This window comes from Caballeronia sp. AZ7_KS35, assembly GCF_023631045.1.
Classification (GTDB): domain Bacteria; phylum Pseudomonadota; class Gammaproteobacteria; order Burkholderiales; family Burkholderiaceae; genus Caballeronia; species Caballeronia zhejiangensis.
Window position 1 is genome coordinate 1 of record NZ_JALQDV010000015.1, and the last position, 94,115, is coordinate 94,115.

General features: G+C 61.1%; 96 protein-coding genes and 1 pseudogene. 57 read left to right on the top strand and 40 right to left on the bottom strand.

Annotated elements, in window-relative coordinates; translation table 11 throughout:
• The 3 genes and pseudogenes from NCT05_RS13200 to NCT05_RS13210 form a co-directional block, all read left to right on the top strand.
• Window positions 1-160: pseudogene (locus NCT05_RS13200) on the top strand (IS630 family transposase); the annotation flags it as partial.
• 370 nt (window positions 161-530) lie between these two features.
• Entirely contained in the window at window positions 531-1,022 is a 492-nt protein-coding gene (locus NCT05_RS13205) for a substrate-binding domain-containing protein (protein WP_250502472.1), read from the top strand.
• Between the two features lie 822 nt (window positions 1,023-1,844).
• Complete coding sequence (locus NCT05_RS13210; RefSeq protein ID WP_250502473.1) at window positions 1,845-2,984, top strand: porin; 1,140 nt, start codon at window positions 1,845-1,847, stop codon at window positions 2,982-2,984.
• A 41-nt stretch (window positions 2,985-3,025) separates the two neighbouring features.
• On the opposite strand, the gene NCT05_RS13215 is transcribed toward NCT05_RS13210, so the two are convergent.
• A complete protein-coding gene (locus NCT05_RS13215; protein ID WP_250502474.1) occupies window positions 3,026-4,042 on the bottom strand; it encodes an ABC transporter substrate-binding protein in 1,017 nt (338 codons plus the stop codon).
• Window positions 4,043-4,218: 176 nt separating this feature from the next.
• On the opposite strand from NCT05_RS13215, the gene NCT05_RS13220 reads away from it, so the two are divergent.
• From NCT05_RS13220 to NCT05_RS13290, 16 genes are all read left to right on the top strand, one after another.
• Window positions 4,219-5,175 (top strand): LysR substrate-binding domain-containing protein, encoded by a 957-nt coding sequence (locus NCT05_RS13220; RefSeq protein ID WP_250502475.1) that lies wholly within the window; start codon window positions 4,219-4,221, stop codon window positions 5,173-5,175.
• A 205-nt stretch (window positions 5,176-5,380) separates the two neighbouring features.
• Window positions 5,381-6,421: a Bug family tripartite tricarboxylate transporter substrate binding protein gene (locus NCT05_RS13225; protein WP_250502476.1), complete on the top strand. Its 1,041-nt coding sequence runs from the start codon at window positions 5,381-5,383 to the stop codon at window positions 6,419-6,421.
• A gap of 66 nt (window positions 6,422-6,487) precedes the next feature.
• Window positions 6,488-7,342: an amidohydrolase family protein gene (locus NCT05_RS13230; protein WP_250502477.1), complete on the top strand. Its 855-nt coding sequence runs from the start codon at window positions 6,488-6,490 to the stop codon at window positions 7,340-7,342.
• 74 nt (window positions 7,343-7,416) lie between these two features.
• Entirely contained in the window at window positions 7,417-9,447 is a 2,031-nt protein-coding gene (locus NCT05_RS13235; RefSeq protein WP_250502478.1) for a tripartite tricarboxylate transporter permease, read from the top strand.
• Between the two features lie 23 nt (window positions 9,448-9,470).
• Complete coding sequence (locus tag NCT05_RS13240; protein ID WP_250502479.1) at window positions 9,471-10,001, top strand: carboxymuconolactone decarboxylase family protein; 531 nt, start codon at window positions 9,471-9,473, stop codon at window positions 9,999-10,001.
• A 27-nt stretch (window positions 10,002-10,028) separates the two neighbouring features.
• Window positions 10,029-10,970, top strand: a complete 942-nt coding sequence (locus tag NCT05_RS13245) for a LysR substrate-binding domain-containing protein (protein WP_250502480.1) — start codon at window positions 10,029-10,031, stop codon at window positions 10,968-10,970.
• Between the two features lie 193 nt (window positions 10,971-11,163).
• Window positions 11,164-12,135 carry an ABC transporter substrate-binding protein gene (locus NCT05_RS13250; RefSeq protein WP_250502481.1) on the top strand — a complete coding sequence of 324 codons (972 nt, stop codon included), beginning with the start codon at window positions 11,164-11,166 and terminating at the stop codon, window positions 12,133-12,135.
• 22 nt (window positions 12,136-12,157) lie between these two features.
• Window positions 12,158-13,183 (top strand): amidohydrolase family protein, encoded by a 1,026-nt coding sequence (locus tag NCT05_RS13255; RefSeq protein ID WP_250502482.1) that lies wholly within the window; start codon window positions 12,158-12,160, stop codon window positions 13,181-13,183.
• Entirely contained in the window at window positions 13,183-14,028 is an 846-nt protein-coding gene (locus NCT05_RS13260) for an amidohydrolase family protein (protein WP_250502483.1), read from the top strand. The genes NCT05_RS13255 and NCT05_RS13260 overlap by 1 nt, the downstream gene beginning before the upstream one ends.
• A 21-nt stretch (window positions 14,029-14,049) precedes the next feature.
• Window positions 14,050-14,907 (top strand): HpcH/HpaI aldolase family protein, encoded by an 858-nt coding sequence (locus tag NCT05_RS13265; protein ID WP_250502484.1) that lies wholly within the window; start codon window positions 14,050-14,052, stop codon window positions 14,905-14,907.
• Window positions 14,907-16,457: an acetolactate synthase large subunit gene (locus tag NCT05_RS13270; protein ID WP_250502485.1), complete on the top strand. Its 1,551-nt coding sequence runs from the start codon at window positions 14,907-14,909 to the stop codon at window positions 16,455-16,457. The genes NCT05_RS13265 and NCT05_RS13270 overlap by 1 nt, the downstream gene beginning before the upstream one ends.
• Before the next feature lie 35 nt (window positions 16,458-16,492).
• Window positions 16,493-17,386, top strand: a complete 894-nt coding sequence (locus tag NCT05_RS13275; RefSeq protein WP_250502486.1) for a substrate-binding domain-containing protein — start codon at window positions 16,493-16,495, stop codon at window positions 17,384-17,386.
• A 19-nt stretch (window positions 17,387-17,405) separates the two neighbouring features.
• Window positions 17,406-18,737 carry an MFS transporter gene (locus NCT05_RS13280; protein ID WP_250502487.1) on the top strand — a complete coding sequence of 444 codons (1,332 nt, stop codon included), beginning with the start codon at window positions 17,406-17,408 and terminating at the stop codon, window positions 18,735-18,737.
• A 29-nt stretch (window positions 18,738-18,766) separates the two neighbouring features.
• Window positions 18,767-19,987 (top strand): MFS transporter, encoded by a 1,221-nt coding sequence (locus NCT05_RS13285; RefSeq protein ID WP_250502553.1) that lies wholly within the window; start codon window positions 18,767-18,769, stop codon window positions 19,985-19,987.
• Between the two features lie 236 nt (window positions 19,988-20,223).
• A complete protein-coding gene (locus NCT05_RS36765) occupies window positions 20,224-20,358 on the top strand; it encodes a hypothetical protein (protein ID WP_284507532.1) in 135 nt (44 codons plus the stop codon).
• Between the two features lie 108 nt (window positions 20,359-20,466).
• Window positions 20,467-20,730, top strand: a complete 264-nt coding sequence (locus NCT05_RS13290) for a DUF4148 domain-containing protein (RefSeq protein WP_250502488.1) — start codon at window positions 20,467-20,469, stop codon at window positions 20,728-20,730.
• A gap of 39 nt (window positions 20,731-20,769) precedes the next feature.
• Here the strand turns inward: NCT05_RS13290 and NCT05_RS13295 are convergent, their stop codons facing one another.
• Window positions 20,770-21,036 (bottom strand): DUF4148 domain-containing protein, encoded by a 267-nt coding sequence (locus tag NCT05_RS13295; protein WP_250502489.1) that lies wholly within the window; start codon window positions 21,034-21,036, stop codon window positions 20,770-20,772.
• 140 nt (window positions 21,037-21,176) lie between these two features.
• Window positions 21,177-22,202, bottom strand: a complete 1,026-nt coding sequence (locus tag NCT05_RS13300) for a porin (RefSeq protein WP_250502490.1) — start codon at window positions 22,200-22,202, stop codon at window positions 21,177-21,179.
• 423 nt (window positions 22,203-22,625) lie between these two features.
• Between NCT05_RS13300 and NCT05_RS13305 the strand changes: the two genes are divergently transcribed.
• The 7 genes from NCT05_RS13305 to NCT05_RS13335 all read left to right on the top strand — a co-directional run bounded on the left by NCT05_RS13305 (window position 22,626) and on the right by NCT05_RS13335 (window position 31,693).
• Window positions 22,626-23,897 carry an MFS transporter gene (locus NCT05_RS13305; protein WP_250502491.1) on the top strand — a complete coding sequence of 424 codons (1,272 nt, stop codon included), beginning with the start codon at window positions 22,626-22,628 and terminating at the stop codon, window positions 23,895-23,897.
• A gap of 48 nt (window positions 23,898-23,945) precedes the next feature.
• On the top strand, window positions 23,946-24,932 hold the full coding sequence (locus tag NCT05_RS13310; RefSeq protein ID WP_250502492.1) for a DODA-type extradiol aromatic ring-opening family dioxygenase: 987 nt from the start codon (window positions 23,946-23,948) through the stop codon (window positions 24,930-24,932).
• Window positions 24,933-25,020: 88 nt separating this feature from the next.
• The gene (locus NCT05_RS13315; RefSeq protein ID WP_250502493.1) at window positions 25,021-26,916 is read left to right on the top strand and encodes a hypothetical protein; all 1,896 of its coding nucleotides are present in this window, start codon (window positions 25,021-25,023) and stop codon (window positions 26,914-26,916) included.
• A 284-nt stretch (window positions 26,917-27,200) separates the two neighbouring features.
• Window positions 27,201-28,175: a hypothetical protein gene (locus tag NCT05_RS13320; protein WP_250502494.1), complete on the top strand. Its 975-nt coding sequence runs from the start codon at window positions 27,201-27,203 to the stop codon at window positions 28,173-28,175.
• Between the two features lie 86 nt (window positions 28,176-28,261).
• Window positions 28,262-29,287, top strand: coding sequence for a porin (locus tag NCT05_RS13325; protein ID WP_250502495.1), 1,026 nt, complete (start codon window positions 28,262-28,264; stop codon window positions 29,285-29,287).
• Between the two features lie 207 nt (window positions 29,288-29,494).
• Window positions 29,495-30,439, top strand: coding sequence for a helix-turn-helix domain-containing protein (locus NCT05_RS13330; protein ID WP_250502496.1), 945 nt, complete (start codon window positions 29,495-29,497; stop codon window positions 30,437-30,439).
• A 111-nt stretch (window positions 30,440-30,550) separates the two neighbouring features.
• Window positions 30,551-31,693, top strand: coding sequence for a lactonase family protein (locus tag NCT05_RS13335; protein ID WP_250502497.1), 1,143 nt, complete (start codon window positions 30,551-30,553; stop codon window positions 31,691-31,693).
• Between the two features lie 98 nt (window positions 31,694-31,791).
• Here the strand turns inward: NCT05_RS13335 and NCT05_RS13340 are convergent, their stop codons facing one another.
• Complete coding sequence (locus NCT05_RS13340) at window positions 31,792-32,253, bottom strand: type II toxin-antitoxin system RelE/ParE family toxin (RefSeq protein ID WP_250502554.1); 462 nt, start codon at window positions 32,251-32,253, stop codon at window positions 31,792-31,794.
• Window positions 32,254-32,314: 61 nt separating this feature from the next.
• Window positions 32,315-32,512, bottom strand: a complete 198-nt coding sequence (gene relB / locus NCT05_RS13345; RefSeq protein WP_250481338.1) for a type II toxin-antitoxin system RelB family antitoxin — start codon at window positions 32,510-32,512, stop codon at window positions 32,315-32,317.
• A 186-nt stretch (window positions 32,513-32,698) separates the two neighbouring features.
• Between relB and NCT05_RS13350 the strand changes: the two genes are divergently transcribed.
• A complete protein-coding gene (locus NCT05_RS13350) occupies window positions 32,699-33,037 on the top strand; it encodes a hypothetical protein (RefSeq protein WP_250502498.1) in 339 nt (112 codons plus the stop codon).
• Between the two features lie 887 nt (window positions 33,038-33,924).
• On the opposite strand, the gene NCT05_RS13355 is transcribed toward NCT05_RS13350, so the two are convergent.
• Complete coding sequence (locus NCT05_RS13355) at window positions 33,925-35,133, bottom strand: phytanoyl-CoA dioxygenase family protein (protein WP_250502499.1); 1,209 nt, start codon at window positions 35,131-35,133, stop codon at window positions 33,925-33,927.
• A 90-nt stretch (window positions 35,134-35,223) separates the two neighbouring features.
• Here NCT05_RS13355 and NCT05_RS13360 point away from each other — a divergent pair, with 90 nt between their 5' ends.
• On the top strand, window positions 35,224-36,264 hold the full coding sequence (locus NCT05_RS13360) for a LacI family DNA-binding transcriptional regulator (RefSeq protein WP_250502500.1): 1,041 nt from the start codon (window positions 35,224-35,226) through the stop codon (window positions 36,262-36,264).
• A 22-nt stretch (window positions 36,265-36,286) separates the two neighbouring features.
• Here NCT05_RS13360 and NCT05_RS13365 read toward each other — a convergent pair whose 3' ends face one another.
• The 7 genes from NCT05_RS13365 to NCT05_RS13395 all read right to left on the bottom strand — a co-directional run bounded on the left by NCT05_RS13365 (window position 36,287) and on the right by NCT05_RS13395 (window position 42,164).
• Window positions 36,287-37,348, bottom strand: coding sequence for a maleylacetate reductase (locus NCT05_RS13365; RefSeq protein WP_250502501.1), 1,062 nt, complete (start codon window positions 37,346-37,348; stop codon window positions 36,287-36,289).
• 63 nt (window positions 37,349-37,411) lie between these two features.
• Window positions 37,412-38,302 carry a sugar phosphate isomerase/epimerase family protein gene (locus tag NCT05_RS13370; RefSeq protein ID WP_250502502.1) on the bottom strand — a complete coding sequence of 297 codons (891 nt, stop codon included), beginning with the start codon at window positions 38,300-38,302 and terminating at the stop codon, window positions 37,412-37,414.
• 134 nt (window positions 38,303-38,436) lie between these two features.
• Window positions 38,437-39,789 (bottom strand): amidohydrolase family protein, encoded by a 1,353-nt coding sequence (locus NCT05_RS13375; RefSeq protein ID WP_250502503.1) that lies wholly within the window; start codon window positions 39,787-39,789, stop codon window positions 38,437-38,439.
• Window positions 39,790-39,865: 76 nt separating this feature from the next.
• Window positions 39,866-40,444, bottom strand: a complete 579-nt coding sequence (locus NCT05_RS13380) for an NADPH-dependent FMN reductase (protein ID WP_250502504.1) — start codon at window positions 40,442-40,444, stop codon at window positions 39,866-39,868.
• Between the two features lie 63 nt (window positions 40,445-40,507).
• A complete protein-coding gene (locus tag NCT05_RS13385) occupies window positions 40,508-40,858 on the bottom strand; it encodes a YciI family protein (RefSeq protein WP_250502505.1) in 351 nt (116 codons plus the stop codon).
• A 56-nt stretch (window positions 40,859-40,914) separates the two neighbouring features.
• Window positions 40,915-41,283: a Dabb family protein gene (locus NCT05_RS13390; protein ID WP_250502506.1), complete on the bottom strand. Its 369-nt coding sequence runs from the start codon at window positions 41,281-41,283 to the stop codon at window positions 40,915-40,917.
• Complete coding sequence (locus NCT05_RS13395; protein WP_250502507.1) at window positions 41,280-42,164, bottom strand: intradiol ring-cleavage dioxygenase; 885 nt, start codon at window positions 42,162-42,164, stop codon at window positions 41,280-41,282. Before NCT05_RS13395 ends, NCT05_RS13390 begins: the two co-directional genes overlap by 4 nt.
• A gap of 112 nt (window positions 42,165-42,276) precedes the next feature.
• Between NCT05_RS13395 and NCT05_RS13400 the strand changes: the two genes are divergently transcribed.
• The 8 genes from NCT05_RS13400 (at window position 42,277) to NCT05_RS13435 (ending at window position 51,449) form a co-directional block, all read left to right on the top strand.
• Complete coding sequence (locus tag NCT05_RS13400; RefSeq protein ID WP_250502508.1) at window positions 42,277-43,197, top strand: LysR family transcriptional regulator; 921 nt, start codon at window positions 42,277-42,279, stop codon at window positions 43,195-43,197.
• Between the two features lie 329 nt (window positions 43,198-43,526).
• Window positions 43,527-44,243, top strand: coding sequence for an SDR family NAD(P)-dependent oxidoreductase (locus NCT05_RS13405; protein ID WP_250502509.1), 717 nt, complete (start codon window positions 43,527-43,529; stop codon window positions 44,241-44,243).
• A 146-nt stretch (window positions 44,244-44,389) separates the two neighbouring features.
• Window positions 44,390-45,553, top strand: a complete 1,164-nt coding sequence (locus NCT05_RS13410) for a Gfo/Idh/MocA family protein (RefSeq protein ID WP_250502510.1) — start codon at window positions 44,390-44,392, stop codon at window positions 45,551-45,553.
• Window positions 45,554-45,767: 214 nt separating this feature from the next.
• A complete protein-coding gene (locus tag NCT05_RS13415) occupies window positions 45,768-46,691 on the top strand; it encodes an ABC transporter substrate-binding protein (protein WP_250502555.1) in 924 nt (307 codons plus the stop codon).
• A gap of 92 nt (window positions 46,692-46,783) precedes the next feature.
• Window positions 46,784-48,325, top strand: coding sequence for a sugar ABC transporter ATP-binding protein (locus NCT05_RS13420; protein WP_250502511.1), 1,542 nt, complete (start codon window positions 46,784-46,786; stop codon window positions 48,323-48,325).
• Window positions 48,326-48,405: 80 nt separating this feature from the next.
• Window positions 48,406-49,368 (top strand): ABC transporter permease subunit, encoded by a 963-nt coding sequence (locus tag NCT05_RS13425; protein WP_250502556.1) that lies wholly within the window; start codon window positions 48,406-48,408, stop codon window positions 49,366-49,368.
• A gap of 428 nt (window positions 49,369-49,796) precedes the next feature.
• Entirely contained in the window at window positions 49,797-50,981 is a 1,185-nt protein-coding gene (locus NCT05_RS13430; protein WP_250502512.1) for a porin, read from the top strand.
• A 147-nt stretch (window positions 50,982-51,128) separates the two neighbouring features.
• Window positions 51,129-51,449, top strand: a complete 321-nt coding sequence (locus tag NCT05_RS13435) for a hypothetical protein (RefSeq protein WP_250502513.1) — start codon at window positions 51,129-51,131, stop codon at window positions 51,447-51,449.
• Window positions 51,450-51,935: 486 nt separating this feature from the next.
• On the opposite strand, the gene NCT05_RS13440 is transcribed toward NCT05_RS13435, so the two are convergent.
• From NCT05_RS13440 to NCT05_RS13465, 6 genes are read right to left on the bottom strand one after another with little or no spacing between them, the layout of a single operon-like run.
• A complete protein-coding gene (locus NCT05_RS13440; RefSeq protein ID WP_250502514.1) occupies window positions 51,936-53,264 on the bottom strand; it encodes an NAD(P)/FAD-dependent oxidoreductase in 1,329 nt (442 codons plus the stop codon).
• A gap of 51 nt (window positions 53,265-53,315) precedes the next feature.
• Window positions 53,316-54,242: a 2-hydroxyacid dehydrogenase gene (locus tag NCT05_RS13445; protein ID WP_250502515.1), complete on the bottom strand. Its 927-nt coding sequence runs from the start codon at window positions 54,240-54,242 to the stop codon at window positions 53,316-53,318.
• The gene (locus NCT05_RS13450) at window positions 54,239-54,598 is read right to left on the bottom strand and encodes a cupin domain-containing protein (protein ID WP_250502516.1); all 360 of its coding nucleotides are present in this window, start codon (window positions 54,596-54,598) and stop codon (window positions 54,239-54,241) included. The genes NCT05_RS13445 and NCT05_RS13450 overlap by 4 nt, the downstream gene beginning before the upstream one ends.
• A gap of 19 nt (window positions 54,599-54,617) precedes the next feature.
• Entirely contained in the window at window positions 54,618-55,436 is an 819-nt protein-coding gene (locus NCT05_RS13455) for a GNAT family N-acetyltransferase (RefSeq protein ID WP_250502517.1), read from the bottom strand.
• A gap of 35 nt (window positions 55,437-55,471) precedes the next feature.
• The gene (locus tag NCT05_RS13460) at window positions 55,472-56,209 is read right to left on the bottom strand and encodes an amino acid ABC transporter ATP-binding protein (protein ID WP_250502518.1); all 738 of its coding nucleotides are present in this window, start codon (window positions 56,207-56,209) and stop codon (window positions 55,472-55,474) included.
• A gap of 1 nt (window position 56,210) precedes the next feature.
• Complete coding sequence (locus NCT05_RS13465; RefSeq protein ID WP_250502519.1) at window positions 56,211-56,867, bottom strand: amino acid ABC transporter permease; 657 nt, start codon at window positions 56,865-56,867, stop codon at window positions 56,211-56,213.
• A gap of 336 nt (window positions 56,868-57,203) precedes the next feature.
• Between NCT05_RS13465 and NCT05_RS13470 the strand changes: the two genes are divergently transcribed.
• The 3 genes from NCT05_RS13470 to NCT05_RS13480 are packed head-to-tail and all read left to right on the top strand — an operon-like array spanning window position 57,204 to window position 60,010.
• On the top strand, window positions 57,204-58,007 hold the full coding sequence (locus NCT05_RS13470) for an ABC transporter substrate-binding protein (protein WP_250502520.1): 804 nt from the start codon (window positions 57,204-57,206) through the stop codon (window positions 58,005-58,007).
• 15 nt (window positions 58,008-58,022) lie between these two features.
• Window positions 58,023-59,363: an aldehyde dehydrogenase family protein gene (locus NCT05_RS13475; protein ID WP_250502521.1), complete on the top strand. Its 1,341-nt coding sequence runs from the start codon at window positions 58,023-58,025 to the stop codon at window positions 59,361-59,363.
• Entirely contained in the window at window positions 59,360-60,010 is a 651-nt protein-coding gene (locus tag NCT05_RS13480; RefSeq protein WP_250502522.1) for a helix-turn-helix domain-containing protein, read from the top strand. Before NCT05_RS13475 ends, NCT05_RS13480 begins: the two co-directional genes overlap by 4 nt.
• A 319-nt stretch (window positions 60,011-60,329) precedes the next feature.
• Here the strand turns inward: NCT05_RS13480 and NCT05_RS13485 are convergent, their stop codons facing one another.
• The 14 genes from NCT05_RS13485 to NCT05_RS13550 all read right to left on the bottom strand — a co-directional run bounded on the left by NCT05_RS13485 (window position 60,330) and on the right by NCT05_RS13550 (window position 75,705).
• Window positions 60,330-60,662: a hypothetical protein gene (locus NCT05_RS13485; RefSeq protein WP_250502523.1), complete on the bottom strand. Its 333-nt coding sequence runs from the start codon at window positions 60,660-60,662 to the stop codon at window positions 60,330-60,332.
• A gap of 214 nt (window positions 60,663-60,876) precedes the next feature.
• The gene (locus NCT05_RS13490) at window positions 60,877-61,914 is read right to left on the bottom strand and encodes an XdhC family protein (RefSeq protein ID WP_250502524.1); all 1,038 of its coding nucleotides are present in this window, start codon (window positions 61,912-61,914) and stop codon (window positions 60,877-60,879) included.
• A 16-nt stretch (window positions 61,915-61,930) separates the two neighbouring features.
• A complete protein-coding gene (locus tag NCT05_RS13495) occupies window positions 61,931-63,289 on the bottom strand; it encodes an MFS transporter (RefSeq protein WP_250502525.1) in 1,359 nt (452 codons plus the stop codon).
• A gap of 109 nt (window positions 63,290-63,398) precedes the next feature.
• Complete coding sequence (locus NCT05_RS13500) at window positions 63,399-65,060, bottom strand: UbiD family decarboxylase (protein WP_250502526.1); 1,662 nt, start codon at window positions 65,058-65,060, stop codon at window positions 63,399-63,401.
• A gap of 76 nt (window positions 65,061-65,136) precedes the next feature.
• The gene (locus NCT05_RS13505; protein ID WP_250502527.1) at window positions 65,137-66,609 is read right to left on the bottom strand and encodes an NAD-dependent succinate-semialdehyde dehydrogenase; all 1,473 of its coding nucleotides are present in this window, start codon (window positions 66,607-66,609) and stop codon (window positions 65,137-65,139) included.
• Window positions 66,610-66,680: 71 nt separating this feature from the next.
• The gene (locus NCT05_RS13510) at window positions 66,681-67,274 is read right to left on the bottom strand and encodes a UbiX family flavin prenyltransferase (RefSeq protein ID WP_014193100.1); all 594 of its coding nucleotides are present in this window, start codon (window positions 67,272-67,274) and stop codon (window positions 66,681-66,683) included.
• Window positions 67,261-68,937, bottom strand: coding sequence for a UbiD family decarboxylase (locus tag NCT05_RS13515; protein WP_250502528.1), 1,677 nt, complete (start codon window positions 68,935-68,937; stop codon window positions 67,261-67,263). Before NCT05_RS13515 ends, NCT05_RS13510 begins: the two co-directional genes overlap by 14 nt.
• A 73-nt stretch (window positions 68,938-69,010) precedes the next feature.
• The gene (locus tag NCT05_RS13520) at window positions 69,011-69,739 is read right to left on the bottom strand and encodes an enoyl-CoA hydratase/isomerase family protein (RefSeq protein WP_250502529.1); all 729 of its coding nucleotides are present in this window, start codon (window positions 69,737-69,739) and stop codon (window positions 69,011-69,013) included.
• A gap of 59 nt (window positions 69,740-69,798) precedes the next feature.
• Window positions 69,799-72,165 carry a xanthine dehydrogenase family protein molybdopterin-binding subunit gene (locus tag NCT05_RS13525; protein WP_250502530.1) on the bottom strand — a complete coding sequence of 789 codons (2,367 nt, stop codon included), beginning with the start codon at window positions 72,163-72,165 and terminating at the stop codon, window positions 69,799-69,801.
• A 4-nt stretch (window positions 72,166-72,169) separates the two neighbouring features.
• Window positions 72,170-72,682 (bottom strand): (2Fe-2S)-binding protein, encoded by a 513-nt coding sequence (locus NCT05_RS13530; protein WP_041732877.1) that lies wholly within the window; start codon window positions 72,680-72,682, stop codon window positions 72,170-72,172.
• A gap of 17 nt (window positions 72,683-72,699) precedes the next feature.
• Window positions 72,700-73,581 (bottom strand): FAD binding domain-containing protein, encoded by an 882-nt coding sequence (locus NCT05_RS13535; RefSeq protein WP_053570112.1) that lies wholly within the window; start codon window positions 73,579-73,581, stop codon window positions 72,700-72,702.
• Window positions 73,582-73,611: 30 nt separating this feature from the next.
• Window positions 73,612-74,322: an SRPBCC family protein gene (locus NCT05_RS13540; RefSeq protein ID WP_250502531.1), complete on the bottom strand. Its 711-nt coding sequence runs from the start codon at window positions 74,320-74,322 to the stop codon at window positions 73,612-73,614.
• A 76-nt stretch (window positions 74,323-74,398) separates the two neighbouring features.
• The gene (locus NCT05_RS13545; RefSeq protein ID WP_250502532.1) at window positions 74,399-75,193 is read right to left on the bottom strand and encodes an alpha/beta fold hydrolase; all 795 of its coding nucleotides are present in this window, start codon (window positions 75,191-75,193) and stop codon (window positions 74,399-74,401) included.
• 116 nt (window positions 75,194-75,309) lie between these two features.
• On the bottom strand, window positions 75,310-75,705 hold the full coding sequence (locus NCT05_RS13550) for a carboxymuconolactone decarboxylase family protein (RefSeq protein WP_041732523.1): 396 nt from the start codon (window positions 75,703-75,705) through the stop codon (window positions 75,310-75,312).
• A 125-nt stretch (window positions 75,706-75,830) separates the two neighbouring features.
• Between NCT05_RS13550 and NCT05_RS13555 the strand changes: the two genes are divergently transcribed.
• From NCT05_RS13555 to NCT05_RS13580, 6 genes are all read left to right on the top strand, one after another.
• Window positions 75,831-76,544 (top strand): GntR family transcriptional regulator, encoded by a 714-nt coding sequence (locus NCT05_RS13555; protein ID WP_014193109.1) that lies wholly within the window; start codon window positions 75,831-75,833, stop codon window positions 76,542-76,544.
• A gap of 160 nt (window positions 76,545-76,704) precedes the next feature.
• Window positions 76,705-78,003 carry an MFS transporter gene (locus NCT05_RS13560; protein WP_250502533.1) on the top strand — a complete coding sequence of 433 codons (1,299 nt, stop codon included), beginning with the start codon at window positions 76,705-76,707 and terminating at the stop codon, window positions 78,001-78,003.
• 38 nt (window positions 78,004-78,041) lie between these two features.
• Window positions 78,042-79,421, top strand: coding sequence for a uracil-xanthine permease family protein (locus tag NCT05_RS13565; RefSeq protein WP_250502534.1), 1,380 nt, complete (start codon window positions 78,042-78,044; stop codon window positions 79,419-79,421).
• Window positions 79,422-79,566: 145 nt separating this feature from the next.
• A complete protein-coding gene (locus tag NCT05_RS13570) occupies window positions 79,567-80,613 on the top strand; it encodes a porin (protein WP_250502535.1) in 1,047 nt (348 codons plus the stop codon).
• Between the two features lie 195 nt (window positions 80,614-80,808).
• The gene (locus NCT05_RS13575) at window positions 80,809-81,078 is read left to right on the top strand and encodes a type II toxin-antitoxin system ParD family antitoxin (protein ID WP_250502536.1); all 270 of its coding nucleotides are present in this window, start codon (window positions 80,809-80,811) and stop codon (window positions 81,076-81,078) included.
• The gene (locus NCT05_RS13580; protein ID WP_250502537.1) at window positions 81,075-81,389 is read left to right on the top strand and encodes a type II toxin-antitoxin system RelE/ParE family toxin; all 315 of its coding nucleotides are present in this window, start codon (window positions 81,075-81,077) and stop codon (window positions 81,387-81,389) included. The genes NCT05_RS13575 and NCT05_RS13580 overlap by 4 nt, the downstream gene beginning before the upstream one ends.
• 165 nt (window positions 81,390-81,554) lie before the next feature.
• On the opposite strand, the gene NCT05_RS13585 is transcribed toward NCT05_RS13580, so the two are convergent.
• Together NCT05_RS13585 and NCT05_RS13590 are read right to left on the bottom strand one after the other, a co-directional pair.
• Window positions 81,555-82,136: a PIN domain-containing protein gene (locus NCT05_RS13585; protein ID WP_250502538.1), complete on the bottom strand. Its 582-nt coding sequence runs from the start codon at window positions 82,134-82,136 to the stop codon at window positions 81,555-81,557.
• Complete coding sequence (locus tag NCT05_RS13590) at window positions 82,136-82,606, bottom strand: excisionase family DNA-binding protein (protein WP_062257660.1); 471 nt, start codon at window positions 82,604-82,606, stop codon at window positions 82,136-82,138. Before NCT05_RS13590 ends, NCT05_RS13585 begins: the two co-directional genes overlap by 1 nt.
• Before the next feature lie 79 nt (window positions 82,607-82,685).
• On the opposite strand from NCT05_RS13590, the gene NCT05_RS36995 reads away from it, so the two are divergent.
• Complete coding sequence (locus NCT05_RS36995; RefSeq protein WP_350030087.1) at window positions 82,686-82,799, top strand: antitoxin MazE-like protein; 114 nt, start codon at window positions 82,686-82,688, stop codon at window positions 82,797-82,799.
• A 246-nt stretch (window positions 82,800-83,045) separates the two neighbouring features.
• Window positions 83,046-83,450 (top strand): ProQ/FinO family protein, encoded by a 405-nt coding sequence (locus NCT05_RS13595; protein WP_250502539.1) that lies wholly within the window; start codon window positions 83,046-83,048, stop codon window positions 83,448-83,450.
• A 192-nt stretch (window positions 83,451-83,642) separates the two neighbouring features.
• Here the strand turns inward: NCT05_RS13595 and NCT05_RS13600 are convergent, their stop codons facing one another.
• Window positions 83,643-85,415 (bottom strand): Rieske (2Fe-2S) protein, encoded by a 1,773-nt coding sequence (locus tag NCT05_RS13600; protein ID WP_250502540.1) that lies wholly within the window; start codon window positions 85,413-85,415, stop codon window positions 83,643-83,645.
• A 305-nt stretch (window positions 85,416-85,720) separates the two neighbouring features.
• On the opposite strand from NCT05_RS13600, the gene NCT05_RS13605 reads away from it, so the two are divergent.
• From NCT05_RS13605 to NCT05_RS13615, 3 genes are all read left to right on the top strand, one after another.
• Window positions 85,721-86,167: a hypothetical protein gene (locus NCT05_RS13605; RefSeq protein WP_250502541.1), complete on the top strand. Its 447-nt coding sequence runs from the start codon at window positions 85,721-85,723 to the stop codon at window positions 86,165-86,167.
• A 289-nt stretch (window positions 86,168-86,456) separates the two neighbouring features.
• A complete protein-coding gene (locus tag NCT05_RS13610; RefSeq protein WP_250502542.1) occupies window positions 86,457-87,146 on the top strand; it encodes a hypothetical protein in 690 nt (229 codons plus the stop codon).
• Entirely contained in the window at window positions 87,139-87,789 is a 651-nt protein-coding gene (locus NCT05_RS13615) for an RES family NAD+ phosphorylase (RefSeq protein WP_250502543.1), read from the top strand. The genes NCT05_RS13610 and NCT05_RS13615 overlap by 8 nt, the downstream gene beginning before the upstream one ends.
• 109 nt (window positions 87,790-87,898) lie before the next feature.
• Here NCT05_RS13615 and NCT05_RS13620 read toward each other — a convergent pair whose 3' ends face one another.
• Window positions 87,899-88,384 (bottom strand): ProQ/FINO family protein, encoded by a 486-nt coding sequence (locus NCT05_RS13620; RefSeq protein WP_250502544.1) that lies wholly within the window; start codon window positions 88,382-88,384, stop codon window positions 87,899-87,901.
• A 180-nt stretch (window positions 88,385-88,564) separates the two neighbouring features.
• Between NCT05_RS13620 and NCT05_RS13625 the strand changes: the two genes are divergently transcribed.
• From NCT05_RS13625 to NCT05_RS13635, 3 genes are all read left to right on the top strand, one after another.
• A complete protein-coding gene (locus tag NCT05_RS13625; RefSeq protein WP_250502545.1) occupies window positions 88,565-89,071 on the top strand; it encodes an Xre family toxin-antitoxin system antitoxin in 507 nt (168 codons plus the stop codon).
• Window positions 89,068-89,550, top strand: coding sequence for an RES family NAD+ phosphorylase (locus NCT05_RS13630; protein ID WP_250502546.1), 483 nt, complete (start codon window positions 89,068-89,070; stop codon window positions 89,548-89,550). The genes NCT05_RS13625 and NCT05_RS13630 overlap by 4 nt, the downstream gene beginning before the upstream one ends.
• Before the next feature lie 726 nt (window positions 89,551-90,276).
• On the top strand, window positions 90,277-90,480 hold the full coding sequence (locus NCT05_RS13635; protein ID WP_250502547.1) for a hypothetical protein: 204 nt from the start codon (window positions 90,277-90,279) through the stop codon (window positions 90,478-90,480).
• A gap of 584 nt (window positions 90,481-91,064) precedes the next feature.
• Here NCT05_RS13635 and NCT05_RS13640 read toward each other — a convergent pair.
• Both NCT05_RS13640 and NCT05_RS13645 read right to left on the bottom strand, forming a co-directional pair.
• A complete protein-coding gene (locus NCT05_RS13640) occupies window positions 91,065-91,322 on the bottom strand; it encodes a hypothetical protein (RefSeq protein WP_250502548.1) in 258 nt (85 codons plus the stop codon).
• A gap of 49 nt (window positions 91,323-91,371) precedes the next feature.
• Window positions 91,372-91,587 carry a CsbD family protein gene (locus NCT05_RS13645; RefSeq protein ID WP_250502549.1) on the bottom strand — a complete coding sequence of 72 codons (216 nt, stop codon included), beginning with the start codon at window positions 91,585-91,587 and terminating at the stop codon, window positions 91,372-91,374.
• 92 nt (window positions 91,588-91,679) lie between these two features.
• Between NCT05_RS13645 and NCT05_RS13650 the strand changes: the two genes are divergently transcribed.
• Both NCT05_RS13650 and NCT05_RS13655 read left to right on the top strand, forming a co-directional pair.
• A complete protein-coding gene (locus tag NCT05_RS13650) occupies window positions 91,680-91,874 on the top strand; it encodes a hypothetical protein (RefSeq protein WP_250502550.1) in 195 nt (64 codons plus the stop codon).
• Between the two features lie 129 nt (window positions 91,875-92,003).
• On the top strand, window positions 92,004-92,372 hold the full coding sequence (locus NCT05_RS13655; protein WP_250502551.1) for a response regulator: 369 nt from the start codon (window positions 92,004-92,006) through the stop codon (window positions 92,370-92,372).
• A gap of 449 nt (window positions 92,373-92,821) precedes the next feature.
• On the opposite strand, the gene NCT05_RS37215 is transcribed toward NCT05_RS13655, so the two are convergent.
• Window positions 92,822-92,977 carry a DUF6723 family protein gene (locus NCT05_RS37215; RefSeq protein ID WP_502801789.1) on the bottom strand — a complete coding sequence of 52 codons (156 nt, stop codon included), beginning with the start codon at window positions 92,975-92,977 and terminating at the stop codon, window positions 92,822-92,824.
• A 423-nt stretch (window positions 92,978-93,400) separates the two neighbouring features.
• Here NCT05_RS37215 and NCT05_RS13665 point away from each other — a divergent pair, with 423 nt between their 5' ends.
• Together NCT05_RS13665 and NCT05_RS13670 are read left to right on the top strand one after the other, a co-directional pair.
• A complete protein-coding gene (locus NCT05_RS13665; RefSeq protein WP_250502552.1) occupies window positions 93,401-93,760 on the top strand; it encodes a DUF2384 domain-containing protein in 360 nt (119 codons plus the stop codon).
• 35 nt (window positions 93,761-93,795) lie between these two features.
• Window positions 93,796-94,047, top strand: a complete 252-nt coding sequence (locus NCT05_RS13670; protein WP_250502557.1) for an RES domain-containing protein — start codon at window positions 93,796-93,798, stop codon at window positions 94,045-94,047.
• Window positions 94,048-94,115: the final 68 nt, after the last annotated feature.

Below are 94,115 nucleotides of genomic sequence, written 5' to 3' on the forward strand. Positions count from 1 at the left end.
TATCCAACGTGATGTGATCGCGCGAGGCGTCTTCACCACTGTGAAGGACTTGGACCGTAAGCTGATGCGCTATATCCGCGAGCACAACAAGAATCCGAAGCCGATTAAATGGAAGTACGACGATCCATCGCGCCGAATTCGGCCGGTGCCATTTCAATGATGAGTGGACTAGGTACAGTAGCCCCCCCAAGTTTGACCGTCGTTATCAACGATTCTTCGATCTCGTCCATCCCACGCATCGCGTGCCCCTTATCCGATGTCACGAACACGATATCTATAATGCATCGACATCGTTGCCCGTGTACATCGGGCGAATTACAACAGCCTGCTAGAAAAAACGCCGCATACAGTTATATAGCTTCTGCGCCTCATGGCCCCAACAGCAATTCGAGCGCGCTCTTCCCGTCGATCAGTCGACGATTTCCCATCCGTATGTTGAATCCGGCCGCGCGCGTCACGGTGGATGAGGGTCCGCATGCAGCGCTCTTGCGCAACTTCGCTCCGGCGGTATCGACATCATCATCGGCGGCTTGCGCCAGCCGCGCCTGAGCGGTTCCGTTCAGGAAACGGAGCTGTTTGCTGATCCGTATGTGGTCGCGGTGCGCGAAGGGCATCGGCTATCGCAGCAGAATTCGATTGCGCCGCACGATCTCGCGGAGCATGACCGGGTCGTGCCGCAGCGCAATGTGCCCCGGCGCGCGGTCATCGACCGTATCTTCGCCCGACTGCCTGCAAAGCCGCCGCTCGTCGTCGAAACTAGTTCACTCGCGATGATGATCGCGATGCTAGCGGAGAGCGACTGCATCACGCTGCTCACCCGCGCGCAGATTCAGGAGGAATATCCGAGCACCGACATCGTTGCGCTTGAATTGAAGACGCCGGAGGTACATCGCGAAGTTGGCTATACGGTCCGTTCGGACCGGCTCGGGACTACCGTCCAACAAGCTTTCGTCGAGTACCTTCTTCAAGAGTGCGTGAGAAGGTCCAAGCTCATACAAGCTTCAAATAAGAATCCTGCATAGTCCAAATTTTCGATTGTTTGTATGTGATTATCCTAAATTTTCCTGCTCCCAATTGCATCGACGACGAGATTGAACCGCCCGGCCAGCAAGCCCGCCCTTGCCCGATATCGATACAGCCCTTCGCGTCCGGCAGCACTTGCATGCGCGCTAACACCGGAAGGCAAGAAACTGATGGCTGCGCGAGGCGATTGCTCTTCTGTTCCGCAGTTGATCTTACCATTCGGAGGATTGGCTACTCACTGCCGTGGCACGATCTGCCGTTCGCGAACGCGACGCTGTGATCCCAACGTCGCGTCAGCAGGTGACAACGTGGTGCGCGGATTCGCTGCGGTTGCGAAGGCGGGGCGCTGGGCTGCATCGCGGGAGACACGTCGACATACGTCAAGAATGAACTGCGGTCGAGTCTTTCAAACGCGATTGCCGGCATGCATGAAAGACGTGATCTTTCGCCGTACGGAATGTTGGCGTTCTTAGCACAACCGAAATACACCACCCGCGTGGGCGCGGGGGGCACGCGGGTGGAATAAAGGTAAGCAAGGCTCAAGCTCGCTGCGCGCTCCATCGGACTCGACACCACTGAGACATTCTCCCTGCAAATGAGAACACCCGAAGCGCCCCGATGCATTGCATTTGACGCAACTTTATCACTATGCAGCACCATTAACCATTTGCTCAATCGAGACGCCGTTTTTTTCAACTTGCGTATCGCATCTCGCTGGCAAAATTTGGACATCGCAAGAACAAAGTGAAAAAGCTCACGGGTGCGGCGATCTCAGCACTGCTATCCCGGTCAAGTGAGCGATACGACGGAGACACAGAGAAATGAAATATCGGACCGCGATGTGCGTCTGCGCTGCTCTTCTTGGCGCTTCGTCCGCACGGGCGCAAGACATCGAAGAGGACGCACCGCCGCCGAAGCCGGTCGGCGCAAGTTCAGTGACGCTCTATGGCTTGATCGATCAGGGTGTCGAGTTCGTCAACAACGTCGCGGTCGGCAAGAACAAGACAGCCAACGGATGGCGCACGGGCGACGGCACTGCCACGTCCTACTTCGGCATGAGAGGCAGTGAGGACTTGGGAGGCGGCGTCAAGGCGATCTTCGATCTGCAAGGCGGATTCAGTCCGACGACGGGCGCATCGAGGCAGGGCGGGCGTCTCTTTGGCCGCCAGTCCTATGTCGGCATCGACGGAAAATATGGCCGTCTAACTTTTGGGCGTCAGTACACGATGCGCTTCTTCGGCATCTCTTTCATCAACCCGTTCGGAACAGGCGCGCAAGGCCTCACGACCCTCGACAACGGCATCGCCAACGCGCGCGCGGATAACTCCGTCAGCTATCGCTACTTTCTGGGTGACTTCGAAGGCGGCGTCAACTACAGCTTCGGCCGCGATGCCGTCGCAGGCAACAGCAACGTCGCGACGAACTGTCCGGGGCAGACTTCGCCGTCGAATCAGTGCCGCGAGTACTCGGCGTTGCTCAAATACGAAGGCCACACATGGGGCATCGCGACGTCCTACGAGCGCAACTACGGCGGCACCGCCGCCACATGGGGCGGACTGACATCGCCGGATCTCACCGACAGCCGCTTCACGCTGGGCGGCTACTTCATGATTCACAAGGCGAAGTTCGGCGTCGGCTGGATCAGGCGCGTGAACGAAGGGATTGCGACACCGCGAAGCAACCTGCTTTGGGTGACGGGAACGGTCCCTGTGACGCCGTTCTTCCATATCGACGGGATGCTCGCGCAACTCAGATACGAGCACTCGCCCAACAAGGCGCTGATCGAAGTGCTGCGCGGCGAATACCTTCTCTCGAAGCGCACGCTGCTGTATCTGACCGGCGAGCACATCAACAACTCCGGCAACCTTGCGCTCGCGGCGACCACGCTTTCTCCGGTGCCGACGCCTCCCGCGGGCGGCGCGCAGATATCGATCATCGCCGGTATCCGGCACACGTTCTAAGCCAACGACAGCGGGGAAGCAGATGCTTCCCCGTTTCGCTTTCAGCCGGCGCGTCTCGCGGCTTCCTTCGCAGCGGACATGTTCGCCACCGCGCCGAATGCCTGCTTGCGCGTCAGGCTCCCTGCGCGGATGTCCATGTCCTGCAGATACGCGATGTCGCTTTCGGTCAACGACAGATCCCTCGAATATGGACGCTGCGTTTGATTGAAGGTCCAGATGGCCTGCGCCGACGATGCGTCGAAGTGCTTCTGGGCGCGTTTGCGTGCGTCGATGAAAGCGTCGTGCGACGCGGGCGACATCAGGAAATCGTAGAGCGCGCCGTAGGCCGCCATCACCGAGACCAGTGCCTCGTGCCTGGCGTCGATAGCTGCCTCCGACGCGTAGGCCGTCTGGAAGACACAGTCCGGCAGCGCCTGCCACAGATTGCCTTCGCCGATGACCTTCAGGCCAGCCCGGTCGTTCAGATGCGAAATGCTGGCGCAGCAGGCGTCTGCGGCGCCGCTGCCAACGGCCTCGAAGCACTGGTCGTTGCTGCCGCGATCGACGAAATCGATGCGCGAAGCGTCGATGCCTTTCTCCCTCATCAACTGCAGCATCAGCGTATGGAGCAGGCCGAGTTTCGGTCCGACCGCGACTGTCTTCCCTTGCAGACCGGCGAGTGTGTCCGTTCCGCCGGGTGTGGCGAAGATCGTCAACGCGCACTTCTTCATGCCGGCGCCGACGATCTTCACAGGCGCACCCTGCTCGATGCGAGTGAGCACGAGGTTGTAGCCGGACACCATGCAGACATCCGCCGCGCCGCGCACGATGGCATCGAACGGTCCAGTCGGCCCGGGCACTTCGATGATCCGCGCGTCGACGCCGCAGGTCTTGAAGTAGCCGAGTTCATCCATCAAGGCGTTCAGGGTCGCGTTTTCCAGACCCGGATTGCTGACGATGCGGATTTCAGTCGAGCCGGCGCGGGCGATGTACGGTGCGGCGAGGCCACCCGCCGCGAGTCCCATACCGAGCGCGCCCGCCTTGCGCAGGAAACTGCGGCGGGTCGAGTCGTGGGTCATCTTCATGTCTCCGGATGCCGGTGGTGCCGGCTGATTTGTATGCGTTTCCATGTGAAGCGGTAGTCGGACTGCGCGCCGAGCTTATGCAGGATCGATTGTGCCGATGCGTCCGCTCACGGTCGATTGAGTAAAATGGCCGATGACTTAACCATTTGCTCATGCCAGGGAGGGCGAGAGTGCCGGCAGAACTCGACTGGTATCTGCAGGTCAACCTCAAGGCCCGGCATCTGCGGCTGCTGGTGACCATCGACACGTACCGCAGTCTGAGCCAGGTGGCGGAAGTCACGCACGTAACCTTGCCCGCCGTCTCGAAGGCGCTGGCCGAACTCGAACACGGACTCGGCGTCACGCTCTTCACGCGCTCGGCGCAGGGTCTCGTGCCCACGCCGCACGGCGAGTGTCTGACGCGCCATGCGCGCTCGATGCTGCATGTCCTGCACAAGGCGAGCGACGAGTTGCAAGCGCTGAGCGCCGGAACCGAGGGGAAGATCGAAATCGGCGTGCTGCCGGTGTCGGCGTCCATCCTGCTGACGCACGCGCTAAACCTGCTCAAGCAACGCTCGCCGGGCACCAACGTGAAGATCGTCGAAGGTTCCGCGGCGACGTTGCTGCCGGAGCTGTGGCAAGGCCACCTCGATCTCGTGATGGGCCGCCTGCCGCCTCCGGATGCGCAAGGAAGCTTCGACGAAAAGGAGCTCCTCGAAGAGCCCGTCATGCTCGTCACCGGCCGGCAGCACCCGCTCGCGCGCAGAAAAAAGCTCGAATGGCCGGACCTGCTTCCGTATCCGTGGATTCTTCCGCCGGCCGGCTCGATTCTGCGCGATCCATTGGAACGCGCCCTGGAAGCGCACGGCGTGCCGCTGACCAACAACTACATCGAGACGCTCTCGTTGCACGTCATCCGCGCGCACTTGCAGGTGTCCGACTGCATCGCCGTAATGGCCGATACCTCCGCGCGCGACGACACTCATCCGCAGCCGCTTCATACGTTGCCGCTCAGCCTGCCGCGTCTGCTGCGGCCCGCCGGCGTCCTCTGGAACCGCACGCGCACGCTGACGCCGAGTGCCCGGCTCATGATCTCGTGTCTCGAAGATACGGCCCGCCGCCTGGAAGAAGCGCGCGAAAGCCGCTGAGCTTTCTTGGCAGAAGCCGGTCAACGTCGCCTTAACCGTTTGCTCAACCCGGGCGCAGTTTTTCTCAATCCGCCGCGTTCTACCCGCTGGCACAATTGACTCGCGCTCTCCAGCAACGAGCGACGACGCGAACTGCCACCGGAAAGCAAGCTCTCCCGGCGACGGCAAGGACAGTTCCGCGCATCTAACGGAGACAGGGACAATCATGAATTACAAGACCGCGTTGTGCGCCTGTGCGACGCTGCTCGGTTTCGCCGCGACGGCATGGGCAGCGCCCGCGTCCAGTCAATCCGTGGAAGATTTCTATCGCGGCAAGGCGCTCACGCTGATGGTCAGCGCGGACGCCGGAACGCCGACGGACATCATCGCGCGTCAGTTCTCACGCTACTTCATGAAGTACGTTCCGGGGCGTCCCAAGGCCATTGTGATGAACGTCGTGGGCGCGGGCGGCATGGTCGCGGCGGCGTCGCTCCAGTCGCGGCAAGCGAGCGACGGCACCGTGATCGGCTTCCTGCAGCGCAACAACCTCTACATTCCGCTGCTCGACGAACGGCAGAACCGCTTCGATCCGCGCAAGGTCAGATGGCTCGGCAGTCTCAACAAGGTCGAATACTGCCTCGTTTCGATGACGCGGTCCGGCGTGACGACCGCCGACGACCTGAGCAAGAAGAAGATGTATGTCGGCGCGACCGGCTTCGCCAACGAAGATCGCACATTGCCGGCGCTGCTCGATGAATACCTCGGCGCGAAAATGAGCATCGTGCCGGGCTATACGGGTCGCGGTGAAGTGTATCTGGCCATGCAGCGCGGGGAAGTCGATGGCTGGGCGTCCACCATCGACGGTCTTCAGCAGGGCGAGCCGGTGCGGCTGCTCAAGAGCGGCAAGATGAAGGTGCTGCTGCATCTGGGCTGGCAAAGCCCCGCGGGATATGCGGACGTCCCGAACCTTTCTTCCTATGTCACGCGGCCGGACGTCAAGGCGCTCTTCAATCTGTTCGTTCTGCCGTTTCAGGCGGGCCGTCCGATCGCGGTGCCGAAGGACGTGCCAGAGGACCGGCTTCGGGCGCTGCGCGATGCGTTTGCGAAGACCATCGCCGATCCGGAGTTCATCGACGCGATGAAGCAGTCGGGCTATCCGATCGATCCGATCGACGGAAACGCGGTGGAGCAAATCGTCGCGAAACTCTATGCGACGCCGCGGCCGCAACTGGAAGACGCCCGCAGGCTCATCTTCAGTTCCCACTGACCCGCGTGCAATGGCCTCGCTCTCGCCGGGGCCCGCGCGAACATCATCACCAAACGGTAGACTCGAATGGCGCCCGAAATCATCGATATTCATCCACACATCATCTCGACAGACACGCAGCGGTATCCGGTCGCGCCTCAGCACGGACATCGCTCCAAGTGGTCGGCCACCCGTCCCATCACGTTCGAGCAACTGATCGCCGAGATGGACGAAGCCGGCGTCTCGAAGGCCGCGATCGTGCATTCGTCGACGACTTACGGCACGAACAACGCCTACGTCGCCGACAGCGTCGCGCAACATCCGGAGCGCTTCACGGGCGTTTATTCCTTCGACCTGCTGGCGCCGGACGCACTGAACACGTTCGACCACTGGCTCGCGCGCGGCATGGGCGGCATCCGGCTCTTCACCGGCGGCGCCACGCATCAGAGCGACGGAAGCTGGCTTGTGAATCCCGCGACTTTCCCGGTCTGGGAGCGCTGCGCCGAAATCGGCATGAGCGTGGCGGTCCAGACGACTCCGGACGGTTTGTGGATGGTGGCGGAACTGGCGGGGCGTTTCCCGTCGGTGAAGATCGTGCTCGACCACTGCGGCCGGCCGAATCTCGAAGAAGGCCCGCCGTATGCAAGTTGCGCCGGCCTGTTCGCGCTCGCGAAATACGACAACGTCTATATGAAGATCACGCCGCGCACGTTCGATCTCGCGCAGACGGCCACCGGCGGCGCGGACGCGTTCTTCGGCAAGCTCGTCGACGTATTCGGCGCCGATCATCTGGCTTTCGGCTCGAACTATCCGGCATCGGCGGGACCGTTGAGGAAGCTCGTCGAGCAGGGCGATGCGTGCTTCGCGAGCCTCAGCGACGAAGATCGCGCCTGGATCTGGGGACGCACGGCCAAGGCGCTGTATCCGATGCTGGCCGGCTGAACATCGCACGGACGCTTTGCCTCGACATCGAAACAGGTGAGCCGACGAAGCTCGCCATTCCATCAGGATGAGACATGGAGTTCTTCAACGATGCAACGGTGATGGCGGCAGGACACGCGCTATCGACGCTCCTGCAGTTCAACCGGATCATCTTTCTGGTATTCGGCGTGACGGTCGGGCTCGCGATCGGCTTGCTGCCAGGAATCGGCGGGCTGACGGGCTTCGCGCTGCTGGTGCCGTTCACTTACACGATGGACCCTTATGCCGCGTTCGCCATGCTGCTTGGCATGGCATCCGTCATCACGACATCGGATGTGATCCCGGCCGTGCTCTTCGGCGTACCGGGCCACGCGGCCTCTCAGGCGACCGTGCTCGACGGCTTGCCGATGACCAAACGCGGCGAAGCATCGCGCGCGCTGAGCGCGTGCTACATGTCGTCGCTGATGGGCGGGCTGATCGGCGCGGTCATCCTCGCGGTGTCGCTGCCGCTCGTGCGGCCGTTCGTGCTGTCCATCGGCACGCCGGAAATGCTGTCGCTCACCGTGTTCGGCGTGTCGATGGTGTCAGCGCTATCGGGCAATGCGCCGCTGCGTGGCGTCGTCGCGGCGTGCTTCGGGATTCTGGTCGGCATGATCGGCACCAATGTCGCGACCGGACAGATGCGCTGGACCGGCGACATCCTCTACCTGCAGGACGGCATTCCGCTCGTGCCGATCATCCTTGGCATCTTCGCGCTGCCCGAGTTGTGCGAACTGTCGATCCGGCGCGCGGCCATCGCCGAGAACGTGCGGTTCACGTCGCGCCAGGGCATGCGCCAGGGTGTCGTCGATACCTTCCGCAACTGGTTTCTGGTGCTTCGTTGCGGCGGTCTCGGCGCGATACTCGGCGCCGTGCCCGGCATCACCGGCGCGGTGACGGACTGGATTGCCTACGGCCACGCCTTGCAGACGTCCAAAGGCGCGAAGCAGTCGTTCACCAAGGGCGACGTGCGCGGCGTGATCGCGCCCGAAGCGGCCAATAATGCGCGGGAAGGCGGCAGCCTCGTGCCGATGCTTTCGTTCGGCGTGCCGGGCGGCGCGGCGCAAGCCATCCTGCTGGGCGCGATGATGGTTCACGGCTTCATCCCCGGCCCCGACATGCTGACCAGGCATCTCGACTTCACCTACTCGATGGTGTGGTCCATTGCGCTCGCCAACATCTTCGGCGCGGGACTGTGCTTCCTGTTGAGCGGTCAGTTCGCCAAGGTTTCGACGCTGCGTTATACGCTCATTCTGCCGGTGATCATGCCCGTCATCTACGTCGGCGCATTTCAGGGCTCGCGAAGCTGGGGCGACCTCTTCGTGCTGTTGCTCGCGGGCGTCGTCGGATGGACGATGAAGCGGCTCAGATGGGCGCGTCCTCCGCTGATTCTCGGCCTCGTGCTCGGCGTGCTGATGGAACGGTACATGTCGATCTCTTTCGTGCGCTACGGCACGGACTGGCTGACGAGACCGGTGGTTATCGTTCTGCTGAGTCTTGCCGCGCTGGTCTTCTTCAAGCCGCTTTTCACGGCACTACGCAGCGGCGGTGCCGCACAGTTCAAACCGAGCGGTTCCATCGTCCTGAAACGCGAGGATCTCGTGTATGTGTTCTTCATCGGCATCGGGCTTTATATGCTGGTGAGTTCGCAACACTGGCTTCTGATGGCGCGAATCGGGCCGACGGTCGTGGCGAGCATCCTGGTCATCGCGGCAACGGTGAGCCTTGCATATAAGGTGTTCGTGATTCCGGCGCACGGCGTCGTGCGCTCCGGCGGCGTGCATATGGATGTACCGGGCAATCACGACGAGAAACTCCCCGTTGCGACCGAACTGGCGCGCGCCGCACGCTTTCTCGGCTGGTTCCTCGCCTTTCTCGTCTGCATGTCGGTGATCGGCATGCTGCCGACGGTGCCGGTCATGATCGTGGGGTATATGCGCATCGACGGGCGGGAGCCGTGGAAGCTCAGTCTGATCCTCGCCGTGTGCGTGACCGCGTTTCTCTATCTCGTGTTCGACCAGATTCTCCATATTCCCTGGCCCGACAGCTTCCTCGGACAGTGGTTGCCCGGGCTGGGCGGACATTGACACTTCAACACGAGGGAATACACATGACGCAGGACCGGTTGAGGCGCATCGACGCGCAGCAGGCTACGGACGAACAGAAGCGGGTCATCGCGCAACTGGGCGCGGGACGAGGGCGAATCCCGACGCCTTTCAACATCTGGCTGCATAATCCGTGTCTCGCGCAGGGCATGGAGATCATCGGTACGCACGTCGATCGTTCGCCCGTGCTGAGCGAAACGGAAACGGAAGTCGCGATTCTCGCCACGGCGGTGTTCTGGAACGCGCCCTATGTGATCGCGAACCATCGACGGCATGCGCTGAAGGCGGGCGTGCCGGAAGCGGTCGTCGCAGCGATTGTGGACAAACGCAGGCCCGAGGGCGAACATGGGCGCTTCGGGCTGGTGTGCGAAGCGGTGAGCGACCTTCTCGCAGGCGGATCGGTCGACGATGCGCGCTTCGCCGCGTACGATGCGGGACTGGGCCGTGCGGTCATCGCGGAACTGCTTGTGACAATCGGCTACTTCACCTCGATCTCGCTCGGCATGACCCTGCATGCGCTGGAGCCGAAGGAGTGAGCGCAATGACGTTGCTGGAGACTTGACGTGACGGGGCTCGACGGCTATCTGCAGGTGAACCTGAAGGCGAGGCATCTTCGCCTGATCGTGACCATCGATACCTACCGAAACCTGACTCAGGTGGCGGAGGTCACGCATGTCACGATGCCGGCGGTGTCCAAGTCACTGGCGGAGCTGGAGCGCGGACTCGGACTCACGCTGTTTTCGCGCACGGCGCAAGGGCTCGTCCCGACGCCGCATGGCGAATGCCTCATCCGCCATGCGCGCGAGATGCTGACCATCCTGCATCAGGCGCGCGATGAAATGAAGGCGTTGAGTTCGGGCACGGAAGGCAAGGTCCATATCGGCATGTTGCCCGCTTCGGCCTCCGCGCTGCTGCCGCAGGCGCTCAACTTGCTAAAGATCAAGTCGCCGGGAACCAACGTGCGCGTGGTCGAGGGCACGCGCGGCGCGCTGCTTCCGGAACTCTGGCAGGGACGTCTCGATCTGATCGTCGGGCGCCTGCCCGCGCCGGACACGCTCGGCAGCTTCGAGGAAAAGGCGCTGCTCGAAGAGCCCGTCACATTGATGACCGGGCGGCATCACCCGCTCACGCGCCGAAAAAATCTGAAATGGTCGGACCTTCATCCGTATCCGTGGATACTGCCTCCGCAAGGCTCGATCTTGAGGGATTCGCTCGAACGTACGCTCAGGGCCCATGACGTGCCGCTGACGAACAACTACATCGAGACGCTTTCGGTGCATGTGACGCGCGCGCATCTGCAAATCTCGGATTTCATTGCCGTCATGGTCGGCACGCCTGCGAACGATGCAGCGCAACCGCTGTACGCGCTGCCGTTGACCTTGCCCAGACTATTGCGTCCGTCGGGCGTGCTCTGGAACCGCAACCGCGGTCTAACGCCGAGCGCGCAACTCATGATTGCCTGTCTGGAAGAAGCCGCGCAGCAATTGCAGGGCGATATCGGCTGAACTGCAGAAGTGCGCAATGGGTATGTGTCTTTCCGCGCTTTTTCATTCGTTAGGTATCCGTAACTAAAGCCCAGGCTTGAACGGGCACCTTTACCAAACGGTTAAGCGTCACGCCAGTTAATTCAATAGACGGCAGGGGCTTCTCAAAAGATCATGTCGTCAACGAGAAACGTATTCCTCCAAGGAGACTCAAGTGACCCAGAAAGTCCATCTCAAGCTCGCGATCGCCGAGCATCCGCATACTTCGGCCATCCGCGACGGTTCGATTCCCATCGAAGGCGTCGATGCGGAATTCATCACCGTTCAGCCTCAAATCGGCGCCTTCCGCCGCATGGTGCGCGATGTCGAGTTCGACGTGTGCGAGCTCGCGCCGACCACCTACATCATCGCGCGTGCCTACGGCGCGCCGTTCGTCGCGCTGCCAATCTTCGTGGTGCGCCGCTTTCACCATTCCGGGCTGCTCGTGCGTCCGGACGCGGGCATCAAGACGCCCAAGGATCTCGAAGGCGAAAAGGTGGGCGTGCGCGCATATTCGGTGACGACGGGCGCGTGGACGCGGCAGGTGTTGATCGATGAATTCGGTCTCGACTCGTCGAAGGTGACTTGGGTCGTCGATGACGAAGAGCACGTCACGCAACTCGAACTGCCGCCGAACGTGATTCATGCGCCCAAGGGCACGTCGCTTGCCGAGATGATGGCGAAGGGCGAACTCGTCGCGGGCTTCCACGGCAACGCGGGCATCGGCCGCACGGGCGACCCGACCGGCGGCTGGAAGGAAGTGGAAGCGGACTATCCGGACATGTTCCCGAACGCGGACGAACTGGAAGCCGAATACTACGCGCGCACCGGCGTGTATCCGATGCACGGCACGATCGTCGTCAAGGATTCGGTGCTCGCCGAACATCCGTGGGTGGCGAAGTCGATCTACGACGCGTTCGACAAGGCGAAGAAGCAATGGCTCGCCAAGCTCAATGCGGGCGAACTCGACGACAAGAAGAACAAGAAGTACATCGAGTTGCAGAAGATCGTCGGCAACGATCCGCTGCCCTACGGTATCGAAGAGAACCGCAAGACCATCGAAGCGCTCGAAGCAACCGCATTCAAGCAGGGGCTGACGCCGCGTCGCATGTCCATGAACGAGTTGTTCGTCGATCCCCGCGTTTGAACCTGCACGGAAAGCCAAGAACATGATCATCGATTGTCACGGCCACTTCACGACCGTCCCCGCTTCGTTTCGCGAATGGCGCGCGAAGCAGATCGCATCCGCCGACGATCCCGCCAACGCGCCGCCTCTCTCCGGCGCGCACGTCACCGACGACGACATCCGCGAAGGCGTCGGCAACGGTCAGTTGCGTTTGCAGAAGGAACGCGGCGGCGACCTCACGCTGTTTTCGCCGATTGCCGGTCTCATGAGTCATCACCTCGGCAACGAGCGCACGAGCCTGGAATGGGCCGAGGTGTCGAATAACCTCGTGCGACGGGTCTGCGACCTGTACCCGGATAACTTCGCGCCGGTGTGTCAGTTGCCGCAATCGCCGCTCGCGCCGCCGAAGAACTCGGTTCCCGAATTGCGCCGTTGCGTCGAGGAAATGGGCTTTGTCGGCTGCAACCTGAATCCCGACCCGAGCGGCGGCTACTGGACCGGCAAGCCGATGACGGATCGCGAGTGGTATCCGGTCTATGAAGCGCTGTGCGATCTCGACGTGCCCGCGATGATTCACGTGGCGGCATCGTGCAACCCGTGTCACCACGGCACGGGCGCGCACTATCTGAATGCGGATACGTCGGTATTCATGCAGCTCTTGCAGGGCGATCTCTTCAAGGACTTCCCGACGCTGCGTCTCGTGATTCCGCACGGCGGCGGCGCGGTGCCGTATCACTGGGGCCGGTATCGCGGCATGTCGCTGGAAATGGCCAAGCGTCCGCTCGAAGGCTTGCTGAACAACATCTTCTTCGACACATGCGTCTATCACCATCCGGGCGTCGAGTTGCTGACCAAGGTGGTGCCGACGAGCAATGTCCTTTTCGGTTCCGAAATGATCGGCGCGGTGCGCGGACGCGATCCGGATACCGGCGAGTATTTCGACGACACCAAGCGTTACATCGACGCATGCGAAGCGCTGAGCGAAGCCGACCGGCACGCGATCTTCGAGGGCAACGCGCGGCGCGTCTATCCGCGTCTGGACAAGCACCTCAAGGCGAAAGGACTGTAATGGACATCATCGATATTCATCCGCACATCATCTCGGACGATGAGAAGCGCTATCCGCCCGCGCCATTGTTCGGCAAGCGTTCCGATTGGTCGCAAGAGCGCCCCAACACGGTCGAAGCACTGATTCAGGCGATGGACGAGGCGGGCGTTGCCAAGGCGGCGGTCGTGCATTCGTCGACGACTTATGGCTTCGACAACAGCTACGTGGTGGACGGCTGCAATCGGTACAAGGACCGGCTCATCGCGGTCGGCTCCGTGGACATGCTCGCGGACGACGTGCAGACCGTCATCGAGAACTGGGCCGACAAGGGGCTCGCCGGCCTTCGTATCTTCACGGGCGGTTCGACCAAGGACTTCGATCCGAGCGAACTGGATAACCCCAAATCGTTCAAGGCGTGGGACACGCTCGCGGAACTGAATCTGCCGATGTGCATCCAGACCGGACCGGTCGGGCTGCCGCAAGTGCGCATGCTCGCGGAAAGGTATATGACGGTGAACATCATTCTCGATCATCTCGCCCGTCCCGATGTACTCGACGGTCCGCCGTATGCCAACGCCGAAGGACTCTTCGCGCTACGTGACTTGCCCAACGTCTACATGAAGCTCACGCCGCGCATTTTCGGCGACGTGAAGAAGGAAAAGGCCAGCGCGGAAACCTTCTTCCCGCGCGTGGTCGAGGCCTTCGGCGCGCAGCGTCTGGCGTGGGGCTCGAACTTCCCAACATCGACGGGCACGTTGAGCGAGATTCTCGACACGGCGCAGCAAGGGCTCGCCTGCCTCGACGACGAAGACCGCGCATGGATCTTCGGCAAGACCGCACAGAAGCTCTATCCGGCGTTGAGCTGAAAACCTGAAAGAGAACGCACCATGTCAAACACACGCCTGAACAGCATCATTCGCGCTTTCGAGTCCGGCAAACCGGCGCACGCCGCTTTCGCCAAGCTCGACAAGCAGACCGCCATCGAAATGAGCGATGCGCCTTATGACGGCATCGTCTTCGAAATGGAACACAACCCGTACGACGTTTCCGCGCTCGGCGACGCGCTGCAGTACATGCTCAACCGCAAGCAGATCGCGGATTCGGGTTCGGTGGCGCCCAAGGTCACGCCGATCGCGCGCATTCCCGCGAACGGCGCGGAGATGAACCAGAGCTTCGCGAAGCAGGTGCTCGATCGCGGAGCGTACGGCGTGATCTGGCCGCATGTGGCGACGGTCGAGCAGGCGTACAACGCGGTTGCGTCCTGCCGTTATGCGCGGCCGAAAAGCGCGCCGCTTTATGAACCGAAGGGCGTGCGAGGCGACGGTCCCGCCAATGCCGCGCGGTACTGGGGCCTTTCGATGGCGGAATACTACGAACGCGCCGATGTCTGGCCGCTCGCGCCGCAGGGCGAAATTCTCGTCGGGCTGATGTGCGAAAGCACGCAAGCGATCGATAATCTCGACGACATCCTCGCCAACGTGCCGGGCATCGGTTTCATTCTGATCGGCGAAGGCGATCTGAGTCAGGAACTGGGGTTGCCGCGTCAGTACGAACATCCCGAAGTGCTCGCCGCGATGCGTCAGATCGTCGATACGTGCGGCAAGCACAACGTCGTCGTCGGCAATCCGCATGTCACCGCGAAGAATCATCGGCGCTTGCAGGAAGAGGGATATCGCTTCCTGATGTCCGCGCCCGCGCGCACGTATGGCGTGGTCGGTCTCGCACGCGAACTGGCGGGCTACTGATGAACGGCGCCGAAAGTCTCGTCGCGACGCTGGTCGGGCAGGGCGTCGATATCTGCTTCGCAAACCCGGGCACGTCGGAGATGCATTTCCTGGCCGCGCTCGGTAACAATCCGAAGATGCGCAGTGTGCTGTGTCTGTTCGAAGGCGTGGCCACCGGCGCGGCCGACGGCTGGTATCGCATGAAGGACACGCCCGCGTCCACCCTGCTGCATCTCGGTCCGGGTCTCGCGAACGGCCTCGCCAACATTCATAACGCGAAGCGCGCTTCGTCGGGCATGGTCAACGTCGTCGGCGAGCATTCGGTGTCGCATCTCAAGTACGATCCGCCGCTGACTTCGGATATCGAGGGTCTCGCGCGGCCGCTCAGTCATTGGGTGCGCCGTGCGGAATCGTCGGGCACCATCGCGTGGGACGCGGCTCAGGCCGTCGCGAAAGCGAGTGAACATCCTGGGCAGATCGCCACGCTCATTCTTCCCGGCGATACCTCGTGGCAACCCGTCGATGCCGCGCCCGCGCTGCCGTCCACGCGCGTCGATGCGCGCCGCGCGCCGACCGCGGAACGCATCGAACACGTGGCGCGCGTGCTTCGCTCGGGCGAGCCGACGCTGATCGTGCTCGCGAACAAGGCGACGCGTGGCACGGCGCTCGAAAAGGCGGGCCGCGTTGCGGCCGCGACGGGCGCGGTGCTCGGCTCGCAGTTCTTCACGGCGCGCATGGAGCGAGGCGCGGGTCGCGTGCCACTCGCACGCATTCCGTATGCGGTCGGGCAGGCGACGGCGTTTCTCAAGGACTTCAGGCACATCGTCACGGTCGAGACACGTGAGCCCGTCGCGTTCTTCGCCTATCCGGACAAGCCGAGCCTGCTGAAGGCGGAAGGCACGCTCGTTCATCCGCTCGTCGAAGCCGATGAAGACAGCGAGCTTGCCTTCGACATGCTGCTTCAGGCGCTCGGCGCGGCCGGCACGGCGCCGCTCCTGCAAGAGCGCATCGAAACGCCGGTGCCCACGGGCGCGCTGAATCCGGCGAGCATCGCGCACGTGCTCGCGGCCGGCTTGCCTGAGCACTGCATCGTCGTCGACGAATCGCTCACGACGGGACGCGAGTCCATGAGCCTGACGATGGGCGCGCGGCCTCACGATCTCATCAACAACATGGGCGGCTCGATCGGTTATGCGACGCCCGTTGCGACCGGCGCGGCGCTCGCGTGTCCCGAGCGGCGCGTCATCTGCATGGTCGGCGACGGCAGCGCGATGTACACCATCCAGTCGCTGTGGACGCAGGCGCGCGAAGGACTGAATGTCACGACGATCATCTTCGCCAATAACAGCTACGCGATCCTCAAGGCCGAGTACGCCAACATGGGCGCGGGCGCGCTGGGCGAACGCGCATTGTCCATGATCGACATCGACAAGCCGCGTATCGACTGGCTGGCGATGGCAAAGAGCATGGGCGTGCCGGCAGTGGCCGTGGAGACGGCTGAAGGCTTTCACGAGGCGCTGGTTCAGTCGGCGCGCGAAGCGGGGCCGAGCTTCATCGAAGTCAGGCTTTGACATTTAACGATACAGGCAACAGAGGAGCACACAGCATGACCACGACGCAAACCGGAGCGCCGACGTTGCGCGTCAATCTCGCCGAATACGCGGTGACGAAGGCGATGCGGGACGGGCAAGTGAAATCCGATCTCATGACGCTCGACTTCTGCGGGCCGACGCCCGCGCACAACGGCTTCAAGGCGATGGTGCGCGAAAGCCGCTTCGACGCGGGCGAACTGGCGATCGTCACTTTCTTGCAGGCGAAGGCTTACGGCAAGCCCCACGTCCTGCTGCCGGCGCCAATCTCGGGACGCTTTCAGCATCACTGCGCGGGTTACAACATCGACTTCGGTCATCTCGATCCGAAGGACATCGAAGGAAAAAAGGTCGGCGTGCGCACATACACGCAAACGACTGCGCTGTGGATTCGCGGCATCTTGCGCCATGAATACGGAGTCGATCTCGACAAGGTGACGTGGATGACGCTCGGCGATGGGCATCTCGCCGAATACAGCGATCCGCAGAACTGCCAGCGCCTGCCGGCGGGATCTTCCATCCCGCAGATGATGCTCGACGGCGAGCTCGCGGCGGCCTTGCTCGGCGAAGACATGCCGAAGGACGATTGCGTGCGCACGCTCGTGCCCGATGCGCACGCCGCCGCGAAAGACTGGTTCGCGCGTAGCGGCGTGGTGCCTATCAACCACATGTTCGTGGTGCACGAGAAGCTGTCGAAAGAGCGGCCGGATATCGTGCGCGAGTTGTATCGCATGGTGGCGGAGAGTCGCGCGGGCGCGCAGGGCGTGCCTGCGGTGTTTCCGCCCATCGGTCTCGAAGCGAACAGGAACGGCTTGCAACTGGCCATCGACTGGGCGCTCGATCAGAAGATCATTCCACGGCGTCTGTCCGTCGACGAGCTTTTCGACGATGTAACCGGAAGCCTGGGTTAAGGACATCGGAGACTGGAACGTGCGAATCATTCCACGCCTGCGCGCGCTGACCGGCAACCGCTGGGCCATTCTCGTGCTGCTTGCGCTCGGGCTCATGATTTCGCACGTGGATCGCACCAGCATGTCCGCGGCTTTCGCGGATCGTCATTTCGTGCAGGAATTCGCGCTGACGCATGTGCAGCGCGGATGGCTCGGCTCCGCCATGTTCTGGTCGTATGGCCTGCTTCAATTGCCGATGGGCTGGCTGGTCGATCGCTATGGCGTGAAATGGCCTTATGCGGTCTGCTTCCTGCTGTGGTGTCTCGCGGCCGCGGCCACCGGGATCGTGACCACGCTCGCCGCGCTAATCGTCGTGCGCCTCCTGATCGGCATGGCGGAATCGGTGGTGGTGCCGGCGACCTATCGCTATCTCGCCAATCACTTCGACGAAACCAGAAAGGGCACCGCGCTCGGAATCTATTCCATCGGCGGAAAGATGGGACCGGCGCTCGGCGCGCCCATTGCGGCATGGCTCATCTCGACGAGTTCGTGGAAAGCCATGTTCATCGTCACGGGGCTTGCGGGTCTATTCTGGCTCGTGCCCTGGCTGCTGATGGTCGAAAACGACTTCCCGTCGCGGCAGCAACTCACGGCGGCGAAGCAGCGCGCGGCTTCGGTGCCGCTCGCGAACCTGCTGTCGAGTCCGGTCGTGTGGGGCGGTTTGATCACCAACTTCTGCTACAGCTATTTCGCGTTCTATTGCATGACGTGGATGCCTGCTTATCTGGTCGAGCAGCGAGGGCTGTCGCTCGGGCAATCGGGCCTTTATACGTTTTTCAGCTTCGTGGGAATAGCCGTCGTGGCGGCGTTCGCAGGATGGGCCGCCGACCAGCTGATCGCAGGCGGCCACGACGCAGTGATCGTTCGCAAGTCCTTCATCGTGGCCGGTTTCATCGGTGGGACCACGGTCTTGCTCGGCGCGTTCGCTTCGTCGCCGGATATGGCATTGCTGTGGAATGTCGTATCGCTTTCCCTGCTCGGCCTCGTCACCGCGAATAACCTCGCGCTCGTCAAGCTCACGCTCATTCCGAAGCCGGCAGTCGGACTGAACACGGGTCTGCAGCAAGTGGCGACGAGTCTCGCGGGCGGTGTATCGGCAAGCCTCTCCGGATGGCTGCTTCATGTGGGGCACAGCTACACGCTGCCGATGCTCGCTATCTTCGCGTTCCTTCTGCTCGGCGCCGCGAGCACCGTCGTGCTGCTGCGCAGGAAGTGGGCGCCCAAGGTCAACGCGATCGCATACGACGATGCCGCGCGCGCGAAGGCGGTGGATCACGCCATGCGCGCCGCGCCACCGAGCGAACTGCCATGACGCCTTCGCGCGAAACATCGTCGCCGTCCATGCAGAGCCGTTCGGACGAAGCAGTCTCGCTGCTGCGTCACGCGCCGCTCGTGCGTTTCCTGATTGCGCGCATCGGATCGATCGGCGCGCAGCAAATGCTGATGCTCGCGATCAGCTGGCACATGTACGACCTGACATCGAGTGCATGGAATCTTGGCCTCGTCGGACTGTTTCAGTTCGCGCCCGGTCTCGCCACGACGCTCATCGCGGGTCATTGCGCCGACCGTTTGCATCGTGGACGAATGGTCGCGGCGTGCCTCGCGTTGCAGGCGGTCGTGGCGACGCTGCTGATGGTGTCGATCGCCACTCACAGCGTGACGCGCGATGTGCTGCTCGCGGTCTCGCTCGTGCTCGGCGCGATCAGACCATTTCAGATGGCAGGCCAGCAATCGCTGTTGCCGATGCTCGTTTCGCCCCGGCTGCTCGCACGGTCGATGGCCCTCAGCACGGTGGTTCAGCAAATCTCGGTGATCGCGGGTCCGGCGCTGGGCGGAATGCTGTTCGCCGTGGGCGTCGGCACGGTATATCTGGCGAGCGCGGTGCTTTTCAGCTTGAGCGCGGTGATGTACGCATTCGTTCGCTACGACTACACGCCGCCGCCGCGAGAGCCCGTCACGGCCGACACAATACTCGCGGGCTTGCGTTTCATCTGGAGTCATCCGCTGCTGCTGGGCGCTATCTCGCTCGATCTCTTTGCGGTGCTGTTCGGCGGCGCAACAGCGCTCCTGCCGGTGTATGCGAAGCACATCCTGCATGTCGGACCGCAAGGTCTGGGCTTGCTGCGCTCGGCGCCTGCACTGGGCGCGTTATGCGTCGGGATATTGCTGTCGCGACGCGCAATCGCGAGCGGCGTCGGCAAAAAGCTGCTGATCGCGGTGGCGATTTATGGCGTATCGATCGTCGCATTCGGACTCTCGCGATGGTTCCCGATATCGCTGATGTTGCTCGCGATATCGGGAGGCGCGGACACGATCAGCGTGATTGTTAGGCAAACGCTGATTCAACTCGAAACGCCCGACCGCATGCGCGGACGCGTAGCGGCGGTGAACACGCTTTTTATCGGCGCGAGCAATCAGCTGGGTGAATTCGAGTCCGGCGCGAGCGCGACGGCGCTTGGCGTCGTTGGCTCGGTCGTCGTCGGCGGCTTCGCGACGATAATGATCAGCGCGGCATGGAGCCGGCTTTTCAGGCCGCTCGCCACGCGCGACGCGCTGCATTAGCGCGGTTTCCTCAAGTGACGACTGGCCATGAGAGTGTGGATTTGCAGCGTGGTGCGGCGATGCGAGCATTTGAAACTGAGCGTGCATTTCGCTGTGTTGAACGAGACTTACGGCTTCGTCGATTTAGGCGAGTACTACTCATGAGCAAACAAACCAGATCGCTTCGGTTTCTCATGCATGACTGGTTAGGACGCAATGGGAACATTCGAATCAGCAGAGCCGCGCGCTCGCGGACGATGCCCTGGGGCGCGGTGCGTATCGAGGTCACGCTCTCGACCACGGCCTGCGCGATCGTCTTCTTTCGCCACGGCGATGGATCGTGGTGCGTCTATCCGCCCGCATCGGCTACGCTCGCGATGAAACCGGCCTGACGTACCGTTAGCGCTCGTATCAATCCCTACTTGTTAACCCTGCTAGACTGTTTGAATGAGCTGCGCCTCGGTCGGGCCGCAGCGTCAGACGGTACTGGGAGGTGTTGCATGAAGCCGCTCGTCAAAGCATTGGCAGGGTTGATTCTCACCGCGCCGCTCGTGTCCTTGGCTCAAGAAAACCCGCAGGGACTGACTCGTGCACAGGTCCGCGCAGATATCGTTCGCGCCGAAAACCTGGGCTATAGTCCTACCGCGTGGGCCGATTTTCCTTACGGCGAAGTGCAGGCGGCGGAGTTCCGCGTGGCCGCGCGCAAGGCGGCCGACATGCACTCGGTCGACCGCATGCCGCAACTCGGCGATATCGCGCGGTAATGCGCGATTGCCGCAAGTATCGCAAGGCTGGCGATTACGTCATCTGCCCGACTGCGCCGTGCCATTCGTGCCCGGACCATAAGCCGTGCTGCCGGCCGCCCGTTCGCGCATGATGACAGCCTGCGCGCGCCGCAAACTGCCCGGGCAATCGCCCGAGCATTGGCTGAGCGGATCGTAGCCGGCCCGTTCGAGTTGTACGAGTTCCGTGCGAACCTGGTCGCGCGTAAGCGTTTCGTTCGATTGAGCGGATGCCATGAGAGGAACCATGAGCATGGCGGAGAGCATCGCGGTGGTCGGAGTGTTCATTTTTACCCTTTGTGATGTGCCGCGTAAAACTGCGGCGATGGAACGCATTACACACTAGGGTAAATACCGAGTCTATTGAATTAATCCGCGCAAGGGTTGAGCGTTTGGTTCAACCGCCGCACCTTGCGTGCGCGATGCTCTTAAAACTTGTGCGTCATGCCTAGCACGACGCCTCGCGCGTACGCGCCCGGTGCGGTCGGAATTCCGCTGTATTGCGTGCCGTCTAGCGTGTAATCGGCCTTGCCGTGGTTATCGATCAGACCGGCCGCAACATACAGGTTCGTCGCCTTGGAGAGAAAGTACTCGTAGGTGAGGCCAATTTGCTGCGCATTTTTTCCTTGCGCCGCGCGGTCATGCGCATAGCCGTACATGACCGAGACGAGATTGAACGGATCGAGCTGATACGAAGTGGACGCTTCGTAGATATCGCGCTTTTCGCTATTGTCCGTTTGCCGTTCCGACTGATACGCGAGATAAAGCCGCAGATTGCCCGCACGATACCCGGCCGCCGCGCGCCACACCTTTTGGACCGAGCTACCCGTTGCATTGCCTTGCGATTCGTAGCCCGCCGACACGCGAAACGGGCCGTTCACGTAGCGCGCGACCACGTTGTAGAAGCGCAACCCGTTGCTGGGTTTCGTCGTCTGGTCGCGCAGTGAGATCATGGCTTGCGCGGTAAAACCGTAGATCGTGGGCGCGAGATAAGCGATTGCGTTGCTCGCGCGCACAGTCACATCCTGAAAGTTGTTGATCGGCGAAGCGATGCTCTTTACCGCCGTCGGATCGATTTCGCCATTCAGAAACAGATATTCCGGCTTTTTCTGCCGCCCGACGCGCAATTCGCCGAACGGCCCCGTCATGCCGAGCCATGCGAGCCGGTTCCACGCGGCGGTCGGGTCGGTGGCCGCGCCCGTCACGCCGGAGAAGCCTTGTTCGAGCTGGAAATTGACGCGGTAGCCGCCGCCGATATCTTCGCTGCCTCTCAAACCATAAACGGTCGCGAAGAGACCGCTCGAAACCGCGCGCACGGCCGATCCCTGCCCGCCGTTCTGATACTCGATGCCGTTATCGACGATTCCATAAAGCGTCACGCTCGATTGCGCATGCGCGTCGATCAGCGCGCCTGAAAACAAAATGGCCAGCGGAAAAAATGCGAGCTTCTTCACTGTGTCTCCGTTTTGATTTTTCATCTTCGAATACGCGACGGCGGCGACGCGAACGTTTGCACGAGGCAAGGCAAGACGGCACGCCTTCACCGCATGTTCGTGTCGAGTCAGTCAGTCGATGTGCAATGCGCGCACATAAAGCGTGACGGGCAAGCGTGCGCAGCATGCCGTCGCGTCAGGAAGCGAATGCAGAATAGGGGATCGCACTGGATGCGTCCCTGTACAAAAGCGAGATTCGCCGGGATTTTTCAATCCGGTTACGGCTTGCGTTCGGATCGACGGAGGCATCCTTTACAAGTGCCCCGAAAAAAGTGCCATCGAAAATCAGTTTTGTGTAGGGACTCGCAGGACGTCTTTTCTTATGCTTGACCCCATCGAAGGCGTGAACATTCAAGACTCAATCTAATACAAGAGAAAAGACACATGGAGACAAGCAAACCCGGAACGACGCAGCGCTGGGCCGTGCTCGCGCTGCTCGCGCTCGGCGTACTGATTTCCTTCGTCGATCGCACCAGCATTTCGTCGACGCTCGCGGACGCGGACTTCATCCGTCATTTCGCATTGAACGATGTGGATCGCGGCTGGATCAACGCCGCGTTCTTCTGGTCGTACGGCGCGTTTCAAGTACCAATGGGCTGGGTGGCCGACCGGTACGGCGTGAAGTGGCCGTATGCGATCAGCTTCGCGCTGTGGTGCATCGCGACCGCGTTGATGGGCGCGGTCACCGCGCTGACAAGTCTCGTCGCGATGCGGCTCATCATCGGCATGGCGGAGGCCATCGTGATTCCGGCCAGCTACCGGTGGATTCGCAACAACTTCGACGAAAGCCAGAACGGACTCGCCGTTGGCATTCTCGCGATGGGCAACAAGTTCGGCCCCGCATTGGGCGCGCCGGTGGGCGCGTGGTTCATCGTGCACTACTCGTGGCAGACGATGTTCGTCGTGACTGGTCTCGTCGGGCTGCTCTGGCTCTTGCCCTGGCTCACCATGTTGCGCAGCGACTTCCCGTCGAAAGCGCAGATCGCGATGACGGATCGCAGCGCGCGCTCGGTGAGTCTCGGCAGCATTCTGACGAGCCCGGTCGTGTGGGGCGGCATGATCACCAACTTCTGCTACGGCTACTTCACGTTTTACTGCATGACCTGGATGCCCGCATATCTGGTCGAACAACGCAACCTGTCGATCTCGCGCTCGGGACTCTTCACGTTCGTCAGCTTCGCGGGCATCGCCATCGTCGCGGCGCTCGCGGGATGGGCGGCGGATCGCATCATTGCGCGTGGCGGCGATCCGCTCATCGTGCGCAAGGCCTTCACCGTGGCGGGTTTCGCGGGCGGTTGCTCGGTGCTGCTGGGCGCGTATGCGAATTCGCTCGACATGGCGCTCTTCTGGAACGTGCTGTCGCTGTCGCTGCTCGGGCTCGTCACCGCAAACAATCTCGTATTGTCGCGCCTCACGCTCATTCCGAAGCAGGCTATCGGCCTCGTCACCGGCGTGCAGCAGGTTGCGACGAGTCTGGCGGGCGGCGTCGCGGCGAGTCTGTCTGGCTGGCTGTTGCACGTGAGCGGAAGTTACGACCTGCCGATGATGGTCATCCTAGGTTTTCTGGTGGTGGGCGCGCTGGCCGCGCTCACTCTCTACCGTCCCGAATGGGCACCGAAGGTCACGGAACAACACGGCTCACTTCGACGCGCGTGAATGCGCGGGCGTCATCGCACTCATCACATTCAAAGAGAAACACGACACATGGCGAAGATCGTATTCGGGATGGCAGTGCCGCACAGCGGCATGCTAGGTCAGGCTCCGGAGGACTGGCTCATCAATGGCGAACGCGACCGCAATAACAAGGAACTGTGGTTTCGCAACCGGACCTGGACTTATCCCGAACTGGAAGCGCATCGCGAGGCGGCGTTCGAAAAGTATCTGAGCATCGAGGAACGCACCGCGCGCGCCGCGCGCTGCCGCACGGCGCTCGACAAGATGGCGGCGGCCTATCGGGAGGCGGATATCGACGTGGCGATCATTCTGGGCAAGGACCAGAAAGAGATCTTCACCGACTTCTCACCGTCCATTGCCATCTACAGCGGTGCGCAAGTGCATAACGGGCCGCCGCAACGCTCGGTGTACGCGCCGGATCGTCATGTTGTGCACGACTGTCATCCAAAACTCGCGACTTATCTGATCGAACATTTTCAGCGCGAGCGCTTCGATCTGACCGATCTCTTCGCGTGGCCCGACAACGTATGGATGAAGCCGCTGCCCGAATACCCCGTCGTGCCGCATGCGTACAGCTTCGTCTATCACCAGATCATGGGCGATGCGCCGCCGCCGCATGTGCCGGTCATCATGAACTGCTTCTATCCGCCGACGCAGCCTTCGATGTCGCGCTGCATCGAGTTCGGCCGCGTGTTGCGCGACGCCATCGCCGCGTGGCCGGAAGACGTGCGCGTGGGAATCTTTGCATCCGGCGGCCTCTCGCACTTCGTGAACGACGAGGAGTTCGATCACCGCATCATGAAGATGCTTGCCGATTACGACTACGACGGCCTCGCCGCCGTGGACGACCGCTCGTATCAGTCCGGCACGTCGGAGATCAAGCTCTATGTGAGTGTGATGAAGGCCATGCAAGAAACCCGCGCGCAGATGACGCTGGTGGACTATGTGCCGTGCTGGCGCACGCCCGCCGGCACCGGCGAAGGCATGGGCTTCATGTATTGGAAGGCTGACGAATGAGTGCGGCAGATTAATCGTTTTACGAAATATCGCGCATAAAAATGAATGGAGGCATGCTGTGTTTTGGAGTACGTTTTCAAGGAGCTTCGTGGCGAGCCTGATCGCCGGCGCATGCGTCGCGGGTCAGGGCGCCGCGAATGCGGCATCGAACGACGCGAACGGCAAAAGCGGAACGATGCTGCTCAACCGCGTCGGTCCGGTGACGTCGGAGTTGTATGTCGCCAATGCGGATGGCAGCGACGAACGCAAGCTGCTGCCGACGCCCGGCTTCGACTATCACGCGTCGTTTTCGAAGGACGGGCAGTGGATCGTGTTCACATCCGAGCGTGACGGTCTGGGCGAATCGAATCTTTATCGCGTGAAGGTCGACGGAACGGGCCTGCAGCGTCTAACCGATCATATCGCCGTGGACGATGCCGCCGAGTTCTCTCCCGCCGACCCGAATGTGATCGCGTTCGTGTCATCGCGCAAGGGCGATGCAGGCTTCGGCACAACCAACGTATGGACGCTCGACATCGCGACCGGCGCGCTGACCAATGTCACCGGCGCGATTCCATTCGATGCGTCGAAGCCGCACAGTTACTTTCGTCCATCATGGTCGCCGGATGGCAAGTGGATTGCGTTGTCTTCGGATATCGGCTCGGAATGGCGCGGACATAATCTTCCGGTAGGATGGGAACGCACGCAGGAAAGCAGCATCTATGTCATCCGGCCCGATGGCTCCGGGTGGAAAAAGATCGCGAGTCACGCGGGCTTCGACGAGGGCTCGCCTTCTTGGTCTCCAGACGGCACGCATGTAGTGTTCTACGAAACGCCGGTCGAATCGACGTGGGGCGCGCATCGGCCTGAAGGTATTAATGCAGTCAGCTCGCAGATCGTGTCGGTTGGGCTCGCGGATCTTTCGAAGACCACGCTCACATCCACGCCCGGCTTCAAGGTCTTTCCACATTACCTCGATGCGGACACCGTTGCGTATCACGTGAAAGGCGGCGACACCGAAGGCATTTATACGACCGCGGGCGCGTTTCGCTCGACGGCGAACACTGGCATTCGCTCGCCGCATTATTCGGCGGACGGCAGAAAGATGGTCTACGAAAAGATCACGTTCCGCCCGGCTCGTCCGAACGGCACGCCCATGTTCAGCTTCGATCCGGCGTGGGCGTACAAATATATCGACGTGTTTCCGCAACTCTCGCTCGACGGCAAGCAGCTCGTGTACACGGAGAAGGCGGTCGGCTCGTCGATTGCCGTCATCGATACGGACTTCTCGGGATACCGGCGCATCTACGATTCATCGGCGAGCGGTCTCGATGCCGACATGGTGAAGAAAGGTCTTGCCGGCGCGTTCCAGCCGACCTGGTCGCCGGATCGTCAGTGGGTCGCGTTCGGCATCGGCGACTGGTTCTTCACGCGCGGCGCGGGACCGGGGCGCATCGCGCGCATCAGGGCCGACGGCAGCATGAACGGGCATCCCGAGATTCTCACGGACGGCGCCATGAACGCGGGTTTTCCAAGCTACTCGCCGGATGGAAAGAAGATCGTCTATCGCGTGTCGAACGCGACGCTGCAAGGCTTACGCATCCTCGATCTGGATGCGCGCACGACCACGGTTCTTACGGACGGGCAGGACAATTTGCCGGGCTGGTCGCCGGACGGCACGCGAATCGTCTTCACGCGCAAGCAAGTGAGTCCGGACGATCCGAACAAGTTCAACTACGACGTGTTCACGATCAGGCCCGACGGCAGCGGCCTGGCGCGACTCACAACGGACGGCTCGAATCAGGGTCATGCGGTGTGGACGTATGACGGACGTATCGCGTATAGCTCCGGCAGCTATGGGTTTCGCGACGAACTGGCGCTGTACGACAACAGCTTCCAGCCCGACGGGCAGAACTGGGTGATGAACGCCGATGGCAGCAATGCGCACGCTGTCACCGACACGCTCTGGGAAGAAGCGATGCCGCTCTACGTGCCCGATCACTGAAGCGCGCGTTGCTTTGCCAGGAAAAGGCGTCGTGCTCAGGCACGACGCCTTTTTTCTTGAGCGTCACCTTAAAAAATCCAAGCGTGCTGCTAAGAAAAATGCCAGCGAATCTCACTTTTGTGTAAAGGCTCGCGGGTCCGATTTCAATACCATGGACTGGCGCTTCCAATAGAAAAGCAAGCGAGAAAGCGCAGCCTGACCCATAGCAAATACACACCGGATTCACTGCGATGTCCCGACATCACGCGAATCGAAAGGTGTGAACAAAAAAAATGGATGGAGACATGAAAAAGCTATCGACCGCCTTGAGCAGGCCATTCTTCAGCGCCGCGCTGCTGTGTTGCATGAGCGAATATGCCCACGCCGAAGTCTATACGGCGCCCAATGGCTCCGAGCCGCCGCAGGCCAGGCAAACCCAGGTGAATCCCACCGCGCCGCTGTCCGCGCCCAGTCTCAAGTCCGGCGAAGATCTCGGCGAGCCGCCCGTAAGCTGGAACGATACTTACATCGGCTATCGCTACGGGAGCGATTTTCACTATCCGGGGATTGCGAAGAAGGTGGCGCAGAACATCGGTTCTCTCACGACGACCGGTGGCTTTCGCTTTGGCAGCTATGCGTTCAATGTCGACTATCTTGTGTCGAACTCGGCCAATCCGGAAGCGGGCGGTCCGTCGTCGGGCGGCGCTCAGGAAGTGTATAGCGTGGGGCGCGTCGAGCTGAGCGCGGGCAAGATACTGGGCCATTCGATGGGCTTCGGTTTCGTTCGCGACTATGGCCTGACCGTCGGCTACGAGTTCGGCACCAAGAACGATGCATACGCCGAGCGCGCGCGCATGCTGGTGCTCGGGCCGACCATCGAGTTCGCGGTGCCTCACGGCTTCTGGAACATCACGGCGGGGCTGCGCACCGAAAGCAATCACAACGGCATAACCGGCACCGACGTGCATTTCCATGCGGCATGGCACGTCGAGAGTTCGTGGCTCTTTCCGTTCAGGGCGGGTCCGGTGCCGTTCATTCTGCGCGGCTTCGCGAGCGTGACGGGTCCGAAGGGCAAGGACGGATTCGGCGTCGATACGCAGACCGAGTTCCTCACGCGCCTTTCGCTGCTCGCCGATCTCGGCTCGTTCGCCGGGCATCCGCGCGCGGTCTACGCGGGCTTCGGCTACGAATACTGGCATCACATGTACGGCACGCCATCGGGCGCAGCGCCGGGCACCATCACTTCCGTTCCCATGGTGATGGCCGAAGTCCACTTCTGATCACGACGAACGTCCGGGCTGAATGAATTGAGCGCGCAATCCGCGTGCGGCTTCGCGCTGCTCAAAAGAAGATGTCAGGAGACAATGTGAAGAAGGTGAGACTCGCGCTTGCAGGTGTGGCGTGCGTGTGCGTGCTTGATTACGCGCATGCGCAATCGGCGGTCACGCTTTACGGAATCGTCGATAACGGCATCGAGTATCGGAACATGACGGGCGGCGCCGTTGCGCGCGCCGTATCGGGCGGACTGTTCGCGAGCCGCTATGGGTTCAAGGGCAGCGAAGACATCGGCGGCGGATTGTCGGTCAACTTCCAGCTCGAACAGGGGTTTTCAGGCGTGACGGGCGCCGCCGCGAATGCCTCGGCGGCATTCAACCGTCAAGCGTGGGTCGGCGTCTCTGGCGCGTTCGGCGAAGCGCGCTTCGGCTTGCAGAACACGCCGCAGTACATGTTCATGAACCCCGAACTGGACCCGGTGGCCGTGATGAGCATCGGCTCGCCGATGAACAGCTTCAACAGTCTCACGATCCGCGAGAACAATGCGATCGCGTACTTTACGCCGACGCTTCACGGATTGAGTGCGCAATTCATGGCTGCTTTGCGCGACTCCACGACGCGTCCCGTCAACGGCGTGCAGTTCTACAACGCGGCCGTGCGCTATGTGAACGGACCGTTTCGAATTGCCGCCGGTTACGAGCAGGCCGCGAATGCAGCGGGCACGTCGATCCTCAAGATCTTCAATGCAGGCGGATCGGTGGCGCTCGGAGCGGCGCGTTTCTACCTCGCCTATCACACGGAGCGTCAGACCGACGACAGCGTGAAGCGCGACGTGTACGAGGTGTCCGGCGCCTATTCTTTCACGCCGGCCGACCAGCTTTCGCTCATGTACGGTTATGCGCACGACCGCCTTGGACAGGGCAACAACGCGCAGCAGATTGGCGTGACCTATTCGTACTGGCTGTCGAAGCGGACGACGCTCTACGGCTCGGCCGGTTTCATCCAGAACCGCAATCAGGCGAAGTTCACACTCAACGGCACGGGATATACGGGTCTGCCGGTCGCGCCGGGAACGGATTCGCGCGGCGCGATCGTCGGCATGGTGCATCGCTTCTGACCGCGGTTCGTCGGGGTAATTAGCAGGCGCATCGGTGGGATATATATGGAAAAATTCCTGGCGTTTGCGCGGTCCTTCACTGGCGTTATGATCTCCTGCGCGGTACATCCCGCGTGTGTCCGGGACATCGCATAAGCAGCGCCACGCGCTGCCGCGCATGCTTAAAATAGACGGCGGTGATTGCAGGCCAGCCGTCAAGGAGACGCAATGACAAACAGTGCCTCGGCAAAACATCCGCCCCGCGCGCGCGCCGGATCTCAGCTCACCACGGTCCCAAAGGTTCGTCTCTACGTCGATCAACCCGAAGAAAAGCAGTGGTTCGTTCATGTGGGTCATGTCACCGAACGTGGACGGTGGCGCACCGAACCGCATGCGCATCCAGAATACGGTCAGCTCATTTTCGTGCGCAACGGGCGCGGCGTGATGAACCTCGAAGGCCGCAACGTGCCCTTCGAAGGACCGTGCGCGCTTCTGCTGCCAACCGAATGTGTCCATGGTCTGGACTATGAATACGACGCCGACCGTTGGGTCGTGACGATCGAGGTGTCGTACCTTGCGCAGGTCAATGCGCGGATGCCCGAATTCATCGCGCTGTGGGCCGCGCCACGTGCGATCACCCTGGCCGATTCCGATGGGACCGGCATCGACGTGTACAACCTCATTCACAGTCTCGCGCAAGAAGTTGAATCGGACATGGTCGGCCACGTCACGGGAACCGAGGCGCTGCTCACGCTGCTTCTGCTCAAGCTATTGCGCGAAATGGACCTGGACGAAACCGGCCGCGAATCCGGCTCGCGTCACGATGTGCGCGTGGTCGAGCGCTATCGCAAGCTGATCGACGAACATTTCCGCGAGAATCTGCCCTTGCAGGACTATGCATCCAAAATGGCGATTTCGCTGGTGCAGCTTCGCGCGGCATGCGCATCGGCGGCGGAGCAGAGCCCGACGAAGATGATTCACGCGCGCATCATCACCGAGGCCAAGCGCAATCTGATTTTCGGTGACATGTCGGTGGAACAGATCGCGTTCGGTCTTGGCTTCGCGGATGCCGCGTATTTCACACGCTTCTTTCGTCGCGAAGTGGGGCAGGCGCCGAGCCAGTTCCGCGCCGCCGCGCGGCAGCAGCCGCAAAAGATGGGACAGTCACGATAGCGCCGTGAGTTCGCGCATACGGACGAAAAGTCCCGGCGAATCGGCTTTTTTTCCAGAGACTTGCGGCGATGGATCGAATAAGCTCGTGATAATTTCATCCGCCAATCGATCATGATGCAGCTCTTCCGATGCGCCTTGCCGGTTCTCGCGCTCCTGCTCGCGGCCACGCTGTACGCCAGCGCCGCCGTGCCCGCGCAGCATACGCCGCACGAATGGGTTTATGTCGGCACGCAGGATCGTCGCATCGAAATCTTGCGGCTCGATCCTTCGAGCGGCGATCTTGCAACCGTTGCATCGATCAGCGGCGATATCCGTCCCACGTGGCTGATGGCGCATCCAAGGTTGCCCATGCTCTACGCGGTCGATGACCGGAGCGACAAGCCCGGCAGCGTGAGCGCTTTCGTCGTGAACCGCGAAACGGGCGCGCTGAACCGCATCGGCGTTATCGCGACGCAAGGCGTTGGCACCACGCATCTCACCTATGATGCTTCTTCCGAAACGATCTTTGCCGCGAACTACAACAGCGGCTCGGTATCGAGCGTCGCGGTTCGAGATGGCATGCCCGAAGCGCTCGCATCGACGGTCAGCGAACGCGGCTCCGGTCCAGGCAAGCGGCAGATGAGCGCGCATGCCCACGACGCGCTCGTCGACCCCTCGGGACGCTATGTGCTCGTGCCCGATCTCGGCGCGGACCGTGTGTTCGTGTATCGCTTCGATCGCGCGACACGCAAGATGTGGAAGGACGATGCGAACGTGTCGCGCGATTTCGTGGCGCCGTTCGGCAGCGGACCGCGTCATATCGTATTCGGCGCAAACGGGCGCTTCGCGTATCTCATCACCGAGTTGTCCGCGGACGTCATGGTGTTTCGATGGGATTCGTCGGCGGGGCGGCTGACACTCGTCCAGTCCACGCCGATATCGACAACGGGTTTCTCAGGTGCGAAGAGTGGTGCTGAAGTCGCGGTGAGCGGCGACGGAAACTTCGTGTACGTCGCCAATCGCGGCGAGAACGAGATCGTCGTCTATCGCGTGGATGTGGTTAGCGGAAAGTTATCGGAGATACAGCGCACGCCCTCGGAAGGCCTGAAGCCGTGGAGCTTTTGCATGGATCCGACGGGCAAATGGTTGCTGATCGCGAATCAGGAAAGCGGAAGCATAAGTGTTAAAGCTATCGATCCCGTTACCGGGTTTTTGAAGACCACGGGTCACTCTGTAAAAGCGTCGAGTGCGGTGAGTGTCGCATTCGTCCGCTAGGTATATGTTGCGACGATAGGGTCGGTGCGCGAGGAGTTCAGCGCGCGTGTTGCACTTCGAGCGGGGCCATACAACATCGTTCATTGATAAATAACAATTCAACATAAATAGTATGATAATTGGTGCCATATCATACGTGCGGGAACCCGCCTTCTAGCAAGCTCGCCAGATAGTCCGGAGGAAAGCATGTCGCCCCACTTGAGCCCGTTGGGGATCGAGGTTCGTCGAGCAAATCGGGAGCTGGCATGGCGCGGCGAACGTGGAGGTTCTCCGCCCCAGAGAAGGCCCGGCTGGCTGCCCAGGTTCAAGTTCTGGGTTGACCCCAGCCGCAGTCTAACCGGACGACGGTGGGTAGAGCTTCCTGGCGTGGGTGAAGTCCACGACTTGATGAAGTCATTGTGGACTTCGTAGATCGTGAGGTAATTGGGATGCGATACGATCTCGCGTGTGCCCGGAACCCGACCGGGGCGACCGGAGTTCGGGAAGAAGGCTACAGGCTCGAGCGATCTTTCGACCTGTTCGAAAAGCCTTTCTGCTGCGCCTTCGTCCTTTTCGGAAATGAAAAAGAGGTATTCTAGAAAGAGCTGCGGGCTTCATCGGCCCAGACAATCGGAAGCCGCGTCAATCACGCTTCCCCGCATTCTTCGCGCGCTGCGCATCGAGAAGCGCCCGCGCTTCCTTCATGACCTGCTCGTGTGGCACGCTTTGCTTGACGCTGTTTCTCGCACGCTCGACGCGCTCACACAACGCGCGGTCGAAGGCTTCAGCTTCTTCGACCGTGTCGTGCTCGTGGATGTAAGGATCGAGTCGGGTTCCCATGGCGATTCTCGGTTTGTTCGTAACATCATAATAGCGCGCTTACCTTGACCCGTCAGGGAGTCACGAAACCCAAAGCGTCTCATCCGATCTTCTAGGGCCGAAAGGCGATGATGCATGATAGCTGGATGCTATTATCGTGAATGCTGCTATTAGCATGAACTATAGAATTGGCGCTCCAGGAATAGGGTGAATGAGCCAGTGTCGCAGCCGGTCAAACCGAGCCGCGTTGAATTGCTGGTGCTTACGGCACTAGTGCTGACCCACGGGCCCGTGTTGTTTGGCAACGACTTCGCTCTGGTGCTCGAACAGATCGCGGAGTGTGGCGCCGTGGTCCTGTTGCAGCAGGTGATGTTCGCGGACATGGGCGGGATGGGGGGCGCAGGCAGCGAAGACAGCAAAGATCGGCGGATCGTCTCGCGCCTGCAGGACGCGCGACCGATGTTCGAGGCGCTGTGCCGCAAGTTTCCGGAAGCCTTCCTAGCGGACGCGCGGGCCCTGCTGAAACGCTTCACGACGCGGACCTGATTGCACGGAAAGCGTCGCGATGGGTGACCGCGCGGCCAGCGCCAATGACATGTGTCGAAGTGCCGGTCTCTGAATGCGCCTCGCCAATTAACCTTATGTGAACTATGTAGGCGTGCTGAGAATACTGATCCGCGCTTCGAACTTAGATGTCCCGAACCACTTCCGTCAGTTCGCCTGGTTTGATGACAGCTGCCTATCCGCAATGAGTGTGCAGATGGTCGCCCGAAGTGCGCAGCGTAGCTTCAAAAAACGCTTCGTGGATGTCAGCGCGGGGTTCGAAGCGACTGCGTAGACGACGGAAAACATGAAGAGAAGAATGAGTTCGTTCGACGCCAACCGGTAATCGCCAGGCGTCGGACGGCACACGGCAGCGGCCTCGCTAACTTCCGGTGGGTCGGGATGCGGCGCTCGGAAGTCGACGCCGATGCGATTGTGCGTGTGCAGGCGGGGCCTGCAGTTCGCGCTTCTACACGCGCAACGGCGCCCGGTTGCCGCCCGTCAATGTCGTCGGCAGGGCTGTGCGTACGTCGATCGCGTCGGATGTGATTAACGGATGCTTCTACGGTCCGGACTTTCGAATCCTCCGACGGCTCCGCGGTTCGTACACGCTGGCAATCTCGGGACACGGCGGCATCGATCTCGCGACGCTCGCCTGAAGAACGCGCTGGAATACGATCGAAACGACCGGAACGACCTTGCCAAGCGCAACGATCACCCGTCCAAGCGTTAGTTTCACGGACCGGAAGGATCGTCGTCGCGGGAATTCAGCCGGCTGTCCCCGTTCGAACGTTGTGGCGTCCTGGACCCGTGCCGGACGTTAGGATCGCCGTGTCCGAGAACGCATGCACGACCTTAGTCAGCTTCGATGTTGATCAGCTTCGACGTCATCAGCCAATATCGGAAGTCCAGCCACTTCGTTTCCAGGCTTGAATCTGCAGTGCTTCAAGAAGCATTGACTGGTCCCACATTTCTTCGAGCGCACGGCGAAGAAGGGCTTGCTGACTTACCGGCGCTAGACCACCCGCGGGCGGATCGCGATCGAGATTGGTCGGAAATGCGTACCCTTCAGCCGTAGACGCAATGACGCGATCGATCTCTGCCGCAGTGAGATGGCCGTTGGCCTGGAACTCGAGCAGTATGGGGTAGACGGCCTCACACATGCGCGTGCGATCGACAGATTCCATCGCGCGTCCATAGGCCGAGGATACCTGCAGCAGGTTCGCCATGCGCTGCACGTCTGACGTGCGATTCGCACCGGCGGCATGAAACAGAGCTGGATTGAAAAATAGTGCATCGCCTTTGCGGAGCGGTAACTGTACGCAGTGTGCTTCGAAGAAGGTGCGAAACTCCGGACGTCGCCACGCCAGATAGCCACGCGAATAGCGCTGCGAAAACGGAAGCAGCTTCGTGGGTCCGCTCTCAATTGGCATATCGCTGTGCGCGACGGCGCCCTGAAGCGTCAGGAAAGGCGACATCGTGTGAACGTGCGCTGGGAAGCGCTGCACCTCTTCGGCAGTCTGGAAGCCTAGGTGGTAGTCACGATGTGCCTGCTGCGCCTCCCCACCGGGACGAACAACGTTGACCTGGGTGGTCATCTGATACGCCGGGCCGAGCCATGCTTGCGCGGCACACGCAATGAACGCGTTCGAGAAATAGCGTGCAAAGACGGAGGGCGCCTGTACGCAGAGTTTTTCGTAAGCATTCCAGATGCGGTCGTTCGCACCGGCCTTTGCGAAATGGTCCGCTCCATGTGTGCCGGAGGCACGTTCTTGCCTGATGATCGCTTCGAAGATGCGAGTCGCTTCGTCGACGACGGCGGTATCCTCGAACGCGTTCACGAGCACCAGCACGCCCGCGCCATCGCGAAGCACAGTTGCCCATTCGCCCTGCAGCGCTCGTTGCCGAACGGGATCAAGCAGCACTTCATCCAATGCGCGGCAATCGTAGATTGGAACGTCGCGCTTCGTCTCGACCGCAAACCGCAAGTCGACGTCGGACTGTTTTCGAAGGTCAGCCGCGAAAGCCTCGAGTGAGCAGTCACTCTCTCGATACCAGTTGTCGGTTAGCGCTTCACTGCCTCGCTCGATGGCATCCATATCTGCCTCCATTTTGCGTTCAAGCATAGCCCGATCGTCGTGGTGGGCGTTATCATAAACACATCAAAAAACCATCAAAGTTCGAGACGAATGGCTCGTCGTTTCCTCATAAAAGAGATCGCGTTGCAGGCTGGCCTGGGCGTTGCCACGGTGGACCGGGTATTGAACGGGCGCGCTCATGTGCGCGAAGGCACGCGCAGACGGGTCGAGCAGGCTATCCGTGAGCTGGAAAAGCAGGAAATTCAACTGGCGACGACCGGGCGTAAGCTCCTCATCGATGTGGTCGTCGAGGCGCCCACTCGATTCTCGACGGAAATTCAGGATGCGCTGGAAGCGGAGTTACCAGCGTTTCACCCTGCTGTGCTGAGACCTCGCTTTCTTATGCGTGAAACCATGACGACTGCGGAGGTCGTCGAAACCCTACACTCGGTCGCCAAGCGTGGTAGTCACGGCGTTTTGCTGAAAGCGCGCGACGTCTCCGAGATCTCCGAGGCAATTGGAGAACTGAAGACGAAAGGCATACCCGTTGTGACCATGTTCACGGACATTCCGTTGTCCGGACGCTTCGCTTATGCCGGGCTTGATAATCGCGTGGCGGGCACAACGGCGGCGTACCTCATCGGTCAATGGCTTCGTGGTGCCGTCGGAACAGTGCTGATCACCATCAGTGACGAAGGCTTCAGAGGAGAGGAAGAACGCGAGGCGAGTTTTCGGCGCGCGCTGCGTGTCAGTTACCCGAACCTGACTTTGCTTGACGCCAGTGGCGGACACGGACTGAATCTACAAACAGAAGAGAGGATGCGGCAAGTCGTCACGAGAAGTTCGAAGATAGCTGCCGTGTACTCTATGGGCGGCGGCAATACAGCTGTACTGAAAGTGCTGGAGGCGGCGAAGCAGAACCCCTTATGCTTCATTGGACACGATCTGGACCGAGACAACGTTGGCTTGCTTCGTCGGGGAAAGATGCAAGCCATCCTTCATCACGAGTTGCGCCAGGACATGCGTTCAGCATGCCAGCACATCATGCATTTTCATCGGCTTATCCCTGCCTCGGCCATCGCACCGTCCTCCTCGATCGTCGTAGTGACTCCGGAAAACATTCCGGAGCACATCGCATGTCGGTTGCGATAGCCAAACTTCTAAAAGGCAGCAGTCACATGCGCGGCGAGTTCCCATTCCACGCATCTTGCAGTAGAGAACGAAGTGGTTCGGGCTCTATCTGACGCGGATTCCAATAAGGATTGGACAGTGCGATTTCGCATGCACGGTCGAGATCGGATTCCTTCATGCCGATCTCTCGCAACCCTGACGGAATGCTCAGTTCGCGTCCAAGCTGGAAGACTCCGAGCGGAGCGCTTTCGCTACCAAGTGCTCGCGCAATTCGCATCATGGCATTGGGAGCGGCGTCACTGTTATAGGCTAAGGCGTGGGGCAAGACGATGGCGTGTGTTTCCGCGTGTGGAAGATTGAAGCTCCCGCCCAGGGTATGGCAGAGCTTATGATGAATAGCCATCCCGACGTGGCCCAGTACACTGCCGCACAACCATGCTCCGTAAAGACAATCGCCACGCGCGGACACGTTCTTGGGATCGGACTTGATGCCCCTGAGGCCCGCAGCCAACGCGCGTATGCCGTCCTCCGCCATAAGCGACATGACAGGGTTGCCGTCACGGGCGTACAGCCCCTCCGCCGCGTGTGCAATGGCATTCAGGCCGCTTACGAACGACAAGCCGAGCGGCAGGCTCAATGACAACATCGGGTCGTAAATGACGGTCTTGGGCAGCACCCGCGCATCGCGTCCAGTACGCTTCAATCCGTCCTCGGTGAGTCCGTAGATCGGCGTCATCTCAGAGCCGGCATACGTCGTCGGAATGGCAATGATTGGCAAGCTCGATTCCAGGGCAATGGCTTTACCGAGGCCGACCGTGGATCCTCCACCGATTGCCACTGCGCAATCCGCGCCGACCTTCCGTGCGTGCTCACGAGCGCGTCGTGCTGTCTCGATCGGAACGTGCATTTTCGCTTCCGCGAAAACACCTGCGCTGAGCGGCCCCAGCAAATTGGCAACCTCCGTTGCTTGCGCTTCCTGCTCCGGGGTGCACAGGACCAGAGCTTTCTGGGCGCCGAGCGCGTGAACTTCTTCGCTGACGCGAGCGAGTGCGCCGGCGCCAAAGATCACTTTCGAAGGCTGTGAGGTGTATACGAAGTCGTACATTGAAGCGTCCTTACCTTTCACGGTGCGCAGTGGGTTTCGAGCGGGAGCCACGAGGGCTAAGCTTCAGGCGATGTTTTTCGGTTGCCGTGCTTCGACTTCGCGGAACTGCTGCATTGTCGTGTCGAATGACCGGGTCGCCATCTCTTCCAGTGGCAACTTGCGATAGTCGGTCGAGATGATTTCGACGCCATACCATTCGCCATCGAATCCGGCGTTCTGAACCGTTTCTATGAAGCCGGGATTGTCGAAGTCGCCCTCGCCACAGAGCTTGCGACGAAAGACGGTGTCTTCCAGCAGCGTTCCCTCTATGGTCGAGCTAGCGTCGTCGAGTTCGATGGCCTTGATGAACTGCGGCGGGACCTTTGCGATTTCGCTGAAGTCGATTCCTCCGCGCACTATGTGCCAGATATCGAGCAGCAGGCCACCGTTAGGCTGGTTGGCTTCTTGAACAATCGCGAGACCATCGTCGAGCGTTTTCACGATCGAGAACGGCATGACCTCGATCGATACGTTCGAACCAACCTCGGCCGCTTCCTGACACAGCGTCGCGAACTCATCGGCCATACGAGCGAAGTTCGGCGTTCGCTGATCCAGCGCGCTGGCGGCGATCTTCACGTTCTTCATGCCCAACTTCGCGCCTAGTTCAAGAATCACGCGGCGAGCGCGATCCGACACCTGGCGTTCGGGACCGTCCCTGTACCAGTCAACGAGAAACTCGAGTTCGAAGTGTTTGATGCCGTTGTCTTCGAGAATGTGCTTGACGGTGTCGATGCCCACTTTTTCAATGGTCGCGACTAGGTCCTCGTGAATCACGCCGATGCCTCTCCAGCCGGCTCTGGACGCCGCTTCGACGCGAGCTTGTAGCGAGAAAGGACTGATCGAAGGCTGGAGTGGGTCCACGTCTCCAGCGAGCGTCCAATATGCGGCCAGTAGATCAATGTCACGTTTGCTCAATTGGTGCACTCCCAAACCAAAAATTCGAATTTCCGATGGAGCGAGCCAAGCCCCGCTCTCAACAGTAGCGCCATGATGCGAAGGTCGGCATCCTGCGTACGTTTCGTTTCAGCGACTAAACACCAGCAGGGCGGCTAGGCAGGAACGAGCTCTGCAAAGCGCTCGCTGATATGGCGTCCCGATGCATCGAGTTCATCCAAACGCCGCTCGAGATGCTCGTAGAGCAGCTTTCCATCGCGTTTCTTGAATTCGCCGGCTACCAGCACCGTATCGACGTTTGCCGCGCTTGCCTGCATCAGCACCGCCGAAACAGGATCGTGGACAGGTCGCATACTCAGTCCGTCAGCGCGGATAACAACGACATCGGCTTGCTTTCCGGGTGTCAGCGACCCGACGCGATCTTGCAGACCGAGTGCCTCTGCACCGCGTATCGTGATCCAGCTCAGTGCTTCGGAGGTCGATATCGTGGAGTGAGCCGGCAGCTGCCCGGTATCGGCCCGGGCTTGCGCATTGTCCAACGCGCGCTGCGACGCCAAAGCGACGCGCGCCACCGTGAACATGTCGCCAGCAATTGCCGACTCAAGGTCGACCCCAAGCGACGGGGCGCTGCCGGCATCACGCAAGCGGCCAGTAATTGGATGGCCGTGCCCTTGCGTCATTTCGGTCTCGGGCGCTACAGAGAACGTGACGCCGCGTTCGATCATCATCCGCAGTTGCGCGTCGCTCAGGTTGTTGCCATGCACGATATTGGTAGTCGGGCCGAGCAGGTCGCGCTCAGCCAGACGTTCCCAGCCATCGGGCGTCTTGGGCTCCAGCCCCGCGCAATGCATGCTGGCGATCAATCCAAACTCGGCGGCGAGTTGGAAATCGTGCTCCGACACTTCATACGTCGAGTAATGAGGGCCGAGGATCGCCATGCCGAGCGTGACATTCGCATCGCGATTCGCGAATCTGCTGTTGAGCAGCCGCTCGACTTCGCTGCGAGGATGAGGGATCTCGCTGAAGTGCTTCTGCCCGGGTTTAGGATCGGGCTTGGGAGAGCCGTGAAAGTAGACGGCACGGATGCCTGATTCGAGCAATCCATCGATGGCGCGATCGGTATGATCGGGCGTCGGATTGTTGTGGCACCAGTCGCCGAGCGTTGTCGTACCAAGGTTTAGCTGATTCAGTGCTCCCACCAGTGTGCCGATGTAGAGGTCATCTGGATTGAAACAAGTTGCAAGTCCCGCATGAACGCTTCGGAAGTAGGTTGGCAATGTCCAGTTCGCCGTTACTCCGCGAAGCGCTGTCTGCCACGTGTGCAGGTGCGCGTTGATGAGGCCCGGAATGACGATGCATCCGGACGCATCGAGCTGTTGCGCATCGTCTGCCTGCACGTCTGGCCCAACCTCGGTGATTCGATCGTTTTCGATCAGGACGTTGAGACGGCCGTTGCCGATGGCCGGATCCATGGTGATAACCTGACCGCCTGTAATCAGCAGCTTCATCAACGCGTCTCCATTGTTTGAATAGGATGTAAAGTCGTCGAGGGTCAAACGACACACTCCGCTCGACGTTGCCAGATCACTTGTTCAGCAGTTTGCGCTGCTGGGTGAAAAGCGCAAAGGCCTTCAGTTGGGCAGAGATGATCTCGCGCGTTTGCGCATCGGTGATGGTCCTGCCTTCGACGTCCACCTTGCTCGCTGCACCCGCAACCATCACTTCAGGCTTGTTGAGTACCTGGGCATCGAGAAACACCATGCTCTGACGCAGATGGTATTGGGCGCGTGCGCCACCGAAAATGCCGGGCGAGGCCGACTGAATCGCGACCGGCTTGCCAACGAACGGGGGCGTCGGCAGACGCGAGAGCCAGTCGAGTGCGTTCTTCAGCACACCGGGAACGGAATAGTTGTACTCGGGCGTCACGATGATGACCCCGTCTGCTTCGCTGATTGCATTGCCGAGATCGAGCACGGCCTGCGGGAAGCCTTCGGCCTGCACGTCAGCGTCGTAGTGGGGGAGCAAACCAACCGAGGGGAGCTTCGTTACGCGCACGTTTTCCGGAGCGATTTCCTGCAGGGAGTCCGCGATCGCCGCATGGAAGGAGAGGCGACGCAGGCTACCGACGAGCGTGACGAGGCGCAGCGAGTTCTGATCAGACATGGAAATTCCTTAATGAGAGGGTTTATGCCGATGGCGTGAGGGGCATCTAGATTGCAATTCGTTTCAGCGTTCTCGTCGCCTTCGGAGGGGCAACGAACACTGGCCTGGGGCTTTAATCAAGCCTGAGAGGCTTAGCGTGTCGACGCGCTTCAGGAAGGGGCGAACTTCGACGGTATTCCAAATCCCGGCCTTGTTGAACGGATCGTCGTCGACGAATCGCTGAAGCACGCCGACATCATCCGCTTCGTATAGGAAGAAGCTGCCGATCATTGTTTCGCCATCCGACTCCAGCAAAGGACCGGATATGAGCGTCTTGATCGGAGCAGTCTTCAGGTAAGCCTTGTGATCGTCGTAGTGCTCCAGTCGACGTTGCACCATGCCGCGATGATCGAGGCAATAGACCGTGAAATGCATGTGCTCTCCTGCATACCGCCTTCGAGCGGCAGTCCAAGTTATTCGCGGGCGTTCGTTTAAGCGCGCGCCTGGCGCAACTCCAGACTTTTCGTCATCGTTTCTCGCACATCGGAGTCGGGTTGCGAGTGGACCGGATAGTCGACCTGAAAGCGCGCCGTTCTGATGTTGCCGAGCCGTTCCCGCACCTTCAGGTGCTCGGGATGAGTCGCATATCCGTCGAGAGCAGCCTGCGAGTCGAACTCCGTGATCAGAACGACATCGCAGGCATAATCCACTGCGCTCGAGTCGAGCCCGACTTCGAGATTAAGCATGCCGGGAATAGCCCCACGCAACCCTTCGAAACTTTCCTTGACGAGCTGGCGAGCCTGCTGTCGTTCGTCCGGCGTTTCGCCGCGGACTCGCCACATGACGATATGTCGGATCATGCAGTAACCTCCGCGGGATTGAGTACGAAGTCGTATTTCAGCGTATAGAAAGGTGCATCGAATGTTGACCCGTCCGGCGCGACGCCGCTATCGTGCTTGACCCATTTGGTAATCAGCGTCGAGCGAACGCCGAACACCGCGTCCGAATCGAGATACTGGTCGCCATCGCGGAATACATGCGTAATCAGCGTCTCGTATCCGGGCGCCTTGATCATGAAATGCAGATGAGCCGGACGCCACGGATGACGCCCGAGCGCTTCCAGCATCCGACCCACAGGCCCGTCGTGGGGAATCGGATAGGCCTCGGCAAGAATTGAGCGAAAATGAAACCGGCCGTCTTCGTCGCTACGCAGTCTGCCGCGCGCCTGATGAGCTGCCGAACCTGACTTTTCGGCTGACTTCTGCACGTCGTAGAACCCATCTTCATCGGATTGCCATACATCAATCTGTGCGCCCGCCAGCGGCGTGCCATCGAGGCCTCGAACTTGCCCGCTCACGAAGCAGGGTTGGCCGCGCGCGCCGTTCGCGATGTCTGCGCCGTTTTCATACTCAGGTGCGCCATCCACATAGAACGGACCGAACACCGTTGCTTCCGTACATTCAGTCGGCTTCTTGTTGTTCTGGGCCATTACAAGCATCGACAATCCGAGCGTATCCGACAGGAGAATGAACTCTTGCCGCTTGTCGTCGGTGATATGGCCGCACTCGGTCAGGAACTGGATCGCCTTGAACCATTCAGCTTCGGTGAGCTTCACCTCCCGGGCAAAGCTGTGCAGATGCTGCACCAGGCTGGTGAAGATCGTGCGGAGTCTGCCGTCGCAGCGATCGTCCATAGACGCGAGTACGGCCTGCGTAATGGTGTCCTCGTTGATGTTGCGCATCGCTGTCGTCTCCTAGTGCGCGTATGTATGAGACGACAGGTTAATAGCACGGCTATGGGAAAAAAATGCGCTATAGTGAAATGACATTTCCGCTAGGTGGATAAATCGCAGTATGGACCGCTGGACGCAGATCGAACTTTTTGTACTGACGGCCGAGCTTGGCAGCCTCTCCAAGGCGGCTGACCAACTCGAAATGTCCAATGCGGCGGCGAGCCGAACATTAAGCGCGCTAGAGGAGCGGCTCGGTACCCGCCTCATTGAGCGCACGACCCGCAGGCAGTGGCTGACCGACGCCGGGGAGGCCTATCGGCGTAGTTGCGTTGCCGTCCTGTCAGAGATGGCCGAAGCCGAGGCCGCAGCAAGCGACGCCACCTTGCGTCCGAGCGGAGTGCTGCGAGTGACGAGTTCCGTCTCGTTTGCAACGCTGCACATTGCCCCATTCCTGACCGAATTCAACCGAAAATACCCAAGCATTTCGGTGCAGGTCATTGCCGCGAATCGATACCCTGACTTTATCGAAGCTGGAATCGACATTGCGATTCGCACGCGAGAACATGAAGGCGATTCGGGAATTACTGTGCGCAAGCTGGCGGACACTTCCCGAATTCTCGCTGCCTCGCCCGCCTATCTCACCGAATACGGACGCCCCGCGAAACCGGAGGATCTGCAACAGCATCGGATGCTCGTGTACAACCTCGCTGTCGATCCCTACCTGCTGCACTTTAAGCGGGGCGAAGAAAGCTGCGACGTTTCGATCACCAGTGTGCTGGACTCCAACGAAGGTCAAGTCATTGTCGCCGCGGGGCGGGCGGGCTTGGGAATCGTGATACAGCCGCTCTACATTATTCACGACGATATCGTCGCGGGACGCCTGGTCCCCGTTCTTGAAGATTGGCAGCTACCCCGGCTGACCATCAATCTCGCCTACCAAAGCCGCCGTTATCAGCCTGCGAAGATAAGGGTGTTCACCGAATTCCTGATCGAGTGGACGGAGCGCCGGCAACTCGCCGCTAAGTGGCGTTCTGTTCGATAGGCGCGCGGCTGAGCATCTTCGCGATTGCATCGCAAACGCCGCTCAGTTGCGGGCAAATCCGGATGGACTTTTCCGCGCGACGGAGACCTAGAGGCGATATTTTCGCCTAGTGGAAATATGATTTCGCGGATGCGCATATTTCTTTGGGGCGCGTTCGAATAGTCTACAGCCATGTCGAAGATGCAAAGCACTGTTGCAGCGACGACAACGAAATCCCGCGGGATCCCAGTGGGCGACGAGCAAGCTGACGATTTGTCGATGATCAATTGCCGCTCAAGATCTGCGAACGCAATACGGCAAAAAGCAATTACTAGACAGGAGATACACGGATGGACCGACTCAAAGGAAAAGTTGCTTTGATCACTGGAGCCGCACAGGGCATCGGCTTGACGGTGGCGCAGACCTTCGCACGCGAAGGTGCAACGGTTATCGCAGCGGATATCAAGGCGAGTGAGTCGAAAGAGTTCGACGTTCAACAGCTCGATGTGTCGTCACCGGCCGACTGGGCGCGTGTGGTGGAAGCGGTAATCGCTCAACACGGGCGTATCGATGTGCTAGTCAACAACGCAGGCATCGTCTACTGCTACGAAACGTTGGATGGCACGGATCTCGACAGCTGGCAGAAGGTGTTGTCTGTAAACCTGACGGGCAGTTTCCTCGGCATCCAGGCCGTGTTGCCGTCGATGCGCGGTATGCGCAAAGGTTCAATTATCAATTTCTCGTCGATGTGGGGCATCGTGGGTACTGCCGGCGCCGCAGCATATGCAGCAGCCAAGGGCGGCGTGCGCAACATGACCAAAAATGCGGCCGTGACGTACGCCCCCGAGAACGTCCGGGTGAATTCGGTGCATCCGGGCTTGATCAGAACGCCGCTCGTGACGAGTCAGTCCGACGACCTGAACGGAGAAATCATCGCCAAGACTCCGATGGGACGCATGGGCACCCCGGAGGAAGTCGCGAACGTGTGCCTGTTTCTTGCCAGTGACGAATCGTCGTTTATGACCGGTGCTGAACTCGTGATCGACGGCGGCTATCTGGCTCAGTAACGGCTCACGAACGTATGCGTCGACCTGACGCATCAGAGTTCAAGCAACGGAAGTGCTTCCATAGACGTCGACAGGTGCGTATCTGCACCGTTGGCGATATCCAAACAGCCGCAGCACGTTCTGCCGGCATACAGCAGGTGAAACGCATGTCTACTGATCTTCTCTCTCAATTTGGCCGACGCGTGCGAGTGGGTCTCGTCGGCGGTGGAAAAGATTCCGTCATCGGTCGCACTCACCTTGTCGCCATGCGAGCCGACGGGCTATATGACGTCGTCGCTGGCGCAATGTCTATCGACCCCGAAGTTGCGAAAGCGTCGGCGCGTGCTGAGTTGATCGATGAAGACCGCGCCTATACCGATTTCCGCGTTATGGCTGAACGCGAAGCGGCGCGCGAAGACCGTATCGACGCAGTCGTGATCGCGACACCCCCGCAGTTGCACTACGAGGTCGCACGCGTCTTCATGGAGAAGGGAATTGATGTCATCTGCGAAAAGCCGTTGACTCGTGACCTCGCCGAAGCCCAACGCCTCAATGACCTCGTCAAGCAACATGATCGGCTGTTCCTGCTCACGCATTGCTACACCGGCTATCCGATGGTCCGCGAAGCGCGCGCGATGGTAACGTCGGGCGCGCTCGGCAAGATCCAGTGCATCGAGGGCGAACTGTGCGCGGGTTTTGTGGTGGATCCGCAGAATCCCGATCGCCATTGGCGCTTCCGTGAATCGTCGATGGGCAAGGGCGTTCTTCTCGGTGAAGTCGGCTCGCATGCTCATCACATCGTGTCGTACGTCACGGGTCTTCGCGTCGAGGAAGTGTCGGCCGAAATGACGACGTTCGCTGAAGGTCGCGAAGTGTACGACAACGCCTATCTGACGGCACGCTTCGAAGGCGGCGCTCGTGGCCGCCTCTGGGGCAGCTATGTCGCGACCGGTAACGATCACGGTCTGTCTTTCCGCATCTTCGGCGAGAAAGGTAGCCTCACATGGGTACAGGAAGAACCGGAAGTTCTCTGGTTCAAGCCGCCCGGCGCCCCGGCCCAACGTCTGGCCCGCGGCTATGCAACCCTCTCGCCACAAGCTGCGGCTGCAACGCGCTTCACGGCTGGGCACCCGGAAGGATATGCCCTCGCTTTCGCCAATCTCTACACCGATTTTGCAAAGGCTTTGATGGCTAAGCGTCTCGAATTGCCGTACCAGTCATACCTCGACGGAATCCCGGGCATTGCCGACGGCGTGCACACGATGTCGTTGATCGACGCAGCGGTTCGTTCCGCCGAACATGACGGCGCCTGGACCACGCTGACCCGCTAGGCTGAATCAGGAGGCGAGCAACAGAAACCTGAGTTCGAATCTGACGGTTGCGATGCGGACTCAGTCTGATAACGTTAGGTTTCCTCATTGCATGACAGAATCCAGGCGATTTTAAGTAGAGAAGTAGAAGATCGATCCTGGATTTTCGACCCTGAATACGTCGCAGCCGCGACGCTCAGTCATACAGTATTCCAGATCATAATCGGAGACAATGATGTTCAAGAAAATCGTACTCGGTCTTGCGGCCAGCGGCTTGTTGGCAAGCGCTGTGTCGGCCAAGGAAGTCAATTCCGTCGGCGTTGCAATCTATTCGCTCGGTGATCCGTTCCAGAACGCCATCTCCAAGGGCGTGACGGATCGCGTGAAACAAAACAATCCGAACGCCAAAGTCATGACCGTCGCGTCGGACTACGACCTGAACAAACAGTTCTCTCAGGTCGACAACTTCATCTCGGCTAAGACCGACCTCATCATTCTGACCGCGGACGACCCGAAAGCGATTCTTCCGGCAATCAAACGTGCCGATGCGGCAGGCATTCCGGTCATCGCGGTGGACGTGTCGGCTGATGGCGCAGCCGCCACCGTGCAAACCAATAATTTCAAGGCTGGTGAGATGGCGTGCCAGTACCTGTCCGACAAACTGGGCGGCAAAGGCAAGGTCGTTATCCTGAACGGACCGTCCGTTTCCTCGATTCAGGATCGCGTCAAGGGCTGTCAGTCCGTTCTGAGCAAAGGCAAGTTCGAAATTCTTTCCGACAACCAGAACGCGAAAGCGACGCGTGAAGGCGGTTTGACCGTCATGCAATCGCTGCTGACGCGCTTTCCGCAGGTCGACGGCGTTTTCACGGTGTGCGATCAGGAAGCCATTGGCGCCGATCTCGCCGCCAAGCAGTTCAATCGAAAGGACTTCGTGATCGTCAGCGTCGACGGCTCGCCCGAAGTGACCTCGCTTCTGAAATCGCCCTCGGCAATTCAAGCCACGGTTGCCCAAAGTCCGTATTCGATGGCTCAGACTGCATTCGACATCGGCAACGACATGCTGTCGAAGGGAAAGAAGCCCGCGAACCCCGTGATCCTGCTCGATCCGAAGCTGGTCACGCGCGACAACGTTGGCTCGTATAAAGGTTGGGGCGGCTAACTTCGCCACTCGTAATGCGGCGCCGCTGACGCTGCATCCGAGCGCGCGCCAGCATCCGGTGCGCGTTCGCGAGCAACAGATAAGGAGACGTAATGCCTACGGATGATCGGATTCCCCTGCTCGAAATGCGCAACGTCAGCAAGACGTTTGTCGGCACGAAGGCACTTGATAACGTTGAACTGCGCGCGTGGGGCGGTGAAGTGCTCGCTCTCATGGGAGAGAACGGTGCGGGCAAATCGACGTTGATGAAAATTCTGTCCGGTGCCTATGAGGCCGATGCGGGCAGCGAGATCCTGATCGATGGCCAGCCAGTAACCATCGGAGATCCGTTGGAGGCGAAGAAGTTCGGCGTGTCGATTATCTATCAGGAATTGAGCCTTGCGCCCAACCTCACGGTCGCGGAAAACATTTATTTGGGGCGCGAAGTCTCCGCTCGCGGCGTGGCCAATCGGCAGGCAATGTACGCCGGCTGTCGTGAAGTACTGGAACGACTCGACGTTCCTTTCACGGCCCGCACAATCGTCGGAACGCTTTCCATCGCAGAGCAGCAGTTGGTCGAGATCGGCCGTGCGCTGCACGCGAAATCGAGAATCCTGGTCCTCGACGAGCCGACAACTGCGTTGTCGTCTCGCGAAAGCGAGCGGCTGTTTGCGTTGATTCGTCAACTGCGCTCTGAAGGTATCGCCATCATCTACATCAGTCACCGGATGGAAGAGGTTTATGACCTGTCCGACCGTGTGTCTGTGCTGCGTGACGGGCGGTATGTAGGAACGATCGACCGCGCCGAGCTGTCGGCTCAGGCGATCGTGAAAATGATGGTGGGCCGTGACCTGTCGACCTTCTACATGAAGGAACACGATGCTGGGGGCAGCCGCGGTCCTGTCATCTTCGAAGCGAAGGACATCTCCGATGGAGACAAAATAAAGCCGTGCAGTTTCCAACTCCATCAAGGAGAGGTCCTCGGAATTGCCGGGCTGGTCGGATCGGGACGCACGGAGCTGGCCCGTTTGATCTACGGGGCCGACGAGAAGGCAAGCGGCCAGGTCTTCATCAACGGTCAGGAAGTAAGCATTCGGCAGCCGTCCGACGCCATCAAACATGGACTGGCTTACCTGACGGAAGATCGCAAAGCGCTGGGTCTCTTTCTTGACATGTCGTGCGCTGAAAACATCAACCTAGGCGTGATTCTGCCGGACGCGCGCCCAGGCGGCTTCCTTAACCTGTCGAAAGGCAAAAAGCGCGCGAATTCGGCTTTCGAGCAGCTTCGCGTCCGCGCAGCGAGCCCCTTGGTCAACGTTGGAAGTCTCTCGGGCGGCAATCAACAGAAGGTTCTGCTGTCACGCTGGCTCCAGATCGGGCCGAAAGTGCTCATTCTCGATGAACCTACGCGCGGCGTGGACATCGGTGCCAAATCCGAGATCTATCGCCTCATTGACGACCTGGCGCGTCAAGGAATCGGTGTTGTCGTGATTTCGAGCGAACTGGCGGAAATCATCGGCGTCTGCGATCGCACGCTCGTGATGCGCGGCGGCCACATCGTCGGCGAAGTCGGCGGGCCGAACAACGACGCAATCACGCAAGAAAACATCATGGCTCTCGCGGCAGGAGCGGATGCAACCCTCGATGCCGCTTGATTTACAGAAATGGAGACATCATGAACAAGTCAACGCTTCGTAGTCCTACTGTCAACGAGAACTCGACCGAACGAGTCGGGATGTCCGCGCACAAAGTGCATGTGCGCCGGCTGATCAGCGCAATCGGCATGCTGCCGGTGCTGATCCTTCTGTGCTTCGCTTTCAACTTCGCTACTCAAGGCACGTTCTTCACGGGCCAAAATATTTCGATCGTCGCACAGCAAGCCGCAATCAACACGGTGTTGGCCGCAGGCATGACGTTCGTCATTCTGACGGGGGGCATCGATCTTTCAGTGGGTTCAATGCTGGCCACTGCCGCGATGACATCGATGATCTGCTCGCTGGACCCCTCCTTCGGTGCATTCGCGCTGCCGGTCGGGCTTTTGACAGGCGCTGTTCTCGGGTCCATTAACGGTTTCCTGATTGCATACCTCAAGCTTCCGCCGTTCATCGTCACGCTCGGCTCTCTTACCGCGGTACGGGGACTTGCGCGTTTGATCGGCAATGACGGTACGGTGATGAATCCCAACCTCAGCTTCGCATGGATCGGCAATGCAAGCTTTCTCGGCGTTCCCGTTCTGGCAATTATCGCGCTGGCTGTCATTCTGATCTCTTGGGTGATCCTTCGTCGTACCGTGCTCGGAATTTGGATTTATGCGATGGGCGGCAATCCTGCAGCAGCGCGTTTGTCCGGCATCAAAGTGAGCCTGATCCTGTTGTTCGTCTATGCCGTGTCGGGGCTGCTTTCCGGTCTCGGTGGCGTGATGTCCGCAGCGCGACTTTATGCTGCAAATGGTCTTCAGATCGGCATGGGTTATGAACTCGACGCCATCGCCGCAGTCATTCTGGGCGGCACGAGCTTTGTAGGCGGTGTCGGCTCGATCTGGGGAACGTTGGTCGGCGCGTTGATTATTGCCGTACTTTCGAATGGCCTTGTCATTCTCGGCGTGTCCGACATCTGGCAGTTCATCATTAAGGGCCTCGTCATTATCGCAGCCGTCGCACTCGATCGCTTCCGCCGCAGCGGCGAGAACCGCACCTGATACGCGCAATCCGCGAGCGAGGCGCGAGCGTGGCAAGGCGGCTGCGCCTCGACCTCCACCGGCACGTTATGACCAGCCACGATTCGCGGCCGAGGCGCGATAGCGTGTCGCTTCCCGTAGCAACGCAACCGTGGTTCGGTAAGACGCACCAACGGTGGCACGTACACGAATCGCGACACAGACCCAGATCTAGCCGATTCTTCGGCGCTGACATTCCCAACGAAGGGTCTTGGATGTTCGCGGTTCTACGCAAATTGATCAACATTGACCGCTGAGCGGCTCATATTACCCCCCTCGCACTTTAGCGAGTCGAAAATCCAAGTTACACGACGAACTGAAATGTCAAAGCTTCGTACACCGGCGTATTGAATTAGGAATACTAATTGGCGGATAAGTGTTTAATCACAATTTGGAGATAGGAGAGAAGGATGAAGCGTATTATTATCGGCAGTTTAGCTATGGGTTTTGCGGCGGCGGCAAGCGCGCAAAGCAGCGTTACGCTTTATGGCCTCATCGATAACGGGTTGCAGTTCGAAACCGGGTTGCCGAATGGTCACCGCTGGTCGGCCGAATCAGGCAATTGGGCTCAATCACGTTTCGGCCTGAAAGGACTCGAGGACATTGGCGGCGGCACGTTCGTCACCTTCCAGCTTGAGTCCCGGCTCAATACGCAAAACGGTAGTTACGCGAACGGCTCGTTTTTCGAGGGCCAGGCGACCGTCGGAATGAGTAACGCGACGTACGGGTCGTTCCGGATGGGTAATTTCGGTGCGAGCGAACTGCTTCAATACGCCGGTATTCTCGATCCGCAGCAGACGCAGAAATATTCGTTCGGCACGCTGGTTAGGGGCCGGATGTTCCCGCAGGCAGCGAACGGTTTCGAGTATCTGTCTCCGAGCTTCGCGGGATTTACGGTGCAAGGTCAGTACAACCTGACCAATTCGACTACGTGGAACGCAGGTAACCCGGGCAGCGCTCCGAGCCAATTGGGAACTTCGACCGGACTTGGCAGTTCACAGGGGCGCACCGACGGGATCAAACTGGAGTACGCCGCACACAATCTCGATGTGCAGGCGATCTATGACGAGATACGTGACGGGAATGGCAAGTTCAGCAACGTCTATCTCGCTTCGCGTTCCATCTTCACGGGCGGCTCATACGTCTGGGGTCCGGTGACGGTCTATGTAGGGTACCAGCACCTGAGTGCGCCAGACGCATCTAATGCCGGCTTCTATGGAACGGCGAATGCGTCGGCCTTACCCGCAGGCTTGTCGCTGCCGACGAAGGTTGATCACGAGTGGGCCGGGGCACGTTGGGCAGTGACCCCCGCGACGTTCTTAACGGGCGCGGTGTATCACGCCAATGCAAACAACGGAAACGGAAATGCCACGTTGTATACACTTTCCGGCGCGTATCAACTTTCGAAGCGCACTCGCGTGTACACCGAACTGGGCTACTTGCACAACAGTTCGACATCGAATCTCGGTCTCAACGGGGGACTGTATGGAGCTAACACGAACGACGATCCAGTGAACGGCAATCCGGGGAGCACGAATCCGAACTATGGTCATAGCCAATTCGGTGCATTCGCCGGCATCGCTACTCAGTTCTGAGCTTCGGAAAGGCGATGGCGAGGCGGTTAGGGCTCGCCACGCTACTTGCGGACACGCGGAAGATTAAGTATTAAGCTCGATCAGCACTCACGAACGCGAATTTACGCGGCAAATCCATTGCAATCACTGTGACTTCTGGAGATAAGGATGACTTCTAGGATATTAAAGGGCTTTGGGGTGGGCGTTACTTGTTCAGTTTTGTTGCTTTCGCTCGCCCAAGCACAACCCGCCAGCGACCAAGGTTCAACATTGGAAAGTGCAAGCGCCTCGCAACCAACGCAGAAGGCAACTAAGAAGGCCGAGCGGAAAGCTCGCCGTGAGAAGAAAAACGCCGAGCTGAAGAAACTCGAGAATAACGGCTACAACCCCTCCGGTGACCAGCTTCGATACCCGCAGAACGTCCAGAACGCGGAGAAGAAAGCGAATTCGCAAGGCACCGGAGCAACGGTACCCGCGTCAGCACCTTAATTCTAACTGCTGCAATATCCCTGGAGCCAACAAGGGCCTTTGTTAGCTTCGTTGGCCTCGTTGGCTTTGTGGGCGTTGTTGGCGTTGTTGGCGACGGCGATCGCGAACGTCTGCACAGGTTCTCGGAACAAACCGTCGTGCTGTGATCTCGGCCGACGACGGTCACTTTCGGCTTCGGCTCCCTATGGTTTGCAACCATTGGGGAAGCGCTAGCTCGCCTCACGGCGAGGTAGGTCCTCTTGGACCGCCGCACTGATGCTCTTGCCCGAAGCGCAGCGGTCAAATCGACGCAAGATATTGTGACCGGCTCGAAAGGCTCGGTCGCGCAATGGAAGGCGCCACGGCACTTGGTCTAACGCAGGTCGGAATCGAGCGGCGCAGCGCGGACCAAGGCTTATGAGTCGACCACCGCGCGTGCGTTGCCGTCAATTCACTGTGCGTCGAGCGTCGATCGTCTACTTCATCGAAGAGCGGTTTCACGCCACCTCACATCATTTCCGGCACTTTCACCCTCGTACCATCAGTAAAGCGTTCCAGACGATAAGGCGCGATATCCATCATGGGTTTCGCTCCGGTCACCATGTCAGCCAGCAACTCGCCAGCAGCCGGACCCAGCGCGAAGCCATGACCGCTGAATCCGCTCGCAATATAGAAGCCGGGAAGGGTGGCGACTTCCGAAATTACCGGTATCAGGTCGGGCGTTGTGTCGATGGCGCCTGCCCACGTATGCACGATCTGGATGTCGGCGAACTGGGGTATGGCGCGCCTGACATTCTCGAGCGCGATCTTCACGAAGCTCATGTCCGGATCTGGGTTCAGCACGCGGCAACGTTCGAATGGCGATACCTCGTCGAACTCCCACGACGCCGACGCTTCCGGTCCATGAAACCAGGGCTTCGACAGGCGATAGTTGAGCTTCTTGCCCAGGTCATTCCGGTAATTTCGATAGAATCTCAGCGCGTTTTTGAGACCGAGCGGCGCAAGATCGATACGGCCGTAACCTGGAATCGCCACTGTGTACGAACCATCGAGCCGTCGGCGCAATGCGAAGTCCGGTCCGTTGAAGCAGCCATTGATCACGTTCGGCGCGATCGAAGTGCGCATCGCCGTGCCGACGACATTGACCGCAGGCAACCCAACGCCGTGACGCCTGCAAAAACGCGCACTCCAAGCCCCGCCTGCGCACACGACTGCGCCCGCCTTGATCAGGCCGCGCTCTGTCCATACGCCGCTGATACGGCCGCCGCTGAGTTCGAGACCGCGAGCGGCGCAATTCTGATAAAGCTGCGCGCCAAGCCGTTTTGCACCTTCCGCGAGCGCGGGTGCCGCACGCGACGGTTCGGCCCGGCCGTCATCGGGTGACCACACGCCACCGGCATAGCCCGGACCACCGGCAGGCGCGCGCTTGCTGATTTCAGCCGCGCTCAGCACGTGGCTCACGAATCCCAGCTGGCGTGCCTGCTTGCCCCACGCTTCCCACTTGGCGATGCTTTTGGCATCGTTGCTAGCGTAGAGAATGCCTTCGCGGCGAAAGCCGAGGTCGATCTGCATCTCTTCCTTCAATTCGCCCCAGCGCCGCAAGCTGCGCATGGCGAGCGGCAACTCGAACATGTCGCGGTTCTGCTGGCGGACCCACCCCCAGTTACGCCCAGATTGTTCGCCGCCGACCACGCCTTTTTCGATCAAAGCGACGGATACGCCGCGCCGCGCCAGTTCATAAGCCGCCGACGTCCCGATAATGCCCCCGCCGATGACAACCACATCGGCTGCGCCGACGAAGTGCTGTGTGTCGTAGATCTCTTCTAGTCTAAGCATCGCAACGTTCCATCATTGTTTGCTGCCCCGCGAACGTGAGGGCAGGCTGCGTCAATATCCACGCCGCACATCGACCACGCCCGTCAGGTCCTGACCGGCGATATGGCTTCGCAGACTCTCCACTACAAATTCGGCGCCGCCTTCGGCATCCGTGACACTGGCGATATGCGGCGTCAGGACAATTTGCGGATGGGTCCAGAAAGGATGATCGGCGGGAAGCGGTTCCACGCTCGTCACATCGAGCATGGCGCAGCGCAACTGCTTCGATGCCAGCGCATCGAGCAAATCCTGCTCGACGAGATGACCGCCACGCCCGACATTGATAAGACTCGCGCCCTTGGGCAAAGCGTCGAACGTTTTGGCATTCAGGATGCCGCGCGTCGCGTCGGTTAGCGGCAACAGGCACACGAGGATGTCGATGTCCGCCAAGAAGCGACCGAGTTCATCGTTTCCGGCAAACGTCGTGACGCCTTCGATCTGCCTGGGTGACCGGCTCCAGCCGCTCAGCCTGAAGCCGAAAGGCTTCAGACGTTCGAGCAGCCCGGAACCCAGCACGCCCAGACCCAACACGCCAACGCTCCTGTCTTTTGCCGCGACTGCTGGCAATTGCTCCCAGGTCCGATCGCGCTGTTGCGACAGATAAGCCGGCAAGTTCCGATGAACCGCGAGAACGGCCAGCGTACCAAACTCGTTCATTCCCGCGGCCAGTCCCGGCTCCGTCATGCGCACCACGGTGGCGGAAGCGGGTAGCGAACCGAGATCGATCTGATCGACGCCCGCCCCGACGGAGATGATCAACTCCAGATTGAGGTACGTCTTGCCGAGGTCGTCAGGCGGAATCCAGCACGCGAGATACTTGACCTTGAGCGGATCGCCCGTGTCGGGCCACGTGCGGAACTCCAGATCGGGAAACTCCGCTTGCAGCCGCCGGCGCCACACTTCGCCGCGTCGCGCCTCGGACTTGAACAGGAAGGTCATGCAGCGTTCTCACGGACGACCCAGATCTTGCGAGTCGTCTCGATGCATCGCCACGTGCCGACGAAACCCGGCTTCATCACGAATGCGTCGCCTGCCTTCATGGTGACAGGCGGCTTGCCGTCTTCCGTGATCTCGCTGACGCCGCTCAGAATGGAGCAGAACTCCCACGTCGTGCCCTTGATGGACCTATAGGCGCCGGGCGTCACTTCCCAGACACCTGCGCGGACGCCGCCACCGGCGTCGTCGATGCGCCAATTAGTGAACTGCGGATCGCCGTCCACTTCCCGACCTGCGATAGGTTTGCCGGGTACGCCCTCGCCCGGATTGGCGAGATCGAATTTGATGAGAGAGGTCATGATTGTCCTTGGTGGATGATTAGAGGAGCGCCTGGCTTGCAAGGGAGAACTGACGAGCAGCGTCATTCGGCGATGGCGGCGTGCCGAGAAACATCCTGATGACGCGGCTTACGGTGCGAAATCCGAGTTCTGTTAGCGCATCGGCAAATGCGGCGTTGCCGTTGACGTCGACGCGCAATGTGGTCTCGGGAAAGCGCTGCACGGACGCTCGCACGAGATCGACGGCCACCTCGACGCTTTGCGCCACGATGGGTCCGATGACTGCACCGCGTCCTAACGGCCGCACGACACAGAAGCCGGTGATTTCCCCGGCGACGCCGGGAACGACCCATACCGCGTCGGCGCCCGCGATGAGATCGTCTACCAGTGCTTGACTATGAGCGCCGGTGGCGAGTCGATAGAGCCTATGAACGGCTTCCAAGTCCTGCGTGCGCGCCGCACAAAGTGTTGTTCCAGGCTCGACTGACGGAGTCGCAGCGTTTCCCGGCAAGAACATGAGTTGAAGCACGGTTCCGTTCTCTTTAAAGCCGAGACTCTCATAGAGCCCGCGACCCTCCGCCGTAGCCACCAGCGATACATTCTTCGTCGCCAGATCGAGTACTGCTTTGGTCAGGTGTCGTCCAAGTCCGCGCCGCTGGAAATCCGGATCGATCGTAACGAGTCGAATGCTCGAAAACTCTCCCTTGATGCAGGCCAGAGCTGTGCCGATCACGCGTCCCTGCGACTCGATCACCACGCCTCGGGACACTCGGAACGCCTGCGCCCAGTCTTCGCCGCGATGCGCCCACTGAAGACGCCTCGTGATGTCGAGGCACTGCGTCAGATCGAGCGGCGTCATCGCTCTGAGCGTGCAGCTGCTGGGTAGAGGGGCGCTCATTGATCACTCGTCTTGAGGACGCGCTTCAGGAATTCGCGGGTGCGTTCTTCGCGCGGACTGCACAGGACTTGGCTCGGCGGGCCTTCTTCGAGAATCCTGCCGTCGTAGAGGAAACACACGCGGTCTGCAACTTCTTTCGCGAACTGCATCTCATGAGTGACGACGACCATCGTCATGCCTTTGTTCGCTAGATTGCGCATGACTTGCAGCACTTCGCCCACCCGCTCAGGGTCGAGCGCCGATGTGGGTTCGTCAAAGAGGATGGCGCGCGGGTCCATGGCGAGCGAACGCGCAATGGCCACTCGCTGCTGCTGACCGCCCGATAGCTGAGCAGGGTAGTTCTGAAGCTTTTCCTTCAGGCCGACCTGTTCGAGCAAAGCTGACGCGCGGACTTTCGCCTCGGATTTCGCGAGCTTGTTGACCTGCACCGGTCCTTCCATCACATTTTCAAGCACCGTCCGGTGAGGGAAGAGATTGAAGCGTTGAAACACCATGCCGATCCTGCGACGCAGCTTGTTGATCGAGCCTCTCTGAGCGTCGACGACTTCGCCCAGGACTTTGATCTCGCCGCTGTCATAGGTTTCCAAACCGTTGATGCAGCGCAATACGGTCGATTTGCCCGAGCCCGAAGGACCGATCAGGCAGACAACCTCGCCTTCGGTAATTCGCATGGAAATGCCCTTGAGCACTTCTTCGGAACCGAACCGCTTGTGAACGTTGATGATCTCGATCATGTCAGCTCCCGCGATGTTTGCCAAACCTGGCTTCCATGTACCTGGTCAACTGCATCAACGGCAGGGTCATCACCAGATAGAAACACGCCACCATGGTGTAGACCGTGCTGTTGTCGAAGGTAGAAGCCGCAAGCAACTGTCCCTGCCGTGTCATCTCGGTGACGGCGATAGTTGATGCAATCGCGGAATCCTTGATCAACATGACCACGGTGCTGGACAGCGGCGGCAACGCCACCTTAAAGGCCTGAGGAAGAACCACGCGCCGAAACGCGTGAAACTTTCCCATTCCGATTGAACGGGCCGCTTCCAGTTGCCCGCTGTCGACCGAGAGAATGCCGGAGCGAAAGATTTCGGCAACGTACGTGGAGTAGGCAAAGCCAAGCCCGATCACCGCGGCCTGGAACGACCCTAGACTGATGCCAATGTCCGGAAAGACGAAGTAGATATAGAAGAGCAAGACGATCATCGGAACGCCGCGCACTACGTTGATGATGGCCGACGTGGGGAGCGAGATCGCCTTTTGTTTGGATAACTTGCCGCCGGCGAGAATAAGGCCTAAGGGCATGCTCAACAGTAGCGCCAGCACGCCGATCTGTATCGTTACCCATGCGCCCTGCGACAGGTAGGGGAAAAATTCGACTACATTCGACCATCGCACAATACTGTCCCCTAGGCTGAGGAGGTCGCCTGACCGTTCAGGCGTAGTGTGCAGTATAGTGAACGCCATTCTCTGTCAAAAATAAAAACTCGCTCATCGTTTTTCGCTGGTGGCCCGACATGGCAAACCGTGTGTATTCCGGGATCGCAATGCGAAATCAAGCGCGTCGGCGGTGCATTGAGACAGCGATCATTCGAGGCACGTCGTAGCCAATATTTTTTATTGCAACAGCCTGTGTTTCACTATACTGAATTTTCCCAACGTATGTCTCGCCGCTGATGGCTCTGTCCCGCTTATCGGCGCACTCAACCTCATGTCGAAAGGCGCAAAGTAATCATGACTCTCAACAAGACACGGGCTGCCCGTAACTTCTCCGCTTACTCGGCAACGCTCACTCAACGAGCTCTGTTTGCCGTGACGCTTGTTGCTGCATCGGTCGGGCCGGCGTCTGCAGCTCAGCTAGTCGCGGGTTCGCCGCCGTCGAGCGCTCCAACGACTTACCTCGATACAAAGACCGGAAAGATCGCCGGTTACATGCCCGAGATCGCCGCGGAGATTGCAAAGCGCGAAGGTTTGCCGCTCGACTTTCAGGCTGTGCCGTTTCCGGCGCTGATCCAGTCGGTCATTTCGGGCAAGATCGACATGATCGTGGCAGGCATGACGCCGACGCCGAAGCGCGCGGAAGTCATCGACTTCTCGCAGGTCGTCACGGCATTCGGCGAGGGAATAGTGGTTAGCGACGACAACAAGAAGGAGTATAAGTCGGCCAAGGACTTCTCCGACGACGTAGTCGGCATCATGGCCGGAACGGACTATTCGGAGACGGTGATCAAGAATCACTATGCCAAGGACGTCAAGATCTACGACAGCCCGGCAGACATGGCGCGTGACGTGTCGCTGCATCGCATTGCGCTCGGCATGACTGACTATCCGATTCTTAAGGCGCAGGAAGCCGCAGGCGCGCTCAAGGGCATGCACGTCGTTGAGAGTTACACGCCGATGAAGGCATTCGGCGTTGCTTTCGGCGTCAAGAAGGGCAATACCGAACTGCTCAACAAGATTAATGCTGCGCTGGACTCCATGCGCGCGGACGGCACGCTTGACGCCATCTTGGTCCGTTATGGCATGACCAAGAAGTAATCGGCACGACACCTTATGACGAATATACTCGATCCCTCGCTGCTCTTGCGAGGTCATTTCATCGGACAGTTCCGTACGCTTTCCGACGAACGGGATATCGAGGTCCTGCGCCCTTCCGACGGGGTGACGTTGGGCTATACCTCTGCGGGTACGGCGCACACGGTCGACCTCGCAGTTCAAAGCGCGCAGCGGGCGCTGCGCGCCAGCGGCTGGTCCAAGTGCGCGCCGCGCGAGCGAGCGCGCGTGCTGCGCCGCTGGGCCGATCTCATCGACACGGATCCGATGCTGCCGCAACTCGAAGCTGTCGGCTCGACACGTCCGATCTCGGAAGCCATTGCCTCGGATATCCCGTTCACGGCCGATGCCATCCGCTTCTTTGCCGAACTGGCCGACAAATCCGGTGGCCAGGTTGCGTCCACACAAGCCGAAAGTCTATCGTTGCGGCTGGCAGATCTGGCCGTGCAGGCCGGTGTGCCACCCGGCATCTTTAACATGATCAATGGCCTCGGCGCGGAAGCCGGCGCGGCGCTCGTCTCGCATCCGGGCATTGCGAAGATTACCTTTACAGGCTCCACGCGGACGGGAAAAGCGATCCTTGAACTTGCGGCTGCAAACATCAAGCCCGTCACGCTCGAACTCGGCGGAAAGAGCCCGCAACTCGTCTTCGGACGCGTGCCGGATATAGGGAAGGTCATCCAACTGGTCAGCCGTGGATTTACGGCAAACGGCGGACAGGCGTGCGTGGCGGGAACGCGGCTAATCTGCCATCGCCGCCTGGTCGACGAAGTGGTGGATGGCGTCGTGACGACCGTATCGCAGCTCAGACCGGGCCTGACCTGGAATGCCGACACCCGGTTCTCGCCGATTATCAATGCCGCGCAATTGCGTCAGATCGATGCGAAGGTGCAGGCATCGCGCGAGGCCGGTGCGGAGATACGGTGCGGTGGTTCGTCCTTTAATGACGAGACAGGAAGCCACTTCTATCGGCCGACCGTGATTCAACGCGTGACTGCCGGGATGCCGGTCGTTCAGGAGGAAGTGTTCGGACCGGTACTGACCGTGCAGACCTTCGATGACGAGGAAGAAGGTCTAGCACTGGCGGATCATCCTTTGTATGGTCTCGCGGCGGGCGTGCATACTAGCGACATAGGACAGGCGCTGCGCGCGATGCGTAGAATCGATGCAGGAACCATCTGGATCAACCGTTATGGTCGCAGCAAGGATATGATCATTCCGACGGGCGGATTCAAGGGTTCGGGCGTAGGCAAGGATCTCGGGCGTCAGGCTTTCGAAGCAGCCCGGCGCGAGAAGAGTGTACTGATGGATTTTGAAGGCCAGCCCACGGACGAATCGTGAACGCTATCAACGTAAAAGCAAGGCCGCGGCCCCTGGAGACGACCGCGCCCGCGGAGAAAGAACCGTCGGTTGTCAGCCGGCGGCTGCGCGATGTCCGCACGAAGAAGGGCCTTAGCGTGAACGAACTTGCGGCCCGGTCATCTGTTTCCGCGGGCATGATCAGTCAGATTGAGCGCGGCATCAGTAGTCCTTCCGTCAAGACGCTGGAGCGCCTGCGTACAGCGCTCGATGTATCGCTGACTGATTTGTTCAGCGAAAGCGTATCGGAGGATCGCGAGCGCCCGGGAGTTCGCCGCGAAGGGTGCTTCGTCCGGCGACGTGCATCGAGACCGAAGTTTTCCGTGCAGGCGTCCGGTCTGCGCAAGGAACTGTTGACACCGGAAGGGCAGCACGATCTGCAATTCATGCTAATCCACTTCGATCCGGGCACTAGTTCGACGGAGGTGTTGATGGGTGCCGGCGAGAAGGGCGGAATGGTGCTGACCGGCAAGCTCGAACTGATGGTCGGCGATGAGACCGTGGAGATTGTCGAGGGCGACAGTTTCCAGTTCAACAGCGCGCTTGCGCATCGCGTACGGAACGTATCGCCGGAAGTGGCAAGTGTCATCTGGTTCATGGACACGCGGCGTCCGCGCGTAGAGATGTAGCACTTTATCAATGGTCTGCGTCACGCATTTGAAGACATGCACATACCTGTGCCGGCGAAGCCGGACCAATTGAAGGCGCTTCGATGATTTCAGTCGCTCAGCGGAACTTCTGCGGCAGTTGATTGCCTTCCCGACCGTATCACGCACGCCGAATCTCGCGCTCATTCAGTGCGCCAAAGATTTGCGTGCCCATGGCGGTGGGCGAGTGGGTAAGCGCTCGTTAGAGGGGCGCAGATGGCGAGCCGGCGCACTTATTGTAAGCGCTGTTAATCGAGGCGGGGCAGTGTGTCATCGCGCGACACAACCTGGCACCCGGACTCTAGTCGCAAACGCGCCAGACTTCCGTTTTGCGCGGAATCGTCGGGTCGGGGCCGTCGTATGAGAACACCAGCAGCGGGCGTTTGCTTTTGCGGTAGTAACGCAGCGTGATCCTGCAAAGCGGATAGCCCGCTTTGCGGTGCGGACTAGCATGACTACGCACGAACGGCCCGATGCGCCAGCCGCGCAGAGACAGGTGAGACGAAGGCGTCTCAAAATGCCAGGCTTGCAGATATCCTCTGACATGTGCGCCGGTGACTTCGATGTACAGATCAATCGACCGGGCGCTGTGCCGCGATTCCGGATTTTCTTCATTCGACCAAATTCCGGTCATGTTGTCGGCTTGCAGCGCGAAAAGCCGGCGCGTTCCGAGCCAGCCGCCGCCGAAAACGGCGAGGCCTGCGAGGACGATGTAAAGGAGATCGACGAACGGGGCAACGTCGTTCAAGGCGTCTTCGGATGGTGACCGAGTTCACTCATCGTAACGGAAGCGCGTGGCGAAATTCTTACTTCCTCGATCGAAATTTACGTCACGATCGTGCGTAATTCTAACGAATACCGTCTGCGATGCAGGCGGTCTGTTCGTTCACGGCGATGTCGCGCGCGGCCTTCGCTTCGCCGATTCGCAACTCGTATGGTATGACAACGCCGTTCTTGGCCGCGGTCACTTCGGCGAGTATCGATATCGCAATCTCCGGCGGCGTGCGGCTGCCGATATAGATACCTGCGGGCCCGCGCAAGCGGCTCAGTTCTTCCTTGCTCAGATCAAAATACGATTCGAGCCGTTCGCGTCGAGCCATGTTGTTCCTGCGCGAGCCAAGCGCGCCGACGTAGAACGCAGGGGTTTTCAACGCTTCCATCAGCGCGAGATCGTCGAGCTTCGGATCGTGCGTCAGCGCGATCACGGCAGAGCGGTCATCGAGCTTCATGTCGAGCACGGTGTCGTCCGGCATGGTTCGCACGAGCGTCGTGCCGGGCACATGCCACGTATCCCTGTACTCCTCGCGCGGATCGCAGACGATGACGCTGTAGTCCAGCCCCAGCGCGATCTCGCATAGATAGCGCGAAAGCTGGCCCGCGCCGATCACGAACATCCGGTAACGCGGGCCGTGAACCGTTCGCAAGCGGCGCCCATCGAAAACGATGCCATCGGCCGACGAACCCGGCGCGAGTGTCACCGCGCCGCTCGTCATATCGAGCGAGCGGATGACCACCTCGCCGGCGATCACGCGGGCGCATAGATCGTCGATCCGGCTATCGGGCGTCACCGGCTCGAGCACCAGTTCGATCGTGCCGCCGCACGGCAAGCCGAAACGATGCGCTTCCTCCGCCGAAATCCCGTATCTGACGGCTTCCGGATGCGTCTGCTGAATGCCGAGCCGCCGCACGCGATCGATCAGATCGTCCTCGATGCAGCCGCCGGACACCGAGCCCGCGACCGAGCCGTCCTCGCAGATCGCCAGCATCGCGCCTTCAGGCCGTGGCGATGAACCCCACGTCCTGACGACGGTGACGAGCAGCACGCGGCGTCCGCGTTCGATCCAGCGGGCGCTGGCCTTGAGCACATCGAGATCGATGCTGTCCATGTTCGGAAGCTGCCCGCTAGTGCCGCGACAGCGCCGAGCGCGAGGACATCTCCCGCGCCACTTCCGGCGTGATCGTCCGGTTGAGCATGAAGCAGGCGACGCCCGCCGCCAGCAACGGCAACGCACCGAGCAGGAAGATCGTGGCGATCGGCGTGCCGACCGCAATCAGGACACCGGCGAGCAGCGGTCCGATGATCGCACCAATGCGCGCCACCGCGAACGACGCGCCCGTCGCCGTCGAGCGGATGAAGGTCGGATAGATCATGCTCGAAATGGCATTCAGGCCGATGTTGCCGCCCAGCACCAGCAGACCCGACGCCAGCGACATCGCCATCGTGAGACTCGCGCCCGATCCGACGGCCAGCCCGAGGGCGGCGACCGGAAGGGAGCCGAAGATCATCGTCAGCGTCATCACCTGCACGCCTTTCTTGTCGATCATCCAGCCGAAGAAGAAGCTGAAGCCTGCCCCGAGCTGAAACAACGCCTGACTGCGGGCCGCATTGGCAAAGCCGATTTCGTCGGTCAATAAGGTCGTCATCCACTGCGACAGGAAGAAGTGCGTGACGAACGAGAGGCCGAGCCCGAGCCAGAGGAACGCGGTCATCGCGCCCCGGCCTTCGGTGAAGAGGTGCTTCACCGGCACGCCTGTGCGCACCTGTTCGTGAATCGTGAAGCGCGTGTCGTCGGCGAATTGCGCGCTAGGCTTCAGCTTGCGGGCGTAGCGCAGGATACGGTCGCTCGTGGGATTGCGCAGCGCCAGATAGCGAATGGATTCGGGCAGACCGATGAACAGGATGATGCCCACCACCACCGCGCCCGCGCCGCCCAGATAGAAGACCGAGCGCCAGCCATAAGCCGGAATGATCTCCGCCGCTAGCAGGCCGCCGCCGGACGAACCCGCCGTGTAGCCGAGATAGAGCAGGGTGATGATCAGCCCGCGATTCGCCGAGCGGGCGTAGTCCGTGATGAGCGAGACGGCCATCGGCATGCCGCCGCCGATGCCGAGCGCGGCGCAAAAACGCATGATCGACAGTTCGACCAGATTGTGGGCGAACGGCACGGCGAACGTGAAGCCGCCGAACACCACGGTGGCGAGCAGGATGGCGCGGCGCCGCCCGATGCGGTCGGCCAGCATGGCGAAGATGACCGACCCCGCCATCCAGCCGACGATGCTGATGTTGAACACGGGCGTCATCAGCGCCCGGTTGATGCCCAGTTCCTTGATGATGCCGGGCGCGGCGTAATTCAATGCCTGATTGTCGAAACCGTCCGCGAGCATGACGAGGGCGCACAGGATGAACAGGCTCGCGGTGAACCAGCTACGCTCCTGCGTCTCGACGACTTGGGCGATATCGACGGTATGTGATTGGGTCATGGCGTCTCCGAATGTCTTTTCTCTGGCAGCCTGGGCAGCACCCGACCGTGTGTCGCTCGCCGAACCTGTCCGGAAGCGACAACCGCTCGTGTGCGATTACCGAAGGCGCTTATTCGCCGTGACTGCCCGACGCTTCGCGCACCGGCGTTTCCGGTTTCACGCCGCCGCGCCGGTTGGCCCAGGTGCGCTCGCCGGTCTCGCGCCAGCCGCCCGACGTGGCCGCCTCCGCGTATTCATCCCAGCGCTTGTCCCAGTCGCCCAGGTGATAGCCATGCCACGGCGGCTGCGGCGTGAGGCCCGGAAGCTGCAGCTCTTCCCAGATCTTGCGTGCGGCGCTCATGTACGGCTCGGTCGGCAGCGCGAGCGGCGGCATGGCGTGCTTGAGCGTCGCGTCGATGAGAAGCGTGCTTTCGAGCGGCGCGCGGCCGGACTTGGGCCCGTGGCCGCTCGTGCGATACGGCGTCACGTGCAGGTCGTGCGTGAAATCGGAGCGATACGCGAGCGACCAGAAAATCGCATCGGCGTTTTCCGGGTTAATGTCTTCGGACACCGCGATGACCAGCTTGCCGCACTGCGCCTGCAGCGTCGCCGCGCCCTGCAGGCCGCGCCACACTTCCGCCTGCTGCGTGCCGCGTGCGAACTGGAGGAAGATCACCTTGCGCAGGTTGGTCAGCGGCTCGTGCATCACCACGCGCTTGATGCCGCGCACGCCCATCACCTTGCTCAGGTGTTCGAAGTACAACGGCTCGTAGGCCACTTTCTTCAGCACCGAGCTTTCGCTGGGCGTTACTTGGCTGATGATCGAAACGAAGACGGGCTTCTTCTTCATCGTGATCGCGGTGACGTGCATCGACATGTTGTAGTCTTCGAGCGCGATATGGCCGTGGCTCTCGCCGAACGGTCCTTCGGGTTCGAGCGCATCGGTGTCGATCAGGCCTTCGATGACGATTTCGGCGTCGCCGGGCACGACGAGATCGATGGTCTTGCAGCGCACCACATCGACCGGCGCGCGCATCAGCCCGCCTGCGACGGCCATTTCGTCCTGATCGATCTGCAGCTTCTGCGGTCCGGTGAAGAGCACGGCGGGCGCGCAGCCCAGCACGATCGCGCAGGGCATCTGCTCACCCTTCGCACGATATTTCTCCCAATGCAGATAGCCGCCCGCGCCCGAAAGACGGCTCGCCATGCGCACGGCGAGCCGGTTTTCCGATTTCAGCGCGGCGCGATACGTGCCCATGTTCTGCACGCCGTTCTCGGGGTCCTTGGTCACGCAAAGCGTCGCGGTCAGATAGGGCGCGGCGTCGAAGCCGGGCGTGGAGACCGGCACCGGCAGCCGCGACAGGCCTTTTTCCTTCAGCGCGTCGCCGCTGATCACCACTTCCTGACAGGGCGCGCGCTCGACCATCACGGGGGGAACCGGCTCGGCGATCGCGCCCGTCCAAGCACGGCCGATCTGCTCGACCGGCAAGCCGAGGCCCGTCGCGTAGATTTCCGGCGAGGCCGCCAGGCCGCCGATCAGCACCGGAATGTCATAGCGATGACCGTCGCCGTCGATCACGTTGGTGAACAGAAACGCGCGGCGCTGATCTTCATGCAGCCCGCCCTGAAACTGCCAGCGCGCGAGCGGATGCAGCTCCGTGTCCTTGTTAATCGGGCGATCGATGCGCGTCAGCAAACCCTTGGCTTCCAGGCGCGCGATGTGTTCCTGCAAGTCGCGCGGGGCGCCTTCGGCGGCGGCCGCTGGCGAAATGTCGCGAGGCGAAGATGACATGCTTTCTCCTTCGTGTGAGACCCGGCGAACGGGCTCGTCACGGTGATTGTTGAATTCGTGTCGATGCGAGGGGCGCTCAGAGCCCGCCCATGCACAGGTATTTGAGTTCGAGGTATTCCTCGATGCCGTATTTCGAGCCTTCGCGGCCCAGCCCCGACTGCTTGACGCCGCCGAAGGGCGCGACTTCGTTCGAGATCAGGCCGGTGTTGATCCCGACCATGCCGTATTCGAGCGCCTCCGACACGCGCCAGATCCGCCCGATGTCGCGGCTGTAGAAGTACGCCGCCAGACCGAACTCGGTGGCGTTCGCCGCGTCGATGGCCTCGCGTTCGTCGCGAAAGCGAAAGAGCGGGGCGACCGGGCCGAAGGTTTCCTCGGTCGCGAAGCGCGTCGATGCCGTGACGCCTTCGATCACGGTCGGCTCGAAGAAGAGCTTGCCGGCCGCGTGACGCTTGCCGCCGGCGATCACGCGCGCGCCGTGCGCGAGCGCGTCCGCGATATGCGCTTCGACCTTCCCGACAGCCGCCTCGTTGATGAGCGGGCCTTGCGTGACGCCGTTCTCGAAACCGTTGCCCACCTTGATACGGCTCACCGCCGCCGCAAATTTGTCGGCGAAGGCGTCGTACACGCCGTCCTGCACGTAGAAGCGGTTCGTGCAGACGCAGGTTTGCCCGGCGTTCCGATACTTCGAGGCGAGCGCGCCTTCGACCGCGGCGTCGAGATCGGCGTCGTCGAAGACGATGAACGGCGCATTGCCGCCCAGTTCGAGCGAGAGCTTCTTGACCGTCGGCGCGCACTGGCTCATCAGCAGGCGGCCGACCGGCGTCGAGCCCGTGAACGACAGCTTGCGCACGATCGGATTGCCGGTCATCTCCGCGCCGATCTCGCGCGGATCGCCGACGACCACGCTGAACACGCCCGCCGGCACGCCCGCGCGATGCGCGAGTTCGGCCAGCGCGAGGGCCGAGAGCGGCGTGGCCTCGGCCGGCTTGACGATCATCGCGCAACCGGCGGCGAGTGCGGGCGCGGCCTTGCGGGTGATCATCGCGGCGGGGAAATTCCACGGCGTGATCGCGGCGCAGACGCCGATCGGCTCCTTCGTGACCAGCAGCCGCTTGTCGGCGGCGGGCGAGGCGAGCACGTCGCCGTCGATGCGCTTGGCCTGCTCGGCGAACCATTCGATGAACGACGCCGCGTAGCCGATCTCGCCTTTCGCTTCCGCGAACGGCTTGCCTTGCTCGGCCGACATGATGATCGCGAGGTCGTCGGTGTTGGCGACCATCAGCGCGTGCCAGCGCTTGAGGATCGACGCGCGCTGCGCGCCGGTTTGCGCGCGCCACTCACGCTGCGCGCGTTCGCCGGCTTCGATCGCGCGGCGCGTCTCGATGCCGGTCATGAGCGGAACATCGGCGATGGTCTCGCCGGTGGCGGGATCGTCGACGGCGAACGTGCAGGCGTTGTCGGCCGCGCACCATGCGCCGTCGATATAGGCGAGCGTGCGCAACAGGCTCGGATCGGCGAGCCGGGAAAGCGGATTGGATTCGGTCATGGTCATCGCAATGGGGCGGCTGCCGCCGGACGCGGCGGGCCAGTGATGGTGATGAAGGCGAGGCGGCTCGTTTAGTCCGCTTCCTGCTGCTCTTTCCAGCGCTTGACCACGCCGCTTTCGATATCGAACAGATCAAGCATGCGGCCGACCGTGTGATTCACGATGTCGTCGATCGTCTTCGGTTTCGAATAGAAAGCTGGCACGATCGGCGCGATGACCGCGCCCATGTCGGAGAGCTGGACGAGCGTGCGCAGATGGCCGCCATGCAGCGGCGTCTCGCGCACGCCGAGCACGAGACGCCGGCGCTCTTTCAGGACGACATCGGCGGCGCGGCTCACGAGCGAACTCGTGATGCCGGTGGCGATCTCGCTCATCGAACGCACCGAGCACGGCACGATCAGCATGCCTTTCGTCTTGAACGAGCCCGATGAAATGGCCGCGCCGATATCGCCCGCCGCATACCACTTCGACGCACGCGCGCGCAGGTCGGCCGCGCGGATGTCGGTTTCGTAGGTCATCGTCAGCTCGGCGGCCTTGCTGATCACGAGATGCGTCTCGACGCCCGCCTCGGCGAGCAGTTCGAGCGCGCGAATCCCGTAGATCACGCCGGACGCGCCCGTGATGCCGACGATGATCCGTTCCGGAGTGCCGTTATTGGTTGCCACGATCGTCCTCGAAAGTACGCGCCGGAGAATTCGGCTCGATGCCGCTGCTGTGGGTGCGCTGGCGCGCCTGATACGACGCATCGCGCTGCATCCATTCCCCGCGCGTCGCCTGCTCGGCGTTACGGTCCCATTCCTCGGTCCAGTCGCCGAGCGAATAGCCGTACCACGGCGACTCGGGCTTGAGCGCCGGCAAGCCGAGACGTTCCCAGAGCTGCTTCGCGTTCTCCATGTACTCTTTCTTCGGCAGCGCGAGCGGCGGCATCGGCGCTTTCATGGTCGCGTCGATGAGCATGGCCGAATCGAGGCCGGTATCGTGGTCCGAGCGCGGGCCGTGGCCATGTTCGCGATACGAGATCAGCTTCACGTCCTCGACCGGATTGCAGCGATAGCCCATTGCCCAGAACACGGCGTCGGCATTGTTCGGATCGATGTCGTCGTCCACCGCGATCACGAACTTGCCGATGGCGGCCTGCAGCGACATCGTGCCGTACAGCGCGCGCCAGATTTCCGTTTTCTTCGAGCCGCGCTCGAACTGCAGAAAGACGAAACGGCGCAGGTTCGTCAGCGGCTCGTGCAGGAACACCTTCTTGATGCCGCGAATGCCGAGATGGTCGCGCAGATGGCGCAGGAACATCGGTTCGTAGGCGAGCCGCTTGATGACGCTCGATTCCGAGGGCGTGACCTGCGAAATGATCGACGTCAGCACGGCGTCCTTGCGGCGCGTGATCGCGGTCACTTCGATCACGAGATTGAAGTCTTCCAGCGCGACGTAGCCGTGGCTTTCGCCGAACGGACCTTCCGGTTCAAGATACGTCGGATCGACGTAACCTTCGACGACGACTTCCGCTTCGGCAGGCACCATCAGATCGACGGTGCGGCCCTTGACGACGCGAATCGGCTCACCGGCGAGACCGCCCGCGACGCTCAGTTCATCGACATTCGGACGCAGCTTCTGCGGACCCTGGAACGCGACGACCGGCGGCGCGCCGAGCACGATCGCGACCGGCATCTTTTCGCCCTTCGCCGCGTACTTGCGCCAGTGGTCGAGGCCGCCCGCGCGCAGGTTCACGAGCATCATCATGCCCAGACGCGTTGCCGATTTCAGATGCCCGCGATACGTGCCCATGTTCTGGACGCCGGTTTCCGGGTCGCGCGAGATCACGCCCGTCATCGTCATGTAGGGCGCCGCGTCGAAGCCTGGCGTGGAGATCGGCAGCGGCAGCGATTCGAGGCCGTTGCCCGGACCTTCGAGGTCCTTTCCTTCGATCACGATATCGTGCACCGGGCCGCTTTCGACGACGACCGGCGGCACAGGATTGTCGGTCGCGCGGTTCCATGCGTCGCCGATGTCGTCGAGCGAGGCCACGTTCATGCCGATGCGGTAAATCTCCGGATTCGCCGCGATGCCGCCGACGATCACCGGAATGTCGTACTTTCGCCCCTTGCTGTCGAGGATGTTCGTGAAGAGAAACGCTTTGCGTTCCGCTTCCGGAATGCCGCCGCGAAACTGCCATCGCACGAGCGGGTGCATTTCGGTGTCTTTATTGACCGGCTCGTCGATTCGATACAGCAGGCCCGCCGCTTCGAGCCGCGCGATGTGTTCGTGCAGGTCCGCGTAACCCGTGGTCGCGGACGCCGTGGAAGTGGTGTCTTGATCAGCCATGACTGGAATTCCCGTGACGCGCCGCGTTGCGCGGCGCCCTTGTTGCCTGAGAGGAGAGGGGTGACGCGATGTTTCAGCGGCGCATCGACGTCATCGCGTTCGCGAGCGACGCGCCGGCCACTTCGCTTGCGAGCGAGAAGTCGGGAATCGTGATTTCGCGGAAATACGTCTTCAGCGTCGCAATGGCGATGCGGTCGCGCGTGCAGATCGACGCGACCATGGCGTCGGCGCGCGCGCTCAGGTCCGCGCCCGGCACGACTTCCGCGACAATGCCCCATTCGCGCGCATTCGCGGCGTCGATGGTCTCGGTCAGATAGACCAGATGCGCGGACGCCTTCGGCGGCACCTTGTGGCGCAGCACGGACAAGACGAGCGTCGGCGGCAGGTTCTTTTGCAGCTCGGGCAGGCTGAAGCGCGCGGTATCGGATGCGACGGCCATATCGCACGCGGTGACGAGCGCGCAGCCGAAGCCTTCGGCATCGCCTTGCACTTCGGCGATGAGCGGCACTTCGCTTTCGTGCATCGCGCGATAGACATCGAGAATCGGATCGGCGACGTTGCGGCGGAATTGCGCGGACGTCGGCGGCGTGGCCGGCGGCGCGCTGACCGCGCGGCCACGGCAGAACGCCGGTCCCGACGCGCGGAGGCGGATGGTCTTCACCTCGGGATCGCGGCCGGCCTTGCGGATCTCAGCGGCGAGCGCGCGCATCGCGTCGAGCGTCAGCGTGTTGCCAAGGTCCGGCTGGTTCAGGGTGATCCGGTATTCGGATTCGTGGAGCGCTGCGTTAAATTCGGTCGTCATGGCGTAGGCATACAGTCAATGAAAACAGGGAATCGGCACTTCTGATGAGCGAGCGCCGGTCAGCGAGCGTAGGCGCCGGCCTCCTTGAGCTTCTGGAACACGCGTTGCGGAACGAGCGGCGCTTCCGTGAACTCGACGCCGTATTCCGAGAGCGCGTCTTCGATCGCGGCGACGATCGCGGCCGCGGCCGGAATCGTGCCGCCTTCGCCCGCGCCCTTGACGCCGAGCGGGTTCAGCGGCGACGGCGTTTCCAGGTGCACGATGTCGATGTTCGGCACGTCGGTCGCCATGGGCAGCAGGTATTCGCCGAAGTTCGTCGTGGTCGGCTGCGCGTTCTCGTCGTACTGCATCCATTCGAGCGTCGCGTTGCCGATGCCGTGCGCGACCGAGCCGATCACCTGGCCATCGACGATCAGCGGGTTGATGAGCTTGCCCGAGTCGTGCGCCATCACATAGTTGAGGATCGTGATGTGGCCGGTTTCCCGATCCACTTCCAGCTCCACGACCGCAGTGCCGTTGCAATACGTCGACTGCGCGGGCGAGAAGTATTTCGTCTCTTCGAGCCCGGCGGTGAGGCCCTTGGGCATGGTGAAGCCCGGCATGCCCTGCGACATCTTCGCGAGCTGGCCATAGCTCATGCGTTGTTCGATGCCCGCGCGGCGCGCCACGTGTCCCTCGACGAGCAGGAGTTCTTCCGGCTCGCCCTTCCACAGATGCGCGGCGAGCGTGAGCATCTTTTCGCCGACGGCCTGCGCGGCAATGTAGACCGAGTTCCCAGCATTCACCGTGACGCGGCTGGCGAAGGTGCCGACGCCCATCGAGATGCCGCCCGTGTCGCCGGTAATGACGTCGATGGTTTCGAGCGGCACGTTCAGTTGCTCGGCGCAGATTTGCGCGAAGGTCGTCTTGTGGCCCTGGCCCTGCGGCGACGCGCCCGTGATCACGGCGATGCGGCCGTTCGCCTGCACGCGCACCGTCGCGCCTTCGAACGGCCCCATGCCCGTGCCTTCGACGAAGCTCGCCATGCCGATGCCGACGAAGCGTCCCTGGCGGCGCGCTTCAGCCTTGCGCTCGGCGAAGCTCGCATAATTCGCACGTTCGAGCGCCGCCTTCTGGGTCGCCGGATAGTCGCCGCTGTCGTAGCGAAGCGGGCTGCCGTCGCGATAGATGAAGCCCGCGTCGTACGGCATCTGCTCCGGCTGGATCAGATTGCGCCAGCGCAACTCCGCGCGGTCCATGCCAAGCGTGCGCGCGGCCTTGTCGAGAATGCGCTCCATCGCGAACACGGCTTGCGGACGGCCCGCGCCGCGCACCGGCGAGGTCGCGCACTTGTTCGTGTAGACGACGTCGAGCTTGGCGCCCATCGCCGGGATCACGTAGGGGCCGGGCGTCGTCGTGATCGAAATGTACGGCGTGATGATGCCCCACGGCAGAAACGCGCCGTTGTCGTGAACCATCTCGAGTTTCACGCCGCGAATCTTGCCGTCGTTCTCCAGTGCCATGCGCACGGTCCACCACTGATCGCGCTCCTGCGTGACCGCGAGAAAGTGCTCGCGCCGGTCTTCGATCCATTTGACCGGACGCTTGAGCGCGACCGCCGCGATCGCGACGAGCGCTTCTTCCGGATAGAACGGCAGCTTCGGGCCGAAGCCGCCGCCGACGTCGTTCATCAGCACGCGCAGCTTTTCCGCGTCCCATTCCAGCAGCTCGACGAGATTCTTCTTCTCGTGATGCGGCGCCTGGCCCGACGACCAGACGGTCAGCTCGCCGTTGGCCGCGTGATATTCGGCGAGATAGCCGCGCGTTTCCATCGGATGCGCGGAGCCGCGGTTCTGCCAGTACGTTTCCTCGACCACATGCGGCGCGCCGTCGAAGGCCGCGTCGATGTCGCCGAAACCCATTTCGATATGGGCGACGACGTTGTCCTTCGCTTCGGTGTGGCACAGCGGCGACTCGGGGCGCAGTCCGTCGCGGCAATCGGCGACGGCGGGCAGGGTGTCGTACTCGACTTCGATCAGACCGCACGCATCTTCGGCGATGTAACGGTTGTCCGCGACGACGAACGCCACCGCTTCGCCCGCGAACGTGACCTCGGTCGAGGCGAGCAGTTCCTGCGTGCGCTCGAAGCGGATCGCCGGATTCGGCAGCATCGAGGGCGCGCGGCCGCGGGCGCGTCCGCTCAGGTCCGCGTGCGTGTAGACGGCATGCACGCCCTTCAGTTCGCGTGCGGCCGCGCAGTCGATCGAGACGATTTTCGCGTGCGCATGCGGGCTGCGCAGCACGGCCGCCTGCAGCATGTTCGGCAGATGCACGTCGTCGACGTACGAGCCTTGGCCTTGCAGCAGCTTCTTGTCCTCGGTGCGCATCACGCGCTTGCCGATGTAGCGCTGGTCGGTGGGCGCGCCTTTCAGATCATCGATTTCCATCGTGTTACTCCGTGGCGTAAGTCGCCGGTGCGGCGGCGCGCTGATCGCGGATGCGCTGCGCGGCGAGCAGGGCCGCGGCCACGATCGGCTGATAGCCCGTGCAGCGGCACAAGTTGCCCGTGATCGCTTCGCGGATGTCGGCTTCGCTCGGCGAATCCGTTTCGTTCAGCAGTTCGGTCAGCGTCATCAGCATGCCGGGCGTGCAGAAGCCGCATTGGAGCGCGTGCGTTTCCGTGAAGGCTTTTTGCAGTTCGTTGAGCGTGCCGTCCGCGTGGGCGAGCCCTTCCACGGTGGTGAGCGTGCGGCCGTTCACTTGCGCGGCGAGGGTGAGGCAGGCGCGCGCGGTACGGCCTTCGATCAGCACGGTGCAGGCGCCGCACACGCCGTGTTCACAGCCGTAATGCGTGCCGGTGAGTTCGAGGTCGTGACGCAGGAAGTCACCGAGCATGCGGCGCGATTCGACTTCGCGCTCGTAAGCGGTGCCGTTGACGACGACTCTGACGGTACGAGTCTCCATGTCCATCTCCTTAGTCACTACGATTGTCTTGCGACGCGCGAGAACGCCCGTTTCAGCGCTCTTTCGGTCAGGACGCCGGCGAGATGCTGGCGGTAGTCGGTGCTCACATGCGCGTCGGTCATGACGTCGAGCGCGCGGGCGGCGTCGCTCGCGACGGTGAGCGCGTCTTCGTTCATCGGACGGCCGTGCAGCGCGCTTTCGACGTCGTGCATGCGCACGGGGCCGGGCGCGACGCCGCAGATCGTCAGCGAAAGGCGGTCGATGTTCCCGCGCGCATCGGCGGTGCAGAGCGCCGCGACGCCGACGATGGCGTAATCGCCATGACGCCGCGCGAATTCTTCGAACGCGTAGCCGTGGCCTTCGGGCCAGATGTCGAGCGAGATGCCGGCGAGCAGTTCGCCTTCTTCGAGCGCGGGCGTCATGTACATCAGCGCCCAGTCGGCCATCGGCAGTTCGCGATGGGTGACTGCGCCGTCTTCATAGCGCGCGATCGTCAGCACGCCGTCGAGCGCCGCGGTGAAGCACGGCTGCTCGGATGACGGATCGAGCTGGCACAGGCTGCCGCCGAGCGTGCCGCGATTGCGGATCTGCTTGTGGCTCACGAGCTGATACGCCTCGCGGATCAGCGGCGCGCGCTGGGTGACGAGCGGCGACAGTTCGATGTCGCGCTGCCGCGCCATCGCGCCGATATGCAGGCGGCCATTGCGCTCCTCGATGCGCGTCAGGGCCTCGACGCCGTTCAGGTCGATCAGATGACTCGTCATCAAATAACGGAAGTTCATCATCGGCATCAACGACTGGCCGCCGGCGAGCACGCGCGCGTCTTCGAGCGTGCCGAGCAATTGCGCGGCTTCGTCGACGGTGGTCGGCGCGTGATACTGAAATTCACTGGGTTTCATGGGTGCTCCACGGATGCGACGGCCGCTTCGTCAATGCTGTTGCCCGGGTCGGAAAATCCGGGCGAAGAAGTTTCGGATCGACTGCCACATCGCCTTGCGCATCAGCGCGCCGGCATCGAGCGGCGCGACCGGCGCGGGGGCGGGCGGCACGCGGCGCGGTTCGGCGGGCGGCACCGGCGCGGACGTTCCGGCTGCGTCGTGCGGTGCGGCGGATGCCGCGGCGGCGTTCGGGGCAACGGCGCCGACGAGCGTGTGCGTCGGCGCTTCGGCGTGTGCCGCATCCGCTTCGATGAGCGCGGTCAGATTCTTGGCGAACTGGTTGAGCAACTGCTGCGAGAGCGCTTCGATCATCCCCGCGCCGCGGCCATACTGCGCGACCGTGCCAGAGAGATTGACCTCCGAGACGACGTCGACTTTCGTCTTGCCGCCGCCGGCGTCGGTGACAGCGGCGTTGATCTGCGCATCGGCGCCGCCGCGGCCTTTGGTATCGGTGCCGCTCGCCGACACGACGACCGTGCGGTTGGCGTTGTTCTGATCGGCGATCTTGAATTTGCCCGCGAATTTCAGCGTGAGCGGACCGAGCTTGACGGTGAAGCCGCCCTTGTAGCTGCCGTCGGGCTGCTGCTCCTTGAGCTCCGCGCCCGGAAAGCACGGCGCGGAACGCTCGATGTCGGTCATCGTCTTCCAGACGTCGGCGGGTTGCGCATCGACGGTGAACGACGAACGGATGGTGATTGCCATGCTGCCTCCTCGGAGCGGCCGCCCAGGCGGGCGTCGCTCCACTTATTGAGTTGATACTGAGCCGCGCGGCTCGGTCTTACTGCGCGATGTCCGTCAGGAACCCGTCGAACACGGGCGCAAAGGCCTCGCGCATGTCGAACGCGCCGAAATGCGCCGCGCCCGGGATCACGGCGAAGCGGCCTGCGGGCAGCGCGTCGGCGATTTTTTGCGATACCGCCGGAGGAATGCTCGCGTCGGCGTCGCCGGCCACGACGAGCGCAGGCGTGCGCACGTCGCGCAACTCGGCGAGATTGTCGAGGCGGGAAATCGCTTCCCAGTTTGCGCTCCAGCTGAACCAGTCGTCGGCAGCGAGGCGCGCGCGGCATTTCGCGACGAGATCGGGGCGCGGCGTGTCCGTCGCGAACCAGCGCGCGATAGTGTCGTCGATGACTTCCGACATCGCGCCCTCGCGGCTCGTGTCGCCGCGCGCTCGAATGCGCGGACGAACGTCGTCGGGGAAACCGCCGGCCGTCGCGCAGAGAATCATCGCGCCGACGAGGTCGGGAAACTGGATCGCCACGCGCTGAGCGACCATGCCGCCCATCGAAACGCCGATCAGCGTGGCGCCGGCGATGCGCTCCTTGTGCAGCACGGCGGCGACATCGGCGGCATGATCGGCGAGCGTGATCGTCGAGGTGACCGCGCTCGAGTCGCCGTGACCGCGCATGTCGATGGCGAGCACGTCATAAGACGCGGTCCAGGTTTCGAGATATTCGCCCCACCAGCTTCGATCGACGCCAATCGGATGAAGCAGCACCAGCGGTCGGCCCGTCCCGCGCCGCGAGTACGCGATACGGCCGGCTGGAATTTCGCAGTAACTTAACTGTGACATGACATGTGCGGGGAAAGCGGGGAAGACGTGCGCGCCCGACGATCGAACGCGCGAAACGGCAACGACGCGCGGGCGCTGGCCCGCGAGCCACCGGCGCGGGACATGCCCGGCGCCGCTCAGGCGGCCTTCGCCCTGAGTTCCAGAATGACCGCCTTCGCGCGGCGCAGCGCTTCCGCCGCGACCGGGATGCCCGCGTACACGCCTGCCTGCAGCAGCACTTCGGCGATTTCCTCTTCGGTCACGCCGTTGTTGACCGCGCCGCGCGTATGCACTTCGAATTCGTGCCAGCGGCCGAGCGAGGCGAGCATCGCGAGGTTCAGCATGCTGCGCGTCGAGCGCGTGAGGCCGGGGCGGTTCCAGACGTTGCCCCAGCAGAAATCCTCGGTGAATTCGAGAAATACGGCGTCGAACAAGTGAGGCTCGGCGTTGCGCTGAGTGTGCGCCGTGCCGAGCACTTCCTTGCGGATCGTTGCCCCGATAGCCCTGCGTTCAGATGACGTGATGTCTTGCATGAAAACCTCTTGGGTGCAGTGGTTTGGACGGTTGTACGATTGTATAATCGTAGACAGTATGAACACGCGCCAAGGCCGTGTCAATATGATTGTATTACGACCTTTGAAGAAGAGAGGGTGCTCGAATGTCAGATACGCCAACGTCGGTCAAGGACGGAGTGGGTACGAACAGGCAAGTTGTGCGACCGGCGGCCACGTTGCGGCAGCAGGTCATCGAAGGGTTGCGCTCCTGCATCAGCGACATGACGTTCAAGCCGGGCGACCGGCTCATCGAGCGTGAACTCTGTGAAATGCTGGGCGTGAGCCGCACGCTGATTCGCGAGGCGCTGAGCCAGCTGGTGGCAGAAGGGCTGGTGCAGACGATTCCGCACAAAGGCCCGATCGTCGCCGTCATTACGAAGAACGAGGCGAAGGGGCTGTATGAAGTGCGCGCCGCGCTGGAGGCGCTGGCCGGGCATCAGTTCACGGAGCGGGCGTCGAACGATCAGCGTGTCGCGCTGATGCAGGCGCTGAAGGAACTCGCCGCCCTGCGGAACATGACGTCCGACGATGGCATCCTGCTGTTTCTCAAGCAGAAAGCCAAGTTTTACGACGTCATCCTCGAAGGCGCGGGCAATCCGGTGCTGACCGAAATGCTTCGCCTCGTGCACACGCGCGTGATGATGCTGCGCGCCACGACGCTGTCGCAGGAAGGCCGCCTCGCCGAAAGTTACAACGAGATATCGGCTATCGTCGACGCGGTCATGCGCAACGACGCCGATCAGGCTGCCGCGGCCTGCAAGCGGCATGTCCAGCAAGCCGAGCGTCTCGCCGTCGAAGTCCTCGCGGACATCAACTGATTCAGTCTTCTGCCCGCCCCGATGTGCGCCGCGCATCGGGGCGGCTGTCCCGTCCATTGTATTACGGCATATACTCCGGGCAACGCATCGCTGTGTGCCGAAAAGGCCGCACCATGTGCGTCCGGTCGTTAAAACGATAGAAGACCAGGAGACAGCAGGGATGGACACTTCGCAGGAGGTTGACGAGCGTGTGGCGGCATCGGCCGCGGCGCCGACATTCCGGCTATCGCGCTATCAGTGGCTGACGCTGATTTCCGCGTTCCTCGGCTGGATGTTCGATTCGATGGACCTGAATCTCTTCACGCTCGTACTCGTGCCGAGCGTGAGCCAGTTGATGCACACCACGGACGCGGCGCAGATCAGCAAGATCGGCAGTTACATCATCGCCGGCAAGCTGCTGACGTGGGGCATCGGCGGCGTGTTGTTCGGCGTGGCCGCCGACCGGCTCGGCCGCTCGCGCGTCATGGCGTGGACCATCCTGATCTATGCCACGTTCATGCTGCTGAGCGCATTCGCGCAGACCTGGACGCAGCTCGCGGCCGCGCAGGCCATGGCCGGCTTCGGCATTGGCGGCGAATGGGCGGCCGGCGCCGCGCTCGTCGCCGAATCGTGGCCGGAGCGGTATCGCGCCCGCGCCATGCAGATCATGCAGATGGCCTTCGCGTTCGGATTTCTCGCTGCGGCGCTCGACAATCTGCTGCTCGGCAGCCTGGGCTGGCGCTGGGTGCTCGGCATGGGCGCGGCGCCCGCGCTCGTCACGATTCTCATCCGGTTCTTCGTGCCGGAGCCGCAGCGCTGGGTCAAGGTGCGGGCGAGCGTGGACGCCGAGCCGGCCCTGCGGACCTTCGCCGCGATCTTCGCGCCGGGCCTGCGCCGCAAGACGATCGTGGGCGTGCTCGTCGCGTCGGCGGCCATGCTGGGCTGCTGGGGCGGACTCACGTTTCTTCCGAGCTGGATTCATCAGTTGTCGGCGGCGGCGTCGGGGCAGCGCGACGTCGGCTCGACGGTGAGTTACGCCTTCATCCTGATGATGATCGGCGCAACGCTCGGCTATCTCACGCTCATCTGGATGCTCGACGCGCTCGGGCGGCGGATGTCGTACTTCATCTTCTCGGTCGGTTCGCTCGCCATTTCGCTCGTGCTGTTCATGACGGTGCACGACATCGGCGGCGTGCTGTGGCTGATGCCTTTGTACGGCTACTTCGTGATTGGCGCGTTCGGCACCTTCGCCGCCTATTTGCCCGAGCTTTTTCCGACGCGCGTTCGCGCAACCGGCCAGGGCTTCTGCTGGAACATGGCGCGCGCGTTGACCAGCATCGGACCGCTTGCCGGCAATGTGGTCGTCGCGAAGTTCGGCTCGTTCCCGGCGGCGTCGGCGGCGGTCTCGCTACTGTTCGTCGTCGGAATGGTGTCGATCTGGCTCGGTCCCGAAACCAAGGGCGTTCCGCTCGACGACTGATTCGCCTCAATCCAATGCAAACCACCCCGAGTTCAGACATGTCGAAGCCAGGCGTCTCGAGCCAGAGCGCGGTCAGCGCGCGCGTCTTCGATGTCGGCATCAACGAACGCCTGCCGCTTTCGCAACTGGCCGTGCTCGGCGTGCAGAACGTGTTCGGCATGACGGGCATGTTCGTGTTTCCCGGCATTCTTGGCCGCGCGTTTCATCTGCCCGATGCGCAGATCGCGTATCTCTATGGCATGACGTTCATCGCGTGCGGGATCATCACGATCCTGCAGTCGGTGTGCCTGCTGCGATTGCCGATTGCGCAAGGGCCGTATGCGGGCAGCTTCGGCGCGCTGCTGACGGTCGGGCACATGCAGGCGGGCGGGCTCGGCACCGCCTTCGGCTCGTTCTTCGCCGCGTCGCTGATCTGGTGTCTGCTCACGGTGCCGATTCGCGGGCGCAGCGTGGCGGGCCTCTTCGCACGTCATCTGCGCGTGCCGATCATCTCCGGGATGATCGTGATGCTGATCATGGTGCAGATCGCAAGCGTCGCGCTGCCGACGTGGATCGGCAACCGCGCGAGTCCCGGTTTTCCGGGCGTGAACCTGTTCGCGGGCGGCGTGGCGGTATGCGGCATCGTGTTCGCGATGCTGTGGGGCGGCCGCTGGACACGCCGCGTCTCCATCCTGCTCGGCCTTGCGCTCGGCACGCTCGCCTACACGCTGTTCCAGCCCATTTCGTTCGCCGCGGTGGCCGCCGCGCCGCTCGTCGTCTTGCCGCGCGTCTTTCCGTTCGGTTTCGGCGTGCGTCCCGACTTCGTCGCCGTGTTTCTGCTCGTGCTGATTCCCGCCGGGATAGGGTCGATGGCGCTGTACCAGACGGTTGCGGACTGGGGCGACGAAACGCTCACGCCGGGCCGGATGTCCGAGGGACTGTTCGGCGTCGCGCTCGGTTCGGTCATCGCCGCGACGCTGGGCGGCTTCAGCACGATCGCGTATCCCGACAACATCGGCATTCTGCGCGCGACGCGCGTCGGGTCGCGTTTCGTGACGCTGACGGCGGGCATCTTCCTGATCGTGCTCGGCGGCTGCGTCAAGTTCGACATGCTGCTCGTCGTCGTGCCGATTCCCGTGATCTCGGCTGCCGCGACCTTGCTGTTCGGCGTCGTCTTCATGCACGGTGTGCATATTCTGGCGAAGGTCGAGTGGGACGACCGCCAGCTGATCGCGACGGGACTCTCTTTTCTGATCGGCCTTGGCGGACTCTTCGTCTCGCCGGATGTCATGCACGCGATGCCGCTGATGCTCCAGCTCGTGCTTCAGCAGCCGGTGATCTCGGGCGGCCTCACGCTCGTCGTGCTGCACACGTTGCTGTGCTCGTCGCCGCGGCCATCGGCGACGCCATCCGCCGCGGCCACGCCTATGCGGCATTGAGCATCGAAGTGAAGTGAATGAATCATGCGATATGCATCGATTAGCATGCCGAATCGACGACCAACACGAGGAGGGCGATGACACCGCCGATCCTCGATGCACAAATTTAACGATGTCAACTGGAGGAGAAATGGTGAGAAGTGGAATGAGACGGTCGCTGACCGCATTGACGTTGGTGGGGCTGTCGAGCGGCGCCGCGTACGGACAAAACAGCGTCACGCTGTACGGCTCGCTTGACGGCGGTCTGCGCAATCTGGTGAACGGCACCAAGGCAGGCGGCGCGGCGCTGACGATGGCCTCGAACGGGATGTACAAATCGAACCGTTGGGGCTTTGTGGGCACGGAGGACCTGGGCGGCGGATACTACGTTCGCTTCAACTTGGAGGCGGGCTACGTTCTGTCGACCGGCGCGAACAGCAGCACGACCAACCAGATGTTCCAGCGTAATTCGACGATCGGTGTCGGCGGCGCCTTCGGACGGGTCGATATCGGCCATCAATTCACGTTGCAGCACAGGCTGATCAAGGAGTTCGAGCCGTTCGATCTCGACTATCTTTCCGTCACCGAAGCGGCGGCGATCTCCGGCGGCACGAGCGGACGGGACGACAACGCAATCTACTACCACGGCGACTTCGGTCCGTGGACGGCACGCGCGGACTACGCGCCAGGCGGCGTGCCCGGCAGTCTCGCCAGCGGTTCGATGATTGCGGGCGGTTTCAATTACCACACGCAGCGCTTCAATGTCGGCGCGGGCTATACGCGCCGCTCCACGCCGGTTCCGTCGACGTCCAGTGCGTATTTCGGCAACGATCAGTACACGGCGGGCGGCGGCGTGACGTTCGGGCCGGTCGAAGTCATGGGCGGCTATTCGCTCATGATGCAAGCCGTTCCGTCCACGATGGCCGGAAAGACGCGCAATCAGTACATGTGGGGCGGCGTGCGATATCATGCGACGTCGTTCTTCAATGTGACGGCCGCCTATTACGACAACAAGAATACGACCAATGGCCTGAGCGGCAGAAAGGACGTATCGATTCTGGGTGTCACATATTCGCTCTCGAAGCGCACGTTGCTTTACGCTGATATTGACTACACGCATTTCACGGGCGGCTACGCGACCAATGCGACGCTGAACCCTTCTTTGCACGAGAAGCAGACGGGCCTCTCGTTCGGTATGAATCACTGGTTCTGACAGATTCGGAGGCTGACAAGGCTGAGGCGTTGGTGGCTGGGAAGACGTAACTAGTCATCAGCACTCACGTAATGAACGAGGTCACGCTTGCTTTGACGGGAACTTGGGCCTTACGTGGTCGACGGCCAAGCAGCAGCATTGTTGCACGCGACGGCGGAAGCGAGTAGGATTAAATCCTACTGATAGGAGGCTGCCATGAGAACGACGCAGCAGATGAGCATCACTCTACCCAACGAGATGGCCGAGTTCATCCGCACAAAAGTCGCAAGCGGTGATTACGCGTCTGACAGCGAAGTGCTGAGAGACGCGCTTCGCGCGCTGCGCGAGCGTGACCGTGCCGTCGAAGCGTGGCTGCGAAACGAGGTCGTCCCTGCAGCGCAAGCACTTCGGGACGATCCAAGCCGTGCACTGTCAGCCGATCAGGTACGTGCCGAGCTGAAGAAATCTCGCTCGCGCCATGAATGAATTGGCGCGTCCAGTTTGCGCCCGAAGCGCTCAATCAACTGCGGAGACTTGAGAAGAGGATCGCCGATGCTGGCGCTCCGATCACAGCAGAACGATACGTTGATTCGATCGTCGATTGCTGCATGAAGCTCCAGACATTCCCGGCACGTGGTGTCGCAAGAGACGATCTGCTGCCCGGACTTCGAGTCACTCATTTCCGCAAGCGAGCCATCATCGCCTATACGTTGGACCCAGAGGTTGTCTCAATCGTTGGTGTCTTCTACGGCGGTCAAGATTACGAAGCGGCGTTGACCCCTGATGAGGATGAATGAAGCAGTTTGCTACGCCCATTGACGGTTGCCGTGGCACACGAACCGCTGATACTTTGACATAAACTTAATTGCCACACGTTCATACGTAGTGCGAAATGCTCAATTGGGGCGAACGCTTCGGATATTCACGGAGGAGCACCGGTCCTTGCCCGAGCGCCGCGGGGTCTAGATCAGCTCGCGAGCTTCACGAATTCGCTGCGCGGTCATCGGCAGCTCATTTTGTTCGAGCACTGTCGCGAATTCTTCCACTGAGCTTTGTGGTCGTTTGCGTCGAGCACGCATCCGTTTGAATGATGAGATCGTGACTAGCGGCTCAAGATCCCATTGGTTCACGATGAATCGATCGGGATGTACGATTTCAATTCCGTACGGCGCAACAGCGCTTTGAGGGAAATCGCGAACATTTGCGGTGACGATGCAATCCGCGTGACCGGCTAGGGCGGCCGCTAGAACATGCCTGTCGTTAGCGTCGGGGAGATTGAGACTTTCGACTAGCGGAGACCACGCTTCATCAAGCACTTGCCAGTCGGGTACGGCGTCGCGCATGGCGTCTCGTCGTACCCAAAGCCTGTCCTCCAGATCCGGGCGACGTTGTACAAGCGCCAGCATCCATTCTTCTTCGATTCTGCTCGACCATTTGGCGCCGAAAAGCCCGGCAGTCGCCAGACTGAGCAGCGCATCCGTCTGGGCGATGGAGTAGAGCACACAAGCATCAAGTATGGCTGTGTAACGCGCATTCCCCGCCATCAGTAGTCCAGACCCAGATCGCGTGCGTTGTCGGCCATACGGTCCAATGCGGATTCTTGCCGCTCGCGCATTTGATTGGCGTACGCCATCAAATCTCCGAAAGCAACTCGCCGATGCGTCCCGACCATTCGATGCGGAAGTCTTCCCGCTTCGATTTCCTTGATCACGAAGGGCCGTGAAACGTTCAGGAAGTGCGCCGCTTCGACGGTCGTGAACTCTTTCTGGCTTGGCACGACCGAAATCGCCCGCCCTTCGCTCATCGCGCCCAGAAGCTGACCAATTAGCTTGAGCGCCGCTGGAGGCACGTCGATAGAAGGGTGCTCGCCCGTGTCGGTAGTCAAGGTAATCGCGGCCGCACGCGAGTGATCGAGCGCTTCCATAATGCAACGCTGGGCAACCCGCGCCATTTCGAGATCACTCTGACTCATCGGTGGCGGAGACACCTCCCGGATTCGATTCGTCGTTGTCATGGGGATACCCTCGTTGAGTTTTCTAAACCAGCATACGCGATAAATGCAATAAATGCAATAAGTGTGCAACAAGTGAAACATCCGTCCGCCGTTTGGTCTAGTCGGGCCGCGCCCGGTACCGATGTGGGTGCCGGACACGCAGCGCGATGGATTTGCCAAGGAACGTCGTCGTCGGAGCGACGAGCGCCCATGAGAACTTGCCCCCGTTTCCGAGCCAGCTTCTCCGCGGTGAGTGAGAACGATTTGAGCGAGCAGTCTCCACCATAGGGGTGACAGGGAGGACGCGGACTAACGGCGGCGATGTTTTAAGGCGACTGGTAAAATCAGCAGGCTGATTTAAGGCACGCCCGATGGGATTCGAACAGCTCACTGCGCTCAAGGCGCGGCTGAACCAAAGCGCGACCAGCAGAACGGTTGCTTCACGCTCGACGTCATCGCAGTGGACGTCGAACGGGAAATCAAGCAGCCACCGAAGCCTCCGCGAACGTCTGCTGACGCGGCCGAGCGCGCAATTGCCACGCTGCAACGAAATTTTCCGCACGCCTTTCCGCGCAGTCCCGCGTCAAAGGTTCCTCTGAAGGTCGGAGTTCTCAAGGACGTGCTTGCCCGAGCGGCGTCGCTTGGACTGAGCGCGCGAGACGCTCGTAACGGCGTAAAACTCTGGTGTCGTGGCCAACGCTATTGGACCTGTCTGGTCGAAGGCGAAGTACGCGTGGATCTCACCGGCGCAATCGCCGGCTTTGTCACGGCTGTCGAAGCGGAGTACGGCGCAGGTCAGGAGAAGACCCGGCTCGCGCGTAGGCGGGAGCAGATTGCGAAGAATCACCTTGGTCAACCGCGTTGACCGGCAAAACATCCATCAACTGCGGATCAAATGACATAACCTACAGATCAATTTATCGCGTATTCCTAATCGTTACGATCAAAGCGCTTTGAGTCTCTGGCTCCGTCGGCTTCTAAGCTTCTCTCAGCGGTGACAGCCATCCGGTGCCTGTAGCAATGCAGAAGACTCATCATTCTCTGTCGAATTATCCAGCTAGCGCTCTGTGTGTAGTTCACCGCCTTTCATCAAGCGCTGCGCGATATCGGCCGTTTGCAGAGCCTTGCGTTCAGTAGGCGAATGGGCCGCGAGATAGCGGGCGATCGCGATAATAATATGGCGACCCTCTCCGGTGTTGCCCCACACTGAAAATTGTCGGACGCCTGCCTCGAGCATTTGATAAGCATGGAAGCCTGCATCTTCGCGCAGCACCGCGAACGCGAGCGTAGCGACCAGCGCTTCTGGCGGATGGCCGAGCGCGAGATGCCGTGCCACCAGCCTTGACGCGAGATCGACCTGCCGCTGCCGGTCGAACGCGTCGAGCAGGGCGGTGAGGATCGACTCCTCGTCGGCGGGAAGGTCGTCGGACTGATCGTTGTCCTCGCCCGGGATGCGAGCCGGCGGGACATTCAGATAACGGGCAAGGTAGAGCGCCATCGCGCCGTGCATGATGGCCCGCAAGGCCGCGACGTTGCCGTCGATGCCCGCGTTTCCGATCCGCTTCAACATCTGGTGGAGCGCGTTGGCATGGGTGAAGACATGGTGGGCTGTCTCCCAGTCGGAATGCTCGTTGGCGTTGCCGAAGCGGGCCACGCGCAGCGCCGCCCCATAGGCGAGCGACTGTCCCAGGTCGGTAGGGGTGGCGCCCTCGCGGATCGCAGCCTTCAGCGCATCGACGATCTTCGCCGGATCGTCGCCGAGCAGTTCCCGCCCGAGCGTCGCGTGTGTCGACCAGCCCGGCAAGCGGTGCCCGGCGGCGAAGAGCTGCGCCATTTCGCTTGCTGACTCGTCGCACAGCGCGACGAGATCGATGGGCTGTCGCCAGGCGGTCGATTCCTCGGCGCCACGGGCGGTCACCATCTGCGCGACGATCGCAGGCAGTAAGGCCGACGCGTGTTCCCAGCCGATGAGATCCAGGCATTCGAAGGCCTTGTTGATGAAGTCGAGCGCATGGCCGGTGTCGGCGAAGGTCCGCCCGGTCACGGCCGACAGCAGGGCATCGCCGAGCACGGCCGGCGAGTGACCCGCGACGATCGCCGTCAACAGCGTGCGCTCGGCCGCCTCGCGATGGCGCACGTTGGTCCAAAGGCGCAGCCAGCGTTTGAGCGTCGCTGGCTGCGGCCGGCTTTCGAGCGGCGCACGCTCCCGCCGCGGCGCCTCGCCGTCGCAGTCCGCCGCGACATGGCGCGCGCCGTGGAAGAGCGCGAGCCAGGCGTCGCCCTCTGCGAGCACGGGCAGGAGATTGCCGAGCGCCGTCAGTATAGTGAGACCGACGCTCCAGCCATCACGATTGCGCGCCCCGAAGAGCGCCGCCTGCCGCACGATGTCCGCCTCCGGCACGCCGGCCGCGAGCTGCCCTTGCACGGCCTTGGCGATAACGAGTCCGAGATCATCTGCGAGGCCGTCCGTGAGCCGCTGATGCCAGTAAGCCGCCGGATCGGAATGACTGAACGTGGTCGCCACCCAGATGTCGCCATCGCGCACTTCGACCGCGCAGTTCGGTACGTCGTCGGCCCAGAGGTCAAAGGTGCAGCCGCTTTCCAGATCGAAGCGCGCGTGATGCCAATGGCAGGTCAGGATGCCGTCCTCGACAGTCCCTCGCTCAAGCGGGAAGCCCATGTGCGGACAACGATTATCGAGGGCAAAGATGCGCCCGCGGTCGTAGACGATGAGGATCGGACGATGGTCACCATGCAGGACCAGCCGTCCCTTCGCTTTCAGCGCTTCAAGGCTCCCAGCGAACGCGAATTCTCGATTCGGTGCATCCATGCGCCCACCTCGGCATTCATCTTTCTCCGGACGTCGTAGGTACGTCCGGCCCCTTCGAAACCTCAGCATACTCTCCAGTTAGCCAGCAGCCTGGCTTCGTCAGGAGCGGCGAACCACGTCGACGGCGTGGAGGTGCTTGTCGGGCGGACGCGATCGAGTTCGGTTACGACGCGCCGACTTTCTGACGGTAGCGGATCAGCTTCGTTGACATGGGCGATGGCGGGGGTAAATTCATGAGAGATTCCCGCACATGCAGGTCGCACGGAACCGTCGTTTTTGAAGGGATGCCTTTGGAGCGGGCCGTCATGACCACCAAGCCAAGCAAAGTAGGGCATCTGGAGGCCGCAGCATCGCATCACGAGCAGGCAGCGCTGTTTCATCGGGAGGCCTCGCAGTCTTACGAGGCCGCCAAGAATTACGAGCATGCCGCCTATCTGGCAGTGCTGGCGCACGGCCACGCCCAGCATGCCATCGACGAGGTTCATGTCGCTGCCAAGCATGCGAGCGCTTCATCGGCGGCAGGCTCCGTTGACAGTGACCTGACGGCTGCACAACATCATGGAGCGGCGTCGGCGCTCCATACTCAGGACGCACAGCATCTCCGGCACGCGGTCAAACTTTTCGAGGCCGATCGCAGCGCAGTGGCTCATGAAACGCAGTTGGCCCTGGCCCTTGCGTCACGGGCGCTTGTGCATGGCAACGAAGCGGCCAAGCAATATGTCACGTCGCTACGGGCCAAAGGCGGGTCGTGAAGCGCGTCGACGACTAGAAGAGTGCAAGCAGTCGCAGCCTTAGGCACGAGTCGTATGGTCACCTTTTTTAGGGTCGAAATATAATTAGTTTCACGGGAAACGTTTGCCTTAGCAACGAACAATCGGATGTACCCGCTCACCAGCAACTGCGGGGGACGGCAGCGCGCGGTGCAGTAGTGAGAAGCGCTCGTTACGATATATTGTTTCACGCCCTTCACGCCTCAATGCCTTGAAATGTGAGAATTGTGATATATATAAATACAATCACAATCCTAATTTGAGGATGAACATGGCCAAGGCGCAATCGGCGGGTCCGAAGGGTGCGGCCGCCGCGCACATTGCGTTGGTATCGCCGCTGGGGAGTACCACCCAGGGGGGCGCCAGCGATATCGGTCGCTACGTTATGGCGCTCGACGCCACTCGAGCGGCCGCGACCATGCTAATCGACAAGATCCAGACAGCGGATTTCACGCCGGCAGCGAAGGTTGAGATGACACGCCAGGTTCGCTTGAGCGTCAGTGAACAGGAAGGGCTCGTGTTGCAGGGGCTGGTCGACGCGTCCCCGGTCACGCTGTTGACTGACTCGCGGGCAGAATTGGAAGCGAAGGCTGTTGCAGCTGTACTCAACGGAACCACGTGGTTGACTGCGCAGAGGGTCGGTGAGCGGCAAAATCCCGACGCGACGAATCAGCATGCAGTGACGAGTCGGTGGAAGCGAGAGGGCAAGATTTTTTCGATTGAACGCGCAGGCCAGACACTCTATCCCAAGTATGCCTTCGACGAGCTCGGCAACCCAATTCCTGAAGTCGCGCAGATCCTGGAGATTTTCAAGGGCTACCGGCCATTTCGAATCGCGTCTTGGTTCGAGTCGACGAATAGTATGCTCCGCGGCAAACGCCCGCGTGAGGTTCTTGCAACGAACCCGCAAGCGGTAATCGAAGCGGCGAAGGATCATGTTGTCGGGGCGGTGCATGGTTAGTTCGGTGTTTCCGCCGCCGGCGTCTGCACTCACGCTCAGCAAGGTCTCGACTGGTACGTGGTTCCGTGTTCATCCGCTCGACTCGACGACAGGCCACTACGCGCCGGACGCTTTCAACGATTCCGGTCTTGGCAACGCTCGTTTCAGTCCTTTGCATCGACCGGACAACGGGAAAGTCATCCCGACAATCTATGCCGCCGCATCTGAGCGGGCGGCGATCATGGAAGTGGTTCTGCATGACGTGCCGACGCCGTCTGCCGGCTATCAGCACGACCTGGAGCGGGACCTCGCTTCGTCTTTGCATCTGAGCCAAATCGGGTTGGCGGACCTGAAACTGGCGAATCTGACGGCAACGGGATTGCGTGGACCGGGCCTGGCGCCATCGGATCTGTTTGATGGCGACAAGACCGACTATCCGCGTACACGTGAATGGGCGCTATGGGTGTGGCAAAACATGCCCGAGGCCCAAGGGCTGATGTGGATGTCCAAGCAGGACAACCAGTCAATGGCTGTGATGCTGTTTGGCGACCGGATGTCAGCGCCCATCATCGATTTGAAGCGGTCCCGTCACATCGAGCACTACGAGCATCTAATCGTCGAGTTGCTGGCCGAAATGGGCGCAACCGTGACGCCGACCCTTTGAATGGAAAAGCTTGCGGAACGGACAATGAGGTAGCCATTTACTGAAATGCGATAAATACATTTATGTCAAATTGGACCTGCAATCAAAGCTTGTTTACTGGTCAACGCGGTCAATTACTTCGATCGTTCGCAATCTGCTCCCGCCTGCGTGCGAGCCGAGTCTTTTCCTGACTTGTCCCGTACTCTGCTTCGGCAGCGGTGACAGCACCAGCGACTGCCCCAGCAAGGTCCACGCGCACAGCGCCTTCGACGAGACACGTCCAATAGCGTTGGCCACGGCACCAGAGTTTCACGCCGTTTCGAGCGTCTCGCTCGCTGAGTCCAAGCGACGCCGCTCTCGCAAGCACGTCCTTAAGAATCCCGACCTTGAGCGGGACCTTTGGTGTCGGACTGCGCGGAAATGCCCGCGGGAAATGTCGTTGCAGCGTAGTGACCGCGCGCGCGGCCGCGTCAGCAGATGTCCGCAGACGCTTCGGTGGCTGCTTGATTTCCCGCGCAACGCCTACCGGCGCTGACGTCGGCCGCGATGCGGTCTTTTGCTCCTTCGCGCTCTGGTTCAGCTGCGCCTTGAGCGCAGCGAGCTGTTCGAATCCCATGGTGCCTGCCTGAAATCAGTCGCAAAATTTTACCAGTCGCCTTCCAACATCACCGTCCTGGCGCCCGAGAACTGCTGAGGCACGCCGGCTACCGCGGATGCCAAATGGGAGCAATTTGGTTCCCGTTCGGGAATCATCTACAATGAGAGTCGTAATGTTTTCATATGGGAGATTGGTGCCATGGCTTTGAATCCGCCGTCCGGGCGTCATGCGGCCGCGCGCCCAACCGCAGCGCATGCGAGGAAGTCACGGGTTGGCGCTGGCAAACCAGTCGCCCACGCCGACGATATCGAAACATTCCTCGTCAGGTTCGACCCGCTCGAGCAACGCCGCCAGATCCGCGAAGGCATGGAAGCCGCGATCATTGAGCGCGTTGCGAAGGACTTGTTGCACGTGCCGGTTCAAAAACTGCTCTCGAATCTCAATCTGCCGAGTTCCACGATCCTGCGCAAGATGGCGCGCGAGGAGCGTCTGTCGCCGGCCGAGTCGGACCGCGTCGCACGTGTGCTTTACGTGCGTCAACTCGCCGTCGAGGTGTTTGAGGATCCGGCGCTGGCCGCCGAATGGATGCAGCGATCGAATGCGGAGCTGGCGGGACTCAGCCCGCTTGAGGTGCTCGACTCGCAACCGGGCTACGATCGCGTGCGCGAGATTCTGCTACGCGTGATCCACGGCGTGTCCGCATGAGGCTTTACCGCTTGGCGAAAGAACGGCGCGGGTATTACCGCGCCGATGATCTAAGCGGCAATGGTGCGGCGATCGCTGGTGGCCGCTGGAACCCGCGTGGCATGCGGGTGCTCTACACCTGCTGCCATGCGTCGACAGCGCTGCTCGAAGCGCTGGTGCATATGGCCGGCTTGCTGCCGGCCGGCGGGTATTTCTTGGTTACATTGGAAGTGCCGGACGCGGTCTACGACGACGCGCTGATACCCGGGCTGCCGGAAGGCTGGGCAGACCTGACACACGATCCCGCAGCAACAAGGGCGCTCGGTCGCCAATGGCTCGAAGCTGGTGAACAATTAGCGATGCGGGTTCCGTCCGTCGTTTGCCCTAGTGATTTCAATCTGCTCTTGAACCCGATGCACCCGGCGATGGCGAGCGTCAAGGTCATAAGCGCGGAACCCTTTACGCTGGATCCCCGGCTGTTTGGCCAGGCAGTGCGATGATCCCGCCATTCCGGGCTACGTACCTCTAATAAACAAGCGAACGCCGTGAGCGAAAGATTGAGACGTTCGGTAGCACCGCTGCCGATGGATTAGGATGACTACTAGAAAAACTTTACTTCTATCATGTAAAGCCATCCGCGGCCGAACGGGATTTACTTCCATGCTTTCAACGGGAGCGGCCCGCAAATCATTGCCAGTGTCATCGAGCTTTGCAAAAGGGCGATTCGACGACAAGGAAGTTCGGTTGGGCATGAACGAGACGCGGGCTCTTTCGATAAAAGGCTTCTGTGGCGGTTTCAGGAAAGTAACGAAGCGCTAGAGTACCGGGGTCATTTCTGATGATAAAAAACGACGGCGGACCGGCAGACCGAAGGGGATGTGCCGATACTGGAGCGACGAATTCGGCTCTACCCACGACGAGCTAAAAGTGGCCGCTAACAAAGGGGGCGTGACGGTCAGCGATGTCCAAACTTTTTTGAAAAGAGCAAGGAATCCATGTAGAGCCGTCGGGCGTCATAGCGAACGACGGAGTCAGCCACGGCCGAACAATCCGGCCCGCCCAATACCTGACGCCCCGGAAAGCGTCACGCGGGGCGGACCTACGGTTTTCCCCTTAGCCCGCCGGGCCCAAACGCGGCCGGAGATTTCGCGCTTCGCATCTGTCTTTCCTCTGATCCATCATTTCTTCCGGATAGCCGCACTGAGTTCTTCCCATCGCGCTAAATCGTGCTCCAGAACGGCAATGGCGTTAAAGGCTGCTATGAATTCATCGAAACATTTGCGCGTGGAGCAAAGCTGTTCGTGGAGCCGGACAAGATCCGCCGTCCTGGCAGCTATTTGGTACTCGATGACGGCCAGAGAGAGTTCAGTGGAGGTCATGGCATCACAGGGTTATTGCTCCGATTCTATTTCGACACGATCCGGATTTAAACCTGTATCGGCGGCGGCCTGCTCGACTTCCTGTGTGGACGGGAAAGCCCCTAGCTCACCTATCACGTCTTCGCCCGCAGACAGTCGCCCGCCCCACAACCCGGTCGGGAGGCGGTAGATATGCAAGATAATGGGTTCGTCTTGGTCTTGTTCCATCGCGTCTCCCAGAGCGCACGGGGGCCTTGTCCGGTACGGTCTTGTTATTTGTTGACTTCAGCGTATCACGGCGCAACGAAAAGAAGGTACGTTGGGTACCGGGCGGCCCCTGAGCAGAGAGCCGGCGTGTCGCTGCGCTGGGCCGATTCCAACGTTTTCGAAAGTCCGGCTGGAAGAGGCCTTCGCGCGCGAAGCCGACAGGTGAACAGCTGAAACGTGCACTGCGTTGTCATACCAGCCGGCGCCGCCCGCTAAACGTATTGGCAGACGGTCATCGCTAGTCCACGAATCTTTATGTTGGGCGCGTCGCGGTGCCTCCGGCTGGATAGGGCGAACCGTTCACTCTCTCCGTCCTCCGCTGCGGGTGGACCTTTCAGCACTCGATGGCCCGTCTGCGACCAGTCCGCGTCGGAGACGGGCCTGGAGCTTTATTGTTTTATTTTCCCACTCGCCTTTCCGTTTGCGTCCGCCCCCGAAGCGCCATCCGGCGACATGCCCTTTTCACGTTGCTGCATCAGTGTCGGGCCGCCCGGGGCGCTTGCCCCGCTGGAAGCGCTGTCGGCCGCTTGATTCTTCGTGGCGCCGTTCTGAGGCGTTGGTGACGGAGCCTTTTGCGTGGTCTGCGCGAACACGTTCGTGCTTGCCGCTACAAGGAGGACGCTTAACAGAGCTGAGATGCGATTCATGGCTTTCTCCCAAGCCTTACACGGCTTCCCTCATTCTTGAACTAGTAGATCACGGTGCGTTGGAGCCACTGTCTCGATCCACAGCCTCATTGGTTGCGTCTTTCGCATCCTCTTCGGCGTTGCCGACTTGTTTTCTTGCCTCGCCAGCAATTTGCTGTGCCTCGCCCTTCGCTTCTTGTGCGGGATCGTCCGTCATCTTGCCGACGCCCTCGTTAATTTTTCCCTTCACCTTTTCGCCGACCCCTTTGACTTGGTCCTCATTCATTGCGGTTCTCCTGAATTCCTGCCGATCGCAGGCTTGACTACACTCGCAAGGAGAGTGCCGACCCCGTTGATGTCTGCGGGAGATAATTAACCGTGTCCGATTCTCCGGAAATCCAGGTTGAACGTCAGGCAGGCGGCTGGATCTGGATCGCACTGGCGGTCGATCCCGATGGCGGGCCATCGCTCGTGCTTCATCACTCTAAGGAAGCATTCGCGAGCGAAGAAGCCGCGCGCTGCGACGCCGAAAAGGTCCTCAGGAAGCTAGGTTCTTCGAAAACCAGCAAGTGAACCTGCGGCATAGCCGTTGCTGATTTCTCGAAAAATCCGTCTTCTCAAACAATGCAGCCCAGCTCTTTCCGTCCTTCCGGTATGTGGAGCGTCCGATCGTTCCAGAGCGTCGCTCCGCCCGTCGCTGTCTTGATCGTCGACGACGATCGCGCAGGGGCGGACGCGCTTGCGGCTGTTCTGGCGATCGAAGGGTTCCGAGCAACGGTCGTCGAAGGAGGGCGGCAAGCATTGAGGACGCCGCCAACATTCAAACCTCACATTGTTGTCTTGGACATTGAGATGCCACTCTGTGATGGATTCGCGGTGGCTACGGCCATGCGTGAATCGGCCTGCTTCGCCGCGGTTCCTATCATCGGGTATAGCTCGCTCGACGAAGCTGAGGTCGTCGAACGCGGCAAACAAGCGCAGATCGACGCGTTCTGCCGAAAAGGTAACACTCTACATTGCCTGTTCGAACTCATCGAGTTTATGGCGCCGGTCGGGCCCGCCAGCACTTAAACGTCGCCTTTTGTCGCGGGCACGCGTTCTACTCGGAGGCGGGCTTGCTTTTTCGGGCGGACGAGTTCTGATTGGCACCGCTCGCCGGCGTGAAAGGCGTGACGGGCTGTCTACCGCCCGAAGATTCTTGAGTTGGAGGACGGGCGCTATCCCGCGTGCTCCCGGTGTTGCCGCCCGGCGTGGACGGCTGCATGCCGCCGGCGGATCCTTGTCCACTAACTCGACCGTCTCGCTGCCCCGAGGCTGCAAATTCTTTCGAGCTCGATGCGGAGGACCCTTGCCCTTCCGTTCCTGCCGCGTGCGCAACGCCGATGACAACGACAATGAGCGCGCACAGGCAGGCATTTCCTAGAATCAGTTTCATACGACCTCCGAAAGCAGTTCTGTCAGCCGGCCTCCTGCCTAATACAAGACAGCAAGTCGCTCCGCGGACGTCCCCATGTATCCGGTCAGAGTTCCGGTGAATGGAGGTCCGCTTCGACGATCTCCATACCACGACGCGACGCGCCGTCTCTCGCCGCCTCCTTGGTCTCGAAAGGACCAATTTCCTCGGCGCCATCAAAAGGAAAGAGCAGTCGTCCGTCCGTCACACGTACCACCTTCAATGTACCGATGAATCACCCGGTGGTGCCCGGACGATACGACGCGTACACGCGGTAATCGTCCACCGAATGACCGGGAGTCGGCTCGGGGCACTTCGTTGGAAAGAAGACCAGCTTGGGCCGGCGCAGGCTATTGTTGTCCATGGCGAAAGGCACGACTCGGGGCACGCTGAACCTTGGTTCTCGCCACATCACGCACAATCTGCTCCATGTCCAATGACGTGCGAACGAGAAAGCGCTAACACCCGTCACCCGATGCCCAAAATCGCTCGACTTCGGAACGCGATCGGAACGGTCATTGCAGCAACAGTAAACCGGTACCGCGCCCGCCATCGTGAAATCGTTTCTCTTCGTCGAAGACAATCCGTACGAGCTCGACCTCGACCTCGCGAAGATCGCTCCGAGCCGTACTGTAAAACGTGCGCAATGGCCATCGCCGAGACGGCGAAGGATCCGGACGATCCGGCACCGATTGTCTCGGCACGTCGATTCGGCGAAGCGTTGCACATCGATCTGCAGACTCTGGCGCAGCAAGCGCACGTACATCGAAATACGATTAGCAGACAACCTGCGTCCGAAAGCGTACAACGATTCCTTCGCGATGCGTTAAGAGTAATCCGCGCAGCGAGCGATCTCACGGGAGACATCTCGAAGGCTCTTTTCTGGTATCGGAACGAAACCCTGCCGGTGTTCGACTACAAAACCGCCGAACAGTTGGTGTCCGACGGTTGCGCAGACGACGTTCTTCGTTTTGTTGCATCTCTCGAAGCGGGCGCGGCGGGATGATCCTAGTTGATCTGTCCGGAGTGACCGCATACCGGATGCTTGTTCCGAGGTGGGCGGTCGCACCGACGAGCGGAGGCGGGGCAGGAACGAATGGCGGTCGCGCGAACCGCGTCGGACTCAATGCGCTCTATCTGGCCTTGGATCACGACACCGCCGTCAGAGAGCATCAGCAGCTTTCATCCTTGATGCCACCGGAAACGCTGGTTAGCTACGCACTCACGGCCGCCCCTATCGTTGAATTCACCGGCGGATATGACAGCGGAAAGTGGTCTTCCTTGTGGGAATGAAATGAGCGCCTCCCGCCCTGCGCCGACGCTATAACTACAACAGCGGCGGATTCTCGATTTCGTTTGGG

Bases quoted from the DNA above. Each gene is read 5' to 3' on its own strand.
- NCT05_RS13210 (WP_250502473.1), top strand. From the start codon at position 1,845: ATGAAATATCGGACCGCGATGTGCGTCTGCGCTGCTCTTCTTGGCGCT.
- NCT05_RS13215 (WP_250502474.1), bottom strand. From the start codon at position 4,042: ATGACCCACGACTCGACCCGCCGCAGTTTCCTGCGCAAGGCGGGCGCG.
- NCT05_RS13225 (WP_250502476.1), top strand. From the start codon at position 5,381: ATGAATTACAAGACCGCGTTGTGCGCCTGTGCGACGCTGCTCGGTTTC.
- NCT05_RS13230 (WP_250502477.1), top strand. From the start codon at position 6,488: ATGGCGCCCGAAATCATCGATATTCATCCACACATCATCTCGACAGAC.
- NCT05_RS13235 (WP_250502478.1), top strand. From the start codon at position 7,417: ATGGAGTTCTTCAACGATGCAACGGTGATGGCGGCAGGACACGCGCTA.
- NCT05_RS13240 (WP_250502479.1), top strand. From the start codon at position 9,471: ATGACGCAGGACCGGTTGAGGCGCATCGACGCGCAGCAGGCTACGGAC.
- NCT05_RS13255 (WP_250502482.1), top strand. From the start codon at position 12,158: ATGATCATCGATTGTCACGGCCACTTCACGACCGTCCCCGCTTCGTTT.
- NCT05_RS13260 (WP_250502483.1), top strand. From the start codon at position 13,183: ATGGACATCATCGATATTCATCCGCACATCATCTCGGACGATGAGAAG.
- NCT05_RS13265 (WP_250502484.1), top strand. From the start codon at position 14,050: ATGTCAAACACACGCCTGAACAGCATCATTCGCGCTTTCGAGTCCGGC.
- NCT05_RS13270 (WP_250502485.1), top strand. From the start codon at position 14,907: ATGAACGGCGCCGAAAGTCTCGTCGCGACGCTGGTCGGGCAGGGCGTC.
- NCT05_RS13275 (WP_250502486.1), top strand. From the start codon at position 16,493: ATGACCACGACGCAAACCGGAGCGCCGACGTTGCGCGTCAATCTCGCC.
- NCT05_RS13285 (WP_250502553.1), top strand. From the start codon at position 18,767: ATGCAGAGCCGTTCGGACGAAGCAGTCTCGCTGCTGCGTCACGCGCCG.
- NCT05_RS36765 (WP_284507532.1), top strand. From the start codon at position 20,224: ATGCCCTGGGGCGCGGTGCGTATCGAGGTCACGCTCTCGACCACGGCC.
- NCT05_RS13290 (WP_250502488.1), top strand. From the start codon at position 20,467: ATGAAGCCGCTCGTCAAAGCATTGGCAGGGTTGATTCTCACCGCGCCG.
- NCT05_RS13295 (WP_250502489.1), bottom strand. From the start codon at position 21,036: ATGAACACTCCGACCACCGCGATGCTCTCCGCCATGCTCATGGTTCCT.
- NCT05_RS13305 (WP_250502491.1), top strand. From the start codon at position 22,626: ATGGAGACAAGCAAACCCGGAACGACGCAGCGCTGGGCCGTGCTCGCG.
- NCT05_RS13310 (WP_250502492.1), top strand. From the start codon at position 23,946: ATGGCGAAGATCGTATTCGGGATGGCAGTGCCGCACAGCGGCATGCTA.
- NCT05_RS13320 (WP_250502494.1), top strand. From the start codon at position 27,201: ATGAAAAAGCTATCGACCGCCTTGAGCAGGCCATTCTTCAGCGCCGCG.
- NCT05_RS13330 (WP_250502496.1), top strand. From the start codon at position 29,495: ATGACAAACAGTGCCTCGGCAAAACATCCGCCCCGCGCGCGCGCCGGA.
- NCT05_RS13335 (WP_250502497.1), top strand. From the start codon at position 30,551: ATGATGCAGCTCTTCCGATGCGCCTTGCCGGTTCTCGCGCTCCTGCTC.
- relB (WP_250481338.1), bottom strand. From the start codon at position 32,512: ATGGGAACCCGACTCGATCCTTACATCCACGAGCACGACACGGTCGAA.
- NCT05_RS13355 (WP_250502499.1), bottom strand. From the start codon at position 35,133: ATGGATGCCATCGAGCGAGGCAGTGAAGCGCTAACCGACAACTGGTAT.
- NCT05_RS13360 (WP_250502500.1), top strand. From the start codon at position 35,224: ATGGCTCGTCGTTTCCTCATAAAAGAGATCGCGTTGCAGGCTGGCCTG.
- NCT05_RS13365 (WP_250502501.1), bottom strand. From the start codon at position 37,348: ATGTACGACTTCGTATACACCTCACAGCCTTCGAAAGTGATCTTTGGC.
- NCT05_RS13375 (WP_250502503.1), bottom strand. From the start codon at position 39,789: ATGAAGCTGCTGATTACAGGCGGTCAGGTTATCACCATGGATCCGGCC.
- NCT05_RS13380 (WP_250502504.1), bottom strand. From the start codon at position 40,444: ATGTCTGATCAGAACTCGCTGCGCCTCGTCACGCTCGTCGGTAGCCTG.
- NCT05_RS13385 (WP_250502505.1), bottom strand. From the start codon at position 40,858: ATGCATTTCACGGTCTATTGCCTCGATCATCGCGGCATGGTGCAACGT.
- NCT05_RS13390 (WP_250502506.1), bottom strand. From the start codon at position 41,283: ATGATCCGACATATCGTCATGTGGCGAGTCCGCGGCGAAACGCCGGAC.
- NCT05_RS13395 (WP_250502507.1), bottom strand. From the start codon at position 42,164: ATGCGCAACATCAACGAGGACACCATTACGCAGGCCGTACTCGCGTCT.
- NCT05_RS13400 (WP_250502508.1), top strand. From the start codon at position 42,277: ATGGACCGCTGGACGCAGATCGAACTTTTTGTACTGACGGCCGAGCTT.
- NCT05_RS13405 (WP_250502509.1), top strand. From the start codon at position 43,527: ATGGACCGACTCAAAGGAAAAGTTGCTTTGATCACTGGAGCCGCACAG.
- NCT05_RS13410 (WP_250502510.1), top strand. From the start codon at position 44,390: ATGTCTACTGATCTTCTCTCTCAATTTGGCCGACGCGTGCGAGTGGGT.
- NCT05_RS13415 (WP_250502555.1), top strand. From the start codon at position 45,768: ATGTTCAAGAAAATCGTACTCGGTCTTGCGGCCAGCGGCTTGTTGGCA.
- NCT05_RS13420 (WP_250502511.1), top strand. From the start codon at position 46,784: ATGCCTACGGATGATCGGATTCCCCTGCTCGAAATGCGCAACGTCAGC.
- NCT05_RS13425 (WP_250502556.1), top strand. From the start codon at position 48,406: ATGTCCGCGCACAAAGTGCATGTGCGCCGGCTGATCAGCGCAATCGGC.
- NCT05_RS13430 (WP_250502512.1), top strand. From the start codon at position 49,797: ATGAAGCGTATTATTATCGGCAGTTTAGCTATGGGTTTTGCGGCGGCG.
- NCT05_RS13435 (WP_250502513.1), top strand. From the start codon at position 51,129: ATGACTTCTAGGATATTAAAGGGCTTTGGGGTGGGCGTTACTTGTTCA.
- NCT05_RS13440 (WP_250502514.1), bottom strand. From the start codon at position 53,264: ATGCTTAGACTAGAAGAGATCTACGACACACAGCACTTCGTCGGCGCA.
- NCT05_RS13445 (WP_250502515.1), bottom strand. From the start codon at position 54,242: ATGACCTTCCTGTTCAAGTCCGAGGCGCGACGCGGCGAAGTGTGGCGC.
- NCT05_RS13450 (WP_250502516.1), bottom strand. From the start codon at position 54,598: ATGACCTCTCTCATCAAATTCGATCTCGCCAATCCGGGCGAGGGCGTA.
- NCT05_RS13455 (WP_250502517.1), bottom strand. From the start codon at position 55,436: ATGACGCCGCTCGATCTGACGCAGTGCCTCGACATCACGAGGCGTCTT.
- NCT05_RS13460 (WP_250502518.1), bottom strand. From the start codon at position 56,209: ATGATCGAGATCATCAACGTTCACAAGCGGTTCGGTTCCGAAGAAGTG.
- NCT05_RS13470 (WP_250502520.1), top strand. From the start codon at position 57,204: ATGACTCTCAACAAGACACGGGCTGCCCGTAACTTCTCCGCTTACTCG.
- NCT05_RS13475 (WP_250502521.1), top strand. From the start codon at position 58,023: ATGACGAATATACTCGATCCCTCGCTGCTCTTGCGAGGTCATTTCATC.
- NCT05_RS13485 (WP_250502523.1), bottom strand. From the start codon at position 60,662: ATGACCGGAATTTGGTCGAATGAAGAAAATCCGGAATCGCGGCACAGC.
- NCT05_RS13490 (WP_250502524.1), bottom strand. From the start codon at position 61,914: ATGGACAGCATCGATCTCGATGTGCTCAAGGCCAGCGCCCGCTGGATC.
- NCT05_RS13495 (WP_250502525.1), bottom strand. From the start codon at position 63,289: ATGACCCAATCACATACCGTCGATATCGCCCAAGTCGTCGAGACGCAG.
- NCT05_RS13500 (WP_250502526.1), bottom strand. From the start codon at position 65,060: ATGTCATCTTCGCCTCGCGACATTTCGCCAGCGGCCGCCGCCGAAGGC.
- NCT05_RS13505 (WP_250502527.1), bottom strand. From the start codon at position 66,609: ATGACCGAATCCAATCCGCTTTCCCGGCTCGCCGATCCGAGCCTGTTG.
- NCT05_RS13515 (WP_250502528.1), bottom strand. From the start codon at position 68,937: ATGGCTGATCAAGACACCACTTCCACGGCGTCCGCGACCACGGGTTAC.
- NCT05_RS13520 (WP_250502529.1), bottom strand. From the start codon at position 69,739: ATGACGACCGAATTTAACGCAGCGCTCCACGAATCCGAATACCGGATC.
- NCT05_RS13525 (WP_250502530.1), bottom strand. From the start codon at position 72,165: ATGGAAATCGATGATCTGAAAGGCGCGCCCACCGACCAGCGCTACATC.
- NCT05_RS13530 (WP_041732877.1), bottom strand. From the start codon at position 72,682: ATGGAGACTCGTACCGTCAGAGTCGTCGTCAACGGCACCGCTTACGAG.
- NCT05_RS13535 (WP_053570112.1), bottom strand. From the start codon at position 73,581: ATGAAACCCAGTGAATTTCAGTATCACGCGCCGACCACCGTCGACGAA.
- NCT05_RS13540 (WP_250502531.1), bottom strand. From the start codon at position 74,322: ATGGCAATCACCATCCGTTCGTCGTTCACCGTCGATGCGCAACCCGCC.
- NCT05_RS13545 (WP_250502532.1), bottom strand. From the start codon at position 75,193: ATGTCACAGTTAAGTTACTGCGAAATTCCAGCCGGCCGTATCGCGTAC.
- NCT05_RS13550 (WP_041732523.1), bottom strand. From the start codon at position 75,705: ATGCAAGACATCACGTCATCTGAACGCAGGGCTATCGGGGCAACGATC.
- NCT05_RS13555 (WP_014193109.1), top strand. From the start codon at position 75,831: ATGTCAGATACGCCAACGTCGGTCAAGGACGGAGTGGGTACGAACAGG.
- NCT05_RS13560 (WP_250502533.1), top strand. From the start codon at position 76,705: ATGGACACTTCGCAGGAGGTTGACGAGCGTGTGGCGGCATCGGCCGCG.
- NCT05_RS13565 (WP_250502534.1), top strand. From the start codon at position 78,042: ATGTCGAAGCCAGGCGTCTCGAGCCAGAGCGCGGTCAGCGCGCGCGTC.
- NCT05_RS13570 (WP_250502535.1), top strand. From the start codon at position 79,567: ATGAGACGGTCGCTGACCGCATTGACGTTGGTGGGGCTGTCGAGCGGC.
- NCT05_RS13575 (WP_250502536.1), top strand. From the start codon at position 80,809: ATGAGAACGACGCAGCAGATGAGCATCACTCTACCCAACGAGATGGCC.
- NCT05_RS13580 (WP_250502537.1), top strand. From the start codon at position 81,075: ATGAATTGGCGCGTCCAGTTTGCGCCCGAAGCGCTCAATCAACTGCGG.
- NCT05_RS13585 (WP_250502538.1), bottom strand. From the start codon at position 82,136: ATGGCGGGGAATGCGCGTTACACAGCCATACTTGATGCTTGTGTGCTC.
- NCT05_RS13590 (WP_062257660.1), bottom strand. From the start codon at position 82,606: ATGACAACGACGAATCGAATCCGGGAGGTGTCTCCGCCACCGATGAGT.
- NCT05_RS13600 (WP_250502540.1), bottom strand. From the start codon at position 85,415: ATGGATGCACCGAATCGAGAATTCGCGTTCGCTGGGAGCCTTGAAGCG.
- NCT05_RS13605 (WP_250502541.1), top strand. From the start codon at position 85,721: ATGACCACCAAGCCAAGCAAAGTAGGGCATCTGGAGGCCGCAGCATCG.
- NCT05_RS13610 (WP_250502542.1), top strand. From the start codon at position 86,457: ATGGCCAAGGCGCAATCGGCGGGTCCGAAGGGTGCGGCCGCCGCGCAC.
- NCT05_RS13615 (WP_250502543.1), top strand. From the start codon at position 87,139: ATGGTTAGTTCGGTGTTTCCGCCGCCGGCGTCTGCACTCACGCTCAGC.
- NCT05_RS13620 (WP_250502544.1), bottom strand. From the start codon at position 88,384: ATGGGATTCGAACAGCTCGCTGCGCTCAAGGCGCAGCTGAACCAGAGC.
- NCT05_RS13625 (WP_250502545.1), top strand. From the start codon at position 88,565: ATGGCTTTGAATCCGCCGTCCGGGCGTCATGCGGCCGCGCGCCCAACC.
- NCT05_RS13630 (WP_250502546.1), top strand. From the start codon at position 89,068: ATGAGGCTTTACCGCTTGGCGAAAGAACGGCGCGGGTATTACCGCGCC.
- NCT05_RS13640 (WP_250502548.1), bottom strand. From the start codon at position 91,322: ATGAATCGCATCTCAGCTCTGTTAAGCGTCCTCCTTGTAGCGGCAAGC.
- NCT05_RS13645 (WP_250502549.1), bottom strand. From the start codon at position 91,587: ATGAATGAGGACCAAGTCAAAGGGGTCGGCGAAAAGGTGAAGGGAAAA.
- NCT05_RS13665 (WP_250502552.1), top strand. From the start codon at position 93,401: ATGGCCATCGCCGAGACGGCGAAGGATCCGGACGATCCGGCACCGATT.
- NCT05_RS13670 (WP_250502557.1), top strand. From the start codon at position 93,796: ATGCTTGTTCCGAGGTGGGCGGTCGCACCGACGAGCGGAGGCGGGGCA.